Genomic DNA, 115,343 nt, shown 5'->3' on the forward strand with positions numbered 1-115,343 from the left:
TCCACCAGCGCCCAGTGATAGAAATCGCCCCGCGGCAGGTCTGCAGGCAGCGTCTTGGCGGCCTGATTGACGTCCGTGCCCACGGTGGGCGCGTCGCCGTCGATGCACAGCAGCACCAGCGAGGCGGTGCCGGGCGGGATGTCGTCCCACGCCAGGTGCGGGTTGCGATTGCCGGCCAGCCGCACGTGCGTTGCCGGGTCGGGTTCCGCGAACGCGAATTGAGCAGGAATCGCCGCGCCGTTCTTGAATGAATCGCTCCACAGCTTCATGAATCGTCCTTTAACGAGATGTTATTGATTACTTGGACCTGTCTGGAGCCAGAAGGTTACCGGGCCGTCGTTGGTGAGCGTGACTTTCATGTCCGCGCCGAACCGGCCGGTCTCGACGACGGCATGCCGCCCCCGGGCCTGCTGCACGAAATGGTCGAACAGGCGCTTGCCATCGGCCGGCGCGGCAGCCGGCGAGAACGACGGGCGGGTGCCGGAACGGGTATCGGCCGCCAGCGTGAACTGGGGCACCAGCAGCAGGCCGCCGGCCACGTCGGCGACGCTGCGGTTCATCTTGCCGGCATCGTCCGAAAAGACCCGGTACGACAGCAGCTTGGCCAGCAGCGCATCGGCGTCCCGCTCGGTATCGCCCTTCTCCGCGCACACCAGCACCATCAGGCCGCCATCGATCGCGCCGACCACGGCGCCGTCGACGACGACCTGGGCCGCCATCACCCTCTGCAATAAACCGATCATTACAGCGCGATCATGCCGACAGCGTGACGCGCGCGAACTTGCGCTTGCCCACCTGCAGCACGAAGGTACCGGCGTCGGCCTTCAGCGCCTTGTCGCTGATGACGGTGCCGTCGATGCGCACGCCGCCCTGGTCGATCATCCGCATCGCTTCGGATGTCGATGCGCACAGGCCGGTCTGCTTGAGCAGTTGCGCCAGGCCCAGCGGCGCGCCGGTGACGGCGATCTCGGCGATATCGTCCGGAATGCCGCCCTTCGAGCGGTTGACGAAATCGGCCAGCGCATCCTCGGCCGCCTGGCGCGAATGGAAGCGCTCGACGATTTCCTGGGCGATCGCCACTTTCGCGTCGCGCGGGTTGGCGCCGCCTTCGATGGCCTTCTTCAAGGCGCCCACCTCGTCCAGCGAGCGCCACGACAGCAGCTCGTAGTAGCGCCACATCATCGTGTCCGAGATGCTCATCACTTTCGCGAACATCGTATTGGCCGGCTCGGTGATGCCGATGTAGTTGTTCTTCGACTTCGACATCTTCTCGACGCCGTCGAGGCCTTCGAGCAGCGGCATCGTCAGGATGCACTGCGGCTCCTGGCCCCAATCCTTCTGCAGCTCGCGCCCGACCAGCAGATTGAACTTCTGGTCGGTGCCGCCCAGCTCCAGGTCGCTCTTCAGCGCCACCGAATCGTAGCCCTGCATCAGTGGGTACAGGAACTCGTGCACCGAGATCGGTGTCCCATTCTTGAAGCGCTTGGCGAAATCGTCCCGTTCCATCATCCGCGCCACGGTGTAGCGGGAAGCGAGCTGGATCATGCCGCGCGCGCCGAGCTGGTCGCACCATTCGGAGTTGTAGCGGATTTCCGTCTTCGCCGGGTCGAGCACGAGCGATGCCTGCTTGAAGTACGTCTGCGCGTTGAGTTCGATCTGTTCGCGCGTCAGTGGCGGGCGCGTGACGTTGCGGCCGGAAGGATCGCCGATCATCGACGTGAAGTCGCCGATCAGGAAGATCACCTGGTGACCCAGGTTTTGCAGCTGGCGCATCTTGTTCAGCACCACGGTGTGGCCAAGGTGCAAGTCGGGTGCGGTCGGGTCCAGGCCCAGTTTGATGCGCAGCGGCACGCCGGTCTGTTCGGAACGCGCAAGTTTCTGAGCGAATTCACTTTCGATCAGCAGTTCGTCGACACCCCTCTTGGCGATCGCCAGAGCTTCTTGTACGGTGTCGCTTATCGGCAGATTCGCCGGTAATTTGGTGGGCAGCACGGCGGTCGCAGCAGCAGCGGCAATGTTTTGCGCTGGGGAATTTGTATCCATGTATCCGAAAATTCTCTCAAAATGTTGGCTTAGCGCAGGAGTTTGTTATAATGCCCGATCCCTTCAATCTTGCCCAACGAAAACTAAACAAATCAATAAGTTAGAACAAAAAAGCAAAAACCCACAAGTTCAAGCGGCAAATTTTAACTGATTGCATGAACCCTATACATAAGTTCACAAGCTCGCGCTTGTATCATCTGCTAGGTTCGACCCGCAAGGCCCGCATCGTCAGCGCGTCCGCGGTGGCTCTCGCCCTGTGCGCCTTCGGCGCCGCCGGTGTTGCGCCGCTTGCTCCGGATGCCGGCGACCTGCCGGTGACCACGGTCACGCAAGATCTTGCCTCCCCGAACCTCACTTCCCAGATCGACGCGCTCGAAGCACAGGACGGCACGGAAAAATACATGCGCGAAGAGCGCATCCGTGCCGGCGACACGCTTGCCACGTTGCTGCATCGCCTGGGCGTCGACGACACCGCCGCGGAAACCTTCATCAAGAAGGACAAGACCGCCAAGGCCATCATGCAGCTGCGCAGCGGCAAGCGCGTGCTCGCGCAGACCGACGACAACGGCAGCCTGCTGTGGCTGCGCGCCAGCGTCGTCGATGCGCAGGACGTGCCGGTCAAGAATATTTCGGTAGCACGCAAGGGTGAAGGCTTCGTGGCGGCGGAAACGCCCGTGAAGCTGGAGCGCCGTGTCGAAATGCATGCGCGTGAAATCAGGACGACGCTGTTTGCGGCCACCGATTCCGATGCGGATGGCGCGCGCCTGCCGGATTCGGTGGTGCGCCAGATCCTGGAAATGTTCTCGACCAACATCGACTTCCGCTCCGACGTGAAGCGCGGCGACCGGTTCAACGTGGTGTACGAGACGTTCTGGCAGGATGGCGAGTTCGTCAAGGCGGGCCGCATCCTGGCCGGCGAATTCACGAACCGCGGCGTGACGCACCAGTCCGTATGGTTCGAAGATCCGACCACCAAGGCCGGCGGCGGCTACTACAGTTTCGACGGCAAGGCGCTGAAAAAGGCCTTCCTGAAATCGCCGCTGGAGTTTTCCCGCATTTCGTCCGGCTTCTCGATGCGCGTGCACCCGATTTCCGGCAATTGGAAGGCGCACAAGGGTATCGACTTCGCAGCCCCGACCGGCACGCCGATCCGCGCGGCGGGCGATGGCGTGGTGGATTTCGCCGGCACGCAGAACGGCTACGGCAATGTGGTCGTGCTGAAGCACTGGAACAATTACAGCACTGCGTATGCGCACATGAGCCGCTTTGCTTCGGGCCTGAAGAAAGGCCAGAAAGTCAGCCAGGGCGACCTGATCGGCTACGTGGGCTCGACCGGCTGGTCGACCGGCGCGCACTTGCATTATGAGTTCCGCGTCGGCGGCGAATCCAAGGACCCGACCAAGCTGAACGTGATCGCGCAGGCACCGCTGACCGCCGCCGAACTGGCGCGCTTCAAGACTGTTTCCGGCGAAATCGCTCACCGCTTCGCCCTGCTGCGTCCACAAGGCTCGGCCCCGACCGATACGCTGGCGCAGAAATAACGCCGAAGTACGCCTGTGTATTGCCAGGTATCCGATGAAAAGACGGCGCCCCGAGGGGTGCCGTTTTTCATTCCGCCCTCACTGTGAATACAGTGTATGCCGGCCCCATGGGCGCGACCGTTAGCTGGCTAACACTGAAACACATCGGGCAAAATAGCCACAACCTTAACGTCAACCTTCACTCCACGGGTATTTGATGAGCTTGTTTATTGGCCTGATGTCGGGCACCAGCCTCGATGGCGTCGACGGCGTGCTGGTCGAATTCGCGGCAGGCGCCGTACGCACGAAGGGTGCGCATCACGTGCCCTACCCGGCTGCCTTGCTGGACGAGCTGCGCGCGTTGCAGACCGCCAGCGACAACGAACTGGAACGCGAAGCGCTGGCCGGCAACGGCATCGCGCAGGTCTATGCGCAGTGCGTGGCCGCGCTGCTGAAGCGGTCCGGCGTGCAGGCGGCGGACGTGCGGGCGATCGGGGCCCATGGGCAGACCATCCGGCACCGCCCCGAACTGGGCTTTACGCGGCAAACGATCAATGGCGCCCTGCTGGCCGAACTGACCGGCATCGATGCGATCGTCGACTTCCGTTCGCGCGACGTGGCGGCCGGCGGCCAGGGTGCGCCGCTGGTGCCGGCGGCGCACCTGGCGCTGTTCGGCGAGCCGGGCAAGACGCGGGTGCTGGCCAACATCGGCGGCATCGGCAATATCAGCGTGCTGCGGGCCGATGGTCACGTGACGGGCTTCGATACCGGCCCCGGCAACGTGCTGATCGATGAGTGGACCCGCCTGCACCGGGGCGAGGCTTATGATGCCGACGGCGCCTGGGCCGCCTCCGGCACGGTGCTGCCGGACCTGCTTGCGGCGCTGCTGGCCGAACCCTACTTCGCTCTGCCTCCGCCGAAAAGCACGGGCCGCGACCTGTTCCACCTGGACTGGCTGCGTACGCGCCTGGGCGGTTTCGCCGGTGCCGCCCCGGCCGACGTGGCGGCCACGCTGACGCGCCTGACGGCCGTATCGCTCGTTCAGGGCATCCGCGCTCATGCGCCGGATACGGACGCGTTGCATGTCTGCGGTGGCGGCGCTTTCAACGGGACGCTGCTGCGCATGCTGGCCGACGAACTGGCACAACAGTCGGGGGCGCATGTCAGCGTGCAAACCACCGCGGCGCTCGGCGTCGATCCTTCGCACGTCGAGGCATTGTGCTGGGCATGGCTGGCATGGCGCTTCGATGAACGCAAGCCGGGCAACCTGGCCTCGGTCACCGGGGCATGTGGCGAGCGCATCCTGGGCGCGCTCTACCCTCGATAACTATCGGAAATTATTCTTCAATCGCTTTTATCTATCGAACTGGTGAATATAAACAATTTTGCGGATTGAACGAGAATCGTTATCATCTGTCTCAACAGTTATCCATTGCAGAGGCAGCCATGATCATCGCAGCGAAAAAAGTCAGCCAGGTCGCCACCCACATGGGCATCGCGTTCAGCCTGATGTACATGGTGACCGGCTCGGTGGCATTCGGCGGCCTGGCGGCGATTATCGAGCCGATCATCAATGTGGCGCTGTTGCCGTTGCATGAGGGATTCTGGCATCGCGTACGGTCGCGCTCGATGCGCAATGCCACCACCCTGCTGGCGGCGGAAAAAGTCAGCCAGACATTGTTCCACTTCCTCGTCGCCGTCGCGGTGATGTACTGGGCGACCGGCTCGCTGGTCCTCGGCGGGCTGGTTGCCGTGCTCGAGCCGGTCCTGAACGTGATCGCGCTGCCGTACCATGATCGCGCATGGGCGCGCCTCGAGGAGCGCCTGGCGGCCAATGCCCGCCTCGCAGCGGCCGCATGACTCTGCGGTTCGGTTCGTGCCATGGCGAAGCCGGATTCCGGCATCGCCCGATCTTTTAAACCTTCACAACGAAAAACGGCGGCCAGCTTGCGCTGGCCGCCGTTCGATGACGCTGAACCGGCTTAAACGGAGAACGACGAACCGCAGCCGCAGGTCGACGTGGCCGACGGATTCTTGATGACGAATTGCGCGCCTTCCAGGTCGTCCTTGTAATCGATCTCGGCGCCAACCAGGTACTGGTAGCTCATCGAGTCGATCAACAACTGCACGCCGTTCTTGACCATCGTGGTGTCGTCTTCGTTGACGATTTCATCGAACGTGAAACCGTACTGGAATCCGGAGCAGCCACCACCCTGCACGAATACGCGCAGTTTCAGGTCGGGATTGCCTTCTTCCTCGATCAGCTGAGCCACTTTGTCGGCCGCGCTGTCGGTGAAGATGATCGGCGCGGGGATCACGTCTTGCGCTTCGGCTACTGCATTCATTGGAAACTCCTACTGATAATCGTTGCGGCCATTATAGACCTTTGCGCGAGGGCCTGCTTCGGCCTGCCTCATTTCTCTACGGATATGAGGCATCCGTACACCACTTCAATGGCAGAACGTCAAGGAAGCAGCGCAATCGTGTTCAGGCCCAGGCTTTCTTCCAGCCCGAACATCAGGTTCATGCACTGCACGGCCTGGCCGGAGGCGCCTTTTACCAGGTTATCCTGGACCACCAGCACGATCACGGTGTTGCCGTTGTCCGGGCGATGCACGGCAAGGCGCAGCACATTGGAACCCTTGGTGGTGCGGGTTTCCGGGTGCGAGCCGAACGGCATCACGTCGACGAACTGCTCGCCGGCATACGCGTCTTCGAACAGCTTCTGCAGCTCTTCGTTGGTGATGTCCCTCGTCAGCTTGCCGTACAGCGTGGAATGCATGCCGCGAATCATCGGCACCAGGTGCGGCGTGAACACCAGCGATACCTTCTCGGCGGTCAGGCGCTGTAGCTGGGCGGTGGTTTCCGGGGTGTGGCGGTGGCCGGACACGCCATAAGCCTTGAAATTGTCGCTCGACTCGGAGAACAGGATACCGATCTCGGCCTTGCGGCCGGCACCGGACACGCCGGACTTGCAGTCGGCGATCAGGTTGCCCGCATCGATCACGCCGGCCTTGAGCAGCGGCGCAAAGCCGATCTGCATCGTGTTCGGATAGCAGCCCGGGTTGGCGATCAGGTTCGCGCCCTTGATCTCTTCGCGGTTCAGCTCCACCAGGCCATACACGGCCTGTTCCAGCAGTTCCGGCGCGGTATGGTCGATCTTGTAGGTCTTCTCGAACACGGCACGGTCCTTGATGCGGAAATCCGCCGCCAGGTCGATCACCTTGACGCCCTTGGCCAGCAGCTCCGGTGCCTGCGCCATCGCCACGCCGTGCGGGGTGGCGAAGAACACGACGTCGCACTGCGTCAGGTCCACCTTGTCCGGCGCGGAAAACGCCAGGTTCACGCGGCCGCGCAGCGACGGATACATGTCGGCCACGGGCAGGCCATCTTCCTTGCGCGACGTGATTGCCGTCAGCTGCACCTCAGGATGGACTGCCAACAATCGCAGCAGTTCCACGCCGGTGTAACCGGTGCCGCCGACGATGCCAACTTTGATCATGTTCTTGTTCCTTGCAAAAAGTTTTGGATGAGGACGAATTTTATCAGTCTATTGTGACCGAGGTTTTACCCTAGGGAGGCTGAAAAGCAAAAAGCCGCGGACCAATGGCCTGCGGCTTTTCGATGCCAGCCCGGCATGGCCGGACTGGGCAATGAAGCTGGGAATCGAAAACCGATTAACGCTTCGAGAACTGCTTTGCGCGACGTGCTTTGCGCAGGCCGACTTTTTTACGCTCGACTTCACGCGCGTCACGGGTGACGAAGCCTGCTTTGGCCAGATCCGGCTTCAGGGCTGCATCGTAGTCGATCAGTGCACGGGTGATACCGTGGCGCACTGCACCTGCCTGGCCGGACTCGCCGCCGCCATGCACGTTGACCTTGATGTCGAAACGCTCGACGTTGCCGGTCAGTTCCAGCGGCTGACGGATCACCATCAGGCCGGTTTCGCGGGAGAAGTACTCGGAAGCAGGCTTGCCGTTCACGATGATCTGGCCGGTGCCGACCTTGATGAACACGCGAGCAACTGCACTCTTGCGACGGCCGGTGCCGTAGTTGTAGTTACCGATCATGTCAGTTCCTTAGAATTCGAGTGCTTTTGGTTGCTGAGCAGCGTGCGGGTGCGAACCTTCGGCGTACACTTTCAGCTTCTTGATCATTGCGTAGCCCAGCGGGCCCTTCGGCAGCATGCCTTTGACGGCTTTTTCCAGGGCACGGCCCGGGAAACGCTGTTGCATTTTCAAGAAGTTCGTTTCATAGATACCGCCCGGGTAGCCGGAGTGACGGTAGTACGTCTTCTCGGTGGCCTTGGTGCCGGTCACGCGCAGTTTGCCTGCATTGATGACGACGATGAAATCGCCGGTGTCGACGTGAGGGGTAAATTCTGGCTTGTGCTTGCCGCGCAGTCGGCGTGCCACTTCGCTGGCAACACGGCCGAGGACTTTGTCCGTCGCGTCAATCACGAACCAGTCGCGCTGGACTTCATGGCCCTTAGCGGAAAAAGTTTTCATGTTTGACTTCCTAATGAAGAAAATAATATTTAAACGCTCAAAACGGTGGTTCCGCCCATCACACCAAGCGGACGCAGCCTTCTTATGACTTTTCCTGAGCGAACGGAAAGCCGGCAATTATAGCGGCATGTACATAGCCGGGTCAAGACACCCGCCGGCGATTTCGCCGCGGCTGCCTGTTGCTTGCCATGCAGGCGCAACCGTTTTTTCTTTCCGCTTGCCCATCAGTTGCCCAGAATGCAAAACCCGCGCTAGTATTGCCCGACCGATACTGTCGAGAGGCCATGCAGTGAGATTCCGCTTCGTCCCCGCCCTGCCCCTGCTGCTTGCCGCGCAACTGCTGCCGTTCGCCACGCCGGCAAAGGCGGCGCCCCAGGCAGGCCGCACTTGCCACCTGCCTGGCGCCCAGGAGGCGCTGCGTTGCCTGACCGTGCAGGTACCGCTCGATTACGGCAAGCCCGGCAAGACGATATCGATCCACGCCACCGTGGCACCCGCCTGGCGCGAAGCGGCACGCCCCGACCCGCTGTTCGTGCTGGCCGGGGGCCCCGGCCAGGCCGGCAGCGATATCCTGCCCATCGTGCAGGCCGCGATGCGCCGCGTGCGCGCCACCCGCGACATCGTGCTGATCGACCAGCGCGGCACGGGCCTGTCGGGCAAGCTCGATTGCAAGAGCCCGCCCGAGATCGACACGATGACGGAAGAACAGCTCGATGCGGATGCACAGCGCTGCATCGAATCGCTCGCTGCGCGGCAAGGCACCGGCTACGGCCATTACACGACGGACGCGGCGGCCCGCGACATCGAGCGGGTGCGCCTGGCGCTTGGCTACGGCCAGGTCAACCTGTGGGGCGGCTCGTACGGCACCCGCCTCGCGCAGCATTACACGCGCCTGTATCCGTCGGCCGTGCGTGCGCTGGTGCTCGACGGCGTGGCCGCGCCGGACCAGGTGATTCCCGCCGGCGGCCGCGATGCGCAGGCCGCGCTGGAAACCACGTTCCGCCAGTGTGAAAAAGAGGCAGCCTGCGCGCGCGCGTTTCCCGCGCTGCGCGACGAATTCAAGGCGCTGGCCAGCAAGCTCGGCAAAGGCCCTGTCACGCTCGACATGGCCGACCCGCGCACGGCGGCGGTGCGGCCCGTGACGATCAGCCTGCGCCGATTCATCGCCACCGTGCACCGCGTGCTGTATGCGCAGGCCGATGCGCGCGCGCTGCCGTTCCTGATCCACAGCGCGTACCGCGGCCGCTGGGAGCCGTTCGTCGCCCGCAGCAACCGCGACAGCGACTTCTCGGCCGATGGCGCGATGGCGGGCCCGCTCTACCTCGCCGTGGTCTGCGCCGAGGATTTCCCGCGGCTGTCGCCGCAGCTGGTGGCCGAGGATACGCGCGACTCGTTCCTCGGCGCGCCGCAGGTGACGCAACTGGCGAAACTGTGCCCGATCGTCGGCGTCAAGCCGGTGGCCTACGCCGCGCCGGCCCGCATCGATGCGCCGGCGCTGCTGCTTTCCGGCGCGCAGGATCCGGTCACGCCGCCGCGCCGCGCGGAGGCGGCGGCAAGATTGATGAAATCCGCGCAGCACCTGGTGGTAAAGAACGGCGGCCACATCGTCTCGCCGCTGGGCTGCGTGCCGCGCCTGATGCGCGAGTTCCTCGACCGGCCCGACGCGCGTGTCGATGCCGCCTGCCTGGAAGAGATCCCCGCGCCCACGTTCCAGCTGAACAGCGCCGGCCCGCAACCCTGAACGGATCAGTTGAAGAAAACGATGATAGAAGTCCACGACGTCACGAAACATTTCGGCAAGGTGCAGGCGCTCGCGGGCGCCAGCTTCACGGCGCGCGACGGCCAGGTGACCGCGCTGCTCGGCCCCAATGGCGCCGGCAAGACCACGCTGCTGCGCCTGCTCGTCGGCCTGCTGCGGCGCGACCGCGGCACGATCCTCATCGACGGCATCGATCCCGGCATCGATCCGCTGTCGGCGCGCCGCAACATCGGCTTCCTGACCGACCAGTTCGGGCTGTACGACAAATTGTCCACGCGCGAATACCTGCGCTATTTCGGCGAACTGAACGGCATGGACCGCCGCGCCATCGACAGCAGGATCGACGAGGTGACGGCGCTGCTGTCGCTGGAAGACATCCTGGAGCGCCGGTCGAAGGGCTTCTCGCAGGGCCAGCGCATCAAGGTGGCGCTGGCGCGCACGCTGCTGCACCGCCCGCGCAACCTGCTGCTCGACGAACCGAGCCGGGGCCTGGACGTGATGAGCACGCGTGCCCTGCGGCGCGCGCTGGCGGCGCTGCGGGCGGATGGCTGCTGCGTGATCATGGCCACGCACGTGATGCAGGAAGTGACCAATTCGTGCGATGACGTGATCGTGATCGCCGGCGGCGTCACGGTGGCGCAGGGCACGCCGCAATCGCTGTGCGAGCGCACCGGCATCGCCAGCCTGGAAGACGCGTTCGTGAAGCTGGTCGGCACCGACGAAGGAATCTCCGCATGAGGCCCCGCCTGAAGCCTCTGTTCGTCACCGTCTTCCTGAAGGAACTGCTCGAAACGCTGCGCGACCGGCGCGCGCTGTCGCTGCTGCTGATCTTCGTGCTGATGTACCCGGCGCTGGTGGGAGGCATCCTGTACCAGCAGATCAACCGCGCCACGGCCCCCGAAAAGGACGGCATCGAGCTGACCGTGATCGGCGCGCAGCGCGCGCCCACGCTGATGACGCAACTGAAGCAGAAGAACATCAACGTGACGGAGGCGAAACCGATGTCGGAAGAGGACATCACCGCCCTGCTGCGCGCGAACAAGGTGGCGGCGGTGCTGCGTCTGTCCGATACATACGGCAGCGACTACCGCGACATGCGCCCGGCGCGGCTGGAGCTGTGGCATGACTCGGCCACCGACCATGGCCGCCAGGTGGCCGACATCGAGAACGTGCTGCGCGCCTACGGCAACACGATCGCCGGCGCCCGCCTGCTGGCACACGGCGTCTCGCCCGCCACGCTGTTCCCGGTGCAGGTGCAGCGCTACGACACCGGCACCAGCGCCTCGCGCTCGGCCACGGTGATCGGCGCGATGCTCGGCATGTTCTTCGTTCCCGCGTTCTTCTTCGCGCTCAGCCCCTCCGTCGACAGCACCGCCGGCGAACGCGAACGCCGCTCGCTGGAGGTGCTGCTGGCGCAGCCGGCACGCACGATCGACCTGGTGGCCGGCAAGTGGTTCGCCGCCTCGGCGCTGTCGCTGGCCGGACTCACGCTGGAACTGTGCGTGGCGCACGGCATCCTGAAATGGCTGCCGCTGGAGGAAATCGGCATGTCGTGGCGCCTGTCCTGGAGCGACCTGGCGCTGGTCTGCCTCGTTTCGCTGGCGCTGCCGCTGCTCGCCGCGGCGCTGGAGATCGCACTGGCCATCAATGCCAAGTCGTTCAAGGAAGCACAGACCACCGCCAGCATTGCAATGCTGATACCGATGGTGCCCGTGATCGTGGTTCCGATGATGGACCTGGCAACGAAGACGTGGATGTACGCGGTGCCGCTGCTCGCGCACCAGACGCTGCTGCGCGAACTGGCCAAGGGCCAGGCCGTGGGCCTTTTGCCATTCGTGCTGACTTTCGGCAGCAGCCTGGCGATCGCCCTGCTGTGCGTGGCGTTTACCGTGTGGCGGATGAAGAGCGAGCGCTACATGATGGGTGTGTGACCAACGTACCCGCAATGCCGCGGCGCCGCCGGCAGCCGCCGGCGCGCTGATTTAAAATGCACCGCAGGATATTTTTACTGGATCATTCGGAGAATCTAATGGAAGTCAAAGTCAGCTGGAACGGCCCGTCGGGCATGAGTTTTCGCGCCGAAACGGGATCGGGCCACATGGTCGTGATGGATGGCGCGCCGGAAGGCGGCGGCCATAACCTGGCGCCGCGCCCGATGGAGATGGTGTTGCTGGGCACGGGCGGCTGCACGGCCTACGACGTGGTGCTGATCCTCAAGCGCGGCCGGGCCGACGTGCGCGGTTGCGATGTGACGCTGCGCGCCGAGCGCGCCGACACCGACCCGAAGGTGTTCACGCGGATCAACTTCCACTTCACCGTCACGGGCAAGGACCTGAAGCCGGAAGCGGTGGAACGCGCCGTCAACCTGTCGCACGACAAGTACTGTTCGGCCAGCATCATGCTGGCCAAGACGGCCGAGATCACGCATTCGTTCGAAATCGTCGAAGCGTAGGCTCCGGGAGCCTTGACGACCGCGCCGCGCCATGCGCGGCGCGACAACAGCCACACCTTGCAACCGGCAAAATTACAGCTGCCGCGCCTTGAAGGTATCGCACTGCGCCACGTCGCCGCTATCGAGCCCGGTACGGAACCAGCGGGCGCGCTGCGCCGAGGTGCCGTGCGTGAACGAATCCGGCACGACGTGGCCCTGCGACTGGCGCTGCAGCGCGTCGTCGCCGATCGCGGTGGCGGCCGACAGCGCCGCTTCCACGTCGCCCTGCTCCAGGATCTGGCGCGACCGGTTGGCATGGAATGCCCACACGCCGGCATAGCAGTCCGCCTGCAGTTCCAGGCGTACCGACAATGCGTTCGCCTGCGTTTCGCTGGTGGTTTGCTGCGCCTGGTGCACCTGGTCGGACACGCCCAGCAGGTGCTGCACGTGGTGCCCGATTTCATGCGCGACCACATAGGCCTGCGCGAACTCGCCGGAGACCTTGAAGCGTTCCTTCATCAGCCGGTAGAAATCGAGGTCGATGTAGACCTTGCTGTCGGCCGGGCAGTAGAACGGGCCGGTGGCCGACTGGCCGGTACCGCAGCCGGTGGCGGTGCGGCCGGTGAACAGCACCAGCTTCGGCGGCTGGTACTGGGCGCCCTGGGCGCTGAACAGCGCGCCCCATGTGTCCTCGGTGTCGGCCAGCACGGTTCGCATGAAGCGGGTTTCGGTGTCGTTGGCGGGTGTTGTCTGCTGCGTGGCCTGCTGCGGGGCGCCGCCCTGCATGCCGCCCAGCAGGGTGAGCGGATTGATGCCGAACACAAAGGAAAGGATCAGCGCAATGACGACGCCGCCGATGCTCAGCGAGCCGCCACCGAAGCCGAATCCCCCGCCGCCTCCACCGCCACCGCGGCGGTCTTCCACATTATCGCTTTCGCGGTTGCCGTCCCAACGCATAGTATTACTCCGTGATCAATTTGATCACACTATACGTTGACAAGCACGGCGCCCGGCGCATGTTATGGAGCGGCAAGTTTATCGCGGCCCGGCGCAGCGACGTCCGCCTGCCGGCACCGTGTCAGATATGGTATGCGGTACCCGTCATCAGCTTCGACATCGCGGTCATCGCCAGCCGAACCGGCAACGGCGTCTGCGCGGCGCCCAGTTCCTGCGCGGCCTTGCCGTGCGCGATCTCGTCGAGGCGCATCTGGTCGACGATCGCGCGAGACTTCGCATCGTTGGCGGGCAGGCTTTCCAGGTGGCTCTCCAGGTGCTTTTCCACCTGGCGCTCCGTTTCCACCACGAAGCCGAGGCTGTGCGGATCGCCCATCCTGGCGGCCACCGTGCCCAGCGCATAGGCGCCGGCATAGAACAGCGGCGCCAGCACGCTGGTCTGCGAATTGAGTTCCTTCAGGCGCTGCGCCGTCCATGCCAGGTGATCCTCTTCCTCGCGGCTGGCTTCCTCGAATTTTTCGCGCAGCATGTCGCTCCTGGCGAAACGGGCCTGCGAGTTGTACAGCGCCTGTGCCATCACCTCGCCCACGTGGTCGACGCGGATCAGGCCGGCGCTGTGCTTGCGTTCCTCGTCCGTCAGCGCCATGTCATCGATGCGGGCGGCCGGCGTGGGGCGCGATGCGGAGGCCACACCCGCAAGCACGCGCAGGGCCTTGTCGGTACTGCAGATGAGGCGGTCGAGAGGAGAATGGAAATGGAATTTCGAGCTCATGGCATGCGATCCAGCTTGTTTGGACAGCCACGATTATAAAGGCCGGGCACCGGAGGACGACGCACGATGGGCGGACATTTCGTCCCCGCCCGAAGGCGTCATTCGCCTTCCCGTGGGCAAACGATGCGAAGCCAGGGCCCGCTCGAAGACGCTATTCGCCTTCTCGCAAAATGCGCTGGCGCTCGATCCAGTCGGCCACGGGGCCGCGCACGTCGAGCCCGGAAAAATCCTTGGCCACGCCCAGGTTCAGGCCCAGCAGGAACGGGATGGTCTCCACCGGCACGTGCGGCACGTAGTCGCCGAACGCGCGTGTAAAACGTTTCGAATCGAGCACGTCGACCACGCCCTCCCCGCTCATCCATTGCAGGATGCTGGTGATGCTGTGGCCGGGGCCGATCGAGCGGTAGATGAAACGGTTGAATGCCTTGTCCAGCTTCTTGAAATCCAGCGCTTCCTTGGTCATCAGCGTGGCCAGGTAGCACAGGCCCAGCGCCAGCCGGAAAAAGTCGGTGGATTCGCGGGTCGTCAGGCCGCAACGCGTGACCGTGAGGATCTGCTCCTGCAAGGCAGCGTCGAGTTTGCTGTTCTCATGGCTCATGGCAGCACTATATCTCAACCCGGAAGCTTTTCCCGCCTTGTCACCGGCGGTCGCGCTTGCTACCCTTGGCCACCTTCCAACTCGACAGTATCCGATGCCTGCAATGCCGCCCGCCGCCGATCCCGTGTTTGCGCACTCTGGTGCAAGGATTGCGCCGGCTGTCGCAAGGCGGCAACCCTTATGTCGACGATTCAATACAATGCCATCATGTAAGAGAGAAACGGATGGCAGCGACACCCCATGCTGCGCCGCATGACCCCGGGAGTAAGCATGGAACTACGCATCCGCAACCTGTCGAAGACCTACGCCAACGGCGTGGTCGCGCTGGACAACATCACGCTGATGATCCCAGCCGGCATGTTCGGCCTGCTGGGCCCGAACGGCGCCGGCAAGTCGACGCTGATGCGCATCCTGGCCACGCTGCAGGAATGCGATACCGGCTCCGTATTCCTCGGCGATCTCGACGTACTCGATGAAAAGGATGCGGTGCGCCGCCTGCTCGGCTACCTGCCGCAGGATTTCGGCCTGTATCCGAAAGTGACCGCCTACGAACTGCTGGACCATTTCGCCGTGCTGAAGGGCCTGTCGCACCGCACGCGCCGCCGCGAGGTGGTCGACGGCCTGCTGCAGCAGACCAACCTGTTCGACGTGCGCAACCAGAAGCTCGGCACATTCAGCGGCGGCATGCGCCAGCGCTTCGGCATCGCCCAGGCGCTGCTGGGCGACCCGAAACTGATCATCGTCGACGAACCCACGGCCGGCCTCGATCCGCAGGAGCGCGTACGCTTCCATAACCTGCTGTCCGACATCGGCGACGACCGCACCGTGATCCTGTCGACCCACATCGTCAGCGACGTGGCCGACCTGTGTTCGAACATGGCGATCATCAACAAGGGCCAGTTGCTGGTCACCGGCGCCACGCAGGAGCTGATCGACGATATCAGCTGCAAGATCTGGGCGCGCTTCATCGACAAGCGCGAGCTGGCCTATTTCCAGCAGCGCCACACGATCATTTCCACGCGGCTGCTGTCCGGCCGCACGCTGATCCATGCCTACAGCGACGACGATCCGGGCGACGGCTTCGAGGAAGCCATCGGCGACCTCGAGGACGTTTACTTCGCCACGATCGCCGGCCGCCACGTGGCCGACGCCTGCGACTGAAAGGGCACCATGCTGGCGATCGCGCTCTTTGAAGCGAAGCAGCGGCTGCGGCTGCTGTCGACCTGGGTGTACTTCCTGCTGTTCCTGGCACTGGCGATGCTGTGGATGGCGGGCGCCGGCGGCGTGTTCAAGGATTTCACGGTAACGTTCGGCGGCAAGGTGCTGATCAACGCGCCGCGCTCGGTCATGCTGACCACCAGCGCGCTCGGCTGCCTCGGCGTGATCGTGGTGGCGGCCGTGATGGGGCGCGCGGTGCAGCAGGACTTCGAATACGACATGCACCACTTCTTCTTCTCGGCGCCGATCCGCAAGTTCGAGTACATGTTCGGCCGCTTCATCGGCGCCTGGCTGGTGCTGGCGGCGATCTTCACCAGCATCCTGCTCGGCATCCTGTTCGGCAGCTGGTTGCCCGGCGTGGATCCGGAACGGGTGGGCCGCTTCGTGCCCGAGGCCTACCTGCTGGCCTATTTCATCATCCTGCTGCCGAACCTGTTCATTTTCGGCGCCATCTTCTATGTGATGGCGGCGCTGACACGGCGCATGCTGCCGGTGTACATCGGCAGCGTGGTCATGCTGGTCGGCTACATCGTGGCGCCGGGCCTGGCGCGCGACCTGGATTACAAGACGCTGGCCGCGCTGATCGATCCGTTCGGCACCGCCGCGCTGATCCGGCTCACCGAATACTGGCCGATCGCCGAGCGCAATACGCGCCTGGTGCTGCCCGAGGGGGTGTACCTGCTGAACCGCGCGATCTGGTGCTCGCTGGCGCTGGTGGCGCTGCTGCTCGGCTACTGGCGCTTCCATTTCGTGAGCACCGTCGACAGCGGCGCGGCGGCGCGTGGCGAAGGCGATGTGCCGCTGCGCATCACCGGCACCGCGGCACGCACGGTCGAAACGCCGGACTTCAAGTCGCGCAGCCTCACGCTGCTGCTGTTCCAGTTCAGCTGGCTGAACCTGCGCGAAACGGTGAAGAACGTCTATTTCTTCGTGCTGGTGCTGGCCGGCGTGCTGCTGATGTATGCCAGCGCGCTGGAGATGGGATCGATGTGGGGCACCACCACCTACCCGGTCACGTACATGGTGATCGAAACGATGTCGCAGGCGTTCGCGCTGGTGATGGCCGTGGTGACCACGTTCTACGCGGGAGAGCTGGTGTGGAGGGAACGGGAACACCGTATGGCGCTGATGCTCGATGCGCTGCCCGTGCCGGGCTGGCTGCCGATGGTTTCCAAGCTCATTGCACTGGTGGCGCTGCAGGCGCTGCTGCTGCTGCTGGTGATGCTGTGCGGGATGTCGGTGCAGGTGTTCCGCGGCTACTTCCACCTGGACCCGATGCAGTACCTGCACACGCTGTACGCGGTGCAACTGCCCCTGTATGCGCTGCTGGCGGTGCTGGCCATCGCGATGCAGGTGCTGGTTGGCCACAAGTACGTGGCGTTCTTCCTGATGATCCTGTATTACGTGGCCACGGTCGCGATGCCCACGGTGGGCTTCAACCATCCGATGGTGCTGTATGCATGGACGCCCGAGATGCGGTATTCGGACATGAACGGCTATGGTCACTACCTGGTGCGCGAACACTGGTATGTGCTGTACTGGACCGGCGCCGCGCTGATGCTGGCGGTGGCCACGCGCGTGTTCTGGCCGCGCGGCGCGAACGACGAATGGCGCATCCGCGTGCAACTGGCGCGCCGCGCGCTGACCGTGCCGGTACTGGCCGGCTTCGGCCTCGGCCTCGCGGTGATGACGGGCACCGGCGCAATCCTGTATTACAACCTGAACGTGGCGAACCGGTTCCAGTCCACGTTCCGGGTGGACGCCGACCGCGCGGATTACGAACGCAAGTACAAGGCCACGGCCGGCGTGGCGCAACCGCGCATCACCGACGTGAAGCTGCACGTGGAAATCATGCCGGAGCAGCGACGGCTGCTGGTCAAGGGCCGCTACCTGCTGGCCAACCGCGGCGGCGTGCCGCTTACCGCGATCTATGTGAGCACCGATCCCCAGGCAGACCTGCGCCCGCTGCGCTTCGGCACCGCCAGCCGTGTCACGCTGACCGACCGGGAGCTTGGTTTCCATCGCTACACGCTGTCGCAGCCGCTGGCGCCGGGCGCCACGCTGTCGCTGGAGTTCGAAATGTCGTATGCGCCGAACGGCTTCTTCGGCCTGGGCAAGGATACCCCGGTGGTGGCCAATGGCACCTTCTTCAACAACACGATCCTGCCGCACATCGGCTACCAGCGCGACCGCGAACTGACGGACCCGCGCGACCGCAGGCGGCACGGCCTGCCGGCGCAGGAACGGGAGCTGCCGCGCGACGACCCGAAAGGGCTGGCCAATAACATGCTGGGCAGCGACGCCGACTGGGTAACGTTCGATGCCGTGATCGGCACGGACGCCGACCAGACCGCGATCGCTCCCGGCACGCTGGAAAAGGAATGGACGAAGGATGGCCGCCGCTGGTTCCACTACCGGATGGACAAGCCCATCCTGAACTTCTACTCGTTCCAGTCGGCACGCTACGTGATCAAGCACGACTGGTGGCAGGACGTGGGCATCGAGATCTACTACCACCCGGGTCATGAGTACAACCTGGACCGGATGACGAAAGGCGCCAAGGATGCGCTCGACTACTACACGCGCAACTTCGGCCCGTACCAGCACAAGATCCTGCGCATCGTGGAGTTTCCCCGCTACCGGTCCTATGCGCAGTCCTACCCGAACACTGTACCGTTCTCGGAAGGCATGGGCTTCATCGCCGAGGTGGATGACCGCAATCCGAAGGACATCGACTATCCGTATTATGTGACGGCGCACGAGCTGGCGCATCAGTGGTGGGGCCACCAGCTGGTGGGCGGCAATACGCGCGGCGCCACGGTACTGTCCGAAACGCTGTCCGAGTACTCGGCGCTGATGGTGATGAAGCGCACGTTCGGCGCCGACCGCATGCGCCGCTTCCTGCGCTACGACCTGGACATGTACCTGCATGGCCGGGCCATGGAAAACAGGAAGGAGCTGCCTCTGGCGGACAACGAGAACCAGGACTACATCCACTATCGCAAGGGCAGCCTGGCGATGTACCAGCTGCAGGATGTGGTCGGCGAAGACCGCGTGAACGCCGTGCTGCGCAACCTGCTGAAGCAATATGCCTACCGCGGCGATCCGTATCCGAGCGTGACGGCGCTGGTGGACGGCCTGCGCGCCGTGGTGCCGCCCGCCCAGGCCTACCTGATCGACGACCTGTTCAATGCGATCGTCCTGTACGACAACCGCGCGCTGGCGGCCACGGCGCAGCGCCGCAAGGACGGCCGCTACGAGGTGCGGCTGACCGTGCATGCGGCGAAGCTGCGCGCGGACGGGCTGGGCGCGGAAAAGGACACCCCGCTCGCCGACCTGATCGACATCGGCATCGACGCCAGGGACGGCAAGCCGCTGCTGCGCGAACGCCGGCTCATCGACCGCCGCGAAACCACGGTGACGCTGGTCGTGAACGGCCGGCCGGCCCGTGCCGGCATCGACCCGGACAACAAGCTGATCGACCGCAAACCGGACGACAACATGATTGCCGTGGAGATGGCGCAGCCCTGACCGCCGCGTTCCGCCGCTTTCCACATTCCCCGCCGCGGCGTTTTTCGTCGACGACATCGCTGACGTTTATCGTTAGTCCGCGAACAGACCCGCGCCGGGGCTGCCGTTATGCTGGCGTCTGTCATTCACACAGGAGCCGGCAATGGGATTCGATCTCGGTAATCTGTTACAGCAATACCTCGGCGGGGCCATCGATCCCGCCCGCGCGGAACAGGATTTTCCGCAGGCGGCACAGAATGCGCCGCGCGGCGTGGTGGCCCAGGGCGTCACCGAAGCACTCCGCTCCGACCAGACGCCACCGTTCGCGCAGATGGTGAGCCAGATGTTCGGCCGCAGCGACCCGAACCAGCGGGCCGGCATGCTCAACCAGCTGCTGTCCAACGTGAGCCCGGCCATGCTGACGGCGCTGGCCGGCAGTATCGGCAGCGTGTTCGGCCAGAACGGCCAGCCCCAGGTCACGCCGGAACAGGCTGAAAAAATCACGCCGCAGCAGGTGGAGGAAATCGCCACCACGGCCGAGCAGCACAATCCGGGCATTGTCGACCGTATCGGCGACTTCTATGCCGAGCACCCGCAACTGGTGCAGGCCCTGGGCGGCGCAGCCCTGGCCATCGTGCTGGGCAAGATCGCCCAATCGAACCGGAATTGATGCGGGGGATCAATGCGCGCCATTATTGCGCGCAACTGGTCCACGCAACCGATCCACTCACTTGAACCATTCCTGAAGGAGCATTCCATGGGTATCCTCAGCAACATCTTCCACAAGATCTTCCCGTCGTCCCATCCGGCCGTGGCAGCGAAGCCTGCACCGGCGCCTGCCGCCGCGCCGGCGGCCCAGCCACAGGCCGCTCCTGCCGCGCCTGCTGCGGCGCCCGCGGCGCAGCCCGCTGCCGCCCCGGCCGCATTGTCCGAAGTGGACGTGGAAGCGATCCTGAACGGCAAGGCCCAGCAGTCCGGCCAGCCGCTGAACTGGCGCACGTCGATCGTCGACCTGCTGAAACTGCTGGACCTGGACAGCAGCCTGCAATCGCGCAAGGAACTCGCGCAGGAGCTGCACTATACCGGCGATACCGGCGATTCGGCGACGATGAACGTGTGGCTGCACCGGCAGGTGATGAACAAGCTGGCCGCCAACGGCGGCAAGGTACCGGCCGATCTGAAGGACTGATCGTACCCGATGGGCACGATCAGAAGCGCCTCGCAATGCGGGGCGTTAGTGCCTGAAAGCGCGGCGCCCCTTTACCCCAATGGCAGATGCCGGGGTCGGACCCGCCGGGTCTGACCCCGGTACTTCGACTTGGGGTAAATGCATGCCTTGTCGGCGTGCTGGCCTCAAGCCGCCAGCCGCAACGCCGCCCGCGGCGTATCCGGCGTCATCGCCCCATCCACCTTGAACACCGCCACCACAGCCGCCAATGCCTCTGCCTGCTGCCGCATCGATGCGGCGGCGGCGGCTGCTTCCTCGACCAGCGCGGCGTTCTGCTGCGTCACGCCGTCCATGTCCGCGATGGCATGGTTCACCTGCTCGATGCCGGCGCTCTGTTCCACGCTCGCGGTGGTGATCTCGCCCATGATGCAGGTCACGCGCTGGATGCTCTGCACCACCTCCGCCATCGTGGCGCCGGCCTGCTCGACCAGCCTGCTGCCCGCATCCACCTTGCCGACCGAATCGCCGATCAGCGCCTTGATTTCCCGGGCCGCGGCGGCCGAGCGCTGCGCGAGGTTGCGCACTTCGCCGGCCACGACGGCGAAGCCGCGTCCCTGCTCGCCGGCCCGGGCCGCTTCCACTGCCGCGTTCAGCGCCAGGATATTGGTCTGGAACGCAATGCCGTCGATGACCGAGATGATGTCGACGATCTTTTTCGCCGACGCGTTGATCGATTCCATGGTCTGCACCACCTCGCCGACCACGGCGCCGCCGCGCACCGCGACTTCCGATGCGCTGGCGGCCAGCTGGTTCGCCTGGCGCGCATTGTCCGCGTTCTGGCGCACCGTCGAGGTCAGCTCTTCCATCGACGATGCCGTTTCTTCCAGCGCGCCGGCCTGCTGCTCGGTGCGTGCCGACAGGTCCATGTTGCCGGCTGCGATCTGGCTCGATGCGCTCGTCATGTGTTCGGTACCGCTGCGCACCTGGCCGACAATATGGGCCAGGCCTTCGTTCATCGTTTTCAGCGCGCTCAGCAGGCGGCCCGTCTCGTCGTTCGACGTCACCACGATTTCGCTGCGCAGATCGTTGTCGGCAACGCTGCAGGCGATTTCCACTGCCCGGGTCAGCGGCACCACGATGCCGCGGGTCAGCCACCACGAACAGAACGCCCCCAGCGCCAGCACCGCCGCGCCACAGGCAATCAGGAACCGGCGGTTGCCCTGGAACAGGTGGTCGATGCGTGCCGCTTCCGTGTCGATCGCCTTGCGTTGCAGCTCGAGCAGCGCTTCGAGCGCCGCCAGGTAAGCCTGGCCATCAGGCTGGAAACGCCCCATCAGCACGGCGTTCGCCTCCTCGAGCTTGCCCTCTTTCTTCAGTGCCACGATGTCGTCGCGTGAGGCCACGTAACGCTTGCGGGCGGCGCCGATATCGCCGAACACCTGTTTTTCCGCCGGCGTCGCCAGTAGCGCCTCGACCTGCTTTTGCAGTTCGTTGACCGTGCGCGTCGAATTGGCAGTGTCTTCCGCGAAGAACGCGGCCAGCGAACTGTCCGAACTCTTCGAGATTGCCGACGTGCGGCGCACGCTGGTGTGAATCAGGCGGTACCAGTCGCCCACCAGCCGCTCCTTGGCCAGCGGTTCGCGCATCATGTCCTGCGTTGCCTCGGCAACGGCCTGCATGTGGTAGATGCCGAACGCGGTCATCAGGGTCATCAGGGCCAGCACGAGAGCGAAGCCCGCGGCAAGGCGGGTGCCGATGGTCAGGTTTTTCATGAGGAAGGGCGCGGCGGGCGCGGAAGGTTGCCTGAAAAAACGGCAGTCTAGCACAGGAGTAATTTGCCACAAAGCAATTTATTCCGGGCTGTCGCGCGCCGGCCATACCGGTAATCAAAGGCCTCAAGCGATTCTTGGATGACGCCGCCACACCGTTGTTTCGATGACCACTATCAACACCGGCGCGACCGTCAAAAAAAACGGGGCCACCCAGGGCCCCGTTTTTCGGCTGTTGCAGAGTTACTCGGTGGCGACGGCTTTCTTTGCAGCAGCCTTCTTCGCCGGTGCCTTCTTGGCCGGCGCTTTCTTTGCGGCGGTCGTTTTCGTCGCTGCAGCCTTCTTCGCCGCCGGCTTCTTCACCGGTGCGGCTTCATCGACAGCACCTTCGGCGCCTTCCGGCGCGGCGGCGGCCTTGCCCTTGGCGGCCGGCTTTTCCTTGCGTGGCTCGAATTCAAAGCTGATCTTGCCATCCTTGCCGCGCGCGAGGAAGGCCTTGAACGGGCGCCGCGTGCGCTGCGATACGAAGCCCGGCAGCAGGTCGGTCTTGCCTTCGTTGAGCAGCTTGGCCATCTGCTCCGGCAGGATTTCCTGCTGCAGGATGATGCGGCCGCTGCGGAAGTCGCACGTCTTCGGTTTGGCCACGCTGTGTTCGCACACATAGGCCAGGCCCATTTCGTACACGCCGCCGGCGCATTTCGGGCATGGGCCGAGCGCGGTCTGGCCGGTAAAGTCGACGCCTTCGCCATCCTCGCCCTCTTCGTCGTTCTGGCCGAAGTCGAATTCGAGCTTGAAGTTGTTGATGTCCTCGTCGCGCACGATGCGCAGGATCGCCGCGAACGGCCGGCCCATCTTCGAGCGGAAGCCCTGCAGCGGCCCGATCGTGCGGTTCTTCAGCAGCTCTTCCACCTCGGCGATCTCGAACTGCCGGCTGCCCGGCGTCTTGCCCATCGAAAATTCGCATTTGGTACAGGCGAAGCGGCGGTAGTTTTCCTTGACCACGCCACTGCAGTTCGGGCAAGGCGTGCTCAATGTCGCGTACTCGCCCGGGATCGTGTCGTTGTCGTATTCCTTGGCACGCTTGACGATAATCTGCGTCATCTGCGCGATTTCGCGCATGAACTCCTCGCGCGAGATGCGGCCCTTCTCCATCTGCGACAGCTTGTGTTCCCACTCGCCGGTCAGTTCCGGGGCGGTCAGTTCGTTGACGCCGAGGCCGCGCAGCAGCGTCATCAGCTGCGACGCCTTGGCGGTGGACATCAGTTCGCGGCCTTCGCGGATCAGGTACTTTTCCGTCAGCAGGCCCTCGATGATCGCGGCGCGCGTGGCCGGCGTGCCGAGGCCCTTGCCGGCCATCGCGTCACGCAACTCGTCCGAGTCGACCAGCTTGCCGGCACCTTCCATCGCGGACAGCAGCGTCGCTTCCGTGTAGCGCGCGGGCGGTTTCGTCACCAGGGCGTTCGCGTTGACCTTGTCGGTATGAACCTTCTCGCCCTTCGCCACGGGCACCAGGTTGCCGCCGCCTTCCTTGTCGTCGCCGGTCGTGTCCTTGCCGTACACCGCCAGCCAGCCGGCGTTCGTCATCACCTTGCCTTCGGTCTTGAACTGGTGGCCGGAGACTTCGGTAAAGCGCGTGGTCACCTGGAATTCGGCGGCCGGGAAGAACACGGCCATGAAGCGGCGCGTGACCAGGTCGTACAGTTTCTGTTCCGGTTCCGACAAGCCTTTCGGCGCGATGCCGGTGGGGATGATCGCGAAGTGATCCGAGATCTTGGTGTTGTCGAAGATGCGCTTGTTCGGCTTGACCCAGCCCTTGTCCAGGATCTGCTTGGCGAACTGGTGGTAGTTCGGGTTTTGCTTGACCACTTCCAGCGTCGACTTCACGGTCGGCAGGTAGTCTTCCGGCAGGTGGCGCGAATCGGTACGCGGATACGTCAGCACCTTGTGCTTCTCATACAGCGCCTGGGCCAGGCCCAGCGTGTTCTTGGCCGAGAAACCGAAGCGGCCGTTGGCTTCGCGCTGCAAGCTGGTCAGGTCGAACAGCGCGGGCGCCATCGACGTGGTCGGCTTGGATTCCTCGGTGACGTTGCCCTGCTTGCCCTTGCAGGCCAGCGCGATCGAATCGGCGGCGGCACGGCTCCACAGGCGCTCGGCGCGCTTCTCGGGATCGTTCTCGTCCTTCTTGAAACCGGTGTCGAGCCAGCGGCCTTCGTACACGCCGGCGGCGCACACGAATTCGGCGCGCACTTCCCAGTAATCGCGCGGCACGAATTTCTTGATCTTCTCGTCGCGCTCGACCACGATCGACAGCGTGGGCGTTTGCACACGGCCAACGGTGGTCAGGTAGAAGCCGCCCTCCTTCGAGTTGAAGGCCGTCATCGCGCGGGTGCCATTGATGCCGATCAGCCAGTCGGCCTCGGAACGGCAGCGCGCGGCATCGGCCAGCGGCAGCATCTCTTCGTCGCTGCGCAGGTGCGCAAAACCATCGCGGATCGCGTTGGGGGTCATTGACTGCAGCCACAGGCGCTTGACCGGCTGCTTGGCTTTCGCGTTCTGTGCGATCAGGCGGAAGATCAGTTCACCTTCGCGGCCCGCGTCGCATGCGTTGATCAGGGCCGTGACGTCCTTGCGCTTGATCAGCTTGTTCAAGACCTTGAGCCGGCTTTCCGTCTTGGCGATCGGATTCAGGGCGAAATACGGCGGAATCATCGGCAGGTGCGTGAAGCTCCACTTGCCGCGCTTGACGTCGTACTCTTCCGGCACCGCGATTTCCAGCAGGTGGCCAACGGCCGAAGACAGCACGTATTCGTCGGATTCGAAATACTCATCGTGCTTGGTAAAGCCGCCAAGCGACTTCGCGATGTCGTTCGCGACAGAAGGCTTCTCGGCAATGATGAGGGTTTTGCTCATGATTGTTGTTCTCGGTTTCGGTTGCTGCGACGGGCCTGGCCTCGCGCGCGGCGCGTCGGCGGTCTGTCGGGGTATGGCAGGCGCATGATACATGGGCATCGTGCTTCGTGCCGAGTTTTTCGCCCCCGCCATTATTGTCAAGGGGCCAATCATAAGCGCGACCACGGCAAAACAGCAAGCATGCGCACCAATGCAATCCGGCCGCAAATGCGGCCGGGCGGGTACTGCGCGTTACTGATCAGATGATGCGGCTCGAATGGTGCTGCTCGAATATCGATGCCCGAATGTTGCCGGTCGGGCGAGCCGCGCTGCGGCGCTTCAGTGCAGGAGACGAGGCGCCTGCTCTTCGTCCGAACCGAACAGGTCGTCGAACATCAGCGCGTCCGGCTCCTTGCCCTGGCTCCACAGCAGCATCAGCACGATGATCTTCAGCTTGCCCAGGTTGACGGGCGATTCCTCGAGCGCCAGCGCGCGTTCGATGACGATCTCGCGCTGCAGCGGCGACAGCACGCGCGCGCTTTCCAGGAACGCGATGAAGCCGATGGCTTGCGTGCCCAGGGCATCGTGTTCGCGTTCGACATAGAAACGCGTGCCTGTCGACGCCGAAGTCGATGCCTCTTCGGCACCGGCGATTTCGGTCAGGTCGTTAAGCCATACCAGCGCCTCGGAAATCTCCACGTCGTCGAAACCGACAGCGGAAAGCTTCTTCGCCAACGCAGCCGGTTCGGGGCACGCATCGGGGCGATAATAGGTCTCGTAGAGATAAACAAGGATGTCGAACATGGCGCTACTCTATCAGCATAAATCGGCGCGGCACAAGACCCGCACCCTTGCTTTCTACCTTTTGAGGCGCTGAAACGCACCACCCGGCAGCCGTTCCACAACACCTGCTAACTCTAATGCAAGCAAACTTGCCTGTGTGTCAGCGGGATCGAGTTTCAACCTTTGTGCAAGTTCATCGGCGGGTACCGGATCGTACGTCAATGCCGTTAGCAACACGTCCGCCGCACCGGTCAATTCTTCCAGCATCGACGATTCGCAGCGCCCGCGGCGCATGCCGAACGCGTCGAGAATATCGTGCTCGGAGTCGACCAGCCTGGCGCCATCGCGTATCAACTGGTGGCAACCTTTCGCCAGCGCGGAATGGATCGATCCGGGAATCGCGAACACGTCTCGCCCCTGCTCGTTGGCAAGGCGCGCCGTGATCAGCGAGCCCGATTTTTCCGTTGCCTCCACCACGAGCACGCCGCACGACAAGCCGCTGATGATGCGATTGCGGATCGGAAAATAATACTTGCGCGCCGGTGTGCCCAGCACGAATTCGCTGAGCAGGCAACCGGCTTCGCGGATACGCGCGGCCAGCGGGGCATTCGATGCCGGATAGATCACGTCGATGCCGGTGCCGACGACGGCCACGGTGGAACCATCGCCGCACAGGCCGCCCTGGTGCGCGGCCGCGTCGATGCCGAGCGCGAGGCCCGAGACGATCGTGATGCCCGCCTCCGACAAGGCCCGTGCAAAGCGGCTTGCATTGGCCATGCCTTGTACCGTTGCCTTGCGGCTGCCGACAATGCCGATTGCCTTGCAATACAGGAGCGACACGTCGCCCTGGGCATGCAACAGCACTGGTGGATCGGCAATCTCTTTCAGCTGCGGTGGATAGGCGGCATCGTTCAGCATCAGCAAATGATTGCCCGGCTGCGCGGCCCAGTGCAGCGTGGCCTCGGCCAGCGCGCGCAGCCGCGGCGAGAACGGCGCGGCAATGGCGGCCAGCGGCAACTCGCCGAACGGGTTGTCGAGAACGCCCTGACGCGCCGCGTCGATCACGGCATGCGGCGTGCCATGCTCGCGCACCAGCCGGGCCGACAGGTGGCGCGGCAGGCCCGGCATCTGCGCCAGGCGCAGCCATGGCAGCAGCGCATCGCTGCCATCGGCGCTGCCGCATGAGAAGAGGGATTCCGTGTCCTGCACGGCGGGGTCACTCCGGAGTTCTGGCGACGTCGCCCACCACGACCGGTTCCGTCACCTGCATGATCAGGCCATAGGAAACATGGCTGAACACGCGGAAGATAAACAAGGTACCGACCTGTTCGTCCGGCAGCTTGACCTGCGGATTGCCGAGATTGTGCCAGCCCTTGTCGGCCGACTTGTCGGTTACCGTCTGCCCGACATGGTACAGCTGGAGCACGGAGCCGACGTCGAGCCCGTCAAGCTTGCCGCGATTGATCGACACCACATGGTTTTGCCCGGCATGCACGACGCCATCGTAGATGGCCAGCACGCGCGCATCCACCTGCGCCGCCGGCGGGTGCGGCACATAATTCTGCATCGGCACCGGCTCGGTGCGCATCAACTGGTCGCCAACACCCATCTCCTCCTTCGCGCCGGTGACGATGAATGTGTGCACGTCCGTACCAGGCGCGGCTTCCTTCTGCAATGCCAGCGTGCCCAGGTAATGCGCCTCCTGGCCCACCACCGCCCGCGTGACCGGGTCGCGCAGCGGCTTGCCGGGCCGAAATGCCTGGAACGACGTGGCCCCCTTCAGGTCGCCCCGCACATAGGCCTTGTCGTCCTTGCCGAGGAAGACCCGGTTGCCGGCCGTGGCGACGATGCGCGGCGCGTGCTTCAGCTCATCGGCCTCGACGATCAGCGGCTGCGACAGGAACGGCTCGATCGCACCGGGTGGAATGGCCGGAACGGCATCCTTGCCCAGGCCTTCGGTACGCACCCGCGGCGCCAGTTTCACAGTGCCGGGCTCGGCATTCCCCAGTTTGCTGCCCAGCCGCAGGCGCCCGGCCACGCGGTCGAACCAGATGACCTGGCCAGGATAAATCCAGTGCGGATCGGCGATCTCGGCACGGTTCATGCCCCATACCTGCGGCCAGCACCACGGCTTTTGCAGGAACGTGCCAGCGATGTCCCACAACGTATCGCCGCGGGCCACGGTATGCTGGTCCGGCGCGTTCGGCCGGAATTCGCAGCGGGTGTTCTGTGCCCCGGCGGACACCGCGGTGGCACCGGAAAACACGGCTGCGATCAACAGGCGCACGCCGACTGTGCTAAAATTTTTCATTGAATATGTCCGTTAATTCGGCTCGAGAAAGCTCCCGGTTATTGCTTCTCTGCGATTGCTTGCATTACTTCCATGTTGCTTGCTGAAGTAATACCAACCCCGCCGAGAAGTTGCCGAACAGAATCAATTCTGCCCAACTTACCCTGAACTGACAAGCCAAACGCTGCCGTGATGCGTGCCGGGCCGTCGTTCAGGCGTTGCTTTTTTGCGAGGCAGGAGATTTCGAATCACTTTGGAATCATTCAGTCCACGCATTCCTTGCATCGATTCACGCGCCGGTTGCCACTCCGACTTTTACGATTCTTACGATTCTTACCTTACCCGCCCCTCTTTTATCAGATCACCAATGTCGAAACTGAACATCCTCCGTTTTCCCGATCCGCGCCTGCACAAGGTCGCCAAGCCAGTCACCGAGTTCGACGAGCGAATTGCCCGTCTGGTTGCCGACATGGCCGAGACGATGTATGACGCACCCGGCATCGGCCTGGCCGCCACGCAGGTGGACGTGCACGAGCAGGTCATCGTCATCGACATCAGCGAGACGAAGGACCAGCTGACCGTCTTCATCAATCCCGAAGTGCTGTGGGCCAGCGACGAGAAGCAGGTCTACGATGAAGGCTGCCTGTCGGTACCCGGCGTTTACGACGATGTGGAGCGCCCGGCGAAAGTGAAGGTGCGCGCACAGAACGAGAAAGGCGAGTTCTTCGAGGTGGATGCGGATGGCCTGCTGGCCGTGTGCATCCAGCACGAGATGGACCACCTGCTGGGCAAGGTGTTCGTCGAGTACCTGTCGCCGCTCAAGCGCAACCGCATCAAGACCAAGCTGCAGAAGGAAGAGCGCGGCATCGAACGCGAGCGCCAGTTGCGCGCGGCCGGCCGCCGCTGATACGGGCGCCCGATGAAGGTCGTCTTTGCCGGTACTCCCGAGTTCGCAGCCGTGGCGCTGCGGGCCATCCATGCGGCGGGCTTCGAGATCCCGCTGGTGCTGACCCAGCCGGACCGCCCGGCCGGCCGCGGCCTGCACCTGCAGCCCTCGGCCGTGAAACAATACGCGGTCGCGCATGGCATTCCCGTGGCGCAGCCGCTGTCGCTGCGGATGGATGCCAGGGATCCGCAGCGCGCGCAGGAAGCGCGGGAAGCACACGAACGCCTGCTTGCCACGGATTACGATGCGATGGTGGTGGCCGCCTATGGCCTGATCCTGCCGCGCAGCACGCTCGATATCAAGCCCTGCATCAATATTCACGGTTCGCTGCTGCCGCGCTGGCGCGGTGCCGCGCCGATCCACCGCGCGATCGAGGCCGGCGACCATGAAACGGGCGTCACCATCATGCAGATGGAAGAAGGACTCGACACCGGCCCGATGCTGCTGATCGAGCGCACGCCGATCGGCCCGCAGGATACGACCGCCACGCTGCACGACCGGCTGGCATCGATGGGCGCGCAAATGGTGGTCAAGGTGCTGCGCAAGATGGAGCACGACGTGATCGAGGCGGTACCGCAGCCCGAGGCCGGCGTCACCTATGCCACCAAGATCGCCAAGGACGAGGCGGCGCTGGACTTCACGCAACCGGCGCGCGATGTCGGCCGCAAGATCCGTGCATTCAACCCGTTCCCCGGCGCGCATGCCCTGGTGAACGGCACCGTCATCAAGCTGTGGGGCGCCGAATTGCTGGACGAGGGCAGCAACTCTCCGGCCGGGCAGGTGCTGGCCGCCGATGCGCAGCTTGGCATCGTGGTGGCGTGCGGCCAGGGCGCCCTGCGCCTGACGGAACTGCAAAAGCCGGGCGGCAAGCGCCTGCCGGCCGCGGAGTTCATCAAGGGCTTCGCGCTCGAAGGCCTGCGTTTCGCCTGAAGCCGGCGTTGGCGGATTGGCGAGGCACCGGCTGCCGTCCTCGTCAACAATTCACATTGAACATTTTATTTTCCTATCGGTAATTTAATAAAATGTTTTAAATCGCCTGCCATGCATTCATGCGAACGAATGGGCATAACTGTTTTATCAGGCCATCGTTGTATCCGCACAAAAGCACGCTTTATTTGTTTCAAAGCAACGCATGGCCAGCTAATATACTTACTCGATTCCACTTTATTGAGAAGTATCATGTTCAAGTCTGTCGCCTTTGCCGGGTTATTGGCAGCCAGCTTCGCAGCAAGCGCTGCGCCAAGCACCTGGACTTTCACCTACACCGGATTTTACGAGGACTATGTCGGGTTCCTCGGCGATCGCGAACTATCGGGAACCTTTTCCGGATACGATGCAGACAGCAATGGTACGATCGACAAGGCGGAAATCAGTTCGCTGATCATTGCCGGGGTCGATTACATGACCTGCGGCGCCGGCGGCAGCCCGTATTTTTCCTGCGGCACCGAGGCTTTCAGCTACCAGCTCGGCGGCAAGCTGCACTTTATCGCCGGCACGACCAGCAGCGACCCGGAAGGTTATCGCGGCGGCGCGCATTTCTACCAGACCGGCAAGAGCGAATGGGAATACCGTTATACCGGTTCGTCGGAATCGCGGAAGGATTACTACTGGACCGACGACACGCAGTTTTCGATCACGGACGGCACTGCCGCGAATCCGCTTCCCGCCGTGCCTGAACCGGGCACCTGGGCCATGCTGGCGGCAGGACTGCTCGTCGTATCGGGCGCGACGCTGCGCCGGCGCCGCAATCGCTGATCCGCCTCCGCAATTTCATACCAAAATAAAACAGCCACCCGGCCTTCCGGCCCGGTGGCTGTTTCATTTTGTCGCCGCGCGCCAGGCCGGCCGCCCTCCGGCCGGGTGGAAATCGCGCTTTACCGTATAATCTGTACCCCCTTCCAGTTCCCGAACCACAGCCATGAACCAGAACCGTCCCGCCTCCCAGACCGAAGCGCAACTGCGCGACATCCTGTCGCGCCGCATCATGTTCCTCGATGGCGCGATGGGCACGATCATCCAGCAATACAAGCTCGATGAAGCGGCATATCGCGGCGAGCGCTTCGCCGACTTCGCCGCGCCGGCCGGCAGCGGCGCGCGCGAACTGTTCGTGAAGGGGAACAACGAACTGCTGAACCTCACGCAGCCGCACGTGATCCAGGAAATCCACGAGCGCTACCTGGCGGCCGGCGCGGACCTGATCGAAACGAACACGTTCGGCGCGACCGGCATCGCGCAGGACGACTACCACATGGCGCATCTCGTTCGCGAGATGAACCTGCAGGCGGCGAAGCTGGCCCGCGCGGCCGTGGACAAGTACAGCACGCCGGACAAGCCGCGTTTCGTGGCCGGCGCGCTGGGCCCGACGCCGAAGACCGCGTCGATCTCGCCGGACGTCAACGACCCGGCGGCCCGCAACGTGACGTTCGACCAGCTGGTGACGTCGTATTACGAGCAGCTCGGCGCGCTGGTCGAAGGCGGCATCGACGTGGTGCTGGTGGAAACCATCTTCGACACGCTGAACTGCAAGGCGGCGCTGTTTGCGATCGACCAGTATTTCGAGGCCCATCCCGAGCGCGAGCGCCTGCCGCTGATGATCTCCGGTACCGTCACCGATGCCTCGGGCCGCATCCTGTCCGGCCAGACCGTGCCGGCGTTCTGGAACTCGGTGCGCCATGCCCGGCCCGTCACGATCGGCCTGAACTGCGCACTCGGCGCCGCGCTGATGCGCCCGTACGCGGAAGAGCTGTCGCAGATCGCCGATACGTTCGTGTGCATCTACCCGAATGCCGGCCTGCCCAATCCGATGAGCGACACCGGCTTCGACGAGCTGCCGGCCGACACGTCGGCACTGCTGCGCGAGTTCGCCGATGCCGGCTTCATCAACATGGCCGGCGGCTGCTGCGGCACCACGCCCGACCACATCGCCGCCATCGTCGACCTGCTGAAGGACATGCCGCCGCGCACCGCGCCGCGCATTCCCGTGGCGCAGCGCCTGTCCGGCCTGGAGCCGTTCACGATCGACGACGACTCGCTGTTCGTCAACGTGGGCGAGCGCACCAACGTCACCGGTTCGAAGGCGTTCGCGCGCATGATCCTGAACGAGCAATACGACGAAGCGCTGTCGGTCGCGCGGCAGCAGGTCGAGAACGGCGCCCAGGTCATCGACATCAACATGGACGAGGCGATGCTCGACTCGCTGGCGGCGATGACGCGCTTCCTGAACCTGATCGCCTCGGAGCCGGACATCTCGCGCGTGCCGATCATGATCGACTCGTCGAAGTGGTCCGTCATCGAGGCCGGCCTGAAGTGCGTGCAGGGCAAGTCGATCGTCAACTCGATCTCGATGAAGGAAGGCGAGGCGGAATTCATCCGCCAGGCGCGGCTGTGCCGCAGCTACGGCGCCGCCGTCATCGTGATGGCGTTCGACGAGACCGGCCAGGCCGATACCTTCGAGCGCAAGATCGAGATCTGCGAGCGCGCCTACAAGGTGCTGACCGAGAAAGTGGGCTTCCCGCCCGAGGACATCATCTTCGACCCGAACATCTTCGCGGTCGCCACCGGCATCGAGGAGCACAACAACTACGCGGTGGACTTCATCAACGCCACGCGCTGGATCAAGGACAACCTGCCGCACGCGAAGATCAGCGGCGGCGTGTCGAACGTGTCATTCTCGTTCCGCGGCAACGATCCGGCGCGCGAAGCGATCCATACCGTGTTCCTGTACCACGCGATCAAGGCCGGCATGACGATGGGCATCGTCAACGCGGGCATGGTCGGCGTGTACGACGACCTGCCGGCCGAACTGCGCGAGCGCGTGGAAGACGTGGTGCTGAACCGCCGCCCGGATGCGACGGAACGGATGATCGAGATCGCCGGCACGCTGAAGGCCGGCGGCAAGCAGGAAGCGGCAACGCTGGAATGGCGCGCCGCGCCGGTGGAAAAACGGCTGGCGCACGCGCTGGTGCACGGCATCACGCAGTGGATCACGGAAGACACCGAGGAAATGCGCCAGCAGGTGCTCGACAGCGGCGGCCGGCCGATCAACGTGATCGAAGGCCCGCTGATGGATGGCATGAACATCGTCGGCGACCTGTTCGGCCAGGGCAAGATGTTCCTGCCGCAGGTGGTGAAATCGGCGCGCGTGATGAAGCAGGCCGTGGCCCACCTGATCCCGTACATCGAGGAAGAAAAGCTGGCCGAGGAACAGCGCACCGGCATCGTCGCGAAACCGAAGGGCAAGATCGTCATCGCCACCGTGAAGGGCGACGTGCACGACATCGGCAAGAACATCGTTTCCGTGGTCCTGCAATGCAACAATTTCGAGGTGGTGAACATGGGCGTGATGGTGCCCGCCTCCGAGATCCTGGCGCGCGCCAAGGTGGAGAACGCCGATATCATCGGCTTGTCGGGCCTGATCACGCCGTCGCTCGAGGAGATGGCGCACGTGGCCAAGGAAATGCAGCGCGACGAACATTTCCGCATGCTGAAGATCCCGCTGCTGATCGGCGGCGCCACCACCAGCCGCGCCCACACGGCCGTGAAGATCGCCCACAACTACGATGGCCCGGTGGTGTACGTGCCGGATGCTTCGCGTTCCGTGTCGGTGGCGCAGTCGCTGCTCACGCCTGAAGCGCGCGACCGCTACGTGCAGGAACTCGATACCGATTACGCCCGCATCCGCGAGCAGCATGCGAACAAGAAGGCGCTGCCGACGGTGACGCTGGCCGCGGCCCGCGCCAACAAGGCAAAGCTCGACTTCGCGCCGGTCAAGCCGAAGTTCGTCGGCCGCCGCCTGTTCCGCAACGTCGACCTGGCCCTGCTGGCGCAGTACATCGACTGGGGCCCGTTCTTCCAGACCTGGGACCTGGCCGGCCCGTTCCCGGCGATCCTGACCGACGAAGTCGTGGGCGAGGCCGCCACCAAGGTGTTTGAAGAAGGCCAGGCGCTGCTCAAGCGGATCATCGAGGGCCGCTGGCTCACGGCCAACGGCACGGTCGCGCTGCTGCCCGCCAACAGCGTCAACGACGACGACATCGAGGTCTATACCGACGACTCCCGCGGCGAAGTGGCGTTCACCTACTACGGCCTGCGCCAGCAGGGCGTGAAACCGGTGATCGACGGCGTGCAGCGGCCGAACCAGTGCCTGGCCGATTTCATCGCGCCGAAGGCATCGGGCGTGAAGGATTACATCGGCATGTTCGCCGTGACGGCCGGCCTGGGCATCGAGAAGTACGAAAAGCGCTTCGAGGATGCGCACGACGACTATTCGTCGATCATGCTGAAATCCCTGGCCGACCGCCTGGCCGAGGCATTCGCCGAGTACCTGCACGAGCGCGTGCGCAAGGACCTGTGGGGTTATGCGGCGGACGAGCGGCTGACCAACGAACAGATGATCCGCGAGGAATATGCCGGCATCCGCCCGGCCCCCGGCTACCCGGCGTGTCCGGAGCATACGGTGAAGGCCGACCTGTTCCGCGTGACGGCCGCCGAAGAGATCGGCATGGAACTGACGGAATCGTTCGCGATGTTCCCCGGCGCCGCCGTGGCAGGCTTCTACTTCGCCCATCCGCAATCGAAGTATTTTACGGTGGGCAAGATCAACGACGACCAGCTGGAAGACATGGTGGCGCGCCGTGGCGTGCCGAAGGCGCAACTGGAAAGCTGGCTGGCACCGAATCTGTAAGGAACCCACGCGGGAACTTTATATCGCTTGCCGGATCTAACCCGTACGCATCAGGCGGCGGGCATGCCCGCCGGGCATGCCGCGCCGATGCTTCAATCGGCGGGAGGCATCATGGCAACTTTACTGAAACGCTGGCAGGATCAATTGATCCTGCTGCTCGGCGTATGGCTGTTCGTTACGCCGTGGATCTTTTCCTACGCGATCGATTCGCCGCACGGCATCAACGCGATGCTCTGCGGCGCCGTGCTGGCGCTGCTGGCCGCATTCGACCTGTACAAGACCTACGTGTGGGCGGTGGTCGTCAACCTCGCGCTCGGCATCTGGGTCGCCGTATCGCCGTGGGTGCTGGAAACCGACTACGGCCAGGGCGGCATCATGCTGAACAACCTGCTCGTCGGTGTCGCCGTGGCGATCCTGGCGGCATGGGAACTGGCAACCGATCCGGACCTGCACAGGAAGCTGCCAGGCGCCGGCGCCGCCACCTGAGCCGGCCGGTGCGCGGATGAAAACCACATCCGGCGCCGGCAGGGCATGACCGGTTCCGGGCATCCGGACGGGTGTCCGGAACCATCCCCGCTCCTTGCCGCGCCGGTCTCCGGCGAGTTAGGCGTTCAGGGCCCTGGCGCGGAAGCGCCAGGCGGCCAGGGCGCCGAACAGCGCGGCGAAGCCCAGCTGCACTGCGGCGCAGTGCAGCGCGGCGCCCAGGCCGAGGCCGCGCCATGTCACGGCGTCGAGGCCATCGATCGCCCAGCGGGCCGGCATGGCCATCGAGACCGCCTGCAGCCACTCCGGGAAAATGAACGACGGCACCCAGGCGCCGCCCAGCATGACGATCATCAGCGTCGCGAACGTGGCGATGCCGCGCGCCGCGTCCGGCGTTCTGCCCAGCGCGGCGATCAGCAGGCCGAACGTGGCCGTCATCAGCGCGAAGCTCAGCGTCACGAACGCGAACCCGAGGGGGTTGGTGATTTCCACGCCGAAGAGCACCACCGCGCACACGAAAATCGCCACCAGCAGTCCGGCCGCGATGATCGTGCCGGACAGCATGCGTGACAACAGTACCTGGCCTTGCGTGACGGGCGCGGCCAGCAGGCGGTTCCAGATGCCCGTGCGGCGCGCCGTCAGCAGCCCGATGCCCAGGTCGATTCCCATGAACAGGATGAACTGCACCCCCATGCCGGCGAACGTGTGCGCATACACGTTGTAGGCCGGGCCCGAACTGACGGCTTCGTCGCGGGTATCGAACGGCATGCTCAGGCCGCCCTGCCCCGGACCCGCCGCCACGCCGGCCGCTGCCCGCCGCTGCTCCTGCCGCGCCTGGAAGGCACGCACGCCGTGCAGCATGTCGCGCAGTGCCGCCTGCTCCGGATCGCTGGTGGCGGCCTCTTCGATCTGCGCCAGGCTGTTGTCCGTGAAGGCGCGTCCGGTTTCGCCGTTGAACATTTCCGCGCTGACATGCTGCATGACTTCCTTCGTCAACAACCCCTTCACCATCGCCAGCACGGTCGACTGCGACGGGTCGTAGAACAACGGCAGCGCGGGTTTTTCGCCGGCGCCGAACAGCGCGCCGCCGGCTGCGCCGCCAAAGCCATCCGGGATCACGACGGCAACGGTGACCTTGCCGGCGGCGACCCTGGCCCTGGCTTCCTGCAGCGTCAGCTCCTGCACGCGCAGGCTGGGCTCCGCCTTCAGGCCGGCCGCGATTTTCAAGCCGATATCGGAACTGTCCTGCTGCACCAGGGCGATGTCGATCTTGCCGGTCTGCCCCCTGCCCGAGCCGCCGCCACCGCCGCCGAACAGCGCGCCGAAGAACGCGGCCACGATGACGGGAACCAGCAGGTGGATCGCCAGCGCGCGGCGGTCGTTGATGTACAGCTTCAGGTCCTTGCGGATCAGGGCGAGGATGGCGGTCATGGCGGTTCCTTCAGTCGCGCAGCGTGCGGCCGGTGAGGTCGAGGAACACATCCTCGAGACGCGCACGCGCGGTGGCGAAGTGCACCGGCACCTGCCCCCGTTCGCGCAGCCAGTCGAGCACGGCGATGGCGTGCGCGCCGTCCTGCAGGCGTATGTCGAGTGCGGCGCCGGTGCCCTGCACGCCGGCGACACCCGGCAGCTGCGCCAGCGCGGCGGCCAGCGCGGCGGCCAGCGGTCCGGCCAGCTCGACATGCAGCGCGGCCCGGGCCGGCAGTCGCGCATACAGCGCGGCCGGGCTGTCGTCCGCCAGCACCCGGCCATTGTCGATGATCACGATGTGATCGGCCAGCCGCTCCACCTCTTCCATGTAGTGGCTCGTGTAGACGAGCGTGGTACCCGCGCGCTGCAGCGCTTCGAGCGTGTCGAAGATCGCGTTGCGGCTTTGCGGGTCGATGCCCACGGTGGGTTCGTCGAGGATCAGCAGCGCCGGCTCGTGCAGCAGCGCGGCGGCGATATTCAGGCGCCGCTTCATGCCGCCGGAGAACGTGGCGGGCTTGTCGCGCGCGCGGTCGGCCAGCCCCACCAGCGCCAGTACCGCGCCGCAGCGGCCAGCCAGGGCCGCGCCCTTCAGTCCGTACAGCGCGCCGAACAGCTTCAGGTTGTCGAGGGCGGACAGGTCGTCGTACAGCGCCAGCTCCTGCGGCACCAGGCCGATGCGGCGCCGCGTGTCATGGTGGCCGGTACCGGTCGGCCGGCCATCCACCAGCACCTCGCCGGCATCGGCATCGAGAATGCCGGCGATGATGCCGACGATCGTCGATTTGCCCGCGCCGTTCGGACCCAGCAAGCCCACCGTCTGGCCGCGCCGCGCCTGGAACGATGCGCCATCCACGGCACGCCGGCCGCCATAGGCCTTGGCCAGGTTGCGTACCTCCAGCAGTACCTCCGCCGCCCCTCCCTGCCCTGCTTCCTGTCCTGCCTCCTGCCTTGCTACCCGCATCACTTTCCCTCACGTGAAAACGGCACCGCCCATGCGATGCCGTCTGTTCGTCAAGCGTTGCGCACCGGTCAGGTCGCGTAGCGCACCACGTTGTCGCTCCACTCGAACGCGGACATTTCCAGTTCCACCAGGTCATCGGTCGACATTTCGAGGTCGCGCAGCGCCGGCATGATGGCCTCTTCCATGTCTTCGATGCGCTCGATGCATTCGGCCAGCTTCAGCAGCTCGCCGAAGAAACCGGTGCGGTATTGCAGCGCTTCCGCCACTTCGTCGCCGACGGCGATCTGCATCAGCAGTTCGGCCATCGGAATCGAGAACAGCGTGTCCATGAGAGACATGATGCCGACCGTGAACGCGATATCGGCCACGTGGCGGTGCGCCGGACGCAGCTTGTGCGCCAGCAGTTCCAGCAGCCGGCCGCGGGTGGTCGCCAGCATCAGCAGCGGCGTTTGCCCGCCGCCCCGCTTGCCGGGTTCCGCATACAGCATGATCTGCAACCAGCGCTGCAGCTGGCGGCGGCCCAGGATCGTCACGGCCTGGCTCAGCGAATCGATGCGCTGGCGGGCGCCCACGGCCGGCGTGTTGACCAGGCGCAGCAGGTTCATCGCCAGCGACGCGTCGCGCTTGATGGCGCGCTCGATCACGATATTGTCGGCATCGGATACCACGAGCGTCATCAGTTCCATCACCGCCAGTTGCGACGGCGACAGCTTCTTGCCGCTCATGATGAGCGGCCTGGCGAAGTAGTAGCCCTGGAAGTAATCGAAGCCCAGGTCGAGACATGCCGTGAACTCCTCGCGCGTTTCCACCTTTTCCGCGACCAGCCGCTTGCCGTCGCCCTTCAGGCGCGTGGCCAGGGCGGCCAGCGCATCGGGTGGCAGGCCGTCCTGCCGCCCATGCTCCAGGCCGCGCATGCTCAGCTTGACGAACTGCGTCATCGGCAGCATTGCCTGCAATTGCGCGCTGTCGCCGCGCACGTCGTCGAGCGCGAACTGGAAGCCGTGGCCGGCCAGGTCCGCCATCCGCGCGAGCACCGCCGGCGTGGCCTGCAGCGTCTCGACGATTTCCAGCACGATCTTCTCACGCGGCAGGAAACCGAAGATGTCGCTCATCAGCGCACCTTCGTCGACGTTGACGAAACCGAGGCCGTCGCCGATCACCTTTTCCACCCCCAGCTGCGACGCGTGCGCCAGCACGGCGGCGGTGGCCGACAATTCACTGGTATCGATTTGCGCCGGCCCGACCGGCCCGTTACGGAACAGCAGTTCATAGCCGAACAGCGCGCCGCCGCGGTCGAGGATTGGCTGGCGGCCGAGATAGAACTCGCGCACGCGCAGGGAGCGGGAAAGGTCGGCGGTGCCGGACAGGTCGATCATGGGAAAACGTTCTCTCTATTCTTTTGTTTATTCTGACATTCCCGGCGCGGCCGTTGGTGGAAATATGTTTTTCTGAGGTAATCCATCCACAAAACACAGCATTTCGCCGGCTGCGCACGCGGTCCAGCGCTCGTTGGTGGTGAGCGGCTGCGTGACGATGATCGCCACCCGGTCGTGCGGCGTGGTCACCTGGGAAAAGTCCACGCGCACATCCTCGTCCGACAGGATCGCGGTATCGAACGGGTGCTGGCGCACCAGCCAGAACAAATTCGTGGAGCAATGCGCGAACAGTGCCGAGCCGTCGGACAGCATCATGTTGAATGTGCCATGGGCGGCGACATGGGGCACCAGCCGGCCCAGCGCCGCGGCGATCTCGGCCAGCGCCGGGCGGGTGTCGCCGAAACGCCTGCGCAATTCCTGCAACAGCCAGCAAAAGGCACGCTCGCTGTCGGTGGTACCGACCGGGCGGTAGGGACCGTCGAGTGGAGGATTGAACCCCTTCAGGTCGCCGTTATGGGCAAACACCCAATACCGGCCCCACAGTTCGCGCATGAACGGATGGCAGTTCTCGAGCGAGACCTCGCCCTGCGTGGCCTTGCGGATATGGGCGATGACGTTGCGTGACTTGATCGGATACGTCTTGATCAGCGTGGCCACCGGCGAATCGACGGCAGGCTGGTGATCGACGAAATGGCGCACGCCGGCGCCTTCGAAGAAGGCGATGCCCCAGCCATCGTGGTGGACATCGGTACGGCCGCCGCGCAGGGCGAAGCCGGTAAAGCTGAACACAATGTCGGTCGGCACATTGCAGTTCATTCCCAGGAGTTGGCACATGGTATGACGTGGTAAGGTCTTGCCGACCGTCACCTTACCACAGGTGCGCCTCCGGTTGATCGGGGAGCGCGGACCGGCGAAGCTGCCAGCTGGCGATAAAACCCGTCAGCGCGGCAGAGTCAGTACAGCAGGGTCAGTGCAACAGTACGGGCTGGCTCATCAGCGAATCGTAGTTGCCGAGGAATTCGTCGATTTCCTCCATCGTGGGTTCGTTGGCGATGAGCTGGTTGACGTCGCGCCGGAAATTCTGCGCCAGCACGCCGGCGATGAAGATTTCGCGCTTGCCGCCCTTGTCGACAATTTCATAACCGCCGAAACGCAACGATTCGAGATCGCGATCAGGTCCGAATTCGACGACGCTGTACTGCTCGCTGTTATAGATGAGGTTCATATCGCTTCCTTCTCTCAAGGGCAGAACCGGCAGGTTCCGTATAGTGGGCTTCGCACTCTGTACAGCTCGTATAGCGTTTGCAGTGTAGCGTTTGATATCGAAATGGGGCTGTGCCAGCCCATTTCAAGAGGCGTGCCGGCGAAGTCAGGAAGCGTTGACAGGTGCCGCGACATCGTCGCAGAGGGACAGCAGCGTATCGTAGGGCGGCGCCGACAACATCGCGCGCAACTGTCCGACATGGGTGGCATCAGCCAGGCTGATAAAAAGCTGCGCCGGCGGGCGCCGCAAGAGACGATTCAATGTAACACGCAACACCACGTTCCCGGCGCAACATAGGCAACCGGGCGCGATCCGGTGCATTTGCACGCCGGCCACGTCGGCGAGCGGGGAATGCGGGTCGGCCAGGCCTTCGACGATGACCGCCACCGGCCCGGGTATCGCGGATGGAGAGGCGGCATTCGGGGAAGCGCTCGATGGGGCAATCCCGGACGAAGGGCCGCCGGGGGCGGCGCAGGTCGCCGGGACGACGGCCAGGCGCGCAGCGATCGACGTTTCGCGATCGAGCGCGCACCGGCCGGTCACCAGTGTGGCAGGTACCCTGGACAATTTCAGACTTGCTGGTTCTTCTTGGCGAGCTTGCCCGGTTCCACGCCGAGCTGCTTGAGCTTGCGATAAAGGTGGGTGCGTTCCAGGCCGGTTTTTTCCGCCACCCGCGTCATGCTGCCGCCCTCGCGCCCCAGGTGGTGTTCGAAGTACATGCGCTCGAACGCATCGCGCGCCTCGCGCAGCGGCAGGTCGAACGACAGGCTGAACATGTGGCCTTCGCCGCCGCTGCCGCGCGCCACGGCGATGCCATGCGCGCCCTGCGGCGGCGCCGGCTGCGCGCCGAAACTCGGTGGCGCCGCTTCCTCGACCGGCGGCAAGGCGGCCGGGCGCTGCGCCATCACCGGCGGGCGCGCCACTTCCTGCCCACGCGCCAGGCCCGCCTGCACGGCCTTGAGCAGCTTTTGCATCGCAATCGGCTTTTCGAGGAAATTGAGCGCGCCGATGCGGGTGGCCTCGACCGCCGTATCGATCGTTGCGTGGCCGGACATCATAATGACCGGCATCGTCAACAGGCCATCGCGCTGCCATTCCTTCAACAGCGTGACACCGTCAGTATCGGGCATCCAGATATCGAGCAGCACCAGGTCCGGCGCTCCGGCGGCGCGGGCCTGGCGGGCCTGTTGCGCGTTCTCCGCCAGCGTGACCGCGTGTCCCTCGTCACCGAGGATTTCCGAGAGAAGCTCGCGGATACCCATTTCATCATCAACTACGAGAATATTTGCCATCTATGCCTGCCCTTCTGTTCTTTTTCGCCGGCTGCCCGGCCTTGTTCTGGTACTGACAATGATTTTATTCAGGCTTCAATATTATGCCAACTGCACCGGTGCCAACTTTAACAGCAAAATCAGTACCGAAGCGCCACAACCGTCCGGATGGTTCTGGATATCGATCCTCCCCCCGTGCTCGTCGATGATCTTCTTGACCATCGCCAGGCCCAGGCCGGTGCCGCGCGCCTTCGAAGTCACATAGGGCTCGAATGCGCGGGCCAGGATCTTCGGCGCAAAGCCGGGGCCATTGTCCGAGATCGACAGGCGCACCGCAATGCGCGTGCCGCCGTCCGCGCTCTGGTAATGAATCGCCTCGGTCACCACGTCCACCCGCGGCGGCCGGCTCCCCTCGGGCAGGTCGGCCAGCGCATCCTGCGCATTCTGCAGCAGATTATGGATCACTTGCCGCAACTGCGTCTCGTCGCCCATCACCAGCGGCAGGTAGGGCGCCAGTTGCGCGCGGATGATGTCGTTGCCGTCGCCGGCCACGTACAGGTGAAGGATCTCTTCCACCAGCTCGTTCAGGTCCAGCGGCCCAAGCTGCGCCGGCGGCGTGCGGGCGTAGTCGCGGAAGTCGTCGACCATCCGCTTCATCGCCGCCACCTGGTTGACGATCGTGTTGGTGCTCTTGTTGAGCAGGTCCACGTCGGGCTGGGCCAGCTTGCTTTCAAGCTTCATCTGGAGCCGCTCGGCCGACAGCTGGATCGGCGTCAGCGGGTTCTTGATCTCGTGCGCCAGCCGGCGCGCCACCTCGCCCCAGGCGATCGAGCGTTGCGCCGAGATCACGTCGGTGATGTCGTCGAATACCACGATATAGCCGCCGCCGCCTTCGAGCGGCAGGCGCGAGCCCCGCGTCAGCAGGATCAGGTCGTTGTCGTCAGGATTGCCGGCCAGGCGCGGGATCTCGATCTGCCGCTGCCAGTGCAGGCGCTGGATATTGCGGCCGGCGGCCGATTGCGCGCTCTGGGCCGAAAACGCGGCGATGACGGCGGCGGCGAATTCGTGCATGCCATCGACTTCGGCCAGGGGCCTGCCGATCAGCGTGACGCCGGCTTTCTGCAGGATCCGTTCGACCGAATCGTTGCAGGTGACCAGCCGGAATTCGCCATCGAGCACCATCACGCCGGCCGACATGTTGGCCAGCACGGATTCCAGGTGGGCCTTGGCATTCTGCAGCGCGATGCGATTGCGCTCGACCGCGCTGCGCGCATCGGAGAGCTGGCGCGTCATCGCGTTGAAGCTCTGGGTGAGCGTGCCCAGTTCATCGGAACTGGCGACGATCGGGCGCGGCGACAGGTCGCCTTCGGCGACGGCGCGGGTGCCCTCGGCCAGCAGCAGCAGCGGCTGCGCGAGGTCGTTCGCGATCAGGAACGCGGCGGCGATCGCGCCGAACACGGCCAGCAGCAGCGTCAACGTCAGCATTTCGATGTACATCCGCCGCAGGCCGAAGCGGGCCACATCGCGTTCCTTGTATTCGCTGTAGGCGGTGCGCAGCATCTCGCCGTCGTTGGCAAGTTGCGGCGAGACCGCCTGGATGATCTGCAGGTAGCGCGGCGCCAGGCGCCCGCCGGAAGGCTGGACCGGATCCGGCACCGGCATCAGGATACGCAGGCGCAGTACGTTGTTCGGATCCGGCGGGGTGCCGGCGGCGCGCTCGTCGCGCGCTTCGCTGCCGCCTTCGGGCACCGCGTAAGGCGGTTCTTCCTGCGCCTTGGCCATCATCGCGACGGTTGGCAGGTCGGCCGACAGGTTGACGCGCCGCTCGCCCATCGCCGAGACGATCAGGCCGCCCTCGGCATCGACGATGATCGCGCTTTGCGTACGGGGGTGTTCCTTGACGAAGCGCGCCAGCGCCGAAGGCGCGGCATAGAACGGCAGCGCGGCCAGTTCCTGCGCGGTCTTGTCGGCCTCGGTCTTCAGTTCCGTGAGCGAAGCGTCGAGCGCCGAGCGGCCCAGGTCGAGCCCCGCTTCCAGCGCCTCCTCCACCCGCACGTTGAACCACGACTCGATCGAGTGCGACACGAACTGCACCGAAACCAGGAAGATCACGAGCCCGGGCAGCACGCCGATGGCGGCGAACAGCATCACCAGCCGCGTCATCAGCCGCGAGCCGAACTTGCCGCTCTTGTAGCGCGCATAGAGCCGGTACAGCGAAACGCCGACCAGCAACAGCAATGCCACGGCCACCGCGGCGTTGAGCCCCAGCAGCCAGGAATAATAACGATTGAAGAATCCGGAATTGTCGGACGCGGAAGCCAGCAGGAACAGCAGGATGCTGCAGACGGCGCCTGCGACGACGAACAGATACCGCAAGGTCTGGGCCACTTACTCCGCCCTGTACTGGAAGGTTCGCTTCTGCGAGGCCAGGTTCCAGTCGCGGTTGTTGAAGGCATTCACCTGGATCGGCTTGGGCAGGTAGTCGCGATCCATGCCCATGCTGAGGGTGACATTGTAGATTTCACCCACCTTCAGCGCTCCCCGCGGCGCCACCACCCAGCGCGTGGGGCGCCGGATGAAGAACAGCGCATCGTCCAGCGAATCGAAATTCTGCCGCACGCTGCCTTCGATCTGCACGTGGTACTGGCGCGTCAGCACGTTGTACCAGAGCTTGTGCGTGCGCCTGGCGGTGACCGCCTTCTCGTCGAACCAGTACCAGCGCGGGCGGGTGAAGGTGATCTGGGTCGAGAAATTCAGGGCCACGCCGTATTGCAGCGCGTCTTCGAGGCCGTGGTTCAGGTCGAACGAATACGCGGCGGACAGGCGGTAGCCCTCTTCCGCCGCTTCGATATAGGCACGGGTGATCTCCACGGTTCCCTCGGCGGCGCGCGCCGCCTGCGGCAGGGCGCAGGCCAGCATCAGCAGCATTTGCCAGCAGAGGAATCGAACGAATCGGGGGATCACTTGCGCTTGGGTTGGTTAGGGGCGAAAACAGGAACTAAAAAGTCAGGAGCCATGCCGCAAGGCGCGGCAAGACAGCTGGCCGGAATTTCTACGCATTCCTCGATCTACTCGTCTTTCCGGAACAACGCGTAAAACAGTCCATCGTGATCCTGTTCGGCCCCGCCCACGGGCAGCAGCTGACCGGGCGCATCGAGTCGCGTGGCGCGATTGCGCACCGCGAAAGCGGCCGCCTGCGCCTCGGATTCCTGCGGCCACAACGAACATGTCACGAACAGCAATTTACCATTGGGCTGCAGCATCTGCCAAAGATTGTCGAGAATTTGCCCGGAAAGTGTTGCAAGTTGGAGCGTATCGCCCTTGCGGCGCAGCCAGCGGATATCCGGATGGCGCCGCACGATGCCGGAGGCCGTGCACGGCACATCGGCGAGGATGCGGTCGAACGGCCGGCCATCCCACCAGTCGCGGCCTTGCGCCTCGGCTGCCTGGAGCGTGCCGGACAGCCCGAGCCGCTCCAGGTTCTCGCGCACGCGCGACAGGCGCTGCGCATCCGCATCCAGGGCGGTGACGTCGACGTCGGCCAGTTCGAGGATGTGGCCGGTCTTGCCGCCGGGTGCGGCGCAGGCATCCAGCACACGCATGCCGTCCTGGACATCGAGCAGTTGCGCGGCGAGCTGTGCGGCGGCATCCTGCACTGACACCAGGCCGGCATCGAAGCCGGGGATCAGGTGCACGCCCACCGGCTTGTCCAGCCGGACCGCATGCTCGCCGATGCGGCGCGCGCCAATGCCGGCCTCGGCCAGCATCGCCAGGTAAGCCTCGACCGTGCCCTTGCGGGTGTTCACGCGCAGCGTCAGCGGCGGCGCCTGGTTGCCGGCCGCGAGCACCTGCTCCCATTCCTGCGGATACGCGGTGATGGCGGCATCGATCCACCATTGCGGGTAATTCCAGCGCGCCTGCGGCTGCTGCATCACGTCCGCCAGCAAGGCATCGCGCTCGCGCAGGAAGCGGCGCAGCAGCGCATTGACCATGCCTTTCGCGCGCGCCGTATCCGGGTGCGCACCGGCGGCCGTCACGGCCTGGTCGACCACGGTAAACGCTTCATAAGGCGCCGGACCGTCGTCGCCGGCCTGCATCAGCGGCAGCGCCACGGCCAGCAGCGCCCCGACCAGCGGATCGGGTGCCTTCGGCGCCATCGCGGCCACCAGCGCATCGCTGCGCCCCAGCTGGCGCATCGCGCGGTAAGCCACATCCTGGATCGCGCCGCGCGCCTGTGGCGTGACGGCGGGATTGGCGAACACGCCGGCCAGCGCCGCGGGCAGCGCCATGCCGCTGCGCACCTGGACCACGGCGGTGGCCGCGCCCAGCAGCGCGAACGCCAGCGAATCGGCTTTCAACTCGGCCTGGAACTCCGTCTGCAGCCGTGGCTTCAGGTCGCGGTGGTGGCTGGCACGCGGGCCCGGCGGTGCTTCGGGCCGGGGCCGCGGCTGGTCGGCGGCACGCTGTTCGGCCGCGCGCTGCTCGGCCCTGCGCTGCGCACCCTTGGCGCGGGTCGCATCCCACGGGCTGGCGCCGGCGCCGAACTGTTCCGCCGGCTCAGGGCGCCGGGCCGGCTTGGCGGCCGGCTTCGCCGGCTCACGTGCCGCTGGCGCGGCGGCCGGCCTGGCCGGTTCCGCGGTATTGGCGACCGCCGGCCTGGCTGGCGCCGCGGTATTGGCGGCCGCCGGCTTGCGGGGTGCCGGCTTTTTCACGGCCGGGGCTGGCTTGCTCTTCAACGACAGCGTCGGGCGCTTGTTCATCGTGTTCTTTCGTGGTGCTCTATCAAGGGCAGGATTGTAGCAGCGCCGCGCCGGGGCCCGGCGCCGGCACGGGGCTCCTCATTCACTTGCAGGAAGCGCAAACCGGTATAATGTCCGATCTTTCAGACGCGTTTTGCGCGTTTTTTACACCGATTTACTTCCGTCCAGATCCGTACAAAACCGCCCATGCTCGCCCAACAAAAACAACAGATCGCCGCCCTGTTCCAGGCCGCCCTCGCCCCGCTGCTGGAAGGCACCTCCGTGACCGCCAACGTGGTGCTCGAGCGCCCGCGCGACCCGGCGCACGGCGACATTGCCTGCAATATCGCCATGCAACTGGCCAAGCAGCTGAAAATGAATCCGCGCGAACTGGCCACCAAGGTCGTCGGCGCGCTGCTGGAAAACCCGGAAGGCAAGGCGCTGGTCGCCTCGGCCGACATCGCCGGCCCCGGCTTCATCAACCTGCGCGTGACGGATGCCGCCAAACAGGCCGTCGTCAACACCGTGCTGGCCCAGGGCGCGGCCTACGGCCGCGGCGATACCGGCACCGGCAAGCGCGTGATCATCGAATTCGTGTCGGCCAACCCGACCGGCCCGCTGCATGTGGGCCATGGCCGCCAGGCGGCACTGGGCGACGCGCTGTCGTCGCTGTTCGAGGCCCAGGGCTTCGGCGTGACGCGCGAGTTCTATTACAACGATGCCGGCGTGCAGATCCAGACACTGGCCACCTCCGTGCAGGCGCGTGCCCGCGGCTTCAAGCCGGGCGACGCCGAATGGCCCGAATCGGCCTACAACGGCGACTACATCGCCGACATCGCGGCCGACTTCCTGCAGAAAAAGACGGTCTCCGCCAGCGACGGCGCGCCCGTCACCGCTTCGGGCGACGTGGCCGACCTGGAATCGATCCGCGCCTTCGCCGTGACCTACCTGCGCAACGAACAGGATATCGACCTGCAGGCGTTCGGCGTCAAGTTCGACAATTACTACCTGGAATCGTCGCTGTACAAGGACGGTAAGGTCGAGTCGGCGGTCAATGCGCTGGTGGCGAACGGCCACACGTATGAGGAAGGCGGCGCGCTGTGGCTGCGCACCACCGACTACGGCGACGACAAGGACCGCGTGATGCGCAAGACCGACGGCACCTTCACGTACTTCGTGCCGGACGTGGCTTACCACATCGTCAAGTTCCAGCGCGGCTTCACGCAGGCCATCAACGTGCAGGGCTCCGACCACCACGGCACCATCGCGCGCGTGCGCGCCGGCCTGCAGGCGGTGGGCATGGACATCCCGCAGGGCTACCCCGACTACGTGCTGCACAAGATGGTCACCGTGATGAAGGATGGCGCCGAGGTGAAGATCTCGAAGCGCGCCGGTTCCTACGTGACCGTGCGCGACCTGATCGAATGGTCCGGCGGCGGCGACATCGGCAAGGGCCGCGATGCCGTGCGGTTCTTCCTCATCTCGCGCAAGGCGGACACGGAATTCGTGTTCGACGTGGACGTGGCGCTGAAGACCAATGACGAGAACCCGGTCTATTACGTGCAATACGCGCACGCGCGCATCTGCTCGGCACTGGCGAACTGGGGCGGCGACGAAGCGCAGCTGGCCGGCGTCGACCTGTCGCTGCTGACCGCGCCGCACGAAGCGAGCCTGCTGGCCAAGCTGGCCGAGTATCCGGAAATGCTGCAGCGCGCCCAGAGCGAGCTGGGCCCGCACCAGGTCGCGTTCTACCTGCGCGACCTGGCCAGCGAACTGCACAGCTACTATTTCGCGCACAAGTGGCTGCTCGATAACGACGAGGCGTTGAAACTGGCCCGCCTGGCGCTGGCGGTCGCCACCCGCCAGGTGCTGCGCAACGGCCTCGCGCTGATCGGCGTTTCCGCGCCGGAGCAAATGTAAATCGTTCTGAAAGGACTTCCCGCATAATGAGTTTCCGCTCTTCCCCCCGGCTGCGCGTACGCCAGCAGGGCAGCACGCTGGTCGGCATCATCATCGGCCTGGTCATCGGCCTGGTCATCGCGGTGATCGTGGCATTGATGATCACCAAGGGACAGTCCCCGTTCACCGAACGCGCGGCCCGTGCCAAGCCGGCCGAATCGGCCGGCAAGATCGCCGATCCGAACAAGCCGATGTACGGCAACCGCGAAGCGGCGCGCAGCGCCAACCGCGACTTCGAGCGCGACCAGCAGCGCCAGGCACCCGCTTCTCCCGCCACGCCGGCACCCGCGCCGGCGCCCGCGCCCGCGGCCGATCCGCTGCAGGCAGTGGTCGATCGCATCCAGAACGGCCAGGAGAAGAAAGCTGCCGCGCCAGCCGCACCGGCGCCGCTGAACACCGCCGCACCGCCGGCACAGTCGGCCGCGCCGGCGCCCTCCCCGGCGGGCGAGGAAAAGTGGGTTTATTATCTGCAGGCCGGCGCCTACCGCGAAACGGCCGATGCCGAAGCGGTGCGCGCCAAGCTCGCGCTGCTTGGCTTCGAAGCCTCGGTCACCGACCGCACCACCGATTCCGGCGTGCTGCACCGGGTGCGCGTGGGCCCGTTCACGCAGGTCGAAGCGATGAACAAGGTGCGCGGCAAGCTGTCCGAAAACGGTGTCGACGTCGCCGTCGTCCGCAACCAGAAATAATGGAGAATCGATGCACATGTTGAAGAAGATCCTGTCCGCCACCGTGTTCGCCGCGGTGGCAATCGCCTCCGCCGGCGTGGCCGCCTCGCCCGCCGCGCCGAAGGAAGGCGCCGAGTACAAGGCGCTGCCGACGCCGCAGCCGACCGACAGCGGCAAGAAGGTGGAAGTGATCGAGTTCTTCGCCTACTGGTGCCCGCACTGCCACACGTTCGACCCCACGCTGTCGGCCTGGGTGAAGAAGCAGGGCGACAACATCGTCTTCAGGCGCGTGCACGTGCCGTACAACGAGCGCCTCGCGCCGCAGCAGAAGCTGTATTACACGCTCGAATCGCTCGGCCTGGCCGAACAGCTGCAGCCGAAAGTGCTGGCCGCGGTGCACGGCGGCGGCCAGAACTTCACCCGTGACGAGGAGGTGTTCGACTGGGTTGCGAAGAACGGCATCGACAGGCAGAAATTCATCGATGCCTACCGCTCGTTCGGCGTGGCCGGCAAGGTGCGCCGCTCCAGCGCGATGATGGAGAACTACAAGGTCGAGTACTGGCCCCTGATCATCGTCGACGGCCGCTGGCAGGCATCCCCCAGCCTGACGGGCGAAGCCAACAAGGACCTGAATACCGAAGCAGCGCAGCAGCAGGCCACCACGCAGGTGCTCGACTTCCTGGTTGCCAAGGCGAAGGCCGAGAAGAAGTAATGGCCGCTGCCGGGCCGCGCGTCTTCATCACGGGCGCCTCCAGCGGCATCGGCGCCGCCCTCGCCGCGCGCTACGCGGCGGATGGCGCCACCCTTGGCCTGTTCGCCCGCCGCGAGGCGGTGCTGCAGGAGCTGGTTGCCACCCTGCCCTCTCCCGGAACGGCTTCGCGTATTTCACCCGCCGCCCACCGCACCTATCCCGGCGACGTATGCGACCACGCGGCACTCGCCGCCGCCGCGCGCGACTTCATCGCGCATGCCGGCGGCATCGACATCGTGATCGCCAGCGCCGGCATCTCGCACGGCACGCTGACCGAGGTTCCCGAGGATTTGCCCGTGTTCGAATCGATCATCGCCACCAACGTGACGGCCACGGTGGCCACGTTCGCGCCGTTCATCGAAACGATGCGCGCGCAGGGCCACGGCACCCTGGTCGGCATTGCCAGCGTGGCCGGCGTGCGCGGACTGCCGGGTGGCGGCGGCTACAGCGCCTCGAAGGCGGCTGTCGTCACCTATTGCGAATCGCTGCGGCTGGAAATGCGGCGCCACGGCATCCGCGTGGTGACGATCGCGCCCGGCTACATCGATACGCCGATGACGCAGCAAAACAGGTACCACATGCCATTCCTGATGACGCCGGAACGCTTTGCAGCCAGGGCGGTGCGGGCGATCGGCGGCGGCGTGCGCTACCGCGTGATCCCGTGGCAGATGGGCGTGGTGGCAAGGCTGCTGCGCTGGCTGCCGGACGCGCTGTATGATCTGGCCTTTGCCCGCGCGCCGCGCAAGGCCCGGAAGAGCATGTCCCGGAACGCACCATGACCGTATCGACTTCCTTGCCGGACCCAGCGGCTATCCGCGCACGCTGCGCCGCCAGTGCTTCGCACGTGGTCATCGAAGCCGTGCCTGAAACGGGTTCCACCAACGCCGACCTGCTGGCACGGCTGCCCGCCGGCGAACTGGCTGGCCCCGTGCTGCGGATCGCCGATGTGCAGACCGCAGGGCGCGGCCGCGCCGGCCGGCCATGGCTCTCGGCGCCCGGCGCCTCGCTGACGTTCTCGCTGGCGTGGCCGTTCAAGGGGCCGCTGCAGCGGCTGGCGGGGCTGCCGCTGGCGGTCGGCGTGGCGCTGGCCGAAACGGTGGCATCGCTGGGCGTGCCGGTGCAGCTGAAGTGGCCGAACGACCTGATGAAGGATGGCGCCAAGCTGGCCGGCATCCTCGTGGAAACGGGCACCGCGCCCGATGGCGTGCTGTGGGCCGTGATCGGTTGCGGCATGAACCTGACGATGCCCGACGAGATGGAAGCGCGGATCGGCCGCGCGGTATCGTCGGCGCCCTGGCTGGCGCGGATGGACCGCGATGAACTGGTCGCACTGCTGCTGTCGCGGCTGGCGGCCGTGCTGGCCGAATTCGACGACACCGGCTTTGCCCCGTTCCGCGAGCGGTGGAACGCGCTGCAGGCGTGGCGCGGCCAGCCGGTCAACATCCTGGACCATGGCGCCGTGCGGCAACAGGGCCTGGCGGCCGGCGTGGACGACGCCGGCCGGCTGCTGCTCGACACGCCGGCCGGCACCGTGGCCGTGCTGTCCGGCGACGTATCGCTGAGGCTCGCATGACGCCGGCTCCCGTCGACACCTGGCTGCTGGTCGACGCCGGCAATACCCGCGTCAAATGGGCGCTGGCAGATGCCGCTGCGCCGCTGGGCAGCTGGCTTGCCCAGGGAGCGATGGCGCACGGCCTGCTCGATACGCTGATCGCCGAATGGCAGGCGGCCCAGGCCGAGCAAGGACGCGTCCCGGCGCGGGTGCTTGCGGCGAACGTGGCCGGCGGCGGCGTGCGCGCCGCGATCGAAGGCGCGCTGCGGGTGTGCGCGCCCGGTGCGGCGCTCGAATGGTTCACTTCCCTGCCGTGGCGCGCCGGCGTGCTCAATGGCTATGCCAACCCCGCGCAGCTCGGCTGCGACCGCTTCGCCGCCGCGATCGGCGCACGGGCCCTGGCACCGGGGCGCAACATCGTCATCGCCAACTGCGGCACGGCGACCACCGTGGATGCGGTCACGGCCGACGGCAGGTTTATCGGCGGCATGATCCTGCCGGGGCTGCGGCTGATGTCCGGCGCGCTGGCACGCAACACCGCGCAACTGCCGCAGATCGATGCCGGCACCGTGCTGCCGCCGGTATTCGCGGACAACACGCACGATGCCATCCTCTCCGGTTGCCTGGCGGCGCAGGCGGGCGCGATCGGGCGCGCGGTTGCCGCGCATGGCGGCGCAACATGTATCATCTCCGGCGGAGCCGCACCGCTGATCGCCCCGGTCCTGGCCGTGCCGGCGCGCCACGTGGACAATATCGTGATGCTCGGCCTGCACGCGGCGCTGCTGGCCGGCGGAATGGATGAAACATGTTGAAGGGATCATGCTGAAATTCGTTTTCCTTGCGCTGCTGGCCGCGAATGCGGCGCTGTTCGCCGTCGGCCAGGGCTACGTCGGCAACCTGGCCGACGGCGAGCGGGAGCCCGCGCGCCTCGAGAAGCAGCTCAACGCGAAAGCCTTGAAAGTGATCCCGGCCGCGCAGGCCAATGCCGCCGCCGCGGCCGCCGCACCGCCGGGGCCGCCGCCGAAGGATGAAACGGTGGCCGTTGCCTGCATCGAAGTCGGCAATTTCGTGCTCGCCGATGCGCGCCGCTTCGAAGCCGAACTGGCGCCGCTCGAACTGGGCGACCGCCAGTCGCGCCGCAACCTGCCGGGCCAGGAAGTGTCCAGCTACGTGGTCAACATTCCCCCATCCCCGAACCGGGAAGTTGCCAACCGCAAGGCCGCCGAGCTGAAGGCGAAAGGCATCACCAATTTCTACATCGTGCCCGACAACCAGCCGTTGCAGCTGGCCATCTCGCTGGGCGTGTTCCGGCAGGAAGCCGCCGCGCAGACGCAGCTCGCGGCACTCGTCAAGCAAGGCGTCACCGGCGCCCGCATCACGCCGCGCTACGCCCCGTCGAAACAGCTGGCCTTCCAGTTCCGCGACATCGGCACGACCACGCGCGCCCGGCTGGAAAAGATCGTCGGCGGTTTCAAGGAACAGCAGATCCGCAAGTGCCAATGAAACTTTCCTAAACCGGGGGCGAAGCAGGGGTTTCGCGGAGCGTGCTCCGCGCCTGCGAAGCGGGTGATGGCCTACCAGCCACTCCCCGCCCAGACCCCAGTTTCAGGAAATTATTTCCTTGGATTGGGGTCTGACCCCGGTTCCTGGCAACTAATTGACTTCGCGCTGCACGATCAGCGGGCGCAGCCGCAGGCCGCTGGGGAGCCGCGCGGCGGCGGCGGCGGCTTCCTCGCGGGAGACGAACGGGCCGCCATATAGCCGGTACACCGAACCGGCCTGCACCACGGCGAAGTCGCTGCCGCGGGTGGCGCCGGCGAGGCGCTCGCGCATGGCGGCGGCGCTGGCTTCCCTGGCGTAGGCGCCCAGCTGGAGGTAGAAGCCGCCCGATGCCGGCGCCGAGGTATCGGACGCCGTGCCGCGCGACAGGATGAAGCTCTCCAGCTCGTCCGGTCCGGCGCCCGCCAGCAGTGGCGCGCCGGGCTGCAGCGCGCTGACCGGCACGCCCTCGACCGCCGCGATGACGATGCCCGCCTTGCGCGCCGCGACGATCTTGTCGATTTCATCGGGCATGATGCGCGTGACTTCGAGCTCGCTGCTGCCGTTGAGCAGCAGCCCCAGCTTCAGCGCCGCCGTGTACGAAACATCGATCACGCGCGACGACTTGAACGGCCCGCGGTCGTTGACCCGCACCACCACGGTCTTGCCGGTCGTGAGATTCCTGACCCGCGCATACGAAGGTATCGGCAGGGTCGGGTGCGCCGCCGACATCTTGTACATGTCGTACAGCTCGCCGGACGACGTGCGCTGCCCGTGGAATTTCTTGCCGTACCAGGTGCCCATGCCGCGCACCGTGTAGGGCTTGTCGTTCGCGATCGGCTCGTAGGTGGTGCCGAACACCGTGTAGGGGCGGTTCGAGCGCGGCAGCAGCGGATCGTTGCGCACTTCGGCATCGGGCGTTTGCAGCAGGTTCGGCGGCGGGTCGTCGCCCGGCCCGTCGTCCTTGTAATAGCCGCCCCGCCCCGAACCGGCCGGCGGCAGGTCGGGCACGCCCGGTTCGCGGTGCTTCGGCTTGACCTTCGGCGCCCCCGGCAGATGGCCGACGATTTCCGGCCCGCCGCAGCCGGCCAGCGCCAGCATGGCGGCCAGCAGCGTGCAAGCCGCCGCGCGTTGGATCGAACGTTGCACGATATGCGCCGCCATCAGGTCTGCACCAGCTTGCGGTGGCGCTGCACGCTCATCAGGATGCCGGACACGATCCCCAGCGTCAGCAAGGCGGTGCCGCCATAGCTCATGAACGGCAGCGGCACGCCCACCACGGGCAGGATGCCGCTCACCATTCCCATGTTCACGAATGCATAGGTAAAGAAGATCATCGTCATCGCTCCCGCCAGCAGGCGAGTGAAGAAATTCGGGGCGCTCGCGGCGATCATCATGCCACGGCCGATCAGCAACAGGTACAGCAGCATCAGGAACAGGTTACCCATCAGCCCGAATTCCTCCGAGTACACGGAGAAAATGAAGTCGGTCGTGCGTTCCGGGATGAACTCGAGGTGGGTCTGCGTGCCCTTGGTCCAGCCCTTGCCCGCGAGGCCGCCGGAACCGATCGCGATCGTCGACTGGATGATGTGGAAGCCCTTGCCCAGCGGGTCGGCGGTGGGATCGATGAGCGTCATCACCCGCTCGCGCTGGTAGTCGTGCATCATCGACCAGGCCACCGGCATGAAGCAGGCGCCGGCCACCACCAGCGCCAGCATGGCCCGCCAGGGCAGTCCGGCCAGGTAGATTACCGCGAAGCCCGCGGCCACCACCAGCAGCGACGTGCCCAGGTCCGGCTGCCGCATTATCAGCCCCACCGGCACCATCAGCAGCAGCGCGCCGACCAGGTAGGAATGCCAGCGCAGGTGGCCCTGCTGGTTCTGGAAATACCAGGCCAGCATCAGCGGCACGGCGATCTTGGCCAGTTCGGAGGGCTGGATGTCGATGATGCCGATGTGCAGCCAGCGCCGCGCGCCCAGCTTGATCGTGCCGAACAGCGCCACCGCCACCAGCAGCAGTACGGTCACGCCATAGGCCGGCACGGCGATGCGCATCATGTTCTGCGGCGACACGTTCGCCGTGATCCACATCACCAGCACGCACATCGCGATGTTGCGCAGCTGGTCTTCGATCTTGCCAGGAATGCCCAGGCTGGCCGAGTACAGCGTGACCAGGCTGGTCGTCAGCAGCAATGCCAGCAGCAGCAGCAGCGGCGGATCGAATACGGCCACATAGGGTTTCAGGCGCCGCCACAGCGAGCGTCGTTCATTGATGCGCATGTTATTCCCTGTTCCTTGGCGGGACGGCCGCCGGTTGCGGCGCCGGCCGGGCAGGCGCCGGCACGGGCTGCCGCGCAGCCGCCGGCGGGGTCGCGGCCGGGGCCGCGCCAGAGGCCGGCCGTACCGGCATCAGTCCCAGCGATGGCGGCGCGGCGGCCGGCTTGCGCGCGGCGTTCGGCGCGGCGGCCTGCCCGGCCACGGCCTGCTGCGCCGCCAGTTCTTCCCGCGCCAGCGCCGCCTCTTCCTCGGCGATCGGGCCCTCGATGGGCTCGATCAGCTCGGCGTCTTCCTTCGGCACCCTGGCCGTGTTCTTCTCGGTCGGCAGCTTGCCGAGGATGTAGTAGTCGAGCACCTTGCGCGCGATCGGCGCCGCCACGGCGCCGCCGAAGCCGGCGTTCTCGACCACCATCGCGATCGCGATGCGCGGCTTGTCGGCCGGCGCGAACGCGGTGAACAGCGCATTGTCGCGCAGGCGCTCGGCCAGGTTCTTGGCGTTGTACTTTTCATTGGCGCGGATGCCCACGACCTGCGCGGTACCGGTCTTGCCGCCCACCGTATAGCCCACATTGGCAAAGGCGCGGGTCGCGGTGCCGCCCTGCTCGCTTACCACGCCCACCATCGCATCCTTGATGAGGTCGATGTTCTGCTGCTTCAGCGGAATACGATAGCTTTCCTTCGGCACCGTCAGCGTGCGCGCGCGCGTACCGCCATCCTCGACGATCTTCACCAGGTGCGGCTTCATCACCACGCCGTTGTTGGCCAGGTTCGCCACCGCGTGGGCGATCTGCAACGGGGTGTAGGAGTTGTAGCCGGAACCGTTCGATACCGAGATCGTGTCGCCGCCCACCCAGCGGCCGGCCGCCGGGTTCTTCTTGTAGCGCGCCTGCTTCCATTCGCGCGACGGCAGCACGCCCGTCTTCTCGTTTTCCAGGTCGATGCCGGTGCGCTGGCCGAAGCCGAACGGCTTCATGAAATCGTGGATCGCGTCGATGCCCATGTCGCGGCCCAGCTGGTAGTAGTAGGTATTGCACGAGACCACGATCGACTTGCGCAGGTCCACCGTGCCATGCCCGCCCGGCACGTCGTCGCGGAACTTGTGGGTGCCGAGGTACATGAAACCCGGATCGAAGATCGCCTGCGACGGGGTGCGCTTGCCCAGCTCCAGCGCCGCCAGCGCCATGAACGGCTTGAAGGTGGAACCGGGCGCATAGGTGCCGGATAGGGGCCGGTTCACCATGGGCCGGTCGAGCGACGTGTTCAGTTCGTTCCAGCTCTGGCTATCGATGCCGTCCACGAACAGGTTCGGGTCGTAGCCGGGGCGCGACACGTAGGCCAGCACGTCGCCGGTGGCCGGTTCGATCGCCACCAGCGCGCCGCGCCATTCACCGAACGCTTCCTCGGCCACCTTCTGCAATTCGATGTCGATCGACAGGATCAGGTTGCTGCCGGAGGTCGGCGGCGTGCGCGACAGCGTGCGGATCGCCCGGCCGCCGGCCGAGACTTCCACCTCCTCGTAGCCGGTGATGCCGTGCAGCTGCTTTTCATAGCTCTTTTCCAGGCCTTCCTTGCCGATGTAATCGGTGCCGTTGTAGTTGGCCGCATCCTCGCGTTCCTCGATCGCCCTGGCTTCCTTCTGGTTGATGCGGCCGATAAAGCCGATCACGTGCGACGCCGTTTCGCCCAGCGGATAGTTGCGGAACAGGCGCGCCTGCACCTCGACACCGGGATAGCGGAAGCGGTTGGCGGTGAAGCGGGCCACCTCCTCGTCAGACAGCCGGGTGCGCAACGGAACGCTGGCGAAGTTCTTCGACTCGTCCATCAGCTTCTTGAAGCGGCGGCGGTCCTTCGGGGTCACTTCCACGATCAGGGCCAGCGCATCGATCATCTCCTCGAGCGGGATGCGCAGCTTGGAAGGCGTGATCTCGAGCGTGTAAGCCGAGTAGTTGCGCGCCAGGACGACACCGTTGCGGTCCAGGATCAGGCCGCGGTTCGGCTGGATCGGCACCACCGCGATGCGGTTGTCCTCGGCCTGCGCCATGTAGTCGTTGTGCCGGATCACCTGCAGCCACACGAGCCGCGCCAGCAGCAGGGCGAAGCAGACGAACACGAGGAGGCCGAGCGCCGTCAGCCGCACCCGGAACAGGTGCAGTTCGCGTTCGTTGTTCTTCAGCTCAGTCATCGTTGCAGGGTCAGATCGGACGGGTATGGTCTTTGTCGACCGCGCGCCGCTGCGGTGCCAGCAGCAGCATCGTGATCAGCGGCCACAGCAGCGCCGACACGAAGCTTTCGACGAAATAGAACCAGCCGGGGAACTTGCCCGATACCAGGAAGCGCACCAGCAACTGCACGGCCTGCGCCAGCAGCAGCAGCGGCAGCACGTGCATCGCCTGTACACTGATGCGGAACCACAGCACGCGCCGGTGCATCATGATCGCGCAATAGGACAGCAGGGTGTAGGCCAGCGCGTTCTCGCCCAGCAGCGTGGCATCGTGCACGTCCATCAGCAGGCCGAGGCAGAACGCGGTGCCGATGCCGACCCGGCGCGGCTGGTGCACGCCCCAGAACACCAGCACCAGCGCCACGAAATCCGGCGCGGCAATGAACTGGCCCCATGGCATCAGGTTGAGCAGGAATGCCGCGATCAGGCTGATCGCGATGAAGATCGGGCTGACGGGCAGCAGGATGTACTGCGGACGGTTCATCGGGTTTCCCTCGCTGCGGCCGGGATATTGGAGCCGGCGGCGGCCGGCGCGGTTGTTCGCGGCGGGTTGGCGGCCGGCGCGGCGGCGGGCGGCGTGGACGGTGCCGGCGCGGCCGTGCGCGCCGGCGCCTGTGCGGCGGCTGGAGTAGTAGTCGGAGCAGCGGCCAGGGGCTGCGGCGGGGCTGCCGGGCGCAGGCCGGGCACCGTGGCCGGGGCCGGCAATGCCGGCGCATTCGCCGGCGCCACGGCCGCTGCCGCCGCCGTCGGCGCCGGCACCGCGGCGGTATCGGCCGCCTTTTTCTTCTTCACGGGCTTGGACGTATCTTCTTCCACCGGCCGCGGCGGAATTTCCGGCGGCGACATCAGGACCAGCAGTTGCGTATTGCGCTCGATGCCAGCCAGCGGCTGGCACACCACGCGCCCGAACATGCCGTTCGCGCTGTTTTCCACCTGCGTGACGCGCGCCACCGCCAGTCCGGCCGGGTAGACGCCATCGATACCGGAAGTGATCAGGATGTCGCCGACGACCACGTCGGCGTTCGGTGCCATGAAGCGCAGGTCGAGGTTGCCCGACTGGCCGCGGCCGTAAGCCACGCTGCGCAGGCCGTTGCGGAGCACCTGCACGGGAATCGCCTGCTCCTTGTCGGTCAGCAGCGTGACTTCGGAGGTGAACGGAAACACGCGCGTGACCTGGCCGACCACGCCCTGGTTGTCGATCACCGGCAGCCCGGCCGTCACGCCTTGTTGCGTGCCGCGGTTCAGGATCACCTTGCGGGTGAAGACATCGCGCGCGTCGTACAGGATCTCGGCCAGCATCGTCTTGCCCGGCACTTTTTCCTGCGCTTCGAGCAGCTTGCGCAGCTGCGCGTTCTCGGCCTGCGCGAGCTGCGCCTGCTGCAGCGTCTGCGCCATGGCGATCTGCTGGGTCTTGAGTTCGCGCACCTGTTTTTCCAGCCCGGACAGCGTGGAGAAATAGGTGCCCACGCCCGCCAGCGCATCGCGCGGCAGCATGGCCACCACCTGCAGCGGGTACAGCACGGTGCCGACGACCTGGCGCACCACGGTCAGCGCGCCCACGCGTGAGTCGAACAGCAGCAACGCGATCGAAATGCACGCGCAAATCATCATCTTGGCGCGCGCTGACGCCCCTTGCTTGAAGAGTGGCGGCGGACTGTATTCCATAAATCCTGAAAGGACGTGAGCGGCCGCGGTGAGCCCAATATGGGCGGCGCGGCCGCTCGGGTATTGCTAACGCCTGGCAGCGGTCACCCGCGAGAGTCGACCGGTCCCACGTTCGTGGCAGCGATCACTCGTATGAGAAGATCGATCCCAGCTGGTCCATGCGCTCGAGCGCCATGCCGGAACCGCGCACCACGCAGGTCAGCGGGTCTTCGGCCACCAGCACCGGCAGCCCGGTCTCTTCCATCAGCAGGCGATCCAGGTCGCGCAGCAGCGCGCCGCCGCCGGTGAGCATCATGCCTTTCTCGGCGATGTCCGCGCCCAGTTCCGGCGGTGTCTGCTCCAGCGCGTTCTTCACCGCCGACACGATATTGTTCAGCGGATCTGTCAGCGCTTCCAGGATCTCGTTCGACGAGATCGTGAACGAACGGGGAATGCCTTCGGACAGGTTGCGGCCCTTGACTTCCATTTCCTTCACTTCGGAGCCGGGGAACGCGGAGCCGATCGCCTTCTTGATCGCCTCGGCCGTCTGTTCGCCGATCAGCATGCCGTAGTTGCGGCGGATGTAGTTGACGATCGCCTCGTCGAACTTGTCGCCGCCCACGCGTACCGAACCCTTGTAGACCATGCCGCCCAGCGAGATGATACCCACCTCGGTGGTGCCGCCGCCGATGTCGACGACCATCGAGCCGGTGGCATCGGAGACCGGCAGGCCGGCGCCGATCGCGGCGGCCATCGGCTCTTCGATCAGGTAGACCTGCGAAGCGCCGGCGCCCAGCGCCGATTCGCGGATCGCGCGGCGTTCCACTTGGGTGGAACCGCACGGTACGCAGATGATGATGCGCGGGGAGGGACGGAAGAACTTCGAGTCGTGCACCATGCGGATGAACTGCTTGAGCATCTGCTCGGTCACGGTGAAGTCGGCGATCACGCCATCCTTCATCGGGCGGATCGCCTCGATGTTGCCGGGCACCTTGCCCAGCATCTGCTTGGCTTCCTTGCCTACCGCCTGGATCGTTTTCTTGCCATTCGGGCCGCCTTCCTGGCGGATCGCAACCACCGAGGGTTCATCGAGCACGATGCCGGAACCGCGGACGTAAATAAGGGTATTTGCCGTGCCGAGGTCAATGGCCAGATCGGACGAGATGTACCTGCGTAAAAAACCAAACATGAGTATCCTGTAGCGCTGCCCGCGCGTGGGCGATTGTCGAATTGTCCTGTGCTGCTTGTCCTGTGCTGCATACCTGCGATATGGAGCATAGATACGGAGCGTAATGCGGTGCCCTGGGAGCGGGGTCCTGCCGGACGCGGCGGCCACCGGGATGCCGGCAACGCATCAACCCGGCATTCTACCTTATAATTCACGGGCTATTTGCCCTCAATCCACTCAAATGTGCGGACCCCGAAGCCGGTGTTTATGCAGGTTTGCCGGGGTTTTAGGGCCGAAATGGCCGATCTTACAAAAGTCTTATCGAAACCCCCAGTATTTATATCTCGCGCTCCGCGCGCCCCGAAAATGGCCCTGACACCCACCGACGTAAACCGTATTGCCAAGCTGGCACAACTGGAATTGGACGAGCAGCATTCCGCGGCGATGCTGGACAAGCTCAATGGCATCTTCGCGCTGGCCGAGCAGATGCGGGCCGTGGATACCGAAGGCGTGCCCCCGCTGGCGCACCCGCTGGCCGCGCACATGCAGGTTGCCCTGCGCCTGCGCGAAGACGTGCCCACCGAACCGAACCGCCGCGACGAATACCAGCAGGTGGCGCCGAAGACCGAGGACGGCCTGTACCTGGTGCCGAAGGTGATCGACTAATTCATTCATCCCGCCGCAGCCTGGCGGGACCGCAGAAAAAACCATGATCCATACCAAGACCCTCAAAGAACTGTCCGCGCTGCTGCAGTCGAAAGAGATTTCCGCCACCGAGCTGGCGACGCATTACCTCGACCGTATCGAGGCCAGCGACCTGAACGCCTTCCTGCACGTCGACCGCCAGCTCACGCTGGCCCAGGCCGCGGACGCGGATGCCCGCATCGCCGCCGGCAACGCCCATGCGCTGACCGGGGTGCCGGTCGCGCACAAGGATATCTTCGTCACGCGCGGCTGGCGCTCGACCGCCGGCTCGAAAATGCTGGTTGATTACGTAAGCCCGTTCGATGCCACCGTGGTCGAGAAACTGCATGCCACGGGCATGGTACACCTGGGCAAACTCAATTGCGACGAGTTCGCGATGGGTTCGTCGAACGAGAATTCGGCCTTCGGCGCCGTGAAGAATCCATGGGACACCAGCGCGGTGCCGGGCGGCTCGTCCGGCGGTTCGGCCGCCGCCATCGCCGCGCGCCTGGCGCCGGCCGTGACCGGCACCGACACGGGCGGCTCGATCCGCCAGCCCGCCTCGTTCTGCGGCATCACCGGCATCAAGCCCACCTACGGCCGCGTGTCGCGCTTCGGCATGATCGCGTTCGCCTCGTCGCTGGACCAGGGCGGCCCGATGGCGCAGACCGCCGAGGACTGCGCGCTGCTGCTGTCGGCCATGGCCGGCTACGACGAGCGCGACTCCACCAGCCTGACGCCGGAACAGGGCGGCGTGCACGAGGATTTCTCGCGCAACCTGAACGAACCGCTCGATGGACTGCGCATCGGCGTGCCGAAGGAGTATTTCGGCGAAGGCCTGTCGGCGGACGTGGAATCGGCCGTGCGCGCCGCGCTGGACCAGTTCGTGAAGCTGGGCGCCACGCTGGTCGACATCTCGCTGCCGAACACCGCGCTGTCGATCCCCGCCTACTACATGATCGCGCCGGCCGAGGCATCGTCGAACCTGTCGCGCTTCGACGGCGTGCGCTACGGCTTCCGCGCCGAGGGCTACAAGGACCTGCAGGACATGTACCGGAAAACGCGCGCGCAGGGCTTCGGCCCCGAAGTACAGCGCCGCATCATGGTGGGCACCTACGTGCTGTGCCATGGCTATTACGATGCCTACTACGTCAAGGCGCAGAAGATCCGCCGCCTGATCGCCGACGATTTCGCGAAAGTGCTGAGCGGCCCGGATGCCGTGTGCGACGTGATCATGGGCCCGGTGGCCCCGACCGTGGCCTGGGACCTGGGCTCGAAGGCGGACGACCCGGTGGCGAACTACCTGGCCGACATCTTCACGCTGTCGACCAGCCTGGCCGGCCTGCCCGGCATGTCGATCCCGGCCGGCTTCGGCCAGGGCGACAAGAACGCCAGCCGCCCGGTGGGCCTGCAGATCATCGGCAATTACTTCGCCGAGGCGAAGCTGCTCAACATCGCCCACCAGTTCCAGCAGGCGACCGACTGGCACACGCGCGCTCCGGCCGGTGTCTGACCGCATCCAAGAGATCACAAGGAAACTAGTTATGGAATGGGAAGTCGTCATCGGTCTCGAGAACCACGTGCAGCTCACGACCGATTCGAAAATCTTCAGCGGCTCGCCGACGGCGTTCGGCGCCGCGCCGAACACGCAGGCCAGCCCGGTGGACCTGGCGCTGCCGGGCGTGCTGCCGGTGATGAACAAGCAGGCCGTGGACCGGGCGATCCGCCTCGGCCTGGCCGTGGGCGCGAAAATCGCGCCGCAATCGATCTTCGCGCGCAAGAACTATTTTTATCCCGACCTGCCGAAGGGTTACCAGATCAGCCAGATGGACGACCCGGTCGTGCAGGGCGGCTCGCTGACGTTCGGCTTTGAAAAGGACGGCAAGTTCGTCACCAAGACCGTGAACCTGACGCGCGCCCACCTTGAAGAGGACGCCGGCAAGTCGCTGCACGAGGATTACCACGGCATGTCCGGCATCGACCTGAACCGCGCCGGCACGCCGCTGCTGGAGATCGTGTCCGAACCGGAGATCCGCTCGGCGCAGGAAGCGGTGGCGTATGCGAAGGCGCTGCACGGCCTGGTGATGTGGCTGGGCGTTTGCGACGGCAACATGCAGGAAGGCTCGTTCCGCTGCGACGTCAACGTTTCCGTGCGGCCGAAAGGACAAACGGAATTCGGCACGCGCTGCGAGATCAAGAACCTGAACTCTTTCCGTTTCATCGAGGAAGCCGTGAACGTGGAAGTGCGCCGCCAGATCGAACTGATCGAGGATGGCGGCAAGGTGGTGCAGGCCACGCGCCTGTACGACCCGGATCGCAAGGAAACACGCGAGATGCGCAGCAAGGAAGACGCGCAGGATTACCGCTACTTCCCCGACCCGGACCTGCCGCCGCTGGCGATCTCCGAGGAATGGATCGAGCGCGTGAAGGCATCGATGCCGGAACTGCCGGCCGTGATGCGCGAGCGCTTCGTGAACGAGTACAAGCTGCCGGAATACGATTCGCTGGTGCTCACGTCGTCCAAGGCGATGGCCACGTACTTCGAAGCCGTGGTGGCGGCAGCGGGCCGGGAGAACGCCAAGGCGGCCGCCAACTGGCTGATGGGCGACGTGTCGTCCACGCTGAACCGCAACGATGTCGATATCGCGGATGCCCCGGTGAAACCGGCGCAACTGGCCGGCATGCTCAAGCGCATCGCCGACGGCACGATCTCGAACAAGGCGGCCAAGGAAGTCTTCCAGGCATTGTGGGAAGCGAACTCGGACGACGCGAGCCTGGTCGATGCCATCATCAAGGACAAGGACCTGGGACAGGTCTCGGATACCGGCGCGCTGGAAGCCATCGTCGACGAAGTGCTCGCGAACAACGCCAAGTCGGTCGAGCAATATCGCGCCGGCAAGGAAGCGGCGATCAACGCGCTGATCGGCCAGGCGATGAAGGCATCCAAGGGCAAGGCCAATCCAGCCCAACTGACCGAGCTGCTGAAGGCCAAGCTGGCGGGTTGAGCGGTACGCCAGACCCTGCAAAAAAGGCGCCGCGGCGCCTTTTTTGCTATCGTCACGCCATGAGAATCCTCGTCACCGCGCTGCTGGCCGTTGCCACCCTGCCCGCCTTCGCCGGACAGCCGGCCGGCATTCATTTCACCCACAACGACTGGGAAGTCGCCTGCGACAACACGCGCACCTGCCGCGCCGCCGGTTACCAGGCCGACGATGCATCCACGCCGGCCATTTCCGTATTGCTGGAGCGTGAGGCGGGCCCGGCCCGGCCCGTGACGGCAACGCTGAAGATCGGCACCTATGATGAAACGGCGCCGCTGCCGAAGGCCGGCACGGTGGCGATGCAGGTGAACGGCCGCGCGCTGGGCCCGGTAAAGATCGACCGCGAAGCGATGACGGGCGTGCTGACGGCCGCGCAGACGCAGGCGCTGCTGGCGGCGGTATCCGGCACCGGCACCGTGCAATGGACCGATGGCAGCCACGCGTGGACGCTGTCCGGCAAGGGTGCCGCCGCCGTGCTGCTGAAGATGGACGAGTTCCAGGGCCGCCTCGGCACCACGGGCGCCTTGATGCGCAAGGGGAACAAGGCCGAAGACGCCGTGCCGGTGTCGCTGCCGATGCCTGAAGTGTCGCCGGCATCGGCCGGTTCCACCGAGGTGGCCCTGCCGCCGGCGGCGCGCGCGGCGCTGCTGCGCGAACTGCGCGGCACGCTCAAGGCCGACGAATGCAACGCGTTCGCGCCGGAGCAGCTGGCGGTGCTGCGCCTGAACACCGGCAAGCTGCTGGTGCAGGCGCCCTGCTGGACCGGCGCCTACAACGAAGGCACCGGCTACTGGGTCGCCGACAAGGCGGCGCCGTTCAATCCCGTGCTGGTGACGACGGGCGGCAGCGACTATGCGGCCGGCACGATCTCGTCGTCGCAGAAAGGCCGCGGCCTTGGCGACTGCTGGGCCACCAGGGAATGGGTATGGGACGGCCGCCGCTTCGCGCTGACGCAGGCGGCCACCACCGGCATGTGCCGGCTCGTGGCGGCAGGCGGCGCATGGCACCTGCCCACCTTCGTGGCGCGGGTCACGCGCGGGGCGCGCTGAACGCCCCTGCAACACTCACGGCGCCACGCGCCCTTCGATCGAATCGTCGAGCGTCTTGCCGATCGCGGCCCCCACCATGATCTTCAGGCCGGCAACCAGGTTGCCGTGCTTGTTGTCCCAGTAGTACCCGTCGATGGGCACCACGCGGATCAGCGTGATGCGCGGGTCGCCCAGCCCTTCCGTGAACCACGTGGCCAGTTCCGGGCTCCACAGCTCCCGGATCCGTTCGGGATCGCGCGAGATCGTGGCGATGCCGTCCAGGTAAAGGAATCCGGCGTGCTTGGACGCCTGGAAATACAGGCGCACTTTCGGGTCCGCCGCGATCTCGGCATTCTTGTGGCTGTCGGCGGCGCTCATGAACCACAGGTTGCCCAGCTCGTCGGCATCGAGCACCGACATCGGCCGCGCATCGGTGCCGCTGCTGACAAGAAAACAGCTTTCCGCGTCGTCCACGATATGCCTGATGCGCTTGACCGCTTCCTGCCCGGCCAGGTCCTGGTGATTGTGTTCCGGCTGATTGCGATTGATGGAATCCATGGCATCCTCCTGTAGGAATCTTCGATGCTAACGGCATTTACCGGATCGGTATGTGGTCTTTTTAACCATCCATCGACGTCGCACTCAGGTACCAGGCGAACGGCTCTCCAGCGTACCGGCGATCCACGCGGCGATCCCCGCGAAGATGTCATTGCGGTTCAGCTCGTTGAAATTCTCGTGGCGGTTGCCCGGCTCGACACGGCAGGTCAGCAGGTGTTGCGGCACGCCGCGGAGCAGCCGCACGGCAGCGTTCGTATCGGCCAGTCGATCCTGCCCCGCCAGCACGACATATAGCGGGTGCCGCCATCCCGCCAGCGACAGGCCGCGCTGCGCCTGTTGAAGCGCGTGCCCGAAGCGCACGGTGATCTCGCTGGCGCGGATGCCGTCCGCCTCGTCGCGGTGGTGGCGCGCGGTGATCGCCGGATCGTGCGTCAGCACGTCGGTCAGCGGCGCCAGCGGCACCTTCATCGTGGGCGCCAGCTTCGCCAGCACGCCGGACAGCTTTTGCAGCGTGGCCGGCACGGCAACCGCGTTCACGTAATACGGCGATGAAAAGATGAAGCCGGCGACGCCATCGCCGCCCGCCAGCCCGAACTTCGTGGCGATCAGGCCGCCCATCGAGTGGGCGATGATGAACACGGGAATGCCGGGGTAGCGTGCCCGCACCCAGTCGAGGAACAGGCCGGTTTCTTCGACGAAGATGCCGAAATCGGGAATGTCCGCGCGCCGGGCGGCGCCATGGCCGCACAGGTCGATGGCAACCGTGGCGATGCCGCGTTCGCGGAAGTACAGCGCCGGCGCGACCCAGTCGCCCCCATGGGCCATGCCGCCATGCAGCGCCAGCAGGATGGCGACAGGCCCGGCCGAAGGCGCGGCCGGCTCCCAGACATGCACGATGCGCCGTGCGCCGGCACGGCCGGGGCACGAATCGAGCCTGTCTTCGGCGAAGCGCATCAGCCCGTGATGCTGAGCGTTATCCCCATGTCGACGAGCAGGGTCAGGTCCGCGATCGAGAAATCGAGCGCATCCTCCGGCCCCACGTGCGTCATCGCGATGTGCAGTTCCGCGGCCAGCGGCGGCACGTCGAACGTGATGTTGCGCGCTTCGCATTCGTGCAGCCAGGCACGCAGCTGGCGCAGCAGCGTGACGGGATCCTCGTCCTGGCCCAGGTCCACGTAGAAGCCGGCATCGATGCGCACGCGGCCATCGGGCCGCACGTCGCCCTTCTTCCAGCTGTATTCCGGCTCGCTGGGCAGGCCGTCGCGCGCGTCGGCAACGGCGGCCTCGTCTCCATAAACCTTCAGGGATGCTTTGTTCATCGCGGGCTCCTTGTCGTTGTTAACCCTATTTAAACATAAGGTGCCGTCGAGGTGGACGGTACGTGCATCGGGCGCCCGGTGGGCGGCACGTGCCGCGGGAACGGCGCGGCGGCGGTCAGGCGATGCCGTACCGGTCTCGGTAGGCCGCCACCGCGTCCTTCGATTGCGCCAGTGCGGGATCGGTGGACAGGTAGCCGAACAGGTCGGCCAGGTTGCCGATCGAGATGACGGGAATGCCATAGTTCTGGCTGACTTCCTGTACCGCGGAAAGCGCCGACAGCTGGCCATCCTTGCCGCCCCGCTCCATCCGGTCCAGCGCGATCAGCACGGCGCATGGCTCGGCGCCGGCATTGCGGATCATTTCCACCGATTCGCGCACCGAGGTGCCGGCCGAAATCACGTCGTCGACGATCACCACCTTGCCCTGCAGCTTCGCGCCCACCAGCGTGCCACCCTCGCCGTGGTCTTTCGCTTCCTTGCGGTTATACGCGAACGACGTATTGCGGCCCTTCGCGGCCAGCGCCATCGCCGTGGCCGAGGCCAGCGTGATGCCCTTGTAGGCGGGGCCGAACAGCATGTCGAAATCCACGCCGGAATCGAGCAGCGTCTGCGCATAGAAGTCGGCCACTTTCGCCAGCGTGGCACCGTCGTGGAACAGGCCCGCGTTGAAGAAATACGGCGACTGGCGCCCCGCCTTGGTGGTGAACTGGCCGAATTTCAGCACTCCCGCCGAGACGGAAAACGCGATAAACTGTTGCCTCAAATTATTCATATGCTGGTCCTGTTCTCAAAAGTGCCCGTATTTTAATCCATGCCAAAGATCATTTCCGCCAACCTCAATGGCATCCGCTCCGCCGCCAAGAAGGGCTTTTTCGACTGGATGGGCACGCAGTCCGCCGATTTCATCTGCGTGCAGGAGCTCAAGTGCCAGGCCAGCGACATGACGGATGCGTTCCGCAATCCGCACGGCTACCATGGCCATTTCCATTATGCCGAGAAGAAGGGCTACTCGGGCACCGGCGTCTACAGCAAGATTGAACCGGATGCCGTGAAGATCGGCTTCGGCAGCCCCGAGTTCGATGCCGAGGGCCGCTACGTGCGCTGCGATTTCGGCGACCTGACGATCATTTCCGTATATTGCCCGTCCGGCTCCTCATCGCCCGAACGCCAGCTGGCCAAGTTCCGCTTCATGGAACTGTTCCTGCCCCACCTGATGGAATTGCGCGCGGAAGGCCGCGAAGTCGTCATCTGCGGCGACTGGAACATCGCCCACAAGGAAATCGACCTGAAGAACTGGAAGGGCAATCGGAAAAATTCCGGCTTCCTGCCGGAGGAACGGGCATGGCTGACCCGCATCTTCGACGAATGCGGCTACGTGGATGTGCACCGCGGCATCGATCCGCGCCCGGAACAGTACACGTGGTGGAGCAACCGCGGCCAGGCCTACGCCAAGAACGTGGGCTGGCGCATCGATTACCACGTGGCCACCCCCGGCATCGCCAAGTGTGCGCAGGAAGTGTCGGTCTACAAGGATGTGAAGTTTTCCGATCACGCGCCGCTGATCATCCAGTACGTGCGCTGAATTTCATTAAAGGCTGCGGCGGCTTTCGAAGTAGCGCCATTCCCCGCTTAAAGGATCGGGGAAGCCGATCGCCCTTGCCAGCAGTTTCAGCGGCGACGACACGTCGTCCTGCTTGCACGGCAGCGCCACCGGATAGAACGCATCGTTGACGATCGGGATGCCCAGCGCCGCCAGGTGCACGCGCAGCTGGTGCTGCCGGCCCGTGTGCGGCCATAGCCGGTACAGCACGTGCTCGCCGCGCCGCTCGATCACGTCGAGCATGGTTTCCGAATTCGGCTCGCCCGCCTCTTCCTTCATCGTGAAGAATTTGTCGCCCTGTACCATCCGGCTGCGGTAGCTGAACGGAAACTCGCGGCCCGGCAGCGGGCCGGCCAGCGCTTCGTATTCCTTCTGCACGAGGCGTTGCTGGAACAGCGACTGGTAGGCGCCGCGGCTGTCCAGGTTGCAGGAAAAGACGACGATGCCGGCCGTTTCGCGGTCGAGCCGGTGGATCGGCGCCAGTTCCTCGATGCCGAGTCTTGCGCGCAGCCGCACCAGCAGCGTTTCCTTCAGAAAGCGGCCGGTGGGAATCGTGGGCAGGAAATGCGGCTTGTCGGCGACGATGATGTGCTCGTCCTGGTACAGCACTTCTTCGGCGAACGGGATCGGCGTTTCGACATCGAGCTCGCGGTAGTAAAAGATGCGCAGGTTGCGCTTGTAGGGCGAAGCCGGCGCCAGCACCCTGCCCTGCGCGTCGACCACGTCGCCGCGCGCCATCCGCTCGCGCCACTGCGCCTCGGTCACGGCCGGGTAATTCGCCACCATGAAAGTGATCAGGTCGGGCCAGTCGCCCTCGGGCAGCCACAGGTAGCTGGGCGTGACGCCGTCGCGCATCGGCAACGGCGCCTTGCCGTGTAACTTGACGGTGGAAGACATGCAGGCAGGGCGATGGCGCGTTACGACTTGGGCAGCGGCGTGGTGCGGTAGGCCGGCAGCTTCGCCACCGTGGTGCCGCGCGTGCGCGCATACACCGGCAGCACCAGCGGCATGCTCTTGTTCATTTCGCCGATGCGGGTATCGCCGCTCGGGTGGGTGGACAGGAATTCGATCGGCGCGCGCGCATTCACGGCGCCCATCTTCTGCCACAGCGCGATGCCGGCACGGGGATCGAAGCCGGCGCGGGCCGCCAGGTCGATGCCGACCAGGTCGGCCTCGGTTTCCTCGCCGCGCGAGAATTTTAGCACGGCCGCCTGCGCCGCCATGCGGCCGCCGAAGTCGGTCAGGTTCGGATCGATGCCGAACAGCGCCGACGCGGCAATGCCGCCCACCTTGCCCGCGATCGCCGCCAGCTGCGATTCGCCCTGCCGCTTGCGGGCATGCTCGCGCAGCGCGTGGGCGATCTCGTGCCCCATCACCATCGCCACTTCATCGTCCGTCATGTTCAGCTTGCGCAGGATGCCGGTGAAGAAGGCAATGCGGCCACCGGGCATGCAGAACGCATTGACCTGGTCGGAATTGAGCAGGTTGACTTCCCACTTCCATTCGGCCGCCTCGGCATTCCAGCGGCCCACGTGCGGGATGATGCGCTTCGCGATCCCCCGCAGGCGCTGCAGCTGCGGATCGTTGTCGGGAACCAGCGCGTTCTTCTGGTCGGCTTCCTTCAACAGCGCGTCGTACTGCAGTTTCGACTGCTGGTTGACGGCCTGCTCATCGGACAGCACGCGCAGCCGCGACAGGCGCGTGACGGGAATCCCGTCCGCCGCGGGGGACGCGGTGGCGGGTTGCTGGGCCGGCGCCACCTGCATGGTGGCGGCCAGGGCGATCAGGGCAAGGCTGTGTTTCAGTCGTTTCATGATGGATATCCGTGCAACCGTGACATTTTGACAAATTTTGTGGTCATTCGCCACACGATATCACATGGCACATCATGGCCGGACTTCGCCACCGCGCTTGCGCAGCCGGAACACGGCCAGTTCGCCGCGCAGGTTCGGCAGGAAATCGACGATCCGCCCCTCGGCCAGCGCCACGTACTCCAGCACTTCGACCCCCACCTCGGCGGCCAGCGCGCGAAAATCCTCGATCGTCGCGCAGCGCACGTTCGGCGTGTCGTACCACTGGTACGGCAGCGTCTTCGACACCGGCATCCGGCCTTTCAGCAGCGCCACGCGGTGCGGCCAGTAGGCGAAGTTCGGGAACGACACGATGGCCTCGTTGCCGACGCGGACGATGTCGCGCAGCAGCGCCTCCACGTGCTGCATCATCTGCAGCGCGGACAGGCACAGCACAGTGTCGAACGAGTTGTCGCCGAACAGCGCCAGCCCGCCTTTCTCGAAATCCTGCTGTACCACGCGCACGCCGCGCTGGGTGCTTTCCAGCACCTTGTCGTCCGCCAGTTCCAGGCCGTAACCGGTGCAGCCCTTGTCGGTCTGCAGGTAATCCATCATGAAGCCGTCGCCGCAGCCCACGTCCAGCACGTGGGTGCCGGGCCGGATCCAGTGGGCGATGAACGCGAGGTCGGGCCGCGTGGTTTTCAGGTCGTCGAACGTCATGCCGTGCCTCCTTTCGGCTGGTTGGCGATCTGGCCGCGGATCTGTTCGAAATAGGCGCGCACCATGCTCAGGTATCGTGGATCCTCCAGCAGGAAGGCGTCGTGGCCGTGCGGCGCATCGATCTCCGCATAGGTCACTTCGCGGCGGTTGGCCAGCAGCGCCTGCACGATCTCGCGCGAGCGCTCCGGCGAGAAACGCCAGTCGGTCGTGAACGACGCGAGGAAGAATTTCGCCGTCGTCTTCGCCAGCGTGCGCGTCAGGTCGCCATCGTGCAGGCGCGCCGGGTCGAAGTAATCGAGCGCCTTGGTGATCAGCAGGTACGTGTTCGCGTCGAAGTACGTGGCGAACTTGTCGCCCTGGTAGCGCAGGTACGATTCGATCTCGAAGTCGATACCGAAGCCGAACTTGTAGCCTGCAGTCTCGGCCCCGCCCTTTTCCGCCATCGAACGCAGCTTGCGGCCGAATTTCTCGGCCATGTCGTCGTCGGACAGGTAGGTGATGTGGCCGACCATGCGGGCCACTTTCAGGCCGTTCTTCGGCACCACGCCGTGTTCGTAGAAGTCGCCGCCATGGTAATCCGGGTCGGACAGGATGGCCTGGCGCGCCACGTCGTTGAACGCGATGTTCTGTGCCGACAGCTTCGGCGTGGACGCGATGACCACGCAGTGGCGCAACCGGTCCGGGTACATGATGCTCCAGGCGAGCGCCTGCATGCCGCCCAGCGAGCCGCCCATCACGGCGGCGAACTGGCTGATGCCGAGGCGGTCGGCCAGGCGGGCCTGCGCGGCGACCCAGTCTTCCACCGTCACCACGGGAAACATGGCGCCGTAAGGCTTGCCGGTGGCGGGATTGGTGTGCATCGGGCCGGTGGAGCCGAAGCACGAGCCGAGGTTGTTGATGCCGATGACGAAGAACTTGTTGGTATCGACCGGCTTGTTGGGACCGACCATGTTGTCCCACCAGCCCACGTTCTTCGGGTCGTCGGCATACCAGCCGGCCACGTGGTGCGATGCGTTCAGCGCATGGCAGATCAGCACCGCGTTCGACTTGTCGGCATTGAGGGTGCCGTAGGTTTCATACATCAGCATGTAGTCGCGCAGCGACGCACCGCTTTGCAGGGGCAGGGGTTCCGCGAACGCCATGGTTTGCGGGGAAACGATTCCTATTGAGGACATGTTCTTGGATTTTTGGATTGTCTACTGCGGCGGCCCCGCGGGCCAGTGATGGTGGCGGGGCCCGAATGAGGGCACCCGCTGCAGGTACAGCTAATTACAGCGTTGGCTTTTACAGCATCAGCCGTTACATCGTCTGAAGCGACACGACGGCATCCGCGATGACGTCCGGGTCCATGGAACGAAGTATCTTGCGTGTTTGCGGCACGACCAGGCCCATGTCGGTGTTCAGGATTTCCTGTTTCACCGACAGCAGCTGCGCCGGATGCATCGAGAAATCGCGCAGGCCCATGCCGAGCAGCAGGCGCGTCAACTTGACGTCGCCCGCCATCTCGCCGCACACGGCAACATCGATACCGGCCTTGTGGCCGGCGGCTATGGTCATCGAAATCAGTTGCAGCACGGCGGGATGCAGGGGATTGTAAAGGTGCGCCACTTCATAATCAACCCGGTCGATCGCCAGCGTGTACTGGATCAGGTCGTTGGTGCCGATCGACAGGAACTTCATCTTCCGCACGAACATGGGCAACGCCAGCGCGGCGGCGGGGATTTCGATCATCGCGCCCACGTCGACGTTGGCGTCATACTTGATGTTCGCTTCGCGCAGTTCCGACTTGGCCAGTTCGATCATGGCCAGCGACTGGTCGATTTCGTGCGCGTGCGCCAGCATCGGGATCAGGATGCGCAGTTTGCCGAACGCGGAAGCGCGCAGGATCGCGCGCAGCTGCGTCAGGAAAATCTGCGGCTCCGACAGGCAGTAACGGATCGCGCGCAGGCCCAGCGCGGGATTGAGCGCCGTGTGTTCGGTGGTGTCGAGCGGCTTGTCCGCACCGATATCGAGCGTGCGGATCGTGACCGGCTTGCCCTTCATCGCCATGACGGCGCGGCGGTACTGTTCGAACTGCTCGTCCTCGGACGGCATGTCGCTGGCGCGGCCCATGAACAGGAACTCGGAGCGGAACAGCCCCACGCCGCCGGCGCCGGCTTCCAGCGCGGGGCCGCAGTCGTCCGGCAACTCGATGTTGGCCAGCAGCGTGATCGGCGTGCCGTCCTTCGTCACGGCCGGCGTTTTCTTCAGCTTGGAAAGCTTCTTGCGGGCGCGCTGCGCGGCCAGTTGCCGCTCGCGGTACTGTTCCAGCACCAGCGCGCTGGGACTGACGATGACCACGCCGGCATCGCCGTCGATGATCACCCAGTCGTCCTGCTCGATCAGGTTGGAAGCCTGCGACACGCCGACCGCCGCGGGGATATCGAGGCTGCGGGCCACGATCGCCGTGTGCGAGTTCTGGCCGCCCACGTCGGTGACGAAGCCGATGAACGAGCGGTCGCGGAACTTGAGCATGTCCGCCGGCGAGATGTCGTGCGCCACCACCACCATCTGCGCCATGAATTCGTCATCGTCCGGCTCCACCGGCGCCGGCAGCGGTTCGCTGCCCATCAGCACCTTCAGCACGCGCTCGGCGACCTGCTGGATATCGACCTTGCGCTCGCGAAGGTAGGGATCCTCGATCTCGTCGAACTGCGCAGACAGTTCCTCGATCTGCGTGACCAGGGCCCATTCTGCGTTGTAGTGGCGGCCGCGGATGATGTCCAGCGGCGCCTCGGAGATCATCGGATCGGAGAGGATCAGCGCGTGCACGTCGATGAACGCGCCCAGTTCGGTCGGCGCATCCTTCGGCAGCTCGTTCCACAACGTCTGCAGCTCGCGGTGCACGGTGGCCAGCGCCGTCTGCAGGCGCACCACCTCGGCTTCTACGTGTTCTTCCGCGATCAGGTAATGCTTGACGTCCAGTGCGGCGGGCGCGAGGATCTGCGCGCGGCCGATGGCAATGCCGCGCGAAACCGGTATGCCATGCAGTGTGAACGATGCCATCGGTGCTCCCCGGTCAAACGGCATTTACTCGCCTTCGCCGAACTTGTCGTTGACCAGTCCGGCCAGCGCCGTGATGCACTCCTGTTCGTCGGCCCCATCCGCTTCCAGGGTGACCTTGGCGCCCTTGCCGGCAGCGAGCATCATCACGCCCATGATCGACTTCGCGTTGATGCGCCGGCCGTTGCGGGTCAGCCAGACATCGCTCTTGAACCTGGCGGCCAGTTGGGTGAACTTGGCGGAAGCACGCGCATGCAAACCGAGCTTGTTGATAATTTCGAGTTCTTGCTGAATCATGTTTTTATCGTTTTAGTACTTACGTTGTCATGTCCCGAAGCGCCGCCGCGCGCCTTCCGTCGCCACTTATGATCCTATCGGCGCCTGATGGCATTTCTTTAATTGACCCTGATCCGGTTATCCACCCGCACCGCCCCGCTCTGCGCACCGGCCAGCGCCATTTCCACCACCACGTCCAGCGTATCCATGCGATAGGTGATCGCCCGCAGCAGCATCGGCAGGCTGATGCCGGCAATGACTTCGACGTGGCCCGCATCGGCCAGCTTGTTGCAGCAGTTGGCTGGCGTACCGCCCTTCACATCGGTGATGACCAGCACGCCGGAACCATCGTCCAGCCGCTTGATCGCCGCCGCGGCCAGCGCCTGGACATCGCCCAGGTCCTGGTCCGCCACCACGTCGATCGCTTCCAGGTGCTCCACGCTGGAACGGAACACGTGGGCCACCGCCGCCAGGAATGCTTCCCCCAGCGGCGCATGCGTCATGAGCAAAATGCCAACCATGCCGGTCCCCGTCAAACCGCTTGTTCGAGAGCGTCGATGAACATGGCGGCAACCTGGAAACCTGTCTGCTCCGTGATCTCCTGGAAACAGGTCGGACTGGTGACGTTGACCTCGGTCAGGTAGTCGCCGATCACGTCCAATCCTACCAGCAATAAGCCGCGTTCCGCCAATACCGGACCGATGGCTTCGGCGATTTCGCGATCGCGTTCGGTGAGCGGCTGGGCCACGCCGATGCCGCCGGCGGCCAGGTTGCCGCGCACTTCGGTGCCCTGCGGAATGCGTGCCAGCGAAAACGGCACCGGTTTGCCGCCGATGACGAGGATGCGCTTGTCGCCCTTGACGATGTCGGGAATGTAGCGCTGCGCCATGATCGTGCGGCGGCCGTTGTCGGAGAGTGTCTCGATGATCGCGCCGAGGTTCAGGGCATCGGCCTTGACCCTGAAGATGCCGGTGCCGCCCATGCCGTCCAGCGGCTTGAAGATCACGTCGCCATGTTCGGCATGGAAAGCGCGCAGGCGCGTTTCATCGGAGGTGACGATCGTCGGCGACGTGAATTGCGAGAACTGCGCGATCGACAGCTTTTCGTTGTGGTCGCGGATCGCCTGCGGGCTGTTGAACACCTTGGTGCCCTGCTTTTCCGCCAGCTGGAGCAGATACGTGCCGTACACGTATTCCATGTCGAACGGCGGGTCCTTGCGTTCGAGGATCGCGTCGAACGTGGACAACGCCACGTCTTCCGACGGCGCCGCCTCGTACCAGTCGTCCTGCCCGCCGCCCGTCATCGTGATGCGGGATACCCAGGCGCGGACGACGCCGTTCTCCAGCGCCATGTGGCGCTGCTGGAACGCGTACACCTCGTGGCCGCGCTTGGCGGCCTCGGCCATCATGGCGTACGTGGAGTCCTTGTAGATCTTGAAGTTCGCCAACGGGTCGGCAAGAAAAGCGATTTTCATGGGCGCATCCATTCGAAGTAATGGCTGATTTTAGCCGAGTTTCCCGGCAGGCACCGGGCCCGGCCCAGGCCACCCCGGCTCAGTACACTTCCGGGTTCGGATCGGTGCGTTCCATTTCCAGCGACGCCGCCAGCAGCGCCAGCCGGGCCACCACGCCATACACGTAGAAGCGGTTCGGCGCGGCGGTGCCGGGCTTGGCCTTCAGGTCGGGCACGGCGTGCTGCTGCGCGAACGCCAGCGGCACGAATTCCGAGCCGGGCGCGTTCAGGTTCTGGTCCACGCCCCGCTCGCCGTGCACGCGGTAGAAGCCGCCGACCACGTAGCGGTCGATCATGTAGACGACGGGCTCGGCCACGGCATCCTTGATGCTTTCGAACGTGGGCACGCCTTCCTGGATGTTCAGGTCGCTGACGACCTGGCCATCCTTCACCACCGACATCTTCTCGCGCTGCGCCGGCGACAAATCCTTCAGCTCGGCGGCATCGCGGATGCTGATGATGCCCTTGCCATAGGTTCCCGCATCCGGCTTGATGATGACGAACGGCTTTTCCTTGATGCCGTATTCCTTGTATTTCTTGCGGATCTTGGCCAGCACGGCATCGACATTGCCGGCCAGGCAATCCTGGCCTTCGCCGGTTTGCAGGTCGACCTCGCCGCAGCGGGCGTGGAACGGGTTCACCATCCAGGGATCGACCCCGATCAGCTTGCCGAACTTCTTCGCCACCTCATCGTAGGCGGTGAAATGGTTGTGCTTGCGGCGCAGGGCCCAGCCCGCGTGCAGCGGCGGCAGCAGGCTTTGCTCGTGGATGTTTTGCAGGATGTCCGGCATGCCGGCCGACAGGTCGTTGTTCAACAGGATCGTGCAGGGATCGAAATCCTTCAGGCCCACGCGACGCCCGTTGGCCGAACGCTCGAGCGGCTCGACGACCAGCATGTTGCCATCGGGCAGCGCCAGCGGCGTCGGCTGCGTGATCTCGGGGTTCAGCGTGCCCAGGCGCACGTGCAGCCCGGTCTGGCGGAAGATCTGCGCCAAGCGCGCGATGTTTTCCAGGTAGGTGGGATGACGGTTGTAGCTTTCCGGAATCACCAGCAGGTTGCGCGCATCCGGGCAGTACTTGTCGATCGCGGCCATCGCGGCCTGCACCGACAGCGGCAGCATTTCGCTGGCCAGGTAGTGGAAACCGCCGGGGAACAGGTTGGTGTCCACCGGGGCCAGCTTGTAGCCGGCATTGCGCAGATCGACGGAGCAGTAGAACGGTGGCGTGTGTTCCTGCCATTCCAGCCGGAACCAGCGCTCGATGGCGGGGGTGGCGGCGAGGATTTTTTCTTCGAGATCGAGCAGCGGTCCGGTCAGGGCCGTGACGAGGTGGGGAACCATGCTTACATCCTTGTAGTGATTGGGACTGCGCGTCGTCGGGGAAGCGGTCGATGGACTGAACCGGCGGCCGGGAAGACGAGCTCACCAAATCAGGGCAAAAACGTCATTTTAAAGGTCCAGAACGCAAAAAAGCGCCCCGGAGGGCGCTTCTGGCGGCAAAACCGCGTGAATCGGCGACAGGTCAGATGTGATACGCCGTTTCGCCGTGGCTGTTGATGTCCAGGCCTTCGCGTTCCTGCTCTTCCGGCACGCGCAGGCCGATCACCACGTCCACCAGCTTGTAGGCGATGAAGGCCACGATGCCCGACCACAGGATCGTGACGCCCACGCCGATCAGCTGGTTGATGACCTGGCTGCCGATCGAGTAGTCGGCCGAGGCCTTGTTGGCAACGTAGTCCCACACGCCCTGGCCGCCCAGCGATGGTGCGGCGAACACGCCGGTCAGCACCGCGCCGAGGATACCGCCCACGCCGTGCACGCCGAACACGTCCAGCGAGTCGTCGGCGCCCAGCATGCGTTTCAGGCCGTTCACGCCCCACAGGCAGACCACGCCGGCCAGCAGGCCGATGACCAGGCCGCCCATCGGGCCGACGAAACCGGCCGCCGGGGTGATCGCCACCAGGCCGGCCACGGCACCGGATACGGCGCCCAGCATCGAAGGCTTGCCCTTGAAGATCCATTCGGCGAACAGCCAGGACACGGTGGCGGCGGCGGTGGCCAGCAGCGTGTTCAGGAAGGCCAGCGCGGCCACGTCGCCCGCTTCCAGCGCGGAGCCGGCGTTGAAGCCGAACCAGCCCACCCACAGCAGCGAGGCGCCGATCATCGTCATCACCAGCGAGTGCGGCGCCATCGATTCGCGGCCGTAGCCGACGCGCTTGCCCATCATGTAGGCACCCACCAGGCCGGCAACGGCGGCGTTGATGTGCACCACGGTGCCGCCGGCGAAGTCCAGCGCGCCGTGGCCCCACAGGTAACCGCCCTTGGCCGTTGCCGTCGCCAGCGAGGCGGCATCGGTGATCGTGTCCGGGCCGGTCCAGAACCAGACCATGTGCGCCATCGGCAGGTAGGCGAACGTGAACCAGAGCACGATGAAGGCCAGCACGGCGGCGAATTTCGCGCGCTCGGCAAAGGCGCCGACGATCAGCCCGCAGGTGATCGCGGCAAACGTGCCCTGGAACGCCACGAAGATGAATTCGGGAATGACGACGCCCTTGCTGAAGGTGGCGGCATACGCGAACGTGCCGGCGACCGGGTCATAGATGCCGTTCAGCAGCGCACGGCTGAACCCGCCGAAGAACGCATTGCCTTCAGTGAACGCGATCGAATAGCCGTAGATACACCACAGCACGATGATCAGCGAGAAGATCGTGAAGATCTGCATCAGCACGGACAGCATGTTCTTGGAGCGTACCAGACCGCCGTAGAACAGGGCCAGTCCGGGAATCGACATCATGATGACCAGCAGCGTGGAGACGAACATCCACGAGGTATCGCCCTTGTGCGGCGTTGGCGCGGCGGCGGGTGCTGCTGCTGCTGCGGGCGCGGCGGCAGCAGGTGCCGCGGCGGGTGCAACTTCGGCCGCGGCCGGCGCGGCGGCGGTGGCCGCCGGCGCGTCGGCCGTGGCGGCATCCTGCGACCAGGCCGGCGCCGCGCTGAACGCCATCAGCATGGCTGCCCCGGCCAGCCACTTCGTTATCATTTTCTTCATCGGATTCCCCTTTTTTATTTAAAGCGCATCGTTGCCGGTTTCGCCGGTCCGGATACGGATGACCTGTTCCAGGTTATAAACGAAAATCTTGCCGTCGCCGATTTTGCCGGTCCGGGCAGCCGTTTCGATGGCTTCGATGGCCTGCTCGACGATGGCATCGTCGACCGCCGCTTCGATCTTGGTCTTGGGCAGGAAGTCGACCACGTATTCGGCGCCGCGGTACAGCTCCGTGTGGCCTTTCTGGCGACCGAAACCTTTGACTTCGGTCACGGTGATCCCTTGCACGTTGATCGCGGACAGGGCTTCACGCACCTCGTCCAGCTTGAACGGCTTGATGATGGCGGTAATCATTTTCATGGCAGGCCTCGTTTGTGGTTCAGAAGGTTTTGGACAGGGTCAGCACGGCACCGGATTTGCCCAGGTTCTTGCCGTTCGTCGGTGCGATGTAGGCTTCGGTGTTGGTATCGACATAGGCCAGCGATACCGTGGCAACGCCGAAGTCCTTGGTGATGCCCACTTTCCAGTCGGTGTAATCGGCATAGCCGTTATTCTTGACTTTCTGGTGGCCCACGTGCAGGTTCAGGATGAAGCCCTGGGCCAGTTCCTGGTTGACGGAAGCATCCAGGTACTGGCTGTTCTTGCTGTCGGCAAAGCCGAACAGGTTCGTCAGCGAATGGGAGTATTTCAGCGTGGCGGGACCAAAGCCCACCTGGCCGTACAATTCGAACGTGTTCGCGCTGGTCGGCAGCGAGTTCGATGCGTAGATGTAGCCCAGGCCGCCCACGTCGTACGTGAAGCCGGAGCCGATATCGCCGCGTTTGCCGGCATACACATCCCATTCGACGCTGCCGTCGCCGCCGCCGTCCTTGACCCACTTGATCGTGGACAGCCAGGTGCCCGCGTAGAAACCTGTCGGGTTGTTGACCCAGTCGGCGCCGCCCTGCAGCGCCGGTTTCAGGCGGGTTTGCGAGATACCGCGATAACGGTAATCGCTGGTGATGGCCGCGTTGAAGCTGATCTCATTGTCCGGTTTCGCCTCGGGTGCCGCGGCGGCTTCCTGTGCCTGGGCCTGGCCTGTCGCGATGCATGCGAACAGTACGGCGATGGACAGGGCGGAGCGCTTGCTCGGGTGGGTCATGGCGATTTCCTTTTGAGTGAACTTTTATTGCGGTTTAAAATTCGTCTGACGCGTTGTCTCGTTACCTAAAGCAGAATGCGTGCCAGCAAGTAGTTGCTGAGCTGCTAGCCGAGCCGCCGACCGGGACATCTGTTTCGCACCAAATAATCTTCGTACTGGCACCATTCTGGTGCATTTGAACGAAAAACTCACCGGAGCCCATTGTGGACATGAACGCCTTTTTCAACGACCTGCAGAACAAGATCAACCACGCCATCGAAAACTCGCCCGCCAAGGATATCGAACGCAACGTGAAAGCCATGATGACGCAGGGCTTTTCCAAGCTGGACCTGGTAACGCGGGAGGAATTCGACATCCAGGCGCAGGTATTGGCCAAGACCCGCGCGCGCCTGGAACTGCTGGAAACGCGCCTGGCCGAACTGGAAGCGAAAATCGCTGCGGAAAAAGCACCCCTGTAATGCCCGGGCGCGCTTGTCGCGCCGCAATGCCCCACCCGCTGCACGGCTCTACGATGCAGGATCGTCGAGTCGCAGCGGGGAATCATGAGCCTGGCCGTCCTGAAAAGCCGTGCGTTGAACGGCATCGAAGCGCCTGAAGTCAGCGTTGAAGTTCACCTGGCCAACGGCTTGCCGGCCTTTCACATCGTCGGACTGGCCGAGACGGAAGTGAAGGAAGCACGCGACCGCGTGCGCGCCGCCATCCTCAACGCCGGCTTTGAAATGCCGGCGCACCGCATCACCGTCAACCTGGCCCCGGCCGACCTGCCCAAGGAATCGGGCCGCTTCGACCTGCCGATCGCTCTCGGCATCCTGGCTGCTTCCGGCCAGATTCCCACACCACCACTGGCCCGCTACGAATTCGCAGGTGAACTGTCGCTCACCGGCGAGCTGCGCCCGATCCGCGGCGCACTGGCCATGACGTTCGCGATGCAACGCGCCCAGGCCCGCAGCGCGTTCGTCCTGCCTCTGGCGAACGCGGACGAAGCGGCACTGGTCGATGGCGCGGCCGTGTACCCGGCCGCCACGCTGCTGGAGGTCTGCAACCATTTTTGTGCGGCGGACGATACCGCCAGGCTGGCGCGGCACCGGTGCGCGCCCAGGGCCGTGATCGCCGAGCGTCCCGATTTCGCCGAAGTGAAAGGGCAATGGCATGCCAAGCGAGCGCTGGAAGTGGCGGCGGCCGGCGGGCACAGCATCTTGATGGTCGGCCCGCCGGGCGCAGGCAAGACAATGCTGGCATCGCGTTTCGCCGGCCTGCTGCCGTCGATGACGAACGACGAAGCGCTGGAAGCGGCGGCGGTGCAGTCGCTGACAGGCACGTTTACGGCCGCAGCGTGGAAATTGCGGCCGTTCCGGGCGCCGCATCACACATCGTCCGGCGTGGCACTGGTTGGCGGTGGCAGCGTGCCCCGGCCCGGCGAGATATCCCTGGCGCATTGCGGCGTGCTGTTCCTCGACGAATTGCCGGAGTTCGATCGCCGCGTGCTCGAAGTGCTGCGCGAGCCGCTCGAATCGGGACGTGTAACGATCTCGCGCGCCGCCCGCCAGGCCGAGTTTCCGGCACGGTTCCAGCTTGTCGCCGCGATGAACCCCTGCCCATGCGGCTACCATGGGCATGTCTCGGGCAAATGCAAATGCTCGGAAGATGCGATCGTGCGCTACCAGGGCCGGGTCTCCGGCCCGCTGCTCGACCGCATCGACATGCAGATCGAAGTTGGCCCGGTGCCGACCGATACGCTCCACACCGCCGAAGATGGCGAACCTTCCGAAGTGATCGCCGCGCGGGTGGAGACGGCATTCCAGCGGCAGCTGGACCGGCAGCACAAGAGCAACCGTTACCTGAGCTCGCGTGAAATCGACCGCCATTGCAAGCCCGAACGTGCCGGACAAGACTTGCTGCACAAGGCCATGCTGCAGTTCCACTGGTCGGCGCGCGCCTATCACCGCGTGCTGCGGGTGGCGCGAACGATTGCCGACCTGGCCGATTCCGAAGCCGTGCAAGCGAAGCATGTGGCCGAGGCCGTTCAATTCCGCCGCGTACTGCGCCAGACCTGACTGGCGATTCGACAGTCGCGCCGATGGCGCCGGGCTTCCGAGGCTGCTACCATCGGTGCATGAGACTCCACTTTTCGATTCCCATGGCGGTTGCCGTTGCCGCGACGGTGAGTGCGTGCAGCCCCAAGTTCGACTGGCGTGATTATCGTAGTGCCGAGGCATCGTATTCGGTGCTGTTCCCGGACAAGCCTGCGACGCACACACGCACGGTCAATCTCGACGGCCGCCAGGCGGCGATGACAATGACTGCGGCCGAGGTCGACGGTACCATTTTTGCTGTCGGCACCGCGGCCCTCCCCGATGCAGCCCAGGCCAGGCATGCCGTCGGGGCGATGCGCACGGCAATGGTGCGCAATATCGGCGGCAACATAACGAAGGAGGCCGAACGCGAAGGCGGGCTGGAAGTCGAGGCCCATGGCGTGAGCAATGCGCGCCCGATGCAATTGCATGCCAGGTTCGTCGCCCGGGACAGCCGGGCGTACCAGGTAATTGTCATGGGACCGGAAAAGGCGGTCGATGCGGAAAACATTGACACCTTCATACGCTCTTTTAAGCTGAACTGAAAGGCGACGTGTGTCGCCGGTGTGCCCCGGCAAGTCATGATATCGTTGGATTACTAAAACAACACATCAGGAAGCGCCATGTTAATCACATTCAAATCCCAATCCTCATCCGAAGTCACGATGTACCAGGAACACGCACAACGGATCCTGGATGTGCTCAACAAGAACCACACACGAGGCGTCATTACGGCTGCCGAGGCTGCCCAGGCAGTGGCATTGCTGGAGCAGGAAATTGCGTTAAGCAAATTACACCCGGAAGTGGATGCCGAACACGCGAGTCATTCGCATCCCCATCACCTCCCGGAAGTGGATGAAACGGCGGAGATGGCCGAGAAAAACCATATCGGTTTCGCCCAGCGTGCATTCCCGCTGCTGGAAATGCTGCGCGCCGCGCGGGATGCCAACGACAATATCGTCTGGGGTGTTTGATTGGTCTGATGCTGGTGTCAGACACTTTTTTTCACAGGAAAAAGGTGTCTGACAACGGTTTTCCCATGCGTTTCGACTCTCGAAAGCAAAAAACCCCCATCTGCACTGAACGCGATCTTGAGCGCGTTCAGTGCAGATGGGGGTTTTTCTATATAACAGCCTGATTGAACCCACTTTCACACTGGTTGCAGTAGCGAAGCCCGGCAATGCTGGGCTGAGCAATCGGCGCGATTAATCTGCAATGCCCGGCGGAGCACAAAAACCATGGACAGGGAGCCCAGTCCGCAGCGCCCTGCTGACGCAGCGCTCCAAAGCAAAAAACCCCCACCAGATTCATTTGGTGGGGGTTTCTCTATATAACAGCCTGACGATAACCTACTTTCACACTGGTTGCAGTAGCGAAGCCCGGCAATGCTGGGTTGAGCAATCGGCGCGATTAATCAGCAATGCCCGGCGGAGCACAAAAACCATGGACAGCGAGCCCAGTCCGCAGCGCCCGGCTGAAGCAGCGCCCCAAAGCAAAAAACCCCCACCAGATTCATCTAGTGGGGGTTTCTCTATATAACAGCCTGACGATAACCTACTTTCACACTGGTTGCAGCACTATCATCGGCGCAAAGTCGTTTCACGGTCCTGTTCGGGATGGGAAGGGGTGGGACCGACTTGCTATGGTCATCAGGCATGACTTGTACGTAGCGTCGCTCCCTGTCGGGCAGCGCAGCTACTAATCTGGAAGAAGTAAAGTTAAGGTAGTTCAAGCTGCATCATCAAACACAGGCAAATGCTCCACAACCGTCAAGGTTATAGGGACAAGCCTTACGGGCAATTAGTATCAGTTAGCTTAATGCATTACTGCACTTCCACACCTGACCTATCAACGTCCTGGTCTCGAACGACCCTTCAAAGAGCTCAAGGCTCTGGGAAATCTCATCTCAAGGCAAGTTTCCCGCTTAGATGCTTTCAGCGGTTATCTCTTCCGAACTTAGCTACCCGGCAATGCCACTGGCGTGACAACCGGTACACCAGAGGTTCGTCCACTCCGGTCCTCTCGTACTAGGAGCAGCCCCCTTCAAATTTCCAACGCCCACGGCAGATAGGGACCAAACTGTCTCACGACGTTTTAAACCCAGCTCACGTACCACTTTAAATGGCGAACAGCCATACCCTTGGGACCGGCTACAGCCCCAGGATGTGATGAGCCGACATCGAGGTGCCAAACTCCCCCGTCGATATGAACTCTTGGGAGGAATCAGCCTGTTATCCCCAGAGTACCTTTTATCCGTTGAGCGATGGCCCTTCCATACAGAACCACCGGATCACTATGTCCTACTTTCGTACCTGCTCGACTTGTCGGTCTCGCAGTTAAGCACGCTTATGCCATTGCACTATTAGCACGATGTCCGACCGTACCTAGCGTACCTTCGAACTCCTCCGTTACACTTTAGGAGGAGACCGCCCCAGTCAAACTGCCTACCATGCACTGTCCCCGATCCGGATGACGGACCAAGGTTAGAACCTCAAATGAACCAGGGTGGTATTTCAAGGTTGGCTCCACGAGAACTGGCGTCCCCGCTTCAAAGCCTCCCACCTATCCTACACAGATTGATTCAAAGTCCAATGCAAAGCTACAGTAAAGGTTCATGGGGTCTTTCCGTCTAGCCGCGGGTAGATTGCATCATCACAAACATTTCAACTTCGCTGAGTCTCGGGAGGAGACAGTGTGGCCATCGTTACGCCATTCGTGCAGGTCGGAACTTACCCGACAAGGAATTTCGCTACCTTAGGACCGTTATAGTTACGGCCGCCGTTTACTGGGACTTCAATCAAGAGCTTGCACCCCATCATTTAATCTTCCAGCACCGGGCAGGCGTCACACCCTATACGTCCACTTTCGTGTTTGCAGAGTGCTGTGTTTTTATTAAACAGTCGCAGCCACCATTTTATTGCAACCCTTTCACCCTCATGGAGTAAACCATTCAAGCTACCGGGGCGTACCTTTTCCCGAAGTTACGGTACCAATTTGCCGAGTTCCTTCTCCCGAGTTCTCTCAAGCGCCTTAGAATACTCATCTCGCCCACCTGTGTCGGTTTGCGGTACGGTCTCGTATGACTGAAGCTTAGAGGCTTTTCTTGGAACCACTTCCGATTGCTTCGCAGCACATGGCCGCTCGTCCCGTTCCCTTGAATTACGTGCCCGGATTTGCCTAAGCACCTTCTATGAAACAGAAACTGACTATTCCAACAGTCAGACAACCTTCCGCGATCCGTCCCCCCATCGCATCATACGACGGTGCAGGAATATTAACCTGCTTCCCATCAGCTACGCATCTCTGCCTCGCCTTAGGGGCCGACTCACCCTGCTCCGATGAACGTTGAACAGGAAACCTTGGGCTTACGGCGTGCGGGCTTTTCACCCGCATTATCGCTACTCATGTCAGCATTCGCACTTCTGATACCTCCAGCATCCTTTACAAGACACCTTCGCAGGCTTACAGAACGCTCTCCTACCATATCTATTGCTAGATATCCGCAGCTTCGGTGACTGGCTTAGCCCCGTTACATCTTCCGCGCAGGACGACTCGATCAGTGAGCTATTACGCTTTCTTTAAATGATGGCTGCTTCTAAGCCAACATCCTGACTGTTTTAGCCTTCCCACTTCGTTTTCCACTTAGCCAATCTTTGGGACCTTAGCTGGCGGTCTGGGTTGTTTCCCTCTTGACACCGGACGTTAGCACCCGATGTCTGTCTCCCAAGCTCGCACTCATCGGTATTCGGAGTTTGCAATGGTTTGGTAAGTCGCGATGACCCCCTAGCCATAACAGTGCTCTACCCCCGATGGTGATACTTGAGGCACTACCTAAATAGTTTTCGGAGAGAACCAGCTATTTCCAAGTTTGTTTAGCCTTTCACCCCTATCCACAGCTCATCCCCTAATTTTTCAACATTAGTGGGTTCGGTCCTCCAGTGCGTGTTACCGCACCTTCAACCTGGCCATGGATAGATCACTTGGTTTCGGGTCTACACCCAGCAACTAACGCCCTGTTCGGACTCGATTTCTCTGCGGCTCCCCTATTCGGTTAACCTCGCTACTGAATGTAAGTCGCTGACCCATTATACAAAAGGTACGCCGTCACGGAACAAGTCCGCTCCGACTGTTTGTATGCACACGGTTTCAGGATCTATTTCACTCCCCTCCCGGGGTTCTTTTCGCCTTTCCCTCACGGTACTGGTTCACTATCGGTCGATTACGAGTATTTAGCCTTGGAGGATGGTCCCCCCATGTTCAGACAGGATTTCTCGTGTCCCGCCCTACTTGTCGCATACTTAGTACCACCGGTCTGATTTCGCGTACGGGGCTATCACCCACTATGGCGCCTATTTCCAGAGGCTTCCACTACCAGTCCGACTATCATATGCAGGCTCATCCCATTTCGCTCGCCACTACTTTGGGAATCTCGGTTGATTTCTTTTCCTGCAGCTACTTAGATGTTTCAGTTCGCCGCGTTCGCTTCACACACCTATGTATTCAGTGAGTGATACCCTAAAAGGGTGGGTTTCCCCATTCGGAAATCTTCGGATCAATGCTCGTTTGTCAGCTCCCCGAAGCTTATCGCAGACTTCTACGTCCTTCATCGCCTGTAATCGCCAAGGCATCCACCATGTGCACTTATTCACTTGTCCCTATAACCTTGACGGCTATCGGTATCAAGCATTTACTACTGTGTTTCTGATGAGCTTTATTACTACCCTGAACATGCGATGTCTCGCACATTCAATAAAACTTTACTTCTTCCAGATTGTTAAAGAACGAAACAGCAGTGATCTCTAAAAGATCAAATCTAAATCTCGGGACTTAGATTTGACATCTCGAAAACGTGGTGGAGGATGACGGGATCGAACCGACGACCCCCTGCTTGCAAAGCAGGTGCTCTCCCAGCTGAGCTAATCCCCCAGGATTTTCTTGTGCCTGATACGTGGTGGGTCTGGTTGGGCTCGAACCAACGACCCCCGCGTTATCAACACGGTGCTCTAACCAGCTGAGCTACAGACCCGCGCTACAACACGATTGCGGTACTACTGTTTCTTCTTCATTCGACAGTCGATAAGTGTGGACGTTTAATGAGCAAGGATTCCGAAGAATCGTGCCTACTCTAGAAAGGAGGTGATCCAGCCGCACCTTCCGATACGGCTACCTTGTTACGACTTCACCCCAGTCACGAATCCTACCGTGGTAAGCGCCCTCCTTGCGGTTAAGCTACCTACTTCTGGTAAAACCCGCTCCCATGGTGTGACGGGCGGTGTGTACAAGACCCGGGAACGTATTCACCGCGACATGCTGATCCGCGATTACTAGCGATTCCAACTTCATGCAGTCGAGTTGCAGACTACAATCCGGACTACGATACACTTTCTGGGATTAGCTCCCCCTCGCGGGTTGGCGGCCCTCTGTATGTACCATTGTATGACGTGTGAAGCCCTACCCATAAGGGCCATGAGGACTTGACGTCATCCCCACCTTCCTCCGGTTTGTCACCGGCAGTCTCATTAGAGTGCTCTTTCGTAGCAACTAATGACAAGGGTTGCGCTCGTTGCGGGACTTAACCCAACATCTCACGACACGAGCTGACGACAGCCATGCAGCACCTGTGTTACGGTTCTCTTTCGAGCACTCCCAAATCTCTCCGGGATTCCGTACATGTCAAGGGTAGGTAAGGTTTTTCGCGTTGCATCGAATTAATCCACATCATCCACCGCTTGTGCGGGTCCCCGTCAATTCCTTTGAGTTTTAATCTTGCGACCGTACTCCCCAGGCGGTCTACTTCACGCGTTAGCTGCGTTACTAAGTCAATTAAGACCCAACAACTAGTAGACATCGTTTAGGGCGTGGACTACCAGGGTATCTAATCCTGTTTGCTCCCCACGCTTTCGTGCATGAGCGTCAGTCTTGACCCAGGGGGCTGCCTTCGCCATCGGTGTTCCTCCACATCTCTACGCATTTCACTGCTACACGTGGAATTCTACCCCCCTCTGCCAAACTCTAGCCTTGCAGTCTCCATTGCCATTCCCAGGTTAAGCCCGGGGATTTCACAACAGACTTACAAAACCGCCTGCGCACGCTTTACGCCCAGTAATTCCGATTAACGCTTGCACCCTACGTATTACCGCGGCTGCTGGCACGTAGTTAGCCGGTGCTTATTCTTCAGGTACCGTCATGAGGCACGGATATTAGCCGTACCCTTTTCTTCCCTGACAAAAGAGCTTTACAACCCGAAGGCCTTCTTCACTCACGCGGCATTGCTGGATCAGGGTTGCCCCCATTGTCCAAAATTCCCCACTGCTGCCTCCCGTAGGAGTCTGGACCGTGTCTCAGTTCCAGTGTGGCTGGTCGTCCTCTCAGACCAGCTACTGATCGTCGCCTTGGTGAGCCTTTACCTCACCAACTAGCTAATCAGATATCGGCCGCTCCAGGAGCATGAGGTCTTGCGATCCCCCACTTTCATCCATAGATCGTATGCGGTATTAGCGTAACTTTCGCTACGTTATCCCCCACTCTTGGGCACGTTCCGATATATTACTCACCCGTTCGCCACTCGTCAGCGGAGCAAGCTCCCTGTTACCGTTCGACTTGCATGTGTAAAGCATGCCGCCAGCGTTCAATCTGAGCCAGGATCAAACTCTTCAGTTTAATCTCTGTTTAAAGTCATTGCTGACTTGGTCGCCCATTCAAAATACTGACGAACCTTCTTGCGAAGGTTACGTTTATTTCTTATGAGCGTTTGATGCTATATTTTGAGCTGTCGGGGCCGAAGCCCCGGGCACATCATCAAACGCCCACACTTATCGACTGTTGATTGTTAAAGAATTCTGCCCTTGAAGGCTTGCTGCGGATCTTGCAGACCCGGCGACAAATCGTTGTGTTTGTCAGCAGCAGAGAGATGAGATTATGCGGTGTTTCGTGCAGCTCGTCAACCCCTGGGTTTGTATCGCAATGTTGCATCAGCGATCCAAACTTGCCTGTCGCAGCGTTTCGTTTTCACGTCTGCGTTGCGGCAGGGACGGAATTATAGCCAGCGCCGCACTGCCTTGCAAGCCCCTTTGTAGCCGCCAAGTAAATTCCTGTTACCAGGGCACATGCGATCCATGCCGACCACAAGGTATGGGTCAGGAAATGTGCCCCACGTAGCTGCTGCATCCACCCTGTCGCTATTCCTGCAATCAGCATCAATGCGCCGACGCCCATGGCCTTGCGGCGACTGTGCGGCCACCAGAACGCCGCGATGGAAATCAGCCACAACGCGCTCGATGCATGCCCTCCCGGCATGCAATGGCCCGGGCTGATTCCAGCAGGCATCCGCTCCAGCAGGCGAATGTAAGGCTCGGTGCCTCCATAGCGCTGCAGATCCCAGGGGCAATGCGACGTACTCGCATGTTTCAGCAGGCTGATTGCCAGCGGTACCAATACCGCCGACATCGCAACGACCCTTATCCCTGTCCGGCGGGAATCCTTCCACCCGTGACAGGGACGCACGGCATCCCACAATGCCATCAGGACGGCGGATGCCGCCAGCACCGACAGGATCCCCTTGAGGATCACATGGTTGAATGTCTCGGCCAGCCACGCATGCTGCATGGGAAAGCTGCGCGAAATGCGATCGAAGGCGGCATCGGCCAGCAGGATGTCGATATCGCTGGCATTCCCGATCCAGAGGATCACTACTGCGGACAACAATAGTCCACTGCCCGTCATCCAGGCGGTACGTGAACGAAACATGTCAATTGTCCCGCGTGCAGGGGTGGATCACATCCAGCTTCGGGTTATAGACAGCCGTACTTACATTCAACATTCCGAGGACTGTATGGAACACGTTGTCATGGGAAAACTGCTGCGTCCTTCGTGCGGCCAGGCAGCTGTTGTCGATCTTGAAGCGCTCGCGGAAGCTGTCCGACAGCCACATCATCATCGGCACGCGCCGCTGTTCGGCCGGCGAAATGATATAGGGCGCCCCATGCAGGTACATATTGTGTTCGCCCAGCGATTCGCCATGGTCCGAGAAATACAGCATGGCCGTATCGACACCGTCTTCCGCCGCCGCCGCGCGCAGCAGGTCGATTGTCTTGCTCAGCACAAAGTCGGTGTACAGGATCGTATTGTCGTAAGCCGCCACGATCGATTCGCGTGAACAGTCTTCCAGCTCGTTGGTCCGGCACACGGGGCCGAATTTCCCGAACCCGGCCGGATAGCGCTTCGCATATTCGGGGCCGTGGCTGCCTTTCTGGTGCAGCACGATGACCAGGTCTTTCTTCGCATCCCGGATCATCTGCCGCATGCCAGCCAGCAAACGCTCGTCGTAGCACTCTTCCGCGGTGCACGCGGGATCGCCCGGTACCGGCTGCGATACGTCTTCATAACGAACGCGGTCGCACGTGCCCTTGCAGCCGGAATTATTGTCACGCCACAGTACATCGAAGCCGGCGTGCTTCAGTACATCGAGCAACCCTTCCTGGCTGGCGGCCTTGTCGGCGGCATAGTCGTCGCGCCCCAGGTTGGAAAATACGCATGGCACCGAAACCGCCGTCGCCGTGCCGCATGAACCGACGTTCGTGAAATTGACCAGCCCCGGCTCCGCCGCCAGCAGCGGATTGGTTTGCCGGCCATACCCGTTCAGCGAAAAATTCATCGCCCGCGCGGTTTCCCCCACCACGATGATCGTCACCGCCCGCCGCCCCGGCACCGCTGCCCATTTGCCGCCCCTGCTCGCATCCGTTCCCAGCGGTGCGAGCACGGCCGGGGTCGCCCACTTGCGCTTCAGGTAACCGTGCGTTGCCTGGAACATATTGGTGGGTGTCAGCAGGAAGCGCAGTTCACGATGCTCGCGCACGGCCGGCGCCAGCGTCTTGAACAGCAATATCAGCAGGCCGGCGATCGCCAGCAGCGACAGCGCGAGCGTGCCCAGTTTGACCAGCAGGTCGCGCCGCACCGGCGGAAAGCGCAGCGGCAGCCGCCATACCAGCAGCGATGGCAGGATGCCCAGCAGCGTGACGGTCTGCACCATCTGCCAGCTCAGCAGTTCATGCGTTTCCTTCGGGTCTGTCTCGACCACGTTTTGCACCATCGAGGCATCGATCGCCACGCCATAATGGTTCATGAAATACGACGCGGCCGACGCCCCCAGGAACAGGGTGATCAGCACCGGCTTGATGACGAAACGGAAATTGACCAGCGTCAGGAGCGCATTGAACAGCAGCACCAGGGCGATGAACGCGCCCAGGTACACGGGAAGGTTGCCCAGCCGTGCGCCGCCTGTGGCGGAAAGGAACGTTTTCCAGAAACTGGTGTTATAGGCCAGAACCAGGAAGACGGAGGCGCCGAATGTCAGCGTGGGGGCGCCAATGCGCGGCAGTGTCGTGATGTTCACCGTTGAAGCTCCGGATTCGAAGCTTCAACGATACCGATCTGCAAGTAAACTTCGCGTCAAGCACCGGTTAAGGACGGGTTAACAGGCGCCGGCTTTTCCGGGAAGTGGATCTCGATACAGCTGCCGGGCGAATATTGCCCCGGTGGTTGTTCCGTGAGTACGAGCGTGGCACCCAGGTGGCTGCAGATGCGCTGCACCAGCCCAAGCCCGAGTCCGGTGCCCGACGAGCCCCGCGCTTCGGCGGGAATGGGCTCATTGCGCAAGCGTGCCCGGGCGGCCGGCGGCAGGCCGGGTCCGGTGTCTTCGACGATCACGCCGTGTCCTTCGAGCCTGACTTCCACGTGGCCCCGTTCCGTGTACTGGCATGCATTGCGCACCAGGTTGCCGACAGCCGCCAGTACCAGCTCGCGCACTCCCTGGAAGACGAAGTCGTCGCCGCCGGCATAGCGCAACGCCACCGGCCGGCCGGCCACCAGCACCTGGCAACGCGCCACCTCTTCACGCACCAGCGCATCGGCCGAAATTGGCGTCCATTCCAGCCGCTCCGGCGAACGCGCCAGCCGCAACAGCACGGACGTCGTATCGCTGGCCTCGCGCGCGGCCCGGTATATCCGCTCGGCCGGCGCGCGCACCACCGGGTCGATGCCGGTCTGCGCCAGCAATACCTCGGCCGCGCCGGCGATCACGGTCAGCGGCGTGCGCAGTTCATGGCTGACGTCGCCCGTGAAAAAACGTTCGCGATCCAGGAACTGCTTCAGCTCCGCCGTATGGCCGGCGATCGTGCGCGACAACAGGCCCAGCTCATCGCCGCGCTCCTGCAACGGCAGCTGCGCCGTCCGCGCATCCACCGCCGCGGCCAGCTCGACGATCGGATTGACGATCCGGTTGCCCAGGAAACGCCCCAGCACGACGGCAAAGCCCATGAACCCCAGGAAGGCCACCGCGAACATCGAATACACGACCAGTTCGATCTTTTCGTAGGCGCTGTCGTGATCGACCACGGCATATTCGCCGGCGGCGCTGCGTCCCTTCAGCACGTGCAGGTCGACACCCTCGATCGTCACTTCATGCACGCCTTCCGGCAACGCGCGCAGCGAGCGCGGAATGCCGTCGCCGAGATGGTAGCTGAGCCCCGCCGGCATCTCGACCGGCAGCCCGCCCGCGTGGCGCGGGCCCGCCCAGGCGGCCACTTCCTCCAGCCGTTCATCGACCAGGCGCACCTCGATCCCTTCGACCGCCAAGGCAGCGATGACCGCGAAGAACACCGACGACACGGTGGCAAACGTCAGGTACGCGACCGTGATGCGGCGACGCAGCGAATCTTCTTTTTTCAGCGGCGCTTCCTTAACCATCGGTTGCCACCAGCCGGTAGCCGATCTTCGAGATCGTGCGCAGCATCTGGTGCGGGAACGGCTTGTCCAGCGCCTGGCGCAACGCGTGGATGTGCACGCGCAGGGCATCCGTATCCGGCGGGTTGTCGCCCCACACCTCATGCAGGATCTGTTCGCGCGACACCACCTTCGGCGCCTCGCGCATCATCAGCCGCAGGATCGTGTAACCCGTTTTCGTCAGCGCCAGCGCGCGGCCGGCACGCTTCGCCTCGAATGTATCGGTGTTGAAGGTGAGGTCCCCGAACGCCAGCACGGCATTGGCGGCATGGGCGCCCTTCGCGCGCCGCACCAGCGCCTTCAGACGCACTTCCAGCTCGACCAGCGAGAACGGCTTGACCAGGTAGTCGTCGGCACCGCTGTCGAAACCGGCCACCTTGTCTTCCAGGGTATCGCGCGCGGTCAGCATCAGCACCGGTATGTCCTTGCGCAACTCGCCGCGCAGCTTCTGGCACAGCTCCAGGCCGTTCAGGCCGGGCAGCATCACGTCCAGCACCACGGCGTCGTAATCGTGCTGGGTGACCAGCGCCAGCCCGCCGTAGCCGTTCGAGGCCGAATCGAGCACATACCCCTTCGGCTCGAGAAAGCCATACAGGTTGGCAACGATGTCGGGGTTGTCTTCAATGATAAGGATGCGCATTGCGCCATTATAATTCCCGCTTTGCCTTCGGCCCTCCATCCATGAACCTGCCCTCCACCGCGCCCGCTGTCGTGCCGCTCATCGCACCCACGGCCGACGCCGGCCTGGCCGCGCGCCTCGCGCACGCCATCGACAACAAGACCAAGCCGCGCGGCAGCCTGGGCGTGCTGGAAACCCTCGCACACCAGATCGGCCTGGTCCAGCGCACCACCGCGCCGGCGATCGAAGCGCCGGCGATCCTCGTGTTCGCGGGCGACCATGGCGTGGTGGCCGAAGGCATTTCGGCCTTCCCGCAGGACGTGACATGGCAGATGGTCGAGAATTTTCTCGCCGGCGGCGCCGCGATCAATGTGTTCGCCGCGCAGAACGGCTGCACGCTGCAGGTCGTCGATGCGGGCGTGGCGCATGATTTCGGCCCGCGCGACGGCCTCACGGACCGCAAGATCGCCCATGGCACGCGCAACTTCGCGGTCGAGCCGGCGATGACGCCCGGCCAGTGCACGCAGGCGCGGGGCGCTGGCGCGGCGCTCGTCGATGCACTGCCGGGCAATGTGATCGGCTTCGGCGAGATGGGCATCGGCAACACCACGGCCGCCGCCGCGCTGATGCACAAGCTGACAGGCATTCCGGCAGCCGCCTGCGTGGGCGCCGGCACCGGACTGGCGCCGGATGGCGTATTGCGCAAGGGCCGCGTGATCGAAGCCGCCGCGGCGCGGCATGCCGGCGTGACGGAACCGCTGGACGTGCTGGCCACCTTCGGCGGTTTCGAGATCGCCATGATGGCCGGCGCGATGCTGCGCGCCGCCGAGCGCCGCATGGTGCTGCTGATCGACGGCTTCATCGTCACCAGCGCCCTGCTCGTGGCGGCGCGGCTGCAGCCGGCGATCCTCGACTATTGCGTGTTCGCGCACTGTTCCAATGAACACGGTCACCGGCAAATGCTCGAGGCGCTGGGCGGCAAGCCGCTGCTCCAGTTGGACCTGCGCCTCGGCGAAGGCACCGGCAGCGCGCTGGCCCTGCCGCTGGTGCACGCGGCCGTCAACTTCCTGAACCGCATGGCCACCTTCGCATCGGCCCAGGTCAGCGAAAAGAGCTGATGAAGCGACCCGATGCCGTGCTGCAGCTGCGGCTGTTCTTCATCGCGCTGCAGTTCTTCACGCGCCTGCCGATTCCCCGCTGGGTGGGCTTCCAGCCGCACTGGCTGCACCACGCGTCGCGTTATTTCCCGCTGGTCGGCTTCGTCGTTGGCCTCGTCGCCGCGGCCGTTTACTGGGCCGCGGCGCTCGTACTGCCGCCGGCCGTGGCCGTGTTGCTGTCCACCGCTGCCGGCATCTATCTCACCGGCGCCTTCCACGAAGACGGCTTTGCCGATGCCTGCGACGGCCTGGGCGGCGGCATGACACGCGAACGGGCGCTGGACATCATGAAGGATTCCCGCATCGGCGCCTATGGCGCGATCGGCATCATCCTGTTGCTGGCCGTGAAGTGCGCCGCGCTGGCACACCTGGGGCCCTTGGCGGCGGTTGCCGCGTTATGCGTCGCGCATCCGCTGTCACGGCTGATGGCGGCAAGCCTGATCTGGCGGATGGACTACGCGCGCGCCAAGGGCAAGGCCAAGCCGATGGCACAGCAGATGACCGGCATCGAATTCCTGATCGCCGCCGCCTGCTGCGCGCCGGCCGTGCTGGCGGCAACGACCCTGGGCTGGCTGGAATGGCGCGGCATCGCCATGGGCGGCTTCGCGATGGCGCTCGTCACGCTGTGGTTCGCCCGCAAGCTGCGCCGACGCCTCGGCGGCTACACCGGCGATTGCCTCGGCGCGGTTCAGCAGCTGACCGAGGCGGTGTTCTACCTGTGCGTGCTGGCGCGGTGGAGTTGACGCGGTGGAGCTGATCCTGGTCCGCCATCCCCGTCCGCTGGCGGCGGAGGGCCTCTGTTATGGCCGCAGCGACCTGCCGCCCGATCCGGATGAGCTGGCGCGGGTGCACGCGGCACTGCAAGCCGCAGGCCTGCCGGGCGACGCCATGGTCTTTTCCAGCCCGCTGCGCCGCTGCGCCGCCCTGGCGCGCCTGCTGGCGGCGAACGTGAGCTTCGACGCAAGGCTGGCCGAGATGGATTTCGGCGGCTGGGAGCTGCGCAGCTGGAACGATATCCCGCGCACCGAAGTCGATGCCTGGGCCGCCGACCTGCTGCACGACCGGCCCGGCGGCGGTGAATGCGTGCTCGACGTGGCCCGCAGGGTTGCCGGCGCGCTGGCGGACATCCGCCTGCGCGCCGGCGAACGCGCCGTGGTCATCTGCCATGCAGGCACCATGCGCCTGCTGGCCGCCATGACCGGCGGCGCCCCGCCCGAACAGGCCGCGCTGGCCGCCGCCGCGATCCCGCACCGCATCGCCTACGGCGAGGTACTGCGCCTTGCCGTGGGCGTCGGGCCCGATTGATTGCAGCCTGATACCTGGCATTAATCCTTTATAATGGCGCCGTTTTGGTGCCCGCGTTCGAGTCCTCGAGCGCAGTTAAACGGGAAATACGAAGCCGCCCTCGGCCAACGTATGCTGCCCCCGCAACGGTAAGCAGGCAGCCGCGCGCGAGCGATCGCAGCGCGGCAGCCGTCCGCGACAACCACTGTGCGTTCGCATGGGAAGGTCGGACGGTGATGCCCGCCAGCCCGGATACCGGCCAATCCAGGTGGAGCCGCTTTTCAGAGAGCGGCTCTGTTCAATCCGGCCTGCGGGGACGTTGACCGGTTGCTCCACTTTACAAAGATTTGCCATGACCTCTCCTCTCGCATCCCAGGCGGCGCTCGCGTCGCTGGCGCTCGCCATTGCCGCGCCGGCCGCCCACGCCCAGGCCACCGCCATCGATTCGATCATCGTCACCGCCACCCGCACGCCCACGCTGGCCAGCGAAGTGATCAGCGACACCGTCACGATCACCGCCGAACAGATCGCCAACTCCGGTGCCGGCTCGATCACCGAACTGCTGCAGCGCCAGCGCGGCCTCGAGGTCTCGCGCACGGGCGGCCCCGGCACCACGTCGAACGTGTTCATCCGCGGTGCCAACGGCAACCAGAGCGTGGTGCTGGTGGACGGCGTGCGCATCGCCTCCGCCTCGACCGGTTCGGCCAGCTGGAACGGCATTCCGTTGTCGGCCATCGACCGCATCGAGATCGTCTACGGCCCGCTGTCCACGCTGTATGGCGCGGATGCGATCGGCGGCGTGATCCAGCTGTTCACGAAACAGGGCAAGGGCGCGCCATCGGTCACCGCATCGGTGGGCGGCGGCAGCGACCGCACGTTCGCCGCCGATGCGGCTGTCTCCGGCGGCACCGACCAGCTCAGCTACTCGTTCTCGGTTTCCAAGGAACGTTCGGACGGCTTTTCGGCAACCCGCAGCGGCAGCTTCAGCTTCGATCCCGACGACGACGGCTACGACCGCAAGAGTGCGGCCGGCCAGGTGGTTTACCGGCTTTCCCCGGGCCATGAACTGGGCGCGATGTTCCTGTACACCGACACCGAGTCGGATTACGACAGCAATGACTTCGCCGCCTACAACACGCAAAAGCTGAGCAACGTGGGCGTCTATGCGCGCAACCAGATCCTGCCGTTCTGGACGATGCTGGTGCAGGCCTCGCAGGCGCGCGACAAGTCCGGCTCGTTCTACGGCGCCGGCCCGTTCGGCTTCAGCCAGATCGACACCACGACCAGCACCCTGACGTGGCAAAACGATTTCCGCATCGGCGCCGACAACCTGCAGGTGCTGTACGAACACCGCAAGGAAGAGGTCGACGGCTCCACGACGGCATTGAACCGCAAGCGCCACACCAATGCGATCGCCGCCAGCTACAGCGTCAAGCGCGGCGCGCACCTTGCCAACATCGGCGTGCGCCACGACGACAATTCCGAGTATGGCTCGAAGACCACCGGCTCGGTGGGCTATGGCTACCGCTTCAACAGTGCATTGCGCGCCGAAGCCAGCTTCGGCACCAGCTTCCGTGCACCGTCGTACAACGAACTGTATTACCCGAGCTACGGCAACCCGGCGAACCGTCCTGAAAAAGGCCGCAATGCCGAAGGGGGGATTCATTACGACGACGGCACCACGCAGCTGGGCGCCGTGTACTACCACAACAAGCTGTCCGACCTGCTGCTGAGCACCAGCCCGTGTCCATTCCCGAACACGCCGGAAGTGACCTACAGCTTCGGCTGCGCCTACAACGTCAACAAGGCGCTGCTCGAAGGCCTGTCGCTGTCGGCCGAGCGCAAGATGGGCAACCTGCTGCTGACGGCGAACGCCGACTTCCAGGACCCGAAGGACGAGACCACCGGCAAGCGCCTGCAGCGCCGCGCCAAGCGTCACGCCAACTTCATCGCCGAGTACGACCTGGGCGCGGTAAAGACTGGCGCCGAGCTGCAGCTGTCGTCCGACCGCTTCGACGACGCGGGCAACCGCAACCGCCTGGCGGGCTATGGCCTGGTGAACCTGTATGCCACTTATCGCTTCAGCGGCGACTGGTCGGCACTGGTACGCTGGAATAACGTGGGCGACAGGAACTACGAACTGGCACGCTACTACCAGACCGGCGGCTCGAACGTGTTCGCCGCCCTTCGCTACGGCTTCAAATAAGCAGTGCCGGGTTGCCTGGTGCCGCCGCGCCGGGCAACCCATCATCAAGGCAGAGCATGCACCCAATTTCCGCCCACCTGCGTTACCGCACCGGCATTGTCACCGCCGCTTTGCTGCTGGCGTCGATCGCCAGCCTGCTGTTCGCGGGCGCCACGGGCTCCGTCGCCATTCCGCTCGCCGAGCTGCCCGGCGCGCTGCATGAACTGCTGCACGGCCGCGCCGATTCGCTCGCGGCCACCCTGCTCGACCTGCGCGCCACCCGCGCGCTGACCGCCTTCGTGACCGGCGCCACGCTGTCGCTGGCCGGCGTCATGATGCAGACGCTGCTGCGCAACCCCCTCGCCGACCCCTACGTGCTCGGCATTTCCGCCGGTTCGGCCGTCGGTGCGCTGTTCGCCATGATGATGATGTGCGCCGCCTGGATGGTCGACCTGTCCGCCTTCATCGGCGCGGTGGCCGTCTCCATGCTGTTATATCTGCTGGCGCGGCGCGACATGCGCGGCGGCAGCGCGGCCGAAGGCGGTACGGCACTGCTGCTGTTGACCGGCACCATCCTGTCCGCCGCATGCTCGGCCCTGATTTCGCTGATGCTGTCGATCGCGCCGGACGGCCGGCTGCGCACGATGGTGTTCTGGATGATCGGGGACCTGGGCGGCGCGCCGCTGCGCTGGCTGCCGTGGATCGTGCTGGCCGCCGGCCTGGCGTTCGCCCTGCGCACCGCGCGCTCGATGAACGTGCTGGCCCTGCACGCCGAGGCGGCCAGCACGCTGGGCATCCGCGTCGGCGCGCTGCGAAAGGGCCTGTTCTTCTGTTCCGGCCTGCTGACGGCGAGCGCCGTCACCACTGCCGGCAGCATCGGCTTCGTCGGCCTGATCGTGCCGCATGCGGTCCGCTTCGCGTTCGGGCCGGATCACCGCCTGCTGATCCCGGCCGCCACGCTGGCCGGTGGCGCCTACCTGGTGCTGGCCGATACGCTGGCGCGCACCGTGATCGCGCCGCAGCAGTTGCCGGTGGGCGTCGTCACGGCGCTGATCGGCACACCCGTTTTCCTGTATCAGCTGCACCGGCTGCGCAAATGACGATCGCCACCGCAAACATGATCGCCACGGAACGATTGCGCCTGACGGCCGGCGGCCGCGTGCTGGCCGAACACCTCGACTGGCAGGTCGGCGACGGCGAATGCTGGAGCGTGATCGGCCGCAACGGCGCCGGCAAGAGCACGCTGCTGCGCACGCTGGCCGGCCTGCGCGAACCGGACGGCGGCCGCGTGTTGCTGCATGGCCGCGCGCTCGGCGACTGGCCGCTCGAAGCGCTGGCGCGCGAACGCGCCTTCCTGGCGCAGTCGCGCAGCGACGCTTTTGCCTATTCGGTGCTGGAAACCGTGCTGTCCGCCCGCCACCCGTACCATGGCAAGCGCTACTGGGAAGACAGCGACGATCACACGATCGCGCTGCGCATGCTCGCTGCGATGGAGGTCGACGACCTCGCCTCGCGCGACGTGCGCACGCTCTCCGGCGGCGAGCGCCAGCGCGTGGCCATCGCCGCGCTGCTGGCACAGGACACCCCGCTGCTGCTGCTCGACGAGCCGGCCAACGCGCTCGACCTGGCCCACCAGGTCAGCGTGATGGGCCTGCTGGCGAAACTGTGCCGCGAACAGCGCAAGACCATCGTGATGATCGGCCACGACCTGAACCTGGCTCACAGCATTTCCACGCACGCGCTGTTGCTGATGGGCGACGGCCGCTGGCTGGCCGGCGCGCGCGACGACGTGATGCAGGCCGGCATCCTGTCCGATTACCTGCACCATCCGATCGAAACGGTGCGCCACGGCGCGCGCACGATCTTCATTCCCACAGAGGCTACCGCATGACCACTCCCGACGATACCGCGGCACTGAACGAGCGCCACCGCGCGCGGATGGAACGCAAGAAGGCGATCATCGATGCGAAGATCGCCGCCGCCGACAAGCAGATCGGCATCATCATCGTCAACACCGGCAACGGCAAGGGCAAGAGCTCGAGCGGCTTCGGCATGGCGATCCGCGCGCTGGGCCACGGCATGAGGGTCGGCATCGTGCAGTTCATCAAGGGTGCGATGGCCACCGGGGAGGAACAGTTCCTGCGCCGCTTTCCCGACGAGGTCGGCTTCCACGCGATGGGCGAAGGCTACACGTGGGAAACACAGAACCGCGAGCGCGACGTCGCCAAGGCCGCCGAAGCATGGGAACAGGCCAAGCGCTTCCTTGCCGACCCGGCAATCGGCATGGTGGTGCTCGATGAACTGAATATCGCGCTGAAGTACCGCTACCTGGACGTCGACACGGTGATCGCCGACCTGCTGGAGCGCCCGGCCATGCAGCACGTGGTCATCACCGGCCGCGGCGCGCCGCCCGAGCTGATCGAGATCGCCGATACCGTCACCGAGATGAACGTGGTCAAGCACGCGTTCAAGGCCGGTATCGCGGCGCAGGCCGGAACGGAGTGGTGATGGGCACCCGCGCGGTATTGATCGCCGCCGTCGCGTCCGGCCAGGGCAAGACCACCGTGACCGCGGCACTGGCCCGCAAGCTGGTGCGTGCCGGCCGCCGCGTGCGCGTGTTCAAGTGCGGCCCCGATTTCATCGATCCGATGGTGCTCGGCCGCGCCAGCGGCGCCCCGGTCGAATCGCTGGACCTGTGGATGGTGGGCCGCGAACGCTGCCAGCGGCTGTTGGCCCAGGCGGCGCTGGAGGCGGACGATATCCTGATCGAAGGCGTGATGGGCCTGTACGACGGCACGCCTTCCGCGGCCGACCTGGCGCGCGAGTTCGGCGTGCCCGTGCTGGCGGTGATCGACGCGGGCGCGATGGCGCAAACCGCCGGTGCGCTGGTGCACGGCCTGCGCGACTACGGGCCGGTGACGATGGCCGGCGTGATCGCCAACCGCGTCGGCAGCGCCGGCCACGCCTTGATGGTGAAGACATCCCTGCGCGACATCCCGCTGCTTGCCACCTTGCCGAAGCAGGGCCGCTCGCTGCCGGAACGCCACCTGGGCCTGGTGCTGCCGGACGAAGTGGACGAAGTGGACGACATTCTCGACGAGCTGGCCGACCAGCTGGCGTTCGACGAAGCGGCCTGGAATGCGCTGCCGCAGGTAGCGTTCGACGCCCCTGCCCCGGAGACGCCCCTTGTGGCCACGCTGGCCGGCAAGACCGTGGCGATCGCGCGCGATGCCGCGTTCGTGTTCGTCTATGCCGCCAACCTGGAAGTGATGCGCCGCCTCGGCGCCGATATCGTGTACTTCTCGCCGCTGGCGGACGAGCCCGTGCCGCCGCAGGCCGATGCCGTCTACCTGCCCGGCGGCTACCCGGAGCTGCATGCGCCGCGCCTGGCCGAAGCGGCCACGTGGCGCGCGTCGATCCGGGCCGCCCATGCCGGCGGCATGCCGATCCTGGCCGAATGCGGCGGCATGATGGCGCTGGCCGAATCGCTCGACGACGGCGCGGTGGATGCCGCTAACCCGTGGCCGATGGCCGGCCTGCTGCCGGGCCGCGTGGTCGTGCAGAAGCGCCTGGCCGGCCTCGGGCCGCAGGCGATGCCGACTCCGCAGGGAACGCTGCGCGGCCACACCTTCCATTATTCAAGGCTTGAAACGCAGGCGCCGGTGCTGGAATACACCAGCAAGAACCCCTCTGGCACGCAGGGCGAAGCCGTGTACCGGATCGGATCGCTGACGGCGTCCTATTTCCACGGTTACTTCCCGTCGAACCCGGAAGCGGCGGCGGCGATGCTGTCGAGGAAGACGCCGTGAGCCGCACGCTGGTACTGGGCGGCGCACGGTCGGGCAAGAGCGCCCATGCCGAACGGCTGGCCGCGCAATCGGGCAAGGGCGTGGTGTACGTGGCCACGGCCGGCGCCGGCGATGCCGAGATGGCGCAGCGCATCGCCACGCATCGCGCCGGCCGGCCGGCGGAATGGATCACGGTCGAGGAACCGCTGGCGCTGGCGGCGGTGCTGGACCAATGGCGCGCGCCGCACCGGCTGGTGCTGGTCGACTGCCTGACACTGTGGCTCAGCAACCTGCTGTTCGCGGACGGTATCGAGTACCCGGACGTGGGCGAGATCGCGTTGCCGCGGCGTTTCCACGACGAGCGTGCCGCGCTGCTGGCGCAACTGGCCCGCGACGAAGGCGATGTGGTGTTCGTGTCGAACGAAGTGGGCATGGGCATCGTACCGTTCGGCGCCGTCACGCGCGCCTTCGCGGATGAAGCGGGCCGGCTCAACCAGGCAGTGGCTGCCGCATGCGACAGCGTCGTGTTCGTCGCGGCCGGCCTGCCGCTGGTGCTGAAGGGCGGCTCATGCTGAGCGGCCTGTCGTGGCCGGCCGTGGCGGTGCTGCTGGCGGCCGGGGTGCTGCTCGACCTGCTGCTTGGCGAAGCGCGGCGCTATCACCCGCTCGTCGGCTTCGGCAACCTGGCCGGCGCCATCGAACGCCGCATGAACAAGGGTGGCATGCGTATCGGTCGCGGTGCGCTCGGCTGGGGGCTGGCCGTGCTGCCGCTTACCGCGGCTGCCGTCTGGTTGTGCGGCCTGGCCGGCGCCGTCGCCCATGGGCTGCTGCTGTACTTCTGCATCGGCCTGCGCAGCCTGCGCGACCACAACCTGCCGATCGCCGCGGCGCTGCGCGGCGGCGACCTTGCTGCGGCGCGCGAACTGACAGGCCGCATCGTCAGCCGCGATACCTTCGACGCCAGCGAAGCCGACCTGGCCAAGGCCAGCGCCGAATCCCTGCTGGAGAACGGCAACGACGCCGTGTTCGGCACGCTGTTCTGGTTCGCCGTGGCCGGCGGCCCCGGCGCGTTGCTGTTCCGCCTTGCCAACACGCTCGATGCGATGTGGGGTTACCGCAATCAACGGTTCCTGTTGTTCGGCCGCGTGGCCGCCCGCGTCGACGATGCGTTGAATTACGTGCCGGCGCGGCTGACCGCGCTGTCCTATGTGCTGCTGGCGCCCGGCGCGGCGGGCAAGCGCACCGCGTGGCGCTGCTGGCGCGAGCAGGCACCCGCATGGAGCAGCCCGAACGCCGGGCCGGTGATGGCCAGCGGCGCCGGCGCACTGGGCCTGTCGCTCGGCGGCGCCGCGCGCTATGACGGCGAGATCGAACAGCGGCCGCCGCTGGGCCGCGGCGCACCTGCCGCCGCCGGCGACATCGAACGCGCTTGGCGCCTGGTGTGGCATGCCACGCTGCTCTGGCTCATGCTGGCGGCGGTATCGGCGGTATCGGCGGTGATGACGGGAGCAGGAGTGCGGCATGCCTGAACACGGCGGCAACCTGCGCGACGCGCAACGGCTGTATTGCCGCACGGACTGGCTGGACCTGTCCGCCGGCCTGAACCCGCACTGGTACCCGGTGCCGGAGCTGCCGGGCAATGCGTGGCACCGGCTGCCGGAGCCGGACCTGGAACTGGCGGCGGCGGCTTGCCGCTACTATGGCGCGCCGCGCATGCTGGCGGTGGCGGGAACGCAGGCGGCGATCCAGGCGCTGCCGCGGCTGCGAGCGTCGTCGCGCATCGCCGTGTCCATGCCTTCGTACGCCGAGCATGCCCATCACTGGTCGCGCCATGGCCACAGTGCCCGGCTGGTGCCGTACGCCGGGCTGGCAAGCGCGGTCGACGGCAGCGATGTGGTGGTCGTCTGCAATCCGAACAACCCCACAGGCGCCATGGTGCCGCGTGATGAGCTGCTGCGGTGGGCCGATGCCCTGGCGGCACGGGGCGGCTGGCTGGTCGTCGACGAAGCGTTCGCGGACACCGACAACACGCACAGCGTGGCGGACCGGGCCGACCGGCCGGGCCTCATCGTGCTGCGCTCGGTCGGCAAGTTCTTCGGACTGGCCGGCGTGCGGCTCGGCTTTGTCGCGGCCCATGCGTCCCTGCTGGCCGCACTGGAAGAAGAACTGGGACCCTGGCAGGTCAGCGGCCCGGCGCAACTGATCGGCAAGGCCGCGCTGCTGGACGAGGCCTGGCAGCGCCGGACCCGCATCGTGTTGCGTGCCGGGGGCGAACGACTGGAAGCACTGCTCGCGGCGCACGGCATTGCGTCCTCCGGCACGAACCTGTTCCGTTGGTGGCCGGCGCGCATGCCCGAAGCGTTTCACGAACACATGGCGCGGCGCGGCATCTGGGTGCGGCTGTTCCGCGAGGGGCCGCGCGGCATCCGCATCGGCCTGCCGCCGGACGAAACAGCATGGACGCGCCTCGCTGGCGCGCTGAAAGAATGGAACAAGGAACAACGATGAAGAAACTGCTACTGCTTCCCGCCCTGCCGGGCCTGCTCATGGCACTGGCTGCGCATGCCGCCGTTTCCGTGCGTGACGACGACGGCAAGAGGGTCACCCTGGCCAAGCCGGCGGAGCGCGTGATCTCGATGGCGCCGCACGTCACGGAATTGCTGTTCACCGCCGGCGCGGGCGGCAAGATCGTCGGCGCCGTCGACTACAGCGATTACCCGGAAGCGGCGAAGGCGATTCCCCGTGTGGGCAGCAACCGCGAAGTGGACCTGGAGCGCGTGCTGGCACTGAAGCCGGACCTGATCGTGGTGTGGCGCCACGGCAGCTCAGAGCGCCAGATCGACATGCTGCGCAAGCTCGGCATCCCGTTGTTCCACAGCGAACCGGCCAGTCTCGATGCGATTCCCGCCAATGTGATCGCAATGGGCAAGCTGGCCGGTACCGAGCCGGCGGCGGAGGCAGCGGCGGAGGCGCTGCGCAAGCGCCTGGCGACGGTGCGCACGCACTATGCGGGACGCCCGGTGGTGCGCGTGTTCTACCAGGTATGGGACAAGCCGCTTTACACGCTGAACGGCGCGCACATCGTCAGCGATGCGCTGCGCCTGTGCGGCGGCGAGAACATCTTCGCATCGCAGAAGGTCACCGCACCGGTGGTCGGCATCGAAGCGGTGTTGAAGGAAAACCCGGAAGCCGTGTTCAGCACGGCGGAAAAGGAACAGGGCGGTGCCGGCATGTGGCGGCAGTACCCCAACCTGCTGGCCACGAGGAACGACAACCTGTTCACGATCGACGGCCACCTGGTCAATCGCGCCGGACCGCGCATGATCGAGGGCACCGAATCGCTGTGCGAAAAACTGGAAGTCGCCCGCCAGCACCGGAAACGCTGACCCATGCGGCTCCCCTACAAAACGCTGATGGTGCAAGGCACCACGTCCGACGCCGGCAAGAGCACGGTGGTGGCGGCGCTGTGCCGCCTGTTGAAGCGCAATGGTTTATCGGTGGCGCCCTTCAAGCCGCAGAACATGGCGCTGAACAGCGCGGTGACCGCGGACGGCGGAGAAATCGGCCGCGCGCAGGCTCTGCAGGCGCAGGCGGCCGGCATCGCGCCGCACACCGACATGAACCCCGTGCTGCTCAAGCCTTCGTCCGACATCGGTGCCCAGGTGATCATCCACGGCAAGGTACGCGCCGAAATGAACGCGCGCGACTATCACCAGTACAAGACTGTGGCGATGGCGGCCGTGCTGGAATCGCATGCGCGGCTGGCCGCGCAATACGACGCCGTGATCGTCGAGGGGGCCGGCAGCCCGGCCGAAATCAACCTGCGCGACCGCGATATCGCCAACATGGGCTTTGCCGAAGCCGTCGATTGCCCGGTGGTGATCGTGGCGGACATCGACCGGGGCGGTGTATTCGCGCACCTGGTCGGCACGCTGTCCTGCCTGTCCGAGAGCGAACGCTCGCGCGTGATCGGCTTTGTCATCAACCGGTTCCGGGGCGACATCAAGCTGCTGGAACCGGGCCTCGACTGGCTGGAAGCGCAGACCGGCAAGCCGGTGCTGGCCGTGCTGCCCTACCTGCACGGCCTGTTCCTGGATGCCGAGGATGCGGTGCAGCCGGTGCAGGAGCACAGGGGCGATTTCCGCATCGTGGTGCCGAGCCTGCCGCGCATGAGCAACCACACGGACTTCGATGCGCTGCGTGCCCACCCGGACGTGGACCTGCAGTTCATCCGCGAAGGCCATGCCATTCCCCCGGCCGACCTGATCATCCTCCCCGGTAGCAAGAACACTTGCGGCGACCTGGCATGGCTGCGCGCGCAGGGCTGGCCGGAGCGCATCGCCCGTCACCTGCGCTACGGTGGCAAGGTGATCGGCATCTGCGGCGGCTTCCAGATGCTGGGGCGGTCCGTGCACGACCCGCACGGCGTGGAAGGCGCACCGGGCGACTCGCCGGCGCTCGGCCTGCTCGACATGACGACGGTGATGTCGCGGGAAAAGCGGCTGCAGCAGGTGAGAGGCCAGTGCCTGTTCGCCGATACGCCTGTCGGGGGCTATGAAATCCATATGGGCGTATCGACCGGCGAGGCGCTGGCGCATCCGGTATTCGAAATCGACGGCCGCCCCGAAGGCGCATGCTCGCCTGACGGCCAGGTGCTCGGCACCTACCTGCACGGCGTATTCGATACCCCGGGCGCCTGCTCCGCACTGTTGCGCTGGGCGGGACTCGCCAGCGAGCGCACGGTGGACCTGGACGCGTTGCGCGAGGCCAGCCTCGAGCGATTGGCCGATGCCACCGCTCCCCTGCTGGAGGCGCTGCTCACCCGAAGGTAGTGGCAGGCGGCACGGCGGCTTCGCCCGTGGCCGCTTTGTGCAACAATCGCTGGACGAATCGTTACGGCACCGTTCCATGTCCAGTCCTGAAACCAACACCAAGCGTTACCTGCCCTGGGTCGTCGCCACGGCCCTCTTCATGGAGCAACTCGACTCCACGATCGTCAACACCGCCATTCCCAGCATGGCCGCCAGCCTGCTGGTAACGCCGCTGAGCCTTAAGGCCGTGGTCACCAGCTACATCCTCAGTCTCGCGGTGGCCATTCCGATCAGCGGCTGGATGGCCGACCGGTACGGCACACGTCGCGTGTTCATGACGGCGATCGGCATCTTCACGGTGGCGTCGGTGCTCTGCGGGCTGTCGGTGAGTTCGCCGATGCTGGTGGCATCGCGGCTGTTGCAGGGATTCGGCGCGGCGATGATGATGCCGGTGGGCCGGCTGGCGATTGTTCGCACATTCCCGAAAGCGGAGTTGCTGACGGCGATGAACTTCGTGATCATTCCCGCGTTGATCGGGCCATTGCTGGGCCCCACGGTCGGCGGCCTGATCGTGCACTGGATGTCGTGGCGCGAGATCTTCTTCATCAACGTGCCGGTCGGCCTCGCGGCGATCTGGCTGGCGCACAAGCACATGCCGGATTATCGCGGCGAGACCCGTCCGCTCGACGTGATCGGGCTGATCCTGTTCGGCACCGGTGTGGCGCTGCTGTCATGGCTGCTGGAGATCTTCGGCGAACACCGGCTCGACATCACGTCCTGGGGCGTGCTGTTCGTGATTTCCGTGTGCCTGCTGGTGGCCTATGGCCTGCATGCGCTGCGTGAAGAGTATCCGCTGCTTCGACTTCAGTTGTTCATGATCCGCACGTTCCGCGTGTCGGTGCTCGGCGGGTTCTTCACGAGGCTCGGGGTCGGCGGCCTGCCGTTCCTGCTGCCGCTGCTGTACCAGCTGGGTCTCGGCCTGCCGGCATGGCAGTCGGGCCTGCTGATGATGCCGTCCGCCGCGGCGGCAATGTTCATGAAGTTCTTCTCGGCGCGGCTGCTGGCGCGTTTCGGTTACCGCCTGGTACTGGTCGTGAACACGGCGTTCATTGGCGTGACCATCGCCATGTTCTCGTTCGTCCAGCTGGGCACGCCACTATGGATGATCGTGATGATCTCGTTGTGCCAGGGCTTCTTCAATTCGCTGCAGTTCTCCAGCATGAACACGCTCGCTTACGCCGACGTGGACCAGAAGGATTCCAGCATGGCCAGCACGATGTCCAGCTCGATGCAGCAGCTGTCGATGAGCTTCGGTCTTGCCTGCGGGTCGCTGATCACCGGCTGGTACCTGGGCGACATGCCGCAGACGGATCGAGTGGTGCTGACGGGCGCGTTGCACCACGCGTTCCTGACGCTGGCCGGGCTGACGATCCTCTCCGCCGGCATGTTCTGGACCTTGCGAAAAAACGATGGCGAAAGCATCAGCCGCGGCACAAAGACTGCCGAGCCGGCGACGGTGGTGGCGGCAACGGAGCAGTCGGCGGCGCAGTAAAGCAGGTGTCCTCAAGGGGGACGATGTGAATTATGATGATGAATCGACAATCAATCGGAGATTCCATGTATCGTCTTCACTGCTTCGCCCAATCAGGCAACGCCTTCAAGGTGGCCTTCATGCTGCGCGCGCTGGATGTGCCGTTCGACACCGTGCATGTGGACTTCTTCAAGGGGATCAGCACCGACCCGGCCTGGCGCGAAGAACATAACGACATGGGCGAGGTACCGATCCTCGAAGACGGTGCACTGCGCCTGACGCAATCCGGTGCCATCCTCACGTACCTGGCGAAGAAGCATGGGCGGTTCGGCGGTGCCACGGAAAACGAGCAGCTGGAAGTGCTGCGCTGGCTGCTGTTCGACAACCACAAATTTACCAGCTACTTTGCCACTTACCGGTTCCTGAAGGCATTCGGGAAAGCCGCGCCAGATCCGGCCGTGATGAAGTTCCTGCTGGGCCGCATCGAAGGTGCTTTCAATGTGGTCGACAAGCACCTGTGCAGCCGCGAATACCTCGTCGGCGACAGCCCCACCATCGCCGACTTCTCGCTGAGCGGTTACCGCTTCTTCCCGGTCGAGGAAAGCGGCATCGACGTGACGGAGCGCTGGCCGAATATCGCCGCCTGGGGCGAGCGGCTGAAGGGTATTCCAGGCTGGGCGGCACCGTATGACGTAATGCCGGGCGAGCAGCTAGCGCCCCGTTGGTAGGGAAAACCGGGCTGAAAATGGAAAAAGCCGCTGCGATCACGCAGCGGCTTTTCTCTGTATAACTAATCTGACGATAACCTGCTTTCACACTGGTTGCAGCAGCGACGTCTGGCAATGCCAGACGGAGCAATCGGCGCAAAGTGTCACGTCGGCCAATGGCCGGCGTGACGACGGTTCGGGACCTGAAGCCAAGTCCGCGGTGCTCTGCTGAGGTAGCATACCAAAACAAAAAGCCCCGCCAGCATGTACTGGCGGGGCCTCTCTAATTACTAGTCTGACGATAACCTACTTTCACACTGGTTGCAGTAGCGACGTCTGGCAATGCCAGACGGAGCAATCGGCGCAAAGTGTCACGTAGGCCAATGGCCGGCATGACGACGGTTCGGGACCTGGAGCCAAGTCCGCGGTGCTCTGCTGAGGTAGCGCACCAAAGCAAAAAGCCCCGCCAGCATGTACTGGCGGGGCCTCTCTAATTACTAGTCTGACGATAACCTACTTTCACACTGGTTGCAGCACTATCATCGGCGCAAAGTCGTTTCACGGTCCTGTTCGGGATGGGAAGGAGTGGTACCAACTTGCTATGGTCATCAGACTTGACCTGCTCGGCTCGCGCAACGCGCGGTACCGGAATTCTGTATTAAATCCACCTGCTCACTAAGTGAAAAAGCCCGCTGCGCTCACGCAACGGGCTCTCTCGATATAACAGCCTGACGATAACCTACTTTCACACTGGTTGCAGCACTATCATCGGCGCAAAGTCGTTTCACGGTCCTGTTCGGGATGGGAAGGGGTGGGACCGACTTGCTATGGTCATCAGGCATGACTTGTACGTAGCGTCGCTCCCTGTCGGGCAGCGCAGCTACTGATCTGGAAGAAGTAAAGTTAAGGTAGTTCAAGCTGCATCGTCAAACACAGGCAAATGCTCCATAACCGTCAAGGTTATAGGGACAAGCCTTACGGGCAATTAGTATCAGTTAGCTTAATGCATTACTGCACTTCCACACCTGACCTATCAACGTCCTGGTCTCGAACGACCCTTCAAAGAGCTCAAGGCTCTGGGAAATCTCATCTCAAGGCAAGTTTCCCGCTTAGATGCTTTCAGCGGTTATCTCTTCCGAACTTAGCTACCCGGCAATGCCACTGGCGTGACAACCGGTACACCAGAGGTTCGTCCACTCCGGTCCTCTCGTACTAGGAGCAGCCCCCTTCAAATTTCCAACGCCCACGGCAGATAGGGACCAAACTGTCTCACGACGTTTTAAACCCAGCTCACGTACCACTTTAAATGGCGAACAGCCATACCCTTGGGACCGGCTACAGCCCCAGGATGTGATGAGCCGACATCGAGGTGCCAAACTCCCCCGTCGATATGAACTCTTGGGAGGAATCAGCCTGTTATCCCCAGAGTACCTTTTATCCGTTGAGCGATGGCCCTTCCATACAGAACCACCGGATCACTATGTCCTACTTTCGTACCTGCTCGACTTGTCGGTCTCGCAGTTAAGCACGCTTATGCCATTGCACTATTAGCACGATGTCCGACCGTACCTAGCGTACCTTCGAACTCCTCCGTTACACTTTAGGAGGAGACCGCCCCAGTCAAACTGCCTACCATGCACTGTCCCCGATCCGGATGACGGACCAAGGTTAGAACCTCAAATGAACCAGGGTGGTATTTCAAGGTTGGCTCCACGAGAACTGGCGTCCCCGCTTCAAAGCCTCCCACCTATCCTACACAGATTGATTCAAAGTCCAATGCAAAGCTACAGTAAAGGTTCATGGGGTCTTTCCGTCTAGCCGCGGGTAGATTGCATCATCACAAACATTTCAACTTCGCTGAGTCTCGGGAGGAGACAGTGTGGCCATCGTTACGCCATTCGTGCAGGTCGGAACTTACCCGACAAGGAATTTCGCTACCTTAGGACCGTTATAGTTACGGCCGCCGTTTACTGGGACTTCAATCAAGAGCTTGCACCCCATCATTTAATCTTCCAGCACCGGGCAGGCGTCACACCCTATACGTCCACTTTCGTGTTTGCAGAGTGCTGTGTTTTTATTAAACAGTCGCAGCCACCATTTTATTGCAACCCTTTCACCCTCATGGAGTAAACCATTCAAGCTACCGGGGCGTACCTTTTCCCGAAGTTACGGTACCAATTTGCCGAGTTCCTTCTCCCGAGTTCTCTCAAGCGCCTTAGAATACTCATCTCGCCCACCTGTGTCGGTTTGCGGTACGGTCTCGTATGACTGAAGCTTAGAGGCTTTTCTTGGAACCACTTCCGATTGCTTCGCAGCACATGGCCGCTCGTCCCGTTCCCTTGAATTATGTGCCCGGATTTGCCTAAGCACCTTCTATGAAACAGAAACTGACTATTCCAACAGTCAGACAACCTTCCGCGATCCGTCCCCCATCGCATCATACGACGGTGCAGGAATATTAACCTGCTTCCCATCAGCTACGCATCTCTGCCTCGCCTTAGGGGCCGACTCACCCTGCTCCGATGAACGTTGAACAGGAAACCTTGGGCTTACGGCGTGCGGGCTTTTCACCCGCATTATCGCTACTCATGTCAGCATTCGCACTTCTGATACCTCCAGCATCCTTTACAAGACACCTTCGCAGGCTTACAGAACGCTCTCCTACCATATCTATTGCTAGATATCCGCAGCTTCGGTGACTGGCTTAGCCCCGTTACATCTTCCGCGCAGGACGACTCGATCAGTGAGCTATTACGCTTTCTTTAAATGATGGCTGCTTCTAAGCCAACATCCTGACTGTTTTAGCCTTCCCACTTCGTTTTCCACTTAGCCAATCTTTGGGACCTTAGCTGGCGGTCTGGGTTGTTTCCCTCTTGACACCGGACGTTAGCACCCGATGTCTGTCTCCCAAGCTCGCACTCATCGGTATTCGGAGTTTGCAATGGTTTGGTAAGTCGCGATGACCCCCTAGCCATAACAGTGCTCTACCCCCGATGGTGATACTTGAGGCACTACCTAAATAGTTTTCGGAGAGAACCAGCTATTTCCAAGTTTGTTTAGCCTTTCACCCCTATCCACAGCTCATCCCCTAATTTTTCAACATTAGTGGGTTCGGTCCTCCAGTGCGTGTTACCGCACCTTCAACCTGGCCATGGATAGATCACTTGGTTTCGGGTCTACACCCAGCAACTAACGCCCTGTTCGGACTCGATTTCTCTGCGGCTCCCCTATTCGGTTAACCTCGCTACTGAATGTAAGTCGCTGACCCATTATACAAAAGGTACGCCGTCACGGAACAAGTCCGCTCCGACTGTTTGTATGCACACGGTTTCAGGATCTATTTCACTCCCCTCCCGGGGTTCTTTTCGCCTTTCCCTCACGGTACTGGTTCACTATCGGTCGATTACGAGTATTTAGCCTTGGAGGATGGTCCCCCCATGTTCAGACAGGATTTCTCGTGTCCCGCCCTACTTGTCGCATACTTAGTACCACCGGTCTGGTTTCGCGTACGGGGCTATCACCCACTATGGCGCCTATTTCCAGAGGCTTCCACTACCAGTCCGACTATCATATGCAGGCTCATCCCATTTCGCTCGCCACTACTTTGGGAATCTCGGTTGATTTCTTTTCCTGCAGCTACTTAGATGTTTCAGTTCGCCGCGTTCGCCTCACACACCTATGTATTCAGTGAGTGATACCCTGAAAGGGTGGGTTTCCCCATTCGGAAATCTTCGGATCAATGCTCGTTTGTCAGCTCCCCGAAGCTTATCGCAGACTTCTACGTCCTTCATCGCCTGTAATCGCCAAGGCATCCACCATGTGCACTTATTCACTTGTCCCTATAACCTTGACGGCTATCGGTATCAAGCATTTACTACTGTGTTTTGATGAGCTTTATTACTACCCTGAACATGCGATGTCTCGCACGTTCAATAAAACTTTACTTCTTCCAGATTATTAAAGAACGAAACAGCAGTGATCTCTAAAAGATCAAATCTAAATCTCGGGACTTAGATTTGACATCTCAAAAACGTGGTGGAGGATGACGGGATCGAACCGACGACCCCCTGCTTGCAAAGCAGGTGCTCTCCCAGCTGAGCTAATCCCCCTGGGGGTACTACGTGGTGGGTCTGGTTGGGCTCGAACCAACGACCCCCGCGTTATCAACACGGTGCTCTAACCAGCTGAGCTACAGACCCGCGCTACAACACGATTGCGGTACTACTGTTTCTTCTTCATTCGACAGTCGATAAGTGTGGACGTTTAATGAGCAAGGATTCCGAAGAACCGTGCCTACTCTAGAAAGGAGGTGATCCAGCCGCACCTTCCGATACGGCTACCTTGTTACGACTTCACCCCAGTCACGAATCCTACCGTGGTAAGCGCCCTCCTTGCGGTTAAGCTACCTACTTCTGGTAAAACCCGCTCCCATGGTGTGACGGGCGGTGTGTACAAGACCCGGGAACGTATTCACCGCGACATGCTGATCCGCGATTACTAGCGATTCCAACTTCATGCAGTCGAGTTGCAGACTACAATCCGGACTACGATACACTTTCTGGGATTAGCTCCCCCTCGCGGGTTGGCGGCCCTCTGTATGTACCATTGTATGACGTGTGAAGCCCTACCCATAAGGGCCATGAGGACTTGACGTCATCCCCACCTTCCTCCGGTTTGTCACCGGCAGTCTCATTAGAGTGCTCTTTCGTAGCAACTAATGACAAGGGTTGCGCTCGTTGCGGGACTTAACCCAACATCTCACGACACGAGCTGACGACAGCCATGCAGCACCTGTGTTACGGTTCTCTTTCGAGCACTCCCAAATCTCTCCGGGATTCCGTACATGTCAAGGGTAGGTAAGGTTTTTCGCGTTGCATCGAATTAATCCACATCATCCACCGCTTGTGCGGGTCCCCGTCAATTCCTTTGAGTTTTAATCTTGCGACCGTACTCCCCAGGCGGTCTACTTCACGCGTTAGCTGCGTTACTAAGTCAATTAAGACCCAACAACTAGTAGACATCGTTTAGGGCGTGGACTACCAGGGTATCTAATCCTGTTTGCTCCCCACGCTTTCGTGCATGAGCGTCAGTCTTGACCCAGGGGGCTGCCTTCGCCATCGGTGTTCCTCCACATCTCTACGCATTTCACTGCTACACGTGGAATTCTACCCCCCTCTGCCAAACTCTAGCCTTGCAGTCTCCATTGCCATTCCCAGGTTAAGCCCGGGGATTTCACAACAGACTTACAAAACCGCCTGCGCACGCTTTACGCCCAGTAATTCCGATTAACGCTTGCACCCTACGTATTACCGCGGCTGCTGGCACGTAGTTAGCCGGTGCTTATTCTTCAGGTACCGTCATGAGGCACGGATATTAGCCGTACCCTTTTCTTCCCTGACAAAAGAGCTTTACAACCCGAAGGCCTTCTTCACTCACGCGGCATTGCTGGATCAGGGTTGCCCCCATTGTCCAAAATTCCCCACTGCTGCCTCCCGTAGGAGTCTGGACCGTGTCTCAGTTCCAGTGTGGCTGGTCGTCCTCTCAGACCAGCTACTGATCGTCGCCTTGGTGAGCCTTTACCTCACCAACTAGCTAATCAGATATCGGCCGCTCCAGGAGCACAAGGCCTTGCGGTCCCCTGCTTTCATCCATAGATCGTATGCGGTATTAGCGTAACTTTCGCTACGTTATCCCCCACTCTTGGGCACGTTCCGATATATTACTCACCCGTTCGCCACTCGTCAGCGGAGCAAGCTCCCTGTTACCGTTCGACTTGCATGTGTAAAGCATGCCGCCAGCGTTCAATCTGAGCCAGGATCAAACTCTTCAGTTTAATCTCTGTTTAAAGTCATTGCTGACTTGGTCGCCCATTCAAAATACTGACGAACCCTCTTGCGAAGGTTACGTTTATTTCTTATGAGCGTTTGATGCTATATTTTGAGCTGTCGGGACCGAAGTCCCGGGCACATCATCAAACGCCCACACTTATCGACTGTTGATTGTTAAAGAATTCTGCGCTTTTCAGCGATTCTGCTAGTTCGACAAAGCGTTGTGTTTGTCAGCAGAGGAGCGAGATTATCTGGTGTTTCGCGATAACCGTCAAGCTTCTTTTTGCCCCGCTTCAACTTGCCGCTGCCACTTTCGTGCCAACGCGTTGCTGCGAGGGACAGAACTATAGCAAACACCCCGGCTGTCTGCAAGCCCTATCGTTCCGATACTCTCACTTTTCGCCCGCGCCCGTCTGCTTCCACCTGCTCCCTTGTGAACGGCAGGGGAAAGAGTTGCTTCGCCACGTACAGGGGCAACTGGTCGGAATGGTAAGGCGAGGCCGGGTCGGTCGACTGGCCATAGGTCAGCAGCCCGCGCGCCACTGGGCCCCGGTCATCGAAGGCAACTAACTGGATATAGCTCGCTCCCCACGCCACGCCGAGGTATCCCTGCTCCGTCAACCCGGTTTTCATGTGCAGTGCGT

99 protein-coding genes, 4 tRNA genes, 7 rRNA genes and 1 riboswitch (2 of these 111 cut by a window edge) are annotated in these 115,343 nt (G+C 63.9%); of the genes, 47 read left to right on the forward strand and 63 right to left on the reverse strand.

All coding sequences use genetic code 11. The features are described 5' to 3' along the window. The 3 genes in view from GJV26_RS09360 to tyrS are tightly spaced (at most 21 nt apart) and all read right to left on the reverse strand, a layout consistent with a single transcriptional unit that may run on beyond the window. On the reverse strand, nt 1-269 hold the 5' portion of the coding sequence (locus GJV26_RS09360; RefSeq protein WP_155708589.1) for a YbhB/YbcL family Raf kinase inhibitor-like protein. It extends 361 nt beyond the left edge of the window; 269 of the gene's 630 nt are visible here — the first part of the coding sequence; its start codon is at nt 267-269; its stop codon lies beyond the left edge, outside the window. Between the two features lie 21 nt (nt 270-290). Next, nucleotides 291-743, reverse strand: coding sequence for a D-aminoacyl-tRNA deacylase (gene dtd / locus GJV26_RS09365; RefSeq protein ID WP_155708590.1), 453 nt, complete (start codon nt 741-743; stop codon nt 291-293). Between the two features lie 10 nt (nt 744-753). Continuing rightward, nucleotides 754-2,043: a tyrosine--tRNA ligase gene (gene tyrS, locus GJV26_RS09370; protein ID WP_155708591.1), complete on the reverse strand. Its 1,290-nt coding sequence runs from the start codon at nt 2,041-2,043 to the stop codon at nt 754-756. Between the two features lie 155 nt (nt 2,044-2,198). Between tyrS and GJV26_RS09375 the strand changes: the two genes are divergently transcribed. The 3 genes from GJV26_RS09375 (at nt 2,199) to GJV26_RS09385 (ending at nt 5,423) form a co-directional block, all read left to right on the forward strand. Further along, nucleotides 2,199-3,584 (forward strand): M23 family metallopeptidase, encoded by a 1,386-nt coding sequence (locus GJV26_RS09375; protein WP_155708592.1) that lies wholly within the window; start codon nt 2,199-2,201, stop codon nt 3,582-3,584. Nucleotides 3,585-3,780: 196 nt separating this feature from the next. Then, entirely contained in the window at nt 3,781-4,890 is a 1,110-nt protein-coding gene (locus GJV26_RS09380; RefSeq protein WP_155708593.1) for an anhydro-N-acetylmuramic acid kinase, read from the forward strand. A gap of 119 nt (nt 4,891-5,009) precedes the next feature. Then, nucleotides 5,010-5,423 carry a DUF2061 domain-containing protein gene (locus GJV26_RS09385; RefSeq protein ID WP_155708594.1) on the forward strand — a complete coding sequence of 138 codons (414 nt, stop codon included), beginning with the start codon at nt 5,010-5,012 and terminating at the stop codon, nt 5,421-5,423. A gap of 122 nt (nt 5,424-5,545) precedes the next feature. Here GJV26_RS09385 and erpA read toward each other — a convergent pair whose 3' ends face one another. From erpA to rplM, 4 genes are all read right to left on the reverse strand, one after another. Next, entirely contained in the window at nt 5,546-5,908 is a 363-nt protein-coding gene (gene erpA, locus GJV26_RS09390) for an iron-sulfur cluster insertion protein ErpA (protein ID WP_155708595.1), read from the reverse strand. 119 nt (nt 5,909-6,027) lie between these two features. Next, the gene (gene argC / locus GJV26_RS09395) at nt 6,028-7,065 is read right to left on the reverse strand and encodes an N-acetyl-gamma-glutamyl-phosphate reductase (protein WP_155708596.1); all 1,038 of its coding nucleotides are present in this window, start codon (nt 7,063-7,065) and stop codon (nt 6,028-6,030) included. Between the two features lie 175 nt (nt 7,066-7,240). After that, entirely contained in the window at nt 7,241-7,633 is a 393-nt protein-coding gene (gene rpsI / locus GJV26_RS09400; RefSeq protein ID WP_155472862.1) for a 30S ribosomal protein S9, read from the reverse strand. A 9-nt stretch (nt 7,634-7,642) separates the two neighbouring features. After that, entirely contained in the window at nt 7,643-8,071 is a 429-nt protein-coding gene (gene rplM / locus GJV26_RS09405) for a 50S ribosomal protein L13 (protein ID WP_107140762.1), read from the reverse strand. Between the two features lie 289 nt (nt 8,072-8,360). On the opposite strand from rplM, the gene GJV26_RS09410 reads away from it, so the two are divergent. The 4 genes from GJV26_RS09410 (at nt 8,361) to GJV26_RS09425 (ending at nt 12,282) form a co-directional block, all read left to right on the forward strand. Further along, a complete protein-coding gene (locus GJV26_RS09410) occupies nt 8,361-9,812 on the forward strand; it encodes an alpha/beta fold hydrolase (protein ID WP_229427940.1) in 1,452 nt (483 codons plus the stop codon). A gap of 21 nt (nt 9,813-9,833) precedes the next feature. Continuing rightward, nucleotides 9,834-10,568: an ABC transporter ATP-binding protein gene (locus GJV26_RS09415; RefSeq protein WP_155708598.1), complete on the forward strand. Its 735-nt coding sequence runs from the start codon at nt 9,834-9,836 to the stop codon at nt 10,566-10,568. Beyond that, the gene (locus tag GJV26_RS09420) at nt 10,565-11,761 is read left to right on the forward strand and encodes an ABC transporter permease (protein ID WP_173346175.1); all 1,197 of its coding nucleotides are present in this window, start codon (nt 10,565-10,567) and stop codon (nt 11,759-11,761) included. The genes GJV26_RS09415 and GJV26_RS09420 overlap by 4 nt, the downstream gene beginning before the upstream one ends. A 98-nt stretch (nt 11,762-11,859) precedes the next feature. Then, nucleotides 11,860-12,282, forward strand: a complete 423-nt coding sequence (locus tag GJV26_RS09425) for an OsmC family protein (protein WP_155708599.1) — start codon at nt 11,860-11,862, stop codon at nt 12,280-12,282. Between the two features lie 72 nt (nt 12,283-12,354). Here GJV26_RS09425 and ypfJ read toward each other — a convergent pair whose 3' ends face one another. The 3 genes from ypfJ to GJV26_RS09440 all read right to left on the reverse strand — a co-directional run bounded on the left by ypfJ (nt 12,355) and on the right by GJV26_RS09440 (nt 14,585). Next, nucleotides 12,355-13,218: a KPN_02809 family neutral zinc metallopeptidase gene (gene ypfJ, locus GJV26_RS09430; RefSeq protein ID WP_155708600.1), complete on the reverse strand. Its 864-nt coding sequence runs from the start codon at nt 13,216-13,218 to the stop codon at nt 12,355-12,357. A gap of 121 nt (nt 13,219-13,339) precedes the next feature. After that, the gene (coq7, locus tag GJV26_RS09435) at nt 13,340-13,987 is read right to left on the reverse strand and encodes a 2-polyprenyl-3-methyl-6-methoxy-1,4-benzoquinone monooxygenase (RefSeq protein WP_155708601.1); all 648 of its coding nucleotides are present in this window, start codon (nt 13,985-13,987) and stop codon (nt 13,340-13,342) included. A 151-nt stretch (nt 13,988-14,138) separates the two neighbouring features. After that, nucleotides 14,139-14,585, reverse strand: a complete 447-nt coding sequence (locus GJV26_RS09440) for a hypothetical protein (RefSeq protein WP_155708602.1) — start codon at nt 14,583-14,585, stop codon at nt 14,139-14,141. Nucleotides 14,586-14,855: 270 nt separating this feature from the next. Between GJV26_RS09440 and GJV26_RS09445 the strand changes: the two genes are divergently transcribed. The 4 genes from GJV26_RS09445 (at nt 14,856) to GJV26_RS09460 (ending at nt 20,502) form a co-directional block, all read left to right on the forward strand. After that, nucleotides 14,856-15,746, forward strand: a complete 891-nt coding sequence (locus tag GJV26_RS09445; RefSeq protein ID WP_155708603.1) for an ABC transporter ATP-binding protein — start codon at nt 14,856-14,858, stop codon at nt 15,744-15,746. A 9-nt stretch (nt 15,747-15,755) separates the two neighbouring features. Beyond that, nucleotides 15,756-19,334, forward strand: coding sequence for an ABC transporter permease/M1 family aminopeptidase (locus tag GJV26_RS09450; protein WP_155708604.1), 3,579 nt, complete (start codon nt 15,756-15,758; stop codon nt 19,332-19,334). A 142-nt stretch (nt 19,335-19,476) separates the two neighbouring features. Next, nucleotides 19,477-19,983, forward strand: coding sequence for a hypothetical protein (locus GJV26_RS09455; RefSeq protein ID WP_155708605.1), 507 nt, complete (start codon nt 19,477-19,479; stop codon nt 19,981-19,983). 87 nt (nt 19,984-20,070) lie between these two features. Next, on the forward strand, nt 20,071-20,502 hold the full coding sequence (locus GJV26_RS09460) for a DUF3597 domain-containing protein (protein ID WP_155708606.1): 432 nt from the start codon (nt 20,071-20,073) through the stop codon (nt 20,500-20,502). A gap of 164 nt (nt 20,503-20,666) precedes the next feature. Here GJV26_RS09460 and GJV26_RS09465 read toward each other — a convergent pair whose 3' ends face one another. The 5 genes from GJV26_RS09465 to GJV26_RS09485 form a co-directional block, all read right to left on the reverse strand. After that, a complete protein-coding gene (locus tag GJV26_RS09465; RefSeq protein ID WP_155708607.1) occupies nt 20,667-22,253 on the reverse strand; it encodes a methyl-accepting chemotaxis protein in 1,587 nt (528 codons plus the stop codon). A 240-nt stretch (nt 22,254-22,493) separates the two neighbouring features. Then, the gene (locus GJV26_RS09470) at nt 22,494-25,160 is read right to left on the reverse strand and encodes a DNA topoisomerase III (RefSeq protein WP_155708608.1); all 2,667 of its coding nucleotides are present in this window, start codon (nt 25,158-25,160) and stop codon (nt 22,494-22,496) included. Between the two features lie 318 nt (nt 25,161-25,478). Further along, nucleotides 25,479-25,943, reverse strand: a complete 465-nt coding sequence (locus GJV26_RS09475) for a Smg family protein (RefSeq protein WP_155708609.1) — start codon at nt 25,941-25,943, stop codon at nt 25,479-25,481. A 54-nt stretch (nt 25,944-25,997) separates the two neighbouring features. Further along, the gene (dprA, locus tag GJV26_RS09480; RefSeq protein WP_189441907.1) at nt 25,998-27,131 is read right to left on the reverse strand and encodes a DNA-processing protein DprA; all 1,134 of its coding nucleotides are present in this window, start codon (nt 27,129-27,131) and stop codon (nt 25,998-26,000) included. 7 nt (nt 27,132-27,138) lie between these two features. Further along, nucleotides 27,139-28,233, reverse strand: coding sequence for a LysM peptidoglycan-binding domain-containing protein (locus GJV26_RS09485; protein ID WP_155708610.1), 1,095 nt, complete (start codon nt 28,231-28,233; stop codon nt 27,139-27,141). 346 nt (nt 28,234-28,579) lie between these two features. On the opposite strand from GJV26_RS09485, the gene def reads away from it, so the two are divergent. From def to GJV26_RS09510, 5 genes are all read left to right on the forward strand, one after another. Next, entirely contained in the window at nt 28,580-29,119 is a 540-nt protein-coding gene (gene def, locus GJV26_RS09490) for a peptide deformylase (protein ID WP_155708611.1), read from the forward strand. Nucleotides 29,120-29,131: 12 nt separating this feature from the next. Then, entirely contained in the window at nt 29,132-30,088 is a 957-nt protein-coding gene (gene fmt, locus GJV26_RS09495; protein WP_155708612.1) for a methionyl-tRNA formyltransferase, read from the forward strand. 249 nt (nt 30,089-30,337) lie between these two features. Beyond that, a complete protein-coding gene (locus GJV26_RS09500; protein ID WP_216643122.1) occupies nt 30,338-30,913 on the forward strand; it encodes a PEP-CTERM sorting domain-containing protein in 576 nt (191 codons plus the stop codon). Nucleotides 30,914-31,076: 163 nt separating this feature from the next. Next, complete coding sequence (metH, locus tag GJV26_RS09505; RefSeq protein WP_155708614.1) at nt 31,077-34,841, forward strand: methionine synthase; 3,765 nt, start codon at nt 31,077-31,079, stop codon at nt 34,839-34,841. 111 nt (nt 34,842-34,952) lie between these two features. Then, a complete protein-coding gene (locus GJV26_RS09510) occupies nt 34,953-35,327 on the forward strand; it encodes an SPW repeat protein (RefSeq protein ID WP_155708615.1) in 375 nt (124 codons plus the stop codon). 117 nt (nt 35,328-35,444) lie between these two features. Here the strand turns inward: GJV26_RS09510 and GJV26_RS09515 are convergent, their stop codons facing one another. From GJV26_RS09515 to rsmB, 10 genes are all read right to left on the reverse strand, one after another. Further along, a complete protein-coding gene (locus GJV26_RS09515; RefSeq protein WP_155708616.1) occupies nt 35,445-36,755 on the reverse strand; it encodes an ABC transporter permease in 1,311 nt (436 codons plus the stop codon). 10 nt (nt 36,756-36,765) lie between these two features. Continuing rightward, nucleotides 36,766-37,755: an ABC transporter ATP-binding protein gene (locus tag GJV26_RS09520; protein WP_155708617.1), complete on the reverse strand. Its 990-nt coding sequence runs from the start codon at nt 37,753-37,755 to the stop codon at nt 36,766-36,768. Nucleotides 37,756-37,823: 68 nt separating this feature from the next. After that, nucleotides 37,824-39,131 carry an EAL and HDOD domain-containing protein gene (locus tag GJV26_RS09525; protein ID WP_155708618.1) on the reverse strand — a complete coding sequence of 436 codons (1,308 nt, stop codon included), beginning with the start codon at nt 39,129-39,131 and terminating at the stop codon, nt 37,824-37,826. A 27-nt stretch (nt 39,132-39,158) separates the two neighbouring features. Continuing rightward, complete coding sequence (locus GJV26_RS09530; protein WP_155708619.1) at nt 39,159-39,965, reverse strand: class II glutamine amidotransferase; 807 nt, start codon at nt 39,963-39,965, stop codon at nt 39,159-39,161. A 133-nt stretch (nt 39,966-40,098) separates the two neighbouring features. Further along, nucleotides 40,099-40,356, reverse strand: coding sequence for a BTH_I0359 family protein (locus GJV26_RS09535; protein WP_130186215.1), 258 nt, complete (start codon nt 40,354-40,356; stop codon nt 40,099-40,101). Between the two features lie 144 nt (nt 40,357-40,500). Further along, nucleotides 40,501-40,782: a P-loop NTPase family protein gene (locus tag GJV26_RS30180; RefSeq protein ID WP_229419238.1), complete on the reverse strand. Its 282-nt coding sequence runs from the start codon at nt 40,780-40,782 to the stop codon at nt 40,501-40,503. Between the two features lie 182 nt (nt 40,783-40,964). Further along, nucleotides 40,965-41,687, reverse strand: a complete 723-nt coding sequence (locus GJV26_RS09545; protein ID WP_155708620.1) for a response regulator — start codon at nt 41,685-41,687, stop codon at nt 40,965-40,967. Nucleotides 41,688-41,768: 81 nt separating this feature from the next. Beyond that, nucleotides 41,769-44,054, reverse strand: a complete 2,286-nt coding sequence (locus tag GJV26_RS09550; protein ID WP_189441905.1) for a sensor histidine kinase — start codon at nt 44,052-44,054, stop codon at nt 41,769-41,771. Further along, nucleotides 44,055-44,594: a DUF4390 domain-containing protein gene (locus GJV26_RS09555; RefSeq protein WP_229419239.1), complete on the reverse strand. Its 540-nt coding sequence runs from the start codon at nt 44,592-44,594 to the stop codon at nt 44,055-44,057. 140 nt (nt 44,595-44,734) lie between these two features. Next, a complete protein-coding gene (gene rsmB / locus GJV26_RS09560; RefSeq protein WP_229419574.1) occupies nt 44,735-46,060 on the reverse strand; it encodes a 16S rRNA (cytosine(967)-C(5))-methyltransferase RsmB in 1,326 nt (441 codons plus the stop codon). 552 nt (nt 46,061-46,612) lie between these two features. On the opposite strand from rsmB, the gene argS reads away from it, so the two are divergent. Genes argS through GJV26_RS09595 form a run of 7 tightly spaced genes read left to right on the forward strand, consistent with a single transcriptional unit; the run spans nt 46,613 to nt 52,838 of the window. Continuing rightward, a complete protein-coding gene (gene argS, locus GJV26_RS09565; protein ID WP_155708622.1) occupies nt 46,613-48,325 on the forward strand; it encodes an arginine--tRNA ligase in 1,713 nt (570 codons plus the stop codon). 26 nt (nt 48,326-48,351) lie between these two features. Beyond that, nucleotides 48,352-49,053, forward strand: a complete 702-nt coding sequence (locus tag GJV26_RS09570; protein ID WP_155708623.1) for an SPOR domain-containing protein — start codon at nt 48,352-48,354, stop codon at nt 49,051-49,053. Between the two features lie 10 nt (nt 49,054-49,063). Further along, nucleotides 49,064-49,744 carry a thiol:disulfide interchange protein DsbA/DsbL gene (locus GJV26_RS09575; protein WP_155708624.1) on the forward strand — a complete coding sequence of 227 codons (681 nt, stop codon included), beginning with the start codon at nt 49,064-49,066 and terminating at the stop codon, nt 49,742-49,744. After that, nucleotides 49,744-50,562, forward strand: coding sequence for an SDR family oxidoreductase (locus GJV26_RS09580; protein ID WP_155708625.1), 819 nt, complete (start codon nt 49,744-49,746; stop codon nt 50,560-50,562). The genes GJV26_RS09575 and GJV26_RS09580 overlap by 1 nt, the downstream gene beginning before the upstream one ends. Then, the gene (locus GJV26_RS09585) at nt 50,559-51,356 is read left to right on the forward strand and encodes a biotin--[acetyl-CoA-carboxylase] ligase (RefSeq protein ID WP_155708626.1); all 798 of its coding nucleotides are present in this window, start codon (nt 50,559-50,561) and stop codon (nt 51,354-51,356) included. The genes GJV26_RS09580 and GJV26_RS09585 overlap by 4 nt, the downstream gene beginning before the upstream one ends. After that, nucleotides 51,353-52,147, forward strand: a complete 795-nt coding sequence (locus tag GJV26_RS09590; RefSeq protein WP_155708627.1) for a type III pantothenate kinase — start codon at nt 51,353-51,355, stop codon at nt 52,145-52,147. The genes GJV26_RS09585 and GJV26_RS09590 overlap by 4 nt, the downstream gene beginning before the upstream one ends. A gap of 7 nt (nt 52,148-52,154) precedes the next feature. Continuing rightward, nucleotides 52,155-52,838 (forward strand): SPOR domain-containing protein, encoded by a 684-nt coding sequence (locus tag GJV26_RS09595; RefSeq protein ID WP_155708628.1) that lies wholly within the window; start codon nt 52,155-52,157, stop codon nt 52,836-52,838. Between the two features lie 150 nt (nt 52,839-52,988). On the opposite strand, the gene GJV26_RS09600 is transcribed toward GJV26_RS09595, so the two are convergent. The 6 genes from GJV26_RS09600 to GJV26_RS09625 form a co-directional block, all read right to left on the reverse strand. Further along, nucleotides 52,989-54,023 carry a septal ring lytic transglycosylase RlpA family protein gene (locus GJV26_RS09600; RefSeq protein WP_229427938.1) on the reverse strand — a complete coding sequence of 345 codons (1,035 nt, stop codon included), beginning with the start codon at nt 54,021-54,023 and terminating at the stop codon, nt 52,989-52,991. 14 nt (nt 54,024-54,037) lie between these two features. Continuing rightward, complete coding sequence (gene rodA, locus GJV26_RS09605; protein WP_155708630.1) at nt 54,038-55,153, reverse strand: rod shape-determining protein RodA; 1,116 nt, start codon at nt 55,151-55,153, stop codon at nt 54,038-54,040. A 1-nt stretch (nt 55,154) separates the two neighbouring features. Continuing rightward, nucleotides 55,155-57,332 (reverse strand): penicillin-binding protein 2, encoded by a 2,178-nt coding sequence (mrdA, locus tag GJV26_RS09610; RefSeq protein ID WP_155708631.1) that lies wholly within the window; start codon nt 57,330-57,332, stop codon nt 55,155-55,157. Nucleotides 57,333-57,342: 10 nt separating this feature from the next. Beyond that, a complete protein-coding gene (gene mreD / locus GJV26_RS09615; RefSeq protein ID WP_155708632.1) occupies nt 57,343-57,855 on the reverse strand; it encodes a rod shape-determining protein MreD in 513 nt (170 codons plus the stop codon). Continuing rightward, nucleotides 57,852-58,982, reverse strand: coding sequence for a rod shape-determining protein MreC (gene mreC, locus GJV26_RS09620; protein WP_371866452.1), 1,131 nt, complete (start codon nt 58,980-58,982; stop codon nt 57,852-57,854). Before mreC ends, mreD begins: the two co-directional genes overlap by 4 nt. Nucleotides 58,983-59,160: 178 nt before the next feature. Next, complete coding sequence (locus tag GJV26_RS09625) at nt 59,161-60,204, reverse strand: rod shape-determining protein (RefSeq protein WP_050409489.1); 1,044 nt, start codon at nt 60,202-60,204, stop codon at nt 59,161-59,163. A 345-nt stretch (nt 60,205-60,549) separates the two neighbouring features. Between GJV26_RS09625 and gatC the strand changes: the two genes are divergently transcribed. Genes gatC through GJV26_RS09645 form a run of 4 tightly spaced genes read left to right on the forward strand, consistent with a single transcriptional unit; the run spans nt 60,550 to nt 64,957 of the window. Continuing rightward, the gene (gene gatC, locus GJV26_RS09630) at nt 60,550-60,849 is read left to right on the forward strand and encodes an Asp-tRNA(Asn)/Glu-tRNA(Gln) amidotransferase subunit GatC (RefSeq protein WP_155708634.1); all 300 of its coding nucleotides are present in this window, start codon (nt 60,550-60,552) and stop codon (nt 60,847-60,849) included. A 46-nt stretch (nt 60,850-60,895) separates the two neighbouring features. Further along, entirely contained in the window at nt 60,896-62,380 is a 1,485-nt protein-coding gene (gene gatA, locus GJV26_RS09635) for an Asp-tRNA(Asn)/Glu-tRNA(Gln) amidotransferase subunit GatA (protein ID WP_189442320.1), read from the forward strand. A gap of 31 nt (nt 62,381-62,411) precedes the next feature. Continuing rightward, entirely contained in the window at nt 62,412-63,872 is a 1,461-nt protein-coding gene (gatB, locus tag GJV26_RS09640) for an Asp-tRNA(Asn)/Glu-tRNA(Gln) amidotransferase subunit GatB (protein ID WP_155708636.1), read from the forward strand. A gap of 59 nt (nt 63,873-63,931) precedes the next feature. Beyond that, nucleotides 63,932-64,957 (forward strand): DUF1176 domain-containing protein, encoded by a 1,026-nt coding sequence (locus GJV26_RS09645; protein WP_155708637.1) that lies wholly within the window; start codon nt 63,932-63,934, stop codon nt 64,955-64,957. Between the two features lie 15 nt (nt 64,958-64,972). Here GJV26_RS09645 and GJV26_RS09650 read toward each other — a convergent pair whose 3' ends face one another. The 4 genes from GJV26_RS09650 to pyrE form a co-directional block, all read right to left on the reverse strand. Next, nucleotides 64,973-65,494 (reverse strand): pyridoxamine 5'-phosphate oxidase family protein, encoded by a 522-nt coding sequence (locus GJV26_RS09650; protein ID WP_155708638.1) that lies wholly within the window; start codon nt 65,492-65,494, stop codon nt 64,973-64,975. An 84-nt stretch (nt 65,495-65,578) separates the two neighbouring features. Continuing rightward, entirely contained in the window at nt 65,579-66,448 is an 870-nt protein-coding gene (locus tag GJV26_RS09655) for an alpha/beta fold hydrolase (protein ID WP_155708639.1), read from the reverse strand. After that, nucleotides 66,448-66,813 (reverse strand): hypothetical protein, encoded by a 366-nt coding sequence (locus GJV26_RS09660; RefSeq protein ID WP_155708640.1) that lies wholly within the window; start codon nt 66,811-66,813, stop codon nt 66,448-66,450. Before GJV26_RS09660 ends, GJV26_RS09655 begins: the two co-directional genes overlap by 1 nt. Before the next feature lie 115 nt (nt 66,814-66,928). Then, the gene (gene pyrE, locus GJV26_RS09665) at nt 66,929-67,585 is read right to left on the reverse strand and encodes an orotate phosphoribosyltransferase (RefSeq protein ID WP_155708641.1); all 657 of its coding nucleotides are present in this window, start codon (nt 67,583-67,585) and stop codon (nt 66,929-66,931) included. A 39-nt stretch (nt 67,586-67,624) separates the two neighbouring features. On the opposite strand from pyrE, the gene GJV26_RS09670 reads away from it, so the two are divergent. Next, nucleotides 67,625-68,395, forward strand: coding sequence for an exodeoxyribonuclease III (locus tag GJV26_RS09670; RefSeq protein WP_155708642.1), 771 nt, complete (start codon nt 67,625-67,627; stop codon nt 68,393-68,395). 6 nt (nt 68,396-68,401) lie between these two features. On the opposite strand, the gene GJV26_RS09675 is transcribed toward GJV26_RS09670, so the two are convergent. The 12 genes from GJV26_RS09675 to GJV26_RS09730 form a co-directional block, all read right to left on the reverse strand. Beyond that, a complete protein-coding gene (locus GJV26_RS09675; protein ID WP_229419240.1) occupies nt 68,402-69,310 on the reverse strand; it encodes a pseudouridine synthase in 909 nt (302 codons plus the stop codon). Between the two features lie 20 nt (nt 69,311-69,330). Beyond that, nucleotides 69,331-70,227: a M48 family metallopeptidase gene (locus tag GJV26_RS09680; RefSeq protein ID WP_155708643.1), complete on the reverse strand. Its 897-nt coding sequence runs from the start codon at nt 70,225-70,227 to the stop codon at nt 69,331-69,333. A 72-nt stretch (nt 70,228-70,299) separates the two neighbouring features. Further along, nucleotides 70,300-70,923 (reverse strand): methionine biosynthesis protein MetW, encoded by a 624-nt coding sequence (gene metW, locus GJV26_RS09685; RefSeq protein ID WP_155708644.1) that lies wholly within the window; start codon nt 70,921-70,923, stop codon nt 70,300-70,302. Continuing rightward, a complete protein-coding gene (gene metX / locus GJV26_RS09690) occupies nt 70,920-72,098 on the reverse strand; it encodes a homoserine O-succinyltransferase MetX (protein WP_155708645.1) in 1,179 nt (392 codons plus the stop codon). The genes metW and metX overlap by 4 nt, the downstream gene beginning before the upstream one ends. Nucleotides 72,099-72,222: 124 nt before the next feature. Next, a complete protein-coding gene (ptsP, locus tag GJV26_RS09695; RefSeq protein ID WP_155708646.1) occupies nt 72,223-73,968 on the reverse strand; it encodes a phosphoenolpyruvate--protein phosphotransferase in 1,746 nt (581 codons plus the stop codon). A 24-nt stretch (nt 73,969-73,992) separates the two neighbouring features. Continuing rightward, nucleotides 73,993-74,262: an HPr family phosphocarrier protein gene (locus tag GJV26_RS09700; RefSeq protein ID WP_130186241.1), complete on the reverse strand. Its 270-nt coding sequence runs from the start codon at nt 74,260-74,262 to the stop codon at nt 73,993-73,995. A 98-nt stretch (nt 74,263-74,360) separates the two neighbouring features. Beyond that, entirely contained in the window at nt 74,361-74,762 is a 402-nt protein-coding gene (locus GJV26_RS09705) for a PTS sugar transporter subunit IIA (protein ID WP_155708647.1), read from the reverse strand. 11 nt (nt 74,763-74,773) lie between these two features. After that, on the reverse strand, nt 74,774-75,715 hold the full coding sequence (gene gshB / locus GJV26_RS09710; protein ID WP_155708648.1) for a glutathione synthase: 942 nt from the start codon (nt 75,713-75,715) through the stop codon (nt 74,774-74,776). Nucleotides 75,716-75,794: 79 nt separating this feature from the next. Beyond that, nucleotides 75,795-77,093 (reverse strand): glutamate--cysteine ligase, encoded by a 1,299-nt coding sequence (gene gshA / locus GJV26_RS09715; protein WP_155708649.1) that lies wholly within the window; start codon nt 77,091-77,093, stop codon nt 75,795-75,797. Nucleotides 77,094-77,274: 181 nt separating this feature from the next. Beyond that, nucleotides 77,275-78,801, reverse strand: a complete 1,527-nt coding sequence (amt, locus tag GJV26_RS09720) for an ammonium transporter (RefSeq protein WP_155708650.1) — start codon at nt 78,799-78,801, stop codon at nt 77,275-77,277. A gap of 18 nt (nt 78,802-78,819) precedes the next feature. Beyond that, nucleotides 78,820-79,158 (reverse strand): P-II family nitrogen regulator, encoded by a 339-nt coding sequence (locus GJV26_RS09725; RefSeq protein ID WP_130186246.1) that lies wholly within the window; start codon nt 79,156-79,158, stop codon nt 78,820-78,822. Nucleotides 79,159-79,177: 19 nt separating this feature from the next. Next, nucleotides 79,178-79,939 (reverse strand): TorF family putative porin, encoded by a 762-nt coding sequence (locus GJV26_RS09730; protein WP_155708651.1) that lies wholly within the window; start codon nt 79,937-79,939, stop codon nt 79,178-79,180. Between the two features lie 203 nt (nt 79,940-80,142). Here GJV26_RS09730 and GJV26_RS09735 point away from each other — a divergent pair, with 203 nt between their 5' ends. The 4 genes from GJV26_RS09735 to GJV26_RS09750 all read left to right on the forward strand — a co-directional run bounded on the left by GJV26_RS09735 (nt 80,143) and on the right by GJV26_RS09750 (nt 82,985). Then, nucleotides 80,143-80,397, forward strand: a complete 255-nt coding sequence (locus GJV26_RS09735; protein WP_189442318.1) for an accessory factor UbiK family protein — start codon at nt 80,143-80,145, stop codon at nt 80,395-80,397. 84 nt (nt 80,398-80,481) lie between these two features. After that, nucleotides 80,482-81,993 (forward strand): YifB family Mg chelatase-like AAA ATPase, encoded by a 1,512-nt coding sequence (locus GJV26_RS09740; protein ID WP_155708653.1) that lies wholly within the window; start codon nt 80,482-80,484, stop codon nt 81,991-81,993. An 83-nt stretch (nt 81,994-82,076) separates the two neighbouring features. Next, complete coding sequence (locus tag GJV26_RS09745) at nt 82,077-82,556, forward strand: hypothetical protein (RefSeq protein WP_229419241.1); 480 nt, start codon at nt 82,077-82,079, stop codon at nt 82,554-82,556. Nucleotides 82,557-82,634: 78 nt separating this feature from the next. Continuing rightward, nucleotides 82,635-82,985, forward strand: a complete 351-nt coding sequence (locus tag GJV26_RS09750) for a DUF1840 domain-containing protein (RefSeq protein WP_155708655.1) — start codon at nt 82,635-82,637, stop codon at nt 82,983-82,985. A 567-nt stretch (nt 82,986-83,552) separates the two neighbouring features. On the opposite strand, the gene rrf (GJV26_RS09755) is transcribed toward GJV26_RS09750, so the two are convergent. From rrf (GJV26_RS09755) to GJV26_RS09795, 9 genes are all read right to left on the reverse strand, one after another. Continuing rightward, nucleotides 83,553-83,665: ribosomal RNA gene (gene rrf / locus GJV26_RS09755) — 5S ribosomal RNA — on the reverse strand. Between the two features lie 125 nt (nt 83,666-83,790). Further along, nucleotides 83,791-86,666, reverse strand: a 23S ribosomal RNA gene (locus GJV26_RS09760). 195 nt (nt 86,667-86,861) lie between these two features. Beyond that, nucleotides 86,862-86,937 (reverse strand) — tRNA-Ala (locus GJV26_RS09765). A gap of 23 nt (nt 86,938-86,960) precedes the next feature. Then, nucleotides 86,961-87,037, reverse strand: a tRNA-Ile gene (locus GJV26_RS09770). Nucleotides 87,038-87,140: 103 nt separating this feature from the next. After that, nucleotides 87,141-88,671 (reverse strand): 16S ribosomal RNA (locus GJV26_RS09775). The 16S, 23S and 5S rRNA genes sit together here with 2 tRNA genes alongside, the layout of an rRNA operon. A gap of 348 nt (nt 88,672-89,019) precedes the next feature. Beyond that, nucleotides 89,020-89,757, reverse strand: coding sequence for a phosphatase PAP2 family protein (locus GJV26_RS09780; RefSeq protein WP_155708656.1), 738 nt, complete (start codon nt 89,755-89,757; stop codon nt 89,020-89,022). 1 nt (nt 89,758) lies between these two features. After that, nucleotides 89,759-91,402: a phosphoethanolamine transferase gene (locus tag GJV26_RS09785; RefSeq protein WP_229428016.1), complete on the reverse strand. Its 1,644-nt coding sequence runs from the start codon at nt 91,400-91,402 to the stop codon at nt 89,759-89,761. A 56-nt stretch (nt 91,403-91,458) separates the two neighbouring features. Beyond that, nucleotides 91,459-92,754 (reverse strand): sensor histidine kinase, encoded by a 1,296-nt coding sequence (locus GJV26_RS09790; RefSeq protein ID WP_229419242.1) that lies wholly within the window; start codon nt 92,752-92,754, stop codon nt 91,459-91,461. Next, entirely contained in the window at nt 92,747-93,430 is a 684-nt protein-coding gene (locus GJV26_RS09795) for a response regulator transcription factor (RefSeq protein ID WP_155708657.1), read from the reverse strand. The genes GJV26_RS09790 and GJV26_RS09795 overlap by 8 nt, the downstream gene beginning before the upstream one ends. Nucleotides 93,431-93,471: 41 nt before the next feature. Here GJV26_RS09795 and cobT point away from each other — a divergent pair, with 41 nt between their 5' ends. From cobT to GJV26_RS09870, 15 genes are all read left to right on the forward strand, one after another. Next, nucleotides 93,472-94,527 (forward strand): nicotinate-nucleotide--dimethylbenzimidazole phosphoribosyltransferase, encoded by a 1,056-nt coding sequence (cobT, locus tag GJV26_RS09800; protein ID WP_155708658.1) that lies wholly within the window; start codon nt 93,472-93,474, stop codon nt 94,525-94,527. Further along, a complete protein-coding gene (locus GJV26_RS09805; protein ID WP_155708659.1) occupies nt 94,527-95,309 on the forward strand; it encodes an adenosylcobinamide-GDP ribazoletransferase in 783 nt (260 codons plus the stop codon). The genes cobT and GJV26_RS09805 overlap by 1 nt, the downstream gene beginning before the upstream one ends. A 4-nt stretch (nt 95,310-95,313) precedes the next feature. Continuing rightward, on the forward strand, nt 95,314-95,871 hold the full coding sequence (locus GJV26_RS09810) for a histidine phosphatase family protein (RefSeq protein WP_371866453.1): 558 nt from the start codon (nt 95,314-95,316) through the stop codon (nt 95,869-95,871). 28 nt (nt 95,872-95,899) lie between these two features. Beyond that, nucleotides 95,900-96,128, forward strand: a riboswitch (cobalamin riboswitch). Between the two features lie 74 nt (nt 96,129-96,202). Next, the gene (locus GJV26_RS09815; protein WP_155708660.1) at nt 96,203-98,056 is read left to right on the forward strand and encodes a TonB-dependent receptor domain-containing protein; all 1,854 of its coding nucleotides are present in this window, start codon (nt 96,203-96,205) and stop codon (nt 98,054-98,056) included. A 56-nt stretch (nt 98,057-98,112) separates the two neighbouring features. Then, nucleotides 98,113-99,135, forward strand: a complete 1,023-nt coding sequence (locus GJV26_RS09820; protein WP_155708661.1) for a FecCD family ABC transporter permease — start codon at nt 98,113-98,115, stop codon at nt 99,133-99,135. Nucleotides 99,136-99,152: 17 nt separating this feature from the next. Beyond that, a complete protein-coding gene (locus GJV26_RS09825) occupies nt 99,153-99,926 on the forward strand; it encodes an ABC transporter ATP-binding protein (protein WP_155712367.1) in 774 nt (257 codons plus the stop codon). Continuing rightward, entirely contained in the window at nt 99,923-100,543 is a 621-nt protein-coding gene (cobO, locus tag GJV26_RS09830; RefSeq protein WP_155708662.1) for a cob(I)yrinic acid a,c-diamide adenosyltransferase, read from the forward strand. The genes GJV26_RS09825 and cobO overlap by 4 nt, the downstream gene beginning before the upstream one ends. Beyond that, nucleotides 100,543-101,844 carry a cobyrinic acid a,c-diamide synthase CobB gene (locus GJV26_RS09835; RefSeq protein ID WP_155708663.1) on the forward strand — a complete coding sequence of 434 codons (1,302 nt, stop codon included), beginning with the start codon at nt 100,543-100,545 and terminating at the stop codon, nt 101,842-101,844. Before cobO ends, GJV26_RS09835 begins: the two co-directional genes overlap by 1 nt. Beyond that, nucleotides 101,841-102,398, forward strand: coding sequence for a bifunctional adenosylcobinamide kinase/adenosylcobinamide-phosphate guanylyltransferase (cobU, locus tag GJV26_RS09840; protein ID WP_189442373.1), 558 nt, complete (start codon nt 101,841-101,843; stop codon nt 102,396-102,398). The genes GJV26_RS09835 and cobU overlap by 4 nt, the downstream gene beginning before the upstream one ends. After that, a complete protein-coding gene (locus tag GJV26_RS09845; RefSeq protein WP_155708664.1) occupies nt 102,392-103,351 on the forward strand; it encodes a CobD/CbiB family cobalamin biosynthesis protein in 960 nt (319 codons plus the stop codon). The genes cobU and GJV26_RS09845 overlap by 7 nt, the downstream gene beginning before the upstream one ends. Then, nucleotides 103,344-104,330, forward strand: coding sequence for a threonine-phosphate decarboxylase CobD (gene cobD, locus GJV26_RS09850; RefSeq protein WP_155708665.1), 987 nt, complete (start codon nt 103,344-103,346; stop codon nt 104,328-104,330). Before GJV26_RS09845 ends, cobD begins: the two co-directional genes overlap by 8 nt. Beyond that, nucleotides 104,327-105,208 (forward strand): cobalamin-binding protein, encoded by an 882-nt coding sequence (locus GJV26_RS09855; protein WP_155708666.1) that lies wholly within the window; start codon nt 104,327-104,329, stop codon nt 105,206-105,208. The genes cobD and GJV26_RS09855 overlap by 4 nt, the downstream gene beginning before the upstream one ends. Nucleotides 105,209-105,211: 3 nt before the next feature. Beyond that, entirely contained in the window at nt 105,212-106,654 is a 1,443-nt protein-coding gene (locus GJV26_RS09860) for a cobyric acid synthase (protein WP_155708667.1), read from the forward strand. Nucleotides 106,655-106,730: 76 nt separating this feature from the next. Then, nucleotides 106,731-108,185 (forward strand): DHA2 family efflux MFS transporter permease subunit, encoded by a 1,455-nt coding sequence (locus tag GJV26_RS09865; protein WP_155708668.1) that lies wholly within the window; start codon nt 106,731-106,733, stop codon nt 108,183-108,185. A gap of 65 nt (nt 108,186-108,250) precedes the next feature. Beyond that, the gene (locus GJV26_RS09870; protein ID WP_229419243.1) at nt 108,251-108,892 is read left to right on the forward strand and encodes a glutathione S-transferase family protein; all 642 of its coding nucleotides are present in this window, start codon (nt 108,251-108,253) and stop codon (nt 108,890-108,892) included. Nucleotides 108,893-109,371: 479 nt separating this feature from the next. Here the strand turns inward: GJV26_RS09870 and rrf (GJV26_RS09875) are convergent. The 7 genes from rrf (GJV26_RS09875) to GJV26_RS09905 all read right to left on the reverse strand — a co-directional run. After that, nucleotides 109,372-109,484 (reverse strand): 5S ribosomal RNA (gene rrf, locus GJV26_RS09875). A gap of 113 nt (nt 109,485-109,597) precedes the next feature. Beyond that, nucleotides 109,598-109,710 (reverse strand): 5S ribosomal RNA (rrf, locus tag GJV26_RS09880). Between the two features lie 125 nt (nt 109,711-109,835). Continuing rightward, nucleotides 109,836-112,710 (reverse strand): 23S ribosomal RNA (locus GJV26_RS09885). 194 nt (nt 112,711-112,904) lie between these two features. Continuing rightward, nucleotides 112,905-112,980: transfer RNA gene (locus GJV26_RS09890), tRNA-Ala, on the reverse strand. Between the two features lie 13 nt (nt 112,981-112,993). Further along, nucleotides 112,994-113,070, reverse strand: a tRNA-Ile gene (locus GJV26_RS09895). A 103-nt stretch (nt 113,071-113,173) separates the two neighbouring features. Continuing rightward, nucleotides 113,174-114,704 (reverse strand): 16S ribosomal RNA (locus GJV26_RS09900). A 370-nt stretch (nt 114,705-115,074) separates the two neighbouring features. Then, a protein-coding gene (locus tag GJV26_RS09905) for a penicillin acylase family protein (protein ID WP_155708670.1) crosses the window boundary here: on the reverse strand, nt 115,075-115,343 show its final stretch. Its footprint extends 2,098 nt past the window's final position; the window shows 269 of its 2,367 coding nt (coding positions 2,099-2,367); its start codon lies off the right edge, out of view; its stop codon occupies nt 115,075-115,077.

The organism is Pseudoduganella dura, from assembly GCF_009727155.1.
Classification (GTDB): Bacteria; Pseudomonadota; Gammaproteobacteria; order Burkholderiales; family Burkholderiaceae_D; genus Rugamonas; species Rugamonas dura.

Bases quoted from the DNA above. Each gene is read 5' to 3' on its own strand.
- dtd (WP_155708590.1), bottom strand. From the start codon at position 743: ATGATCGGTTTATTGCAGAGGGTGATGGCGGCCCAGGTCGTCGTCGAC.
- tyrS (WP_155708591.1), bottom strand. From the start codon at position 2,043: ATGGATACAAATTCCCCAGCGCAAAACATTGCCGCTGCTGCTGCGACC.
- GJV26_RS09375 (WP_155708592.1), top strand. From the start codon at position 2,199: ATGAACCCTATACATAAGTTCACAAGCTCGCGCTTGTATCATCTGCTA.
- GJV26_RS09380 (WP_155708593.1), top strand. From the start codon at position 3,781: ATGAGCTTGTTTATTGGCCTGATGTCGGGCACCAGCCTCGATGGCGTC.
- GJV26_RS09385 (WP_155708594.1), top strand. From the start codon at position 5,010: ATGATCATCGCAGCGAAAAAAGTCAGCCAGGTCGCCACCCACATGGGC.
- erpA (WP_155708595.1), bottom strand. From the start codon at position 5,908: ATGAATGCAGTAGCCGAAGCGCAAGACGTGATCCCCGCGCCGATCATC.
- argC (WP_155708596.1), bottom strand. From the start codon at position 7,065: ATGATCAAAGTTGGCATCGTCGGCGGCACCGGTTACACCGGCGTGGAA.
- rpsI (WP_155472862.1), bottom strand. From the start codon at position 7,633: ATGATCGGTAACTACAACTACGGCACCGGCCGTCGCAAGAGTGCAGTT.
- rplM (WP_107140762.1), bottom strand. From the start codon at position 8,071: ATGAAAACTTTTTCCGCTAAGGGCCATGAAGTCCAGCGCGACTGGTTC.
- GJV26_RS09415 (WP_155708598.1), top strand. From the start codon at position 9,834: ATGATAGAAGTCCACGACGTCACGAAACATTTCGGCAAGGTGCAGGCG.
- GJV26_RS09420 (WP_173346175.1), top strand. From the start codon at position 10,565: ATGAGGCCCCGCCTGAAGCCTCTGTTCGTCACCGTCTTCCTGAAGGAA.
- GJV26_RS09425 (WP_155708599.1), top strand. From the start codon at position 11,860: ATGGAAGTCAAAGTCAGCTGGAACGGCCCGTCGGGCATGAGTTTTCGC.
- ypfJ (WP_155708600.1), bottom strand. From the start codon at position 13,218: ATGCGTTGGGACGGCAACCGCGAAAGCGATAATGTGGAAGACCGCCGC.
- coq7 (WP_155708601.1), bottom strand. From the start codon at position 13,987: ATGAGCTCGAAATTCCATTTCCATTCTCCTCTCGACCGCCTCATCTGC.
- GJV26_RS09440 (WP_155708602.1), bottom strand. From the start codon at position 14,585: ATGAGCCATGAGAACAGCAAACTCGACGCTGCCTTGCAGGAGCAGATC.
- GJV26_RS09445 (WP_155708603.1), top strand. From the start codon at position 14,856: ATGGAACTACGCATCCGCAACCTGTCGAAGACCTACGCCAACGGCGTG.
- GJV26_RS09450 (WP_155708604.1), top strand. From the start codon at position 15,756: ATGCTGGCGATCGCGCTCTTTGAAGCGAAGCAGCGGCTGCGGCTGCTG.
- GJV26_RS09455 (WP_155708605.1), top strand. From the start codon at position 19,477: ATGGGATTCGATCTCGGTAATCTGTTACAGCAATACCTCGGCGGGGCC.
- GJV26_RS09460 (WP_155708606.1), top strand. From the start codon at position 20,071: ATGGGTATCCTCAGCAACATCTTCCACAAGATCTTCCCGTCGTCCCAT.
- GJV26_RS09465 (WP_155708607.1), bottom strand. From the start codon at position 22,253: ATGAAAAACCTGACCATCGGCACCCGCCTTGCCGCGGGCTTCGCTCTC.
- GJV26_RS09470 (WP_155708608.1), bottom strand. From the start codon at position 25,160: ATGAGCAAAACCCTCATCATTGCCGAGAAGCCTTCTGTCGCGAACGAC.
- GJV26_RS09475 (WP_155708609.1), bottom strand. From the start codon at position 25,943: ATGTTCGACATCCTTGTTTATCTCTACGAGACCTATTATCGCCCCGAT.
- GJV26_RS09485 (WP_155708610.1), bottom strand. From the start codon at position 28,233: ATGAAAAATTTTAGCACAGTCGGCGTGCGCCTGTTGATCGCAGCCGTG.
- def (WP_155708611.1), top strand. From the start codon at position 28,580: ATGTCGAAACTGAACATCCTCCGTTTTCCCGATCCGCGCCTGCACAAG.
- fmt (WP_155708612.1), top strand. From the start codon at position 29,132: ATGAAGGTCGTCTTTGCCGGTACTCCCGAGTTCGCAGCCGTGGCGCTG.
- GJV26_RS09500 (WP_216643122.1), top strand. From the start codon at position 30,338: ATGTTCAAGTCTGTCGCCTTTGCCGGGTTATTGGCAGCCAGCTTCGCA.
- metH (WP_155708614.1), top strand. From the start codon at position 31,077: ATGAACCAGAACCGTCCCGCCTCCCAGACCGAAGCGCAACTGCGCGAC.
- GJV26_RS09510 (WP_155708615.1), top strand. From the start codon at position 34,953: ATGGCAACTTTACTGAAACGCTGGCAGGATCAATTGATCCTGCTGCTC.
- GJV26_RS09515 (WP_155708616.1), bottom strand. From the start codon at position 36,755: ATGACCGCCATCCTCGCCCTGATCCGCAAGGACCTGAAGCTGTACATC.
- GJV26_RS09520 (WP_155708617.1), bottom strand. From the start codon at position 37,755: ATGCGGGTAGCAAGGCAGGAGGCAGGACAGGAAGCAGGGCAGGGAGGG.
- GJV26_RS09525 (WP_155708618.1), bottom strand. From the start codon at position 39,131: ATGATCGACCTGTCCGGCACCGCCGACCTTTCCCGCTCCCTGCGCGTG.
- GJV26_RS09530 (WP_155708619.1), bottom strand. From the start codon at position 39,965: ATGTGCCAACTCCTGGGAATGAACTGCAATGTGCCGACCGACATTGTG.
- GJV26_RS09535 (WP_130186215.1), bottom strand. From the start codon at position 40,356: ATGAACCTCATCTATAACAGCGAGCAGTACAGCGTCGTCGAATTCGGA.
- GJV26_RS09545 (WP_155708620.1), bottom strand. From the start codon at position 41,687: ATGGCAAATATTCTCGTAGTTGATGATGAAATGGGTATCCGCGAGCTT.
- GJV26_RS09555 (WP_229419239.1), bottom strand. From the start codon at position 44,594: ATGCTGCTGATGCTGGCCTGCGCCCTGCCGCAGGCGGCGCGCGCCGCC.
- argS (WP_155708622.1), top strand. From the start codon at position 46,613: ATGCTCGCCCAACAAAAACAACAGATCGCCGCCCTGTTCCAGGCCGCC.
- GJV26_RS09570 (WP_155708623.1), top strand. From the start codon at position 48,352: ATGAGTTTCCGCTCTTCCCCCCGGCTGCGCGTACGCCAGCAGGGCAGC.
- GJV26_RS09575 (WP_155708624.1), top strand. From the start codon at position 49,064: ATGCACATGTTGAAGAAGATCCTGTCCGCCACCGTGTTCGCCGCGGTG.
- GJV26_RS09580 (WP_155708625.1), top strand. From the start codon at position 49,744: ATGGCCGCTGCCGGGCCGCGCGTCTTCATCACGGGCGCCTCCAGCGGC.
- GJV26_RS09585 (WP_155708626.1), top strand. From the start codon at position 50,559: ATGACCGTATCGACTTCCTTGCCGGACCCAGCGGCTATCCGCGCACGC.
- GJV26_RS09590 (WP_155708627.1), top strand. From the start codon at position 51,353: ATGACGCCGGCTCCCGTCGACACCTGGCTGCTGGTCGACGCCGGCAAT.
- GJV26_RS09595 (WP_155708628.1), top strand. From the start codon at position 52,155: ATGCTGAAATTCGTTTTCCTTGCGCTGCTGGCCGCGAATGCGGCGCTG.
- rodA (WP_155708630.1), bottom strand. From the start codon at position 55,153: ATGCGCATCAATGAACGACGCTCGCTGTGGCGGCGCCTGAAACCCTAT.
- mrdA (WP_155708631.1), bottom strand. From the start codon at position 57,332: ATGACTGAGCTGAAGAACAACGAACGCGAACTGCACCTGTTCCGGGTG.
- mreD (WP_155708632.1), bottom strand. From the start codon at position 57,855: ATGAACCGTCCGCAGTACATCCTGCTGCCCGTCAGCCCGATCTTCATC.
- mreC (WP_371866452.1), bottom strand. From the start codon at position 58,982: ATGATGATTTGCGCGTGCATTTCGATCGCGTTGCTGCTGTTCGACTCA.
- GJV26_RS09625 (WP_050409489.1), bottom strand. From the start codon at position 60,204: ATGTTTGGTTTTTTACGCAGGTACATCTCGTCCGATCTGGCCATTGAC.
- gatC (WP_155708634.1), top strand. From the start codon at position 60,550: ATGGCCCTGACACCCACCGACGTAAACCGTATTGCCAAGCTGGCACAA.
- gatB (WP_155708636.1), top strand. From the start codon at position 62,412: ATGGAATGGGAAGTCGTCATCGGTCTCGAGAACCACGTGCAGCTCACG.
- GJV26_RS09645 (WP_155708637.1), top strand. From the start codon at position 63,932: ATGAGAATCCTCGTCACCGCGCTGCTGGCCGTTGCCACCCTGCCCGCC.
- GJV26_RS09650 (WP_155708638.1), bottom strand. From the start codon at position 65,494: ATGGATTCCATCAATCGCAATCAGCCGGAACACAATCACCAGGACCTG.
- GJV26_RS09655 (WP_155708639.1), bottom strand. From the start codon at position 66,448: ATGCGCTTCGCCGAAGACAGGCTCGATTCGTGCCCCGGCCGTGCCGGC.
- GJV26_RS09660 (WP_155708640.1), bottom strand. From the start codon at position 66,813: ATGAACAAAGCATCCCTGAAGGTTTATGGAGACGAGGCCGCCGTTGCC.
- pyrE (WP_155708641.1), bottom strand. From the start codon at position 67,585: ATGAATAATTTGAGGCAACAGTTTATCGCGTTTTCCGTCTCGGCGGGA.
- GJV26_RS09670 (WP_155708642.1), top strand. From the start codon at position 67,625: ATGCCAAAGATCATTTCCGCCAACCTCAATGGCATCCGCTCCGCCGCC.
- GJV26_RS09675 (WP_229419240.1), bottom strand. From the start codon at position 69,310: ATGTCTTCCACCGTCAAGTTACACGGCAAGGCGCCGTTGCCGATGCGC.
- GJV26_RS09680 (WP_155708643.1), bottom strand. From the start codon at position 70,227: ATGAAACGACTGAAACACAGCCTTGCCCTGATCGCCCTGGCCGCCACC.
- metW (WP_155708644.1), bottom strand. From the start codon at position 70,923: ATGACGTTCGACGACCTGAAAACCACGCGGCCCGACCTCGCGTTCATC.
- metX (WP_155708645.1), bottom strand. From the start codon at position 72,098: ATGTCCTCAATAGGAATCGTTTCCCCGCAAACCATGGCGTTCGCGGAA.
- ptsP (WP_155708646.1), bottom strand. From the start codon at position 73,968: ATGGCATCGTTCACACTGCATGGCATACCGGTTTCGCGCGGCATTGCC.
- GJV26_RS09700 (WP_130186241.1), bottom strand. From the start codon at position 74,262: ATGATTCAGCAAGAACTCGAAATTATCAACAAGCTCGGTTTGCATGCG.
- GJV26_RS09705 (WP_155708647.1), bottom strand. From the start codon at position 74,762: ATGGTTGGCATTTTGCTCATGACGCATGCGCCGCTGGGGGAAGCATTC.
- gshB (WP_155708648.1), bottom strand. From the start codon at position 75,715: ATGAAAATCGCTTTTCTTGCCGACCCGTTGGCGAACTTCAAGATCTAC.
- gshA (WP_155708649.1), bottom strand. From the start codon at position 77,093: ATGGTTCCCCACCTCGTCACGGCCCTGACCGGACCGCTGCTCGATCTC.
- amt (WP_155708650.1), bottom strand. From the start codon at position 78,801: ATGAAGAAAATGATAACGAAGTGGCTGGCCGGGGCAGCCATGCTGATG.
- GJV26_RS09725 (WP_130186246.1), bottom strand. From the start codon at position 79,158: ATGAAAATGATTACCGCCATCATCAAGCCGTTCAAGCTGGACGAGGTG.
- GJV26_RS09730 (WP_155708651.1), bottom strand. From the start codon at position 79,939: ATGACCCACCCGAGCAAGCGCTCCGCCCTGTCCATCGCCGTACTGTTC.
- GJV26_RS09740 (WP_155708653.1), top strand. From the start codon at position 80,482: ATGAGCCTGGCCGTCCTGAAAAGCCGTGCGTTGAACGGCATCGAAGCG.
- GJV26_RS09745 (WP_229419241.1), top strand. From the start codon at position 82,077: ATGGCGGTTGCCGTTGCCGCGACGGTGAGTGCGTGCAGCCCCAAGTTC.
- GJV26_RS09750 (WP_155708655.1), top strand. From the start codon at position 82,635: ATGTTAATCACATTCAAATCCCAATCCTCATCCGAAGTCACGATGTAC.
- GJV26_RS09780 (WP_155708656.1), bottom strand. From the start codon at position 89,757: ATGTTTCGTTCACGTACCGCCTGGATGACGGGCAGTGGACTATTGTTG.
- GJV26_RS09790 (WP_229419242.1), bottom strand. From the start codon at position 92,754: ATGGTTAAGGAAGCGCCGCTGAAAAAAGAAGATTCGCTGCGTCGCCGC.
- GJV26_RS09795 (WP_155708657.1), bottom strand. From the start codon at position 93,430: ATGCGCATCCTTATCATTGAAGACAACCCCGACATCGTTGCCAACCTG.
- cobT (WP_155708658.1), top strand. From the start codon at position 93,472: ATGAACCTGCCCTCCACCGCGCCCGCTGTCGTGCCGCTCATCGCACCC.
- GJV26_RS09805 (WP_155708659.1), top strand. From the start codon at position 94,527: ATGAAGCGACCCGATGCCGTGCTGCAGCTGCGGCTGTTCTTCATCGCG.
- GJV26_RS09815 (WP_155708660.1), top strand. From the start codon at position 96,203: ATGACCTCTCCTCTCGCATCCCAGGCGGCGCTCGCGTCGCTGGCGCTC.
- GJV26_RS09820 (WP_155708661.1), top strand. From the start codon at position 98,113: ATGCACCCAATTTCCGCCCACCTGCGTTACCGCACCGGCATTGTCACC.
- GJV26_RS09825 (WP_155712367.1), top strand. From the start codon at position 99,153: ATGATCGCCACGGAACGATTGCGCCTGACGGCCGGCGGCCGCGTGCTG.
- cobO (WP_155708662.1), top strand. From the start codon at position 99,923: ATGACCACTCCCGACGATACCGCGGCACTGAACGAGCGCCACCGCGCG.
- GJV26_RS09835 (WP_155708663.1), top strand. From the start codon at position 100,543: ATGGGCACCCGCGCGGTATTGATCGCCGCCGTCGCGTCCGGCCAGGGC.
- GJV26_RS09845 (WP_155708664.1), top strand. From the start codon at position 102,392: ATGCTGAGCGGCCTGTCGTGGCCGGCCGTGGCGGTGCTGCTGGCGGCC.
- cobD (WP_155708665.1), top strand. From the start codon at position 103,344: ATGCCTGAACACGGCGGCAACCTGCGCGACGCGCAACGGCTGTATTGC.
- GJV26_RS09855 (WP_155708666.1), top strand. From the start codon at position 104,327: ATGAAGAAACTGCTACTGCTTCCCGCCCTGCCGGGCCTGCTCATGGCA.
- GJV26_RS09860 (WP_155708667.1), top strand. From the start codon at position 105,212: ATGCGGCTCCCCTACAAAACGCTGATGGTGCAAGGCACCACGTCCGAC.
- GJV26_RS09865 (WP_155708668.1), top strand. From the start codon at position 106,731: ATGTCCAGTCCTGAAACCAACACCAAGCGTTACCTGCCCTGGGTCGTC.
- GJV26_RS09870 (WP_229419243.1), top strand. From the start codon at position 108,251: ATGTATCGTCTTCACTGCTTCGCCCAATCAGGCAACGCCTTCAAGGTG.